Annotated in this window: 89 protein-coding genes, 21 tRNA genes, 1 pseudogene and 2 riboswitches (1 of these 113 cut by a window edge); of the genes and pseudogenes, 17 read left to right on the forward strand and 94 right to left on the reverse strand. The window is 31.2% G+C overall.

Annotation, left to right across the window (positions count from 1 at the left end; all coding sequences use genetic code 11):
• Window positions 1–289: the 3' portion of a methyl-accepting chemotaxis protein gene (locus JOC70_RS16440; RefSeq protein ID WP_204599992.1), read on the forward strand. 1,451 nt of this gene lie to the left of the window's left edge; the window shows 289 of its 1,740 coding nt (coding positions 1,452–1,740); its start codon lies off the left edge, out of view; its stop codon occupies window positions 287–289.
• 71 nt (window positions 290–360) lie between these two features.
• Here the strand turns inward: JOC70_RS16440 and JOC70_RS16445 are convergent, their stop codons facing one another.
• Both JOC70_RS16445 and JOC70_RS16450 read right to left on the reverse strand, forming a co-directional pair.
• Complete coding sequence (locus JOC70_RS16445) at window positions 361–543, reverse strand: small, acid-soluble spore protein, alpha/beta type (protein ID WP_035311151.1); 183 nt, start codon at window positions 541–543, stop codon at window positions 361–363.
• A gap of 173 nt (window positions 544–716) precedes the next feature.
• Entirely contained in the window at window positions 717–1,265 is a 549-nt protein-coding gene (locus JOC70_RS16450; protein WP_204599993.1) for an NADH peroxidase, read from the reverse strand.
• Window positions 1,266–1,519: 254 nt separating this feature from the next.
• Here JOC70_RS16450 and ppx point away from each other — a divergent pair, with 254 nt between their 5' ends.
• Window positions 1,520–3,025 carry an exopolyphosphatase gene (ppx, locus tag JOC70_RS16455; RefSeq protein WP_204599994.1) on the forward strand — a complete coding sequence of 502 codons (1,506 nt, stop codon included), beginning with the start codon at window positions 1,520–1,522 and terminating at the stop codon, window positions 3,023–3,025.
• 296 nt (window positions 3,026–3,321) lie between these two features.
• On the opposite strand, the gene JOC70_RS16460 is transcribed toward ppx, so the two are convergent.
• The 8 genes from JOC70_RS16460 to JOC70_RS16495 all read right to left on the reverse strand — a co-directional run bounded on the left by JOC70_RS16460 (window position 3,322) and on the right by JOC70_RS16495 (window position 15,775).
• Window positions 3,322–4,116 (reverse strand): XdhC family protein, encoded by a 795-nt coding sequence (locus JOC70_RS16460; RefSeq protein ID WP_204599995.1) that lies wholly within the window; start codon window positions 4,114–4,116, stop codon window positions 3,322–3,324.
• 55 nt (window positions 4,117–4,171) lie between these two features.
• On the reverse strand, window positions 4,172–6,433 hold the full coding sequence (locus JOC70_RS16465; protein WP_204599996.1) for a xanthine dehydrogenase family protein molybdopterin-binding subunit: 2,262 nt from the start codon (window positions 6,431–6,433) through the stop codon (window positions 4,172–4,174).
• A 15-nt stretch (window positions 6,434–6,448) separates the two neighbouring features.
• Window positions 6,449–7,297: an FAD binding domain-containing protein gene (locus JOC70_RS16470; RefSeq protein WP_204599997.1), complete on the reverse strand. Its 849-nt coding sequence runs from the start codon at window positions 7,295–7,297 to the stop codon at window positions 6,449–6,451.
• A 23-nt stretch (window positions 7,298–7,320) separates the two neighbouring features.
• Window positions 7,321–7,782, reverse strand: coding sequence for a (2Fe-2S)-binding protein (locus JOC70_RS16475; protein WP_204599998.1), 462 nt, complete (start codon window positions 7,780–7,782; stop codon window positions 7,321–7,323).
• Between the two features lie 148 nt (window positions 7,783–7,930).
• A complete protein-coding gene (locus tag JOC70_RS16480; protein WP_204599999.1) occupies window positions 7,931–9,343 on the reverse strand; it encodes a YfcC family protein in 1,413 nt (470 codons plus the stop codon).
• Window positions 9,344–9,461: 118 nt separating this feature from the next.
• Window positions 9,462–10,988 carry an HAL/PAL/TAL family ammonia-lyase gene (locus JOC70_RS16485; protein ID WP_204600000.1) on the reverse strand — a complete coding sequence of 509 codons (1,527 nt, stop codon included), beginning with the start codon at window positions 10,986–10,988 and terminating at the stop codon, window positions 9,462–9,464.
• 131 nt (window positions 10,989–11,119) lie between these two features.
• Window positions 11,120–12,733, reverse strand: a complete 1,614-nt coding sequence (locus JOC70_RS16490) for a BCCT family transporter (protein WP_204600001.1) — start codon at window positions 12,731–12,733, stop codon at window positions 11,120–11,122.
• Window positions 12,734–12,868: 135 nt separating this feature from the next.
• Window positions 12,869–15,775 carry an ATP-binding protein gene (locus JOC70_RS16495; protein WP_204600002.1) on the reverse strand — a complete coding sequence of 969 codons (2,907 nt, stop codon included), beginning with the start codon at window positions 15,773–15,775 and terminating at the stop codon, window positions 12,869–12,871.
• Between the two features lie 453 nt (window positions 15,776–16,228).
• On the opposite strand from JOC70_RS16495, the gene JOC70_RS19255 reads away from it, so the two are divergent.
• The 6 genes from JOC70_RS19255 to JOC70_RS16515 all read left to right on the forward strand — a co-directional run bounded on the left by JOC70_RS19255 (window position 16,229) and on the right by JOC70_RS16515 (window position 22,007).
• Window positions 16,229–16,426, forward strand: a complete 198-nt coding sequence (locus JOC70_RS19255) for a hypothetical protein (RefSeq protein ID WP_243429170.1) — start codon at window positions 16,229–16,231, stop codon at window positions 16,424–16,426.
• A 544-nt stretch (window positions 16,427–16,970) separates the two neighbouring features.
• Window positions 16,971–17,042, forward strand: coding sequence for a hypothetical protein (locus JOC70_RS19635; protein WP_423880687.1), 72 nt, complete (start codon window positions 16,971–16,973; stop codon window positions 17,040–17,042).
• Between the two features lie 238 nt (window positions 17,043–17,280).
• Window positions 17,281–17,451 (forward strand): hypothetical protein, encoded by a 171-nt coding sequence (locus JOC70_RS19640; protein WP_423880686.1) that lies wholly within the window; start codon window positions 17,281–17,283, stop codon window positions 17,449–17,451.
• 637 nt (window positions 17,452–18,088) lie between these two features.
• Window positions 18,089–19,438: a radical SAM/SPASM domain-containing protein gene (locus tag JOC70_RS16505; protein WP_204600003.1), complete on the forward strand. Its 1,350-nt coding sequence runs from the start codon at window positions 18,089–18,091 to the stop codon at window positions 19,436–19,438.
• 18 nt (window positions 19,439–19,456) lie between these two features.
• Window positions 19,457–20,773 carry a radical SAM/SPASM domain-containing protein gene (locus tag JOC70_RS16510; RefSeq protein ID WP_204600004.1) on the forward strand — a complete coding sequence of 439 codons (1,317 nt, stop codon included), beginning with the start codon at window positions 19,457–19,459 and terminating at the stop codon, window positions 20,771–20,773.
• Window positions 20,774–20,783: 10 nt separating this feature from the next.
• Window positions 20,784–22,007 (forward strand): MFS transporter, encoded by a 1,224-nt coding sequence (locus JOC70_RS16515; protein ID WP_204600005.1) that lies wholly within the window; start codon window positions 20,784–20,786, stop codon window positions 22,005–22,007.
• 286 nt (window positions 22,008–22,293) lie between these two features.
• Here JOC70_RS16515 and JOC70_RS16520 read toward each other — a convergent pair.
• The 3 genes and pseudogenes from JOC70_RS16520 to JOC70_RS16530 all read right to left on the reverse strand — a co-directional run bounded on the left by JOC70_RS16520 (window position 22,294) and on the right by JOC70_RS16530 (window position 25,105).
• Window positions 22,294–23,510: pseudogene (locus JOC70_RS16520) on the reverse strand (IS256 family transposase).
• Between the two features lie 115 nt (window positions 23,511–23,625).
• A complete protein-coding gene (locus tag JOC70_RS16525; protein ID WP_204600007.1) occupies window positions 23,626–24,027 on the reverse strand; it encodes an HNH endonuclease in 402 nt (133 codons plus the stop codon).
• A 136-nt stretch (window positions 24,028–24,163) separates the two neighbouring features.
• Window positions 24,164–25,105 carry a metal ABC transporter substrate-binding protein gene (locus tag JOC70_RS16530; RefSeq protein ID WP_204600008.1) on the reverse strand — a complete coding sequence of 314 codons (942 nt, stop codon included), beginning with the start codon at window positions 25,103–25,105 and terminating at the stop codon, window positions 24,164–24,166.
• A 158-nt stretch (window positions 25,106–25,263) separates the two neighbouring features.
• Here JOC70_RS16530 and JOC70_RS16535 point away from each other — a divergent pair, with 158 nt between their 5' ends.
• The 3 genes from JOC70_RS16535 (at window position 25,264) to perR (ending at window position 27,320) form a co-directional block, all read left to right on the forward strand.
• Window positions 25,264–25,962: a metal ABC transporter ATP-binding protein gene (locus JOC70_RS16535; RefSeq protein WP_204600009.1), complete on the forward strand. Its 699-nt coding sequence runs from the start codon at window positions 25,264–25,266 to the stop codon at window positions 25,960–25,962.
• Between the two features lie 16 nt (window positions 25,963–25,978).
• Window positions 25,979–26,776: a metal ABC transporter permease gene (locus JOC70_RS16540; RefSeq protein ID WP_204600010.1), complete on the forward strand. Its 798-nt coding sequence runs from the start codon at window positions 25,979–25,981 to the stop codon at window positions 26,774–26,776.
• Between the two features lie 106 nt (window positions 26,777–26,882).
• On the forward strand, window positions 26,883–27,320 hold the full coding sequence (gene perR, locus JOC70_RS16545) for a transcriptional regulator PerR (protein WP_204600011.1): 438 nt from the start codon (window positions 26,883–26,885) through the stop codon (window positions 27,318–27,320).
• Between the two features lie 2 nt (window positions 27,321–27,322).
• On the opposite strand, the gene JOC70_RS16550 is transcribed toward perR, so the two are convergent.
• Window positions 27,323–28,561 (reverse strand): ABC transporter substrate-binding protein, encoded by a 1,239-nt coding sequence (locus JOC70_RS16550; RefSeq protein WP_204600012.1) that lies wholly within the window; start codon window positions 28,559–28,561, stop codon window positions 27,323–27,325.
• Window positions 28,562–28,798: 237 nt separating this feature from the next.
• A complete protein-coding gene (locus JOC70_RS16555; protein WP_204600013.1) occupies window positions 28,799–29,755 on the reverse strand; it encodes a helix-turn-helix transcriptional regulator in 957 nt (318 codons plus the stop codon).
• 164 nt (window positions 29,756–29,919) lie between these two features.
• Between JOC70_RS16555 and JOC70_RS16560 the strand changes: the two genes are divergently transcribed.
• Complete coding sequence (locus tag JOC70_RS16560) at window positions 29,920–30,294, forward strand: bactofilin family protein (RefSeq protein ID WP_204600014.1); 375 nt, start codon at window positions 29,920–29,922, stop codon at window positions 30,292–30,294.
• A gap of 43 nt (window positions 30,295–30,337) precedes the next feature.
• On the opposite strand, the gene JOC70_RS19270 is transcribed toward JOC70_RS16560, so the two are convergent.
• The 50 genes from JOC70_RS19270 to rdgB all read right to left on the reverse strand — a co-directional run bounded on the left by JOC70_RS19270 (window position 30,338) and on the right by rdgB (window position 63,660).
• On the reverse strand, window positions 30,338–30,751 hold the full coding sequence (locus tag JOC70_RS19270) for a hypothetical protein (RefSeq protein ID WP_243429171.1): 414 nt from the start codon (window positions 30,749–30,751) through the stop codon (window positions 30,338–30,340).
• 80 nt (window positions 30,752–30,831) lie between these two features.
• Window positions 30,832–31,104, reverse strand: a complete 273-nt coding sequence (locus tag JOC70_RS16570; RefSeq protein WP_204600015.1) for a hypothetical protein — start codon at window positions 31,102–31,104, stop codon at window positions 30,832–30,834.
• Window positions 31,105–31,151: 47 nt separating this feature from the next.
• Window positions 31,152–31,664: a hypothetical protein gene (locus tag JOC70_RS16575; protein WP_204600016.1), complete on the reverse strand. Its 513-nt coding sequence runs from the start codon at window positions 31,662–31,664 to the stop codon at window positions 31,152–31,154.
• A 334-nt stretch (window positions 31,665–31,998) separates the two neighbouring features.
• Window positions 31,999–32,724 carry a CPBP family glutamic-type intramembrane protease gene (locus JOC70_RS19565; protein ID WP_204600017.1) on the reverse strand — a complete coding sequence of 242 codons (726 nt, stop codon included), beginning with the start codon at window positions 32,722–32,724 and terminating at the stop codon, window positions 31,999–32,001.
• 165 nt (window positions 32,725–32,889) lie between these two features.
• Window positions 32,890–33,489, reverse strand: a complete 600-nt coding sequence (gene yihA / locus JOC70_RS16585) for a ribosome biogenesis GTP-binding protein YihA/YsxC (protein ID WP_204600018.1) — start codon at window positions 33,487–33,489, stop codon at window positions 32,890–32,892.
• A 7-nt stretch (window positions 33,490–33,496) separates the two neighbouring features.
• Complete coding sequence (gene lon, locus JOC70_RS16590) at window positions 33,497–35,827, reverse strand: endopeptidase La (RefSeq protein ID WP_204600019.1); 2,331 nt, start codon at window positions 35,825–35,827, stop codon at window positions 33,497–33,499.
• Between the two features lie 172 nt (window positions 35,828–35,999).
• Window positions 36,000–37,691: an ATP-dependent protease LonB gene (lonB, locus tag JOC70_RS16595; protein ID WP_204600020.1), complete on the reverse strand. Its 1,692-nt coding sequence runs from the start codon at window positions 37,689–37,691 to the stop codon at window positions 36,000–36,002.
• Window positions 37,692–37,806: 115 nt separating this feature from the next.
• Window positions 37,807–39,096: an ATP-dependent Clp protease ATP-binding subunit ClpX gene (clpX, locus tag JOC70_RS16600; RefSeq protein ID WP_204600021.1), complete on the reverse strand. Its 1,290-nt coding sequence runs from the start codon at window positions 39,094–39,096 to the stop codon at window positions 37,807–37,809.
• Between the two features lie 20 nt (window positions 39,097–39,116).
• Window positions 39,117–39,701 (reverse strand): ATP-dependent Clp endopeptidase proteolytic subunit ClpP, encoded by a 585-nt coding sequence (gene clpP, locus JOC70_RS16605; protein WP_035311747.1) that lies wholly within the window; start codon window positions 39,699–39,701, stop codon window positions 39,117–39,119.
• Between the two features lie 113 nt (window positions 39,702–39,814).
• A complete protein-coding gene (gene tig, locus JOC70_RS16610; protein WP_204600072.1) occupies window positions 39,815–41,110 on the reverse strand; it encodes a trigger factor in 1,296 nt (431 codons plus the stop codon).
• Between the two features lie 166 nt (window positions 41,111–41,276).
• Window positions 41,277–42,062 (reverse strand): sugar phosphate isomerase/epimerase family protein, encoded by a 786-nt coding sequence (locus JOC70_RS16615; protein WP_204600073.1) that lies wholly within the window; start codon window positions 42,060–42,062, stop codon window positions 41,277–41,279.
• 20 nt (window positions 42,063–42,082) lie between these two features.
• Entirely contained in the window at window positions 42,083–42,898 is an 816-nt protein-coding gene (locus tag JOC70_RS16620) for a Hint domain-containing protein (RefSeq protein ID WP_204600022.1), read from the reverse strand.
• A 103-nt stretch (window positions 42,899–43,001) separates the two neighbouring features.
• On the reverse strand, window positions 43,002–46,148 hold the full coding sequence (carB, locus tag JOC70_RS16625; RefSeq protein ID WP_204600023.1) for a carbamoyl-phosphate synthase (glutamine-hydrolyzing) large subunit: 3,147 nt from the start codon (window positions 46,146–46,148) through the stop codon (window positions 43,002–43,004).
• Window positions 46,149–46,164: 16 nt separating this feature from the next.
• Window positions 46,165–47,247, reverse strand: a complete 1,083-nt coding sequence (carA, locus tag JOC70_RS16630; protein ID WP_204600024.1) for a glutamine-hydrolyzing carbamoyl-phosphate synthase small subunit — start codon at window positions 47,245–47,247, stop codon at window positions 46,165–46,167.
• 12 nt (window positions 47,248–47,259) lie between these two features.
• Entirely contained in the window at window positions 47,260–47,838 is a 579-nt protein-coding gene (pyrE, locus tag JOC70_RS16635) for an orotate phosphoribosyltransferase (protein ID WP_204600025.1), read from the reverse strand.
• A gap of 20 nt (window positions 47,839–47,858) precedes the next feature.
• Window positions 47,859–48,752, reverse strand: a complete 894-nt coding sequence (locus JOC70_RS16640; protein WP_204600026.1) for a dihydroorotate dehydrogenase — start codon at window positions 48,750–48,752, stop codon at window positions 47,859–47,861.
• Between the two features lie 2 nt (window positions 48,753–48,754).
• The gene (locus JOC70_RS16645; protein ID WP_204600027.1) at window positions 48,755–49,477 is read right to left on the reverse strand and encodes a dihydroorotate dehydrogenase electron transfer subunit; all 723 of its coding nucleotides are present in this window, start codon (window positions 49,475–49,477) and stop codon (window positions 48,755–48,757) included.
• Between the two features lie 38 nt (window positions 49,478–49,515).
• Window positions 49,516–50,382, reverse strand: a complete 867-nt coding sequence (gene pyrF, locus JOC70_RS16650) for an orotidine-5'-phosphate decarboxylase (protein ID WP_204600028.1) — start codon at window positions 50,380–50,382, stop codon at window positions 49,516–49,518.
• On the reverse strand, window positions 50,376–51,572 hold the full coding sequence (locus JOC70_RS16655; protein ID WP_204600029.1) for a dihydroorotase: 1,197 nt from the start codon (window positions 51,570–51,572) through the stop codon (window positions 50,376–50,378). Before JOC70_RS16655 ends, pyrF begins: the two co-directional genes overlap by 7 nt.
• Window position 51,573: 1 nt before the next feature.
• Complete coding sequence (pyrB, locus tag JOC70_RS16660; RefSeq protein ID WP_204600030.1) at window positions 51,574–52,497, reverse strand: aspartate carbamoyltransferase; 924 nt, start codon at window positions 52,495–52,497, stop codon at window positions 51,574–51,576.
• Between the two features lie 246 nt (window positions 52,498–52,743).
• Complete coding sequence (locus JOC70_RS16665) at window positions 52,744–53,679, reverse strand: ABC transporter permease (RefSeq protein WP_204600031.1); 936 nt, start codon at window positions 53,677–53,679, stop codon at window positions 52,744–52,746.
• Window position 53,680: 1 nt separating this feature from the next.
• Window positions 53,681–54,754 carry an ABC transporter permease gene (locus JOC70_RS16670; protein WP_204600032.1) on the reverse strand — a complete coding sequence of 358 codons (1,074 nt, stop codon included), beginning with the start codon at window positions 54,752–54,754 and terminating at the stop codon, window positions 53,681–53,683.
• Entirely contained in the window at window positions 54,747–56,279 is a 1,533-nt protein-coding gene (locus JOC70_RS16675; RefSeq protein ID WP_204600033.1) for an ABC transporter ATP-binding protein, read from the reverse strand. Before JOC70_RS16675 ends, JOC70_RS16670 begins: the two co-directional genes overlap by 8 nt.
• 21 nt (window positions 56,280–56,300) lie before the next feature.
• Entirely contained in the window at window positions 56,301–57,419 is a 1,119-nt protein-coding gene (locus JOC70_RS16680; protein WP_204600034.1) for a BMP family ABC transporter substrate-binding protein, read from the reverse strand.
• Between the two features lie 65 nt (window positions 57,420–57,484).
• Entirely contained in the window at window positions 57,485–58,063 is a 579-nt protein-coding gene (locus JOC70_RS16685) for a xanthine phosphoribosyltransferase (protein ID WP_204600035.1), read from the reverse strand.
• 134 nt (window positions 58,064–58,197) lie between these two features.
• Window positions 58,198–58,299: riboswitch (purine riboswitch) on the reverse strand.
• A gap of 179 nt (window positions 58,300–58,478) precedes the next feature.
• A complete protein-coding gene (locus tag JOC70_RS16690; protein ID WP_243429172.1) occupies window positions 58,479–59,750 on the reverse strand; it encodes a dicarboxylate/amino acid:cation symporter in 1,272 nt (423 codons plus the stop codon).
• Between the two features lie 228 nt (window positions 59,751–59,978).
• On the reverse strand, window positions 59,979–60,242 hold the full coding sequence (locus JOC70_RS16695) for a helix-turn-helix domain-containing protein (protein ID WP_204600036.1): 264 nt from the start codon (window positions 60,240–60,242) through the stop codon (window positions 59,979–59,981).
• 224 nt (window positions 60,243–60,466) lie between these two features.
• Window positions 60,467–60,543: transfer RNA gene (locus JOC70_RS16700), tRNA-Arg, on the reverse strand.
• Window positions 60,544–60,569: 26 nt separating this feature from the next.
• Window positions 60,570–60,643: transfer RNA gene (locus JOC70_RS16705), tRNA-Gly, on the reverse strand.
• Window positions 60,644–60,647: 4 nt separating this feature from the next.
• Window positions 60,648–60,722 (reverse strand) — tRNA-Gly (locus JOC70_RS16710).
• A gap of 71 nt (window positions 60,723–60,793) precedes the next feature.
• Window positions 60,794–60,877: transfer RNA gene (locus JOC70_RS16715), tRNA-Leu, on the reverse strand.
• A gap of 31 nt (window positions 60,878–60,908) precedes the next feature.
• Window positions 60,909–60,984 (reverse strand) — tRNA-Lys (locus JOC70_RS16720).
• 12 nt (window positions 60,985–60,996) lie between these two features.
• Window positions 60,997–61,072: transfer RNA gene (locus tag JOC70_RS16725), tRNA-His, on the reverse strand.
• Between the two features lie 18 nt (window positions 61,073–61,090).
• Window positions 61,091–61,166 (reverse strand) — tRNA-Lys (locus tag JOC70_RS16730).
• Window positions 61,167–61,176: 10 nt separating this feature from the next.
• Window positions 61,177–61,253 (reverse strand) — tRNA-Arg (locus tag JOC70_RS16735).
• A gap of 4 nt (window positions 61,254–61,257) precedes the next feature.
• Window positions 61,258–61,331 (reverse strand) — tRNA-Gly (locus JOC70_RS16740).
• A gap of 8 nt (window positions 61,332–61,339) precedes the next feature.
• Window positions 61,340–61,415, reverse strand: a tRNA-Pro gene (locus JOC70_RS16745).
• Window positions 61,416–61,431: 16 nt separating this feature from the next.
• Window positions 61,432–61,507, reverse strand: a tRNA-Lys gene (locus tag JOC70_RS16750).
• A gap of 9 nt (window positions 61,508–61,516) precedes the next feature.
• Window positions 61,517–61,593 (reverse strand) — tRNA-Arg (locus JOC70_RS16755).
• A gap of 4 nt (window positions 61,594–61,597) precedes the next feature.
• Window positions 61,598–61,671: transfer RNA gene (locus JOC70_RS16760), tRNA-Gly, on the reverse strand.
• A 4-nt stretch (window positions 61,672–61,675) separates the two neighbouring features.
• Window positions 61,676–61,750, reverse strand: a tRNA-Gly gene (locus JOC70_RS16765).
• A 36-nt stretch (window positions 61,751–61,786) separates the two neighbouring features.
• A tRNA-Leu gene (locus JOC70_RS16770) sits at window positions 61,787–61,870 on the reverse strand.
• 13 nt (window positions 61,871–61,883) lie between these two features.
• Window positions 61,884–61,959: transfer RNA gene (locus JOC70_RS16775), tRNA-Lys, on the reverse strand.
• A 1-nt stretch (window position 61,960) separates the two neighbouring features.
• A tRNA-Gln gene (locus tag JOC70_RS16780) sits at window positions 61,961–62,035 on the reverse strand.
• Window positions 62,036–62,038: 3 nt separating this feature from the next.
• Window positions 62,039–62,114 (reverse strand) — tRNA-His (locus tag JOC70_RS16785).
• Window positions 62,115–62,118: 4 nt separating this feature from the next.
• A tRNA-Arg gene (locus tag JOC70_RS16790) sits at window positions 62,119–62,195 on the reverse strand.
• A gap of 5 nt (window positions 62,196–62,200) precedes the next feature.
• A tRNA-Gly gene (locus tag JOC70_RS16795) sits at window positions 62,201–62,274 on the reverse strand.
• Window positions 62,275–62,282: 8 nt separating this feature from the next.
• Window positions 62,283–62,358, reverse strand: a tRNA-Pro gene (locus JOC70_RS16800).
• Window positions 62,359–62,577: 219 nt separating this feature from the next.
• On the reverse strand, window positions 62,578–63,051 hold the full coding sequence (locus JOC70_RS16805; RefSeq protein WP_204600037.1) for a metallophosphoesterase family protein: 474 nt from the start codon (window positions 63,049–63,051) through the stop codon (window positions 62,578–62,580).
• Between the two features lie 3 nt (window positions 63,052–63,054).
• On the reverse strand, window positions 63,055–63,660 hold the full coding sequence (rdgB, locus tag JOC70_RS16810; RefSeq protein ID WP_204600038.1) for an RdgB/HAM1 family non-canonical purine NTP pyrophosphatase: 606 nt from the start codon (window positions 63,658–63,660) through the stop codon (window positions 63,055–63,057).
• Between the two features lie 158 nt (window positions 63,661–63,818).
• Here rdgB and JOC70_RS16815 point away from each other — a divergent pair, with 158 nt between their 5' ends.
• Entirely contained in the window at window positions 63,819–65,219 is a 1,401-nt protein-coding gene (locus JOC70_RS16815) for a hypothetical protein (protein ID WP_204600039.1), read from the forward strand.
• A 121-nt stretch (window positions 65,220–65,340) separates the two neighbouring features.
• Window positions 65,341–65,499, forward strand: coding sequence for a hydroxymyristoyl-ACP dehydratase (locus JOC70_RS16820; protein WP_204600040.1), 159 nt, complete (start codon window positions 65,341–65,343; stop codon window positions 65,497–65,499).
• A gap of 12 nt (window positions 65,500–65,511) precedes the next feature.
• Here the strand turns inward: JOC70_RS16820 and JOC70_RS16825 are convergent, their stop codons facing one another.
• Window positions 65,512–67,038, reverse strand: a complete 1,527-nt coding sequence (locus JOC70_RS16825) for an ABC transporter substrate-binding protein (RefSeq protein ID WP_204600041.1) — start codon at window positions 67,036–67,038, stop codon at window positions 65,512–65,514.
• A 74-nt stretch (window positions 67,039–67,112) separates the two neighbouring features.
• Window positions 67,113–67,592 carry a hypothetical protein gene (locus JOC70_RS16830; protein WP_204600042.1) on the reverse strand — a complete coding sequence of 160 codons (480 nt, stop codon included), beginning with the start codon at window positions 67,590–67,592 and terminating at the stop codon, window positions 67,113–67,115.
• Window positions 67,593–67,730: 138 nt separating this feature from the next.
• Here JOC70_RS16830 and JOC70_RS16835 point away from each other — a divergent pair, with 138 nt between their 5' ends.
• The gene (locus JOC70_RS16835; protein ID WP_204600043.1) at window positions 67,731–67,949 is read left to right on the forward strand and encodes a hypothetical protein; all 219 of its coding nucleotides are present in this window, start codon (window positions 67,731–67,733) and stop codon (window positions 67,947–67,949) included.
• 34 nt (window positions 67,950–67,983) lie between these two features.
• On the opposite strand, the gene gatB is transcribed toward JOC70_RS16835, so the two are convergent.
• The 13 genes from gatB to JOC70_RS16900 form a co-directional block, all read right to left on the reverse strand.
• Entirely contained in the window at window positions 67,984–69,414 is a 1,431-nt protein-coding gene (gene gatB / locus JOC70_RS16840) for an Asp-tRNA(Asn)/Glu-tRNA(Gln) amidotransferase subunit GatB (RefSeq protein WP_204600044.1), read from the reverse strand.
• Between the two features lie 55 nt (window positions 69,415–69,469).
• Complete coding sequence (gene gatA, locus JOC70_RS16845; protein ID WP_204600045.1) at window positions 69,470–70,927, reverse strand: Asp-tRNA(Asn)/Glu-tRNA(Gln) amidotransferase subunit GatA; 1,458 nt, start codon at window positions 70,925–70,927, stop codon at window positions 69,470–69,472.
• 32 nt (window positions 70,928–70,959) lie between these two features.
• Window positions 70,960–71,250: an Asp-tRNA(Asn)/Glu-tRNA(Gln) amidotransferase subunit GatC gene (gatC, locus tag JOC70_RS16850; RefSeq protein WP_204600046.1), complete on the reverse strand. Its 291-nt coding sequence runs from the start codon at window positions 71,248–71,250 to the stop codon at window positions 70,960–70,962.
• A 127-nt stretch (window positions 71,251–71,377) separates the two neighbouring features.
• Window positions 71,378–71,647: a hypothetical protein gene (locus tag JOC70_RS16855; protein ID WP_204600047.1), complete on the reverse strand. Its 270-nt coding sequence runs from the start codon at window positions 71,645–71,647 to the stop codon at window positions 71,378–71,380.
• 37 nt (window positions 71,648–71,684) lie between these two features.
• Complete coding sequence (ligA, locus tag JOC70_RS16860) at window positions 71,685–73,700, reverse strand: NAD-dependent DNA ligase LigA (RefSeq protein WP_204600048.1); 2,016 nt, start codon at window positions 73,698–73,700, stop codon at window positions 71,685–71,687.
• 14 nt (window positions 73,701–73,714) lie between these two features.
• The gene (gene pcrA, locus JOC70_RS16865; protein WP_204600049.1) at window positions 73,715–75,946 is read right to left on the reverse strand and encodes a DNA helicase PcrA; all 2,232 of its coding nucleotides are present in this window, start codon (window positions 75,944–75,946) and stop codon (window positions 73,715–73,717) included.
• A gap of 181 nt (window positions 75,947–76,127) precedes the next feature.
• Entirely contained in the window at window positions 76,128–77,339 is a 1,212-nt protein-coding gene (locus JOC70_RS16870) for a M20 metallopeptidase family protein (RefSeq protein WP_243429173.1), read from the reverse strand.
• 170 nt (window positions 77,340–77,509) lie between these two features.
• The gene (locus tag JOC70_RS16875) at window positions 77,510–79,033 is read right to left on the reverse strand and encodes an AbgT family transporter (RefSeq protein WP_204600050.1); all 1,524 of its coding nucleotides are present in this window, start codon (window positions 79,031–79,033) and stop codon (window positions 77,510–77,512) included.
• Window positions 79,034–79,098: 65 nt separating this feature from the next.
• Window positions 79,099–80,421, reverse strand: coding sequence for an amidohydrolase (locus JOC70_RS16880; protein WP_204600051.1), 1,323 nt, complete (start codon window positions 80,419–80,421; stop codon window positions 79,099–79,101).
• 289 nt (window positions 80,422–80,710) lie between these two features.
• The gene (locus JOC70_RS16885) at window positions 80,711–81,019 is read right to left on the reverse strand and encodes a YerC/YecD family TrpR-related protein (RefSeq protein ID WP_204600052.1); all 309 of its coding nucleotides are present in this window, start codon (window positions 81,017–81,019) and stop codon (window positions 80,711–80,713) included.
• 366 nt (window positions 81,020–81,385) lie between these two features.
• On the reverse strand, window positions 81,386–82,102 hold the full coding sequence (locus JOC70_RS16890; protein ID WP_204600053.1) for a pseudouridine synthase: 717 nt from the start codon (window positions 82,100–82,102) through the stop codon (window positions 81,386–81,388).
• A 161-nt stretch (window positions 82,103–82,263) separates the two neighbouring features.
• Window positions 82,264–82,920 (reverse strand): lytic transglycosylase domain-containing protein, encoded by a 657-nt coding sequence (locus tag JOC70_RS16895; protein WP_204600054.1) that lies wholly within the window; start codon window positions 82,918–82,920, stop codon window positions 82,264–82,266.
• Between the two features lie 13 nt (window positions 82,921–82,933).
• Complete coding sequence (locus JOC70_RS16900; protein WP_204600055.1) at window positions 82,934–84,934, reverse strand: triple tyrosine motif-containing protein; 2,001 nt, start codon at window positions 84,932–84,934, stop codon at window positions 82,934–82,936.
• A 173-nt stretch (window positions 84,935–85,107) separates the two neighbouring features.
• Between JOC70_RS16900 and pulA the strand changes: the two genes are divergently transcribed.
• Window positions 85,108–87,252: a type I pullulanase gene (gene pulA / locus JOC70_RS16905; protein WP_204600056.1), complete on the forward strand. Its 2,145-nt coding sequence runs from the start codon at window positions 85,108–85,110 to the stop codon at window positions 87,250–87,252.
• A gap of 88 nt (window positions 87,253–87,340) precedes the next feature.
• Here the strand turns inward: pulA and JOC70_RS16910 are convergent, their stop codons facing one another.
• The 7 genes from JOC70_RS16910 to groES form a co-directional block, all read right to left on the reverse strand.
• Window positions 87,341–87,787: a YaiI/YqxD family protein gene (locus tag JOC70_RS16910; RefSeq protein WP_204600057.1), complete on the reverse strand. Its 447-nt coding sequence runs from the start codon at window positions 87,785–87,787 to the stop codon at window positions 87,341–87,343.
• An 80-nt stretch (window positions 87,788–87,867) separates the two neighbouring features.
• Window positions 87,868–89,220, reverse strand: coding sequence for a glucose-6-phosphate isomerase (locus JOC70_RS16915; protein ID WP_204600058.1), 1,353 nt, complete (start codon window positions 89,218–89,220; stop codon window positions 87,868–87,870).
• 260 nt (window positions 89,221–89,480) lie between these two features.
• Window positions 89,481–91,013, reverse strand: coding sequence for a glutamine-hydrolyzing GMP synthase (gene guaA, locus JOC70_RS16920; protein ID WP_204600059.1), 1,533 nt, complete (start codon window positions 91,011–91,013; stop codon window positions 89,481–89,483).
• Window positions 91,014–91,074: 61 nt separating this feature from the next.
• On the reverse strand, window positions 91,075–92,529 hold the full coding sequence (gene guaB, locus JOC70_RS16925; protein ID WP_204600060.1) for an IMP dehydrogenase: 1,455 nt from the start codon (window positions 92,527–92,529) through the stop codon (window positions 91,075–91,077).
• A 172-nt stretch (window positions 92,530–92,701) separates the two neighbouring features.
• Window positions 92,702–92,799, reverse strand: a riboswitch (purine riboswitch).
• Window positions 92,800–93,053: 254 nt separating this feature from the next.
• A complete protein-coding gene (locus JOC70_RS16930) occupies window positions 93,054–93,797 on the reverse strand; it encodes a prepilin peptidase (RefSeq protein ID WP_204600061.1) in 744 nt (247 codons plus the stop codon).
• An 89-nt stretch (window positions 93,798–93,886) separates the two neighbouring features.
• Entirely contained in the window at window positions 93,887–95,506 is a 1,620-nt protein-coding gene (groL, locus tag JOC70_RS16935; protein ID WP_204600062.1) for a chaperonin GroEL, read from the reverse strand.
• 40 nt (window positions 95,507–95,546) lie between these two features.
• Window positions 95,547–95,831, reverse strand: a complete 285-nt coding sequence (gene groES, locus JOC70_RS16940) for a co-chaperone GroES (RefSeq protein ID WP_035309699.1) — start codon at window positions 95,829–95,831, stop codon at window positions 95,547–95,549.
• Between the two features lie 330 nt (window positions 95,832–96,161).
• On the opposite strand from groES, the gene JOC70_RS16945 reads away from it, so the two are divergent.
• Window positions 96,162–96,806: a TIGR01906 family membrane protein gene (locus JOC70_RS16945; RefSeq protein ID WP_204600063.1), complete on the forward strand. Its 645-nt coding sequence runs from the start codon at window positions 96,162–96,164 to the stop codon at window positions 96,804–96,806.
• Window positions 96,807–96,809: 3 nt separating this feature from the next.
• Here the strand turns inward: JOC70_RS16945 and JOC70_RS16950 are convergent, their stop codons facing one another.
• From JOC70_RS16950 to JOC70_RS16980, 7 genes are all read right to left on the reverse strand, one after another.
• Window positions 96,810–97,529, reverse strand: coding sequence for a TVP38/TMEM64 family protein (locus JOC70_RS16950; protein WP_204600064.1), 720 nt, complete (start codon window positions 97,527–97,529; stop codon window positions 96,810–96,812).
• 306 nt (window positions 97,530–97,835) lie between these two features.
• The gene (locus JOC70_RS16955) at window positions 97,836–99,323 is read right to left on the reverse strand and encodes a monomeric [FeFe] hydrogenase (RefSeq protein ID WP_204600076.1); all 1,488 of its coding nucleotides are present in this window, start codon (window positions 99,321–99,323) and stop codon (window positions 97,836–97,838) included.
• Between the two features lie 196 nt (window positions 99,324–99,519).
• Entirely contained in the window at window positions 99,520–100,440 is a 921-nt protein-coding gene (locus JOC70_RS16960) for a DNA-3-methyladenine glycosylase family protein (protein WP_204600065.1), read from the reverse strand.
• A gap of 633 nt (window positions 100,441–101,073) precedes the next feature.
• Window positions 101,074–102,456 carry an NADPH-dependent glutamate synthase gene (gene gltA / locus JOC70_RS16965; RefSeq protein ID WP_204600066.1) on the reverse strand — a complete coding sequence of 461 codons (1,383 nt, stop codon included), beginning with the start codon at window positions 102,454–102,456 and terminating at the stop codon, window positions 101,074–101,076.
• Window positions 102,456–103,346, reverse strand: a complete 891-nt coding sequence (locus tag JOC70_RS16970; protein WP_204600067.1) for a sulfide/dihydroorotate dehydrogenase-like FAD/NAD-binding protein — start codon at window positions 103,344–103,346, stop codon at window positions 102,456–102,458. The genes gltA and JOC70_RS16970 overlap by 1 nt, the downstream gene beginning before the upstream one ends.
• Before the next feature lie 297 nt (window positions 103,347–103,643).
• Complete coding sequence (locus tag JOC70_RS16975; RefSeq protein WP_204600068.1) at window positions 103,644–104,492, reverse strand: 3-hydroxybutyryl-CoA dehydrogenase; 849 nt, start codon at window positions 104,490–104,492, stop codon at window positions 103,644–103,646.
• 99 nt (window positions 104,493–104,591) lie between these two features.
• A partial coding sequence (locus JOC70_RS16980) for an electron transfer flavoprotein subunit alpha/FixB family protein (RefSeq protein WP_204600069.1) occupies window positions 104,592–104,793 on the reverse strand: 202 nt, incomplete at its 5' end.

Raw genomic sequence — 104,793 nt, forward strand, 5'->3', positions numbered from 1 at the left:
ATCAACAGAAAATGCATTTAACGATATAAAACTTTCTGTTTCTGAAGTAGTAAATAAAATCAATGCAGTTTCTTATGAGACTCAAATTGTAAACAATAATATATTATCTGTAGAAAACTCAATAAATAATATTGAAAATCTAGTTACTGAAAGTGCTTCTTTTACAGAAGAAGCTGCCTCTATAACTGAAGAACAAACAGCATCCATGGTAGAAATATCTTCTTCTATAAATGAACTCGCAGAACTCTCAAAAGATCTTCAAAGCACTCTAGACAAGTTCATTGTTTAAGTGTATATATAATCAAAAGTAAAATAAGGACATTTTGATAATATCGAAATGTCCTTATTTTACTTAAAACCCTACATACTATTAAATTTTCCATCTTTCATTTCAGGTCTTAATTTATTTTTCCCTAATTTTTTAGATTCATTAGAATATCCTATTTCATTAGATGTTTCCATTTTCATTTTATCTAGTTGTTTTTTTGTTTTTTGTTTTGATTTTTTATTATCTTTACTATTTTTATTACCTTTGTGTGACATAAAAACTCCTCCCTTTTGTAGAGAAATATTTATATGCTGCTTACTTTATTAATTTCTCCAAGAATAGTTGTTTTTATGTTAATCAATAAAAGGAAAATGTGTCATTTTTAATATCCCTATAAAATTAAAAAACAAGCATGATAAGAATGCCTGTTTTTTAATTTTATATTTAATTACTTTCCAAAATATCTGTTTAAAAGGCCTTTAAATGCTGAACCATGTCTTGCTTCATCTTTACACATTTCATGTACTGTGTCATGAATTGCATCTAAGTTCAATTTTTTAGCTAAAGTTGCTAAATCTTTCTTACCTTGGCAAGCTCCATGTTCTGCTTCAACTCTTAACTGTAAGTTCTTTTCAGTACTATTTGTTACTACTTCTCCTAAAAGTTCAGCAAATTTTGCTGCGTGTTCTGCTTCTTCAAAAGCTATTCTCTTATAAGCTTCAGCAATTTCTGGATATCCTTCTCTATCAGCTTGTCTTGACATTGCAAGATACATCCCAACTTCTGTACATTCTCCTGTGAAGTTTGCTCTTAATCCTTCTATAACCTCTGGATCAACACCTTCTGCTACTCCTATTTTATGCACATCTGCCCAATCAAACTCTCCCTCAACTTTTTGTATAAACTTATCTGATGGCACTCCACACTGTGGGCACTTTTCTGGTGCTGCATCTCCTTCATGAATATATCCACATACTGTACATACAAATTTTTTCATAATAAAAATCCTCCCTAAAATCACCATTTATTTTTTATTTCTAATCCCATCTTATGGGGTTATTATCATTTTCAATTATTATTTTAATTTTGCGTTCTGTTGTTTACATTTATTATTATATAATAATTATTATTAATTATCAATACCTTTTTTAAAATTTATTTTAAAAATCTTTATTCTTGTATAAAAATGAATTGAACTGTGATATTTTTTCAAATAATATATAAATAATACCTGGTGAGAGGAGACTAATTATGAAAAGGATTAGTGTTATAGATATAGGTTCTAATTCCATAAGACTTGTTATAGTGGATATAAATAATGAATATTTTAAAGTCGTAGATGAATTTAAAGAAACGGTGAGACTTGGTAAAGATATAAATAAAGATGGCAGCTTATGCTCTAAAAAAATGCAAAAGGCCATAGACACTTTAGGTTTTTTCAAGAAGCTTTGTGATGAATTAAGTGTTGATGAAATAATAGCTGTAGCTACTGAAGCTGTGAGAAAAGCATCTAACAGAGAAGAATTTATACAAAATATTTATAGAGAAGCTGAAATAAATGTAGAAATAATTGATGGTAATATGGAGGCTTACTATGATTTCTTAGGTGGTATAAATAGCTTAAATATTAACGATTGTCTTATGATTGATATAGGTGGTGCAAGTACTGAACTTATAGAAGTTAGAAATAAACAAATTAAAAATTCTATAAGTCTTCCTTTTGGAGCATTAAGTCTAGCAGAAAAATTCAAACTATCTGGTAAGGGGTGCATGATTAACGAGAGCCATCTTAAAAATTATATTAAGGAGTTTTTTATTAAAGCTCCATGGATAAAGAACATAAGAGGTGTTCCATTAGTGGGAATTGGCGGTACTGTAAGAAATATAGCAAAAATACATAGAAGAAAAATCAAATATCCATTTGATACAATTCATAACTATCAAATGACTCCAGAACAAGTAAAGGAAATATATAACTTTGTTGTTTGCAAAACCATAAGCTCTAGAAAGAAAGTAAAAGGACTTTCTATAGATAGGATAGATATATTTCCAAATGCAGTTTCTGTTGTAAACGCTGTAATGGAATACTGTAATATTTCTGAAATATATGTAAGCTCAAAAGGCTTAAGAGATGGAATTTTGTATAGCTATATTTTAAAAGATAATTCTATATTAAGCGATGTTTTGGATTTCTCCTTAAAAAATATTATGATAAATTATAACGTTAATATAGTTCATGCCGAGAGAATATGCAATATGTGTTTATCTCTATATACTCAATTACAAAGTTTAATTAAACCTCCGAGAGATTTTTCAAAAATACTAAAAGTTTCTTCTATGTTGCATGATTGTGGTATTACCTTAGATTATCATAATCATCATAAACATTCTTTTTACATGATTTTAAATTCCAGTTTATATGGGCTTTGTCATAAAGACATTTTGATTTCTGCATATATTGCAGCCCTTCACAGAAAACATGATTTTGCCTTAACTGAGCCCTATCATAAAAAACTTATAAAAAGAGAAGAACTACACATAATTGAAAAGTTAGGAGTGCTTCTTCAAATATCAGAAAGCTTAGATAGAGGGTTAAATGGAAACGTAGAACAAGCAGACGTACTTATTGATGAAAACTCTGTATCATTAAAGCTTCACTCTAAAAACGATGCTTCCTTAGAAATAAATGAAGCCTTAATTGCTTCAGACAGATTTAAGAATCTGTTTAAAAAGAAACTTATTATAGTAGGTGAATAATAATCGCTATAAAAGGATATTGCTACATTTTTAATGCTCTGGGTCGTATAGAATTTTCATCTAGTAAGGCGTTCATTTCGCCGAGAGCGGCTAATATTTATAAATTTAAAATCCCTAAGCCGCCTAAACTCGCTGTCGCTCAGACAGTAGGCGGCCCTTAACGGTATTTTAAATTTATAAATAAAGCCGTTCTAAGGCTCATTCAATGCCTTCTACGATGAAAATTCCATGCTCCCAGAGCATAAAAAAATTCTTCATGTGAACTGCTAAAGGAAGAAATTCAGCCAACTGAATTTCTAAAGTTTCATATGCTTCAAGGTTCCACCATTTTTAATCATCAAAATTTCTGCAAATATGCTTATAGCAATTTCATTTGGTTCATTGCCTCCAAGCTTTAACCCTATAGGAGCGTATACCTTCTCTAAAGCTTCTTTATCTACTCCCTTTTCTTTAAGCCTATTCATCATATTTATAACTTTTCCCTTACTTCCTATCATACCTATATATTTGGCCTTTGAATTAATTACATTTTCTAAAGCTATTTCATCACATAAATGCCCCCTGGTTACTATTATTATATAAGTGTTTTCATCAATGGCATATTTACTTAAATTTTGTTTAAAATCTCCTGCAATAGTCTCTTCTACATCTTTAAATCTTTCTTTATTTGCATATTCTTCCCTATCATCAAACACTACTGTATAGTAATTTAAAAACTTACCAATTTTTGCAAGCTCCATACCTACATGTCCACCCCCAACTATTAAAAGTTTAGGTGTAGGTAAAAAAGATTTTATAAATACTTTAGTTTGTCCCCCACAATCCATTTGCAAGCCCCCCTCACCGGTTTGCAATGCATAAGTAAATTCCTTACTTATACCCTTTTCCATACACTCTAAGGAATCTTTGATAGCTGTATACTCGAGTTTCCCTCCGCCTATAGTTCCATAAGTTCTACCATCTTCAAACACAGCCATCATTGCGTTAATTTTCCCCGGAGAGGATCCTTGCACTTCAGTTACCATTGCCAAGGAACATTTTTTATTTTCATGTACTTTCTTTAGTACTTCTTCCATTATCCTTGTTTCCATGTTAATTAACCCCCAGTTTTTTAGTGATATGTTACTTATATTATAATTATATCCTTTATTTTCTATTTTTCAAAGCAGATATTATTCTCTCTGGGGTTGCTGGCAACTCAGTTATATTAACCTTAAGAGTATTATTTATGGCGTTTATAATAGCTGGACCTATTCCATTTGTTGCAATTTCACCAACACTCTTTGCACCATAGGGGCCGTATTCATCTGGATATTCAATTAAATCCATGTTTACCTTAGGCATATCTGGGGCATTTATTAAATGGTATTTACTAAAGCTGTTACTTTTTATCCTTCCATTGCTATCTATTTCTATTTCCTCTGTCAAAGCATAACCTATACCCATTTGTGCTGCTCCTTGTATTTGACCCTCTACAAAGGTTTTATTTATAGCTCTTCCTATATCATGTACAGCTAATATCTCATTAACTTTAGTCATTCCAGTTAAAGTATCCACTGTAATCTCTGCAAATACCGCTGCATATACCCCTGGATTTGCTGGGGAATGATAAGTGTAAGTTACAGACATATCATCACTAAATTTCTTTTCTGCTAAAACAACTATTTCTCCATAGCTTAATACTTTAGTATCATTATTTTTATTCCATACCTTTTCATTTTTTATAATTATATCTTCCTCATCACATTCAAGTATTTTTGATCCATAATTTTTTATTTTTTCTTTAAGCATTGCTGAAACTCTTTGAGCTGCTCCCCCATTTACATAGGTAACCCTACTTGCTTGAGTTCCTGCTGAATCATAAGGAGTTACAAAAGTATCTCCCTCCAGTGCTGTTACTTTTTCAATATCCATATCCAAGGTTTCCGCTACTATTTGCCTCATAACAGTTACAGTTCCACATCCTAGGTCATGTACTGTTTCCTTTAAAATCACACTTCCATCAGTATCCATTTGTATTGTAGCTGTAGTAAAATCTGGGTGTGCCCCATAATATCCATTTCCATGGGTAACGCAAGCCATTCCAACTCCTGTGGCATATCTTCCATCAAAATGTGTGTTATTCCATCTTTCCTTCCAGTTAAACTTTTCTATTCCTCTACTTACACAATCAACTACTCTAGCATTACCCAAATCTACTCCCTTAGCTAAATCTTTATCATAAGGATGTACTAGATTTTTAAGTCTAAATTCTGTAGGATCCATGTTTAACCTTCTTGCTGTATTATCTATATTTATTTCAGTAATAGCATGTATTTGAGGTGCTCCATATCCTCTACACGCTCCTCCTATTGGAGTATTTGTATAAACTACGTGTGCTGTGTATTTTTGATTTTCTATTCTATAAAGCCTAGATAGTTTTTTACCCATAGACATACAAAGTGCATCTCCATTTGTAAAATATGCTCCAGTATCTACTATCACTTCAATTTCTCTTCCTAAGATATCTCCATCTTTTGTCACAGCAGTTTTTACATTTCCTATTACATTATGTCTTGTTCTGCTGCCTACTATAGTTTGATTTCTATCTAGTTGAATTTTGATGGGTTTTTTTAAATCTAATGCCACATAGGCACATATCGGTTCTACTATAGGATGAGTTTTTCCCCCAAAGGAACCTCCCATAGGTGACTTTATTACCCTTATCTTTCTTTTAGGTATATTAAGTGCATCAGACACTACAAGCTGACTTTGAAATACCTCCTGACATGGGGAATAAATTATTATATTATTAAATTCATCTATTTGGGCTATTGCCAAATGAGTTTCCATAGCTGCATGATGTATTTTAGGTGTAGTTATAGTGTCCTCAATTATTAAATCTGCTTTTTCAAAGGCTCTCCTGCTATCTCCATATTCGATTTTCTTATCCATTACATGATTATTATTTTCTTCATGAATTTTAAAGGAGTTTTTATTAAGAGCTCCCCTAGGGTCTACAACTACAGGAAGTCTCTCATATTCCACTTTTATGAGCTTAGTTGCTCTTTCAGCAATTAGATTATCTTTAGCAACTACAAGCGCTACTCTATCTCCTACAAATCTTACTTCACTATCAAACATCAGCTCGTCTTTTATTGTTTCTAAAGCTTCATACCATCTATGTGAATTGTAATAATTTTTAGGTGTATTTTTATGTGTATATATTTTCACAACGCCAGGCAGCTTTTCCGCTTCATCTGTATCTATACTTTTTATTATTGCATGAGCTACATCACTTAATAAAAGTTTCCCATAAAGCATACCTTCAAGTTTCATATCACTTACATATTTTAATTTTCCTGTCACCTTTTCATTTACATCATGTACTGGAACATAATTTCCTATATATCTAAATCCCTCTGCCATGTTATCACCATCCCATTACCCAAATATATTTTTAAAGACATCCTCACCAATTCCCCTTATCACTTCTCTTTTATAAGGTCTAGATTGTCTTGTTGGTATTGACAAGTCTACTTGCTTTTCAAGTGCATTTTTAAATTCTTCTAAAAGTTCATTGGTAAAAACCTTACCTTCTAATACTTCTTCAGAGATTTTAGATCTAAAAGCCTTAGGTCCTAGTGATCCTATTGCTACTTTTACATCTTTTATTTTATCTTCATATTTCAATGATACTGAAATACTTAACTTTGAAATTGTTACAGTACTTCTACTTCCTATCTTTACAAATGAGGTTTTATATCTTTTATATTTTAAAGGAACTAATATTTCAGTAATAACTTCTCCAACCTTTAAATTATTCTTTTCTAATCCTATTACTACATCATCTAGTTCTCTAATATTTTCCTGACCAAATTCATTTAGAGTTTTCACTTTAGCATCTAATGATAAAAGTGCTGGAATGGAGTCTGCCGCTGGAGATGCATGTGCTATATTTCCAGCCACAGTTGCAGTATTTCTTATTTGAGTAGACCCCACTTTTTCTGCTGACTCTTTTAAGCATTTAAAATATTTATTTATTATAGGACTAAATTCTATTTCTGAAAAAGTAGTATTTGCACCTATTTTCAAAAAGTTATCTTCCTCTTTTATATATTTAAGTTCCTCTATCCCTGAAAGATCTATCATATTAATATTGTATAGTCCCTTTCCCCTCATTTTTATAATAAAATCCGTGCCTCCAGATATAAAGCAAGTGTTCTCATCTACATTCTTAAGTAAACATTTAAGTTCTGCTAAGTTTTTTGGAATTGCTGCTTCCATAGTCATAATCTTCCTCCTATAAAGCTTTATTATTTTTCTACAGTAATAGCATCTATAACTGCTTCAATTATTTTGGTATATCCTGTACATCTGCATAAATTTCCCTCAATAGCTCTTTTTATATCTTCATGTGTAGGGCTTGGCTTTTTCATAAGAAGAGCTTTACAAGACATAATCATTCCAGGTGTACAAAATCCACATTGTACTGCTCCCTTTTTTATAAAGGATTTTTGCAGCTGATCAAGTTCTCCGTCCTGCTCTAAATATTCTATAGTGAGTATTTCTTTATCTCTTGCTTGTATTCCAAGTACCATACAAGAATTTACTGCTTTACCGTTCATTATAACTGTACATGCTCCACATTCTCCCTCACTGCAGCCCTCTTTTGTGCCTGTAAGTTCTAGATCTTCTCTTAATATATCAAGTAGCCTTTTAGCTGGATCTATATCTAATTCATGATTAATTCCATTTACTTTTAAGTGTATTAACATTTTTTTCAGCTCCTTCATATCTATTGTTTAAATTAATTTTATCATCTAAAAGTCTAAAAAAAGTCAGAAAACCACTTCATATTTGTGCTATTAGTAGTATAAGGCGATGTTTATAATATTAAAACATCGCCTTATATTTAAATCTTATTTACATTGGTCCAAAATTTATAGCTACTGCTCCAACAAGCATTAATGCAGCTGCCATCCATATTAATGCCATAAAAGGTGTTATAAATTTAAGCCACTTATTAAACGGAACCTTTGTATATGCTAAAAATGCTATTAATCCCCCTACTGTTGGATAACATAAGTTTGATAATCCATCTCCAAATTGGAAGGCTAAGATAGCTATTTGTCTATTAAGATGTATTAAATCTGCAACAGGAAGCATTATAGGTAATGTTACAACTGCCTGTCCGCTTCCTGAAGGTACAAAGAAGTTTATTATTGTTTGAATTATAAACATGCCTACTGCATTAATGGTTGGAGACATACCACTTAATAGAGAAGCCAAACCGTGAACTATAGTATCTGATATATGCCCCTGCTCCATTATTACTTGTATTGTTCTTGCTAATCCTACTGCCATTGCTCCAATAAATATAGCTCTTCCACCTTCCAATATTTCGCTAGCTATTTTATTGGCATTATATCCTGCAACTATACCTCCAATTATAGCTCCTATAATATACACTGCTGACATTTCAGTCATTCCCCACTTCCAACTTATAGAACCATATACTATAATTCCTATAGTTGCAGCAAAAACTAATAATACCATCTTATGTCTTAAAGTAAATTCTATCTCTTCATCCTTATTACTTACATTTAAATGTCCTAAATCCATTCCATATACTATGCTTTTTGTTGGATCCTTCTTTATTCTAGCTGCATATCTTACAATAAATAAAACGGCCACTGCCATAAATACTATAAATACTATAAATCTATAACCTAATCCAGAAAACATAGGTAACTGTGCTAAGCTTTGACCTATGCCTGTAGTCCAAGGATTAGTACATCCTGCTGACCATCCTATTACAATCGATACAAGGGCAATATATATTCCAACTAAAACATCATATCCAAGTTCTAATGATATAGCTACACATAAAGGTGCAAAGGGTATAGCTGCTTCAAGCATTCCTGGAAATGCTCCCAGACAGCCAAAGAATATTATTATAGCTACTAAAACTACTACTCCCTTTTCCTCACCCATGACTTGTCTTAGTTTAAATAAGGCTGCCTTTATAGCACCTGTTCCATCAAATACCCTAATAGCTCCCCCTATTATTAAAATCATTATAATTAATTGAGAAGCTGCTTGAATTCCTAATGGAATAGCCTTGAAAAAGTTGAAAAAATTTATCGGGGTTTGATTTATATATTTAAAGCTGCTTGCATCTACTACAGTTTTTCCATTTTCAGTTATTTTTTTAAATTCTCCAGCTGGTACTAAATAGGTCATAATAGCTACAATAGCTACCAAAATGAATAGCACAACAAAACCATCCGGCATTTGAAATTTTCTCTTAACTGGCATCTTGTTTTCCTTTAACATTTAATATTCCTCCCCAAAAATATATTTAGTTAGATATTATTAATGTCAGCCTAAAATACATACTTTTTGCTTTAGTACTTTATCGAGAAACTTTCCATATATTTGCACCCATGTTTATCTAATTATTTTTGCTCATTTCTTCCCTTACTCTATTTAAAATCTCATTTGATTTTATAAGTTCATAGGCCTTCCTTATATCTTCTGTTAGGTTTCTGTCCTTATCATAAAATGGAATAACTTCTCTGATTGTTGCATATGCAACTTTCGTTCCTCTTCCTTGGTGAATATCATTTCTTAAATCAACTGCTTGTACTGCATGAAGCAGTTCTATACCTAATATATATCTTAAGTTATCAACAATTTTTCTTGTCTTTTGTACCACATATGGTGAGTTATTAGCATGATCTTCTATATCCCCTGCAACAGAAAAGAAGTCACTAGTTGATGGATTTGATAAATGTCTTATTTCAGCATCTAGTGATGTAAATGCCTTTTGTATAGTTCCATAGCATATTACATTATCTGCCGGAGATAAAAATCTTGGAAGCTTTGTAAAATCAGGAGTACTTAATTTAATAGTTCTATAACAGCTAACTTTTGATAAGTGGCTTAACGCAATTCCTAGCATTTCAAAGCCAAGTACCCAAGTAGTTGGTTCAAAATTTGAACAAGATATCATTCTTCTTTCATCCAATATTACACATGGGTTATCGTCGGATGAATTCATTTGTATTGTTAAATATTTTGTTACGTATTCAAGTGCATCTCTTACAGATCCATGCACATGCGCGGAGCCTCTAAAACTTAGCGGATCTTGTACTGGCTTTTTCCAGTCTGGTTCCCAAATATAGCTACCCTCAAGATATTTTGTTATTTTTTCTGCGCTATATCTTTGTCCTGGGAATGGCCTAGCTTCATGGGTTTTAGAATCAAGCGGTGAAGTATTTCCATTAAGGCCTTCAAGGGATAAGGCATATATTATATCTGCAATATCCAATAAATCCTCTACATCTTTTACTACTAATGCACCTTCTCCTGCTGCTAGGGCATTTGAACTTACAATTGCAAGTCCATCTTTAGGCCCTAATGTTACAGGGTTTAACCCTGCCTTTTCTAGTGCTTCCTTTGCTGGCATTTTAACTCCATTATAGTAGGCATCTCCTTCTCCAAGCATTGTAAGTCCTATATGAGACAAACATGCTATGTCTGCTTCTCCTACAGATCCTCTTTCTGGCATAACTGGTGTTACATTTCCATTTAGCATTTCTCCATACATGAAGGCCACTTCTGGCTGAATTCCCGTACAACCACAAAGCAAAGTATTAAGCCTTGTAAGCATTATTGCTCTAACTTCTTCTATGCTTGCTTCAGGCTCTACCGCTACACAATGAGCACGTATTAAATTTGTGTTGTACTCTTGAAAAAACTCCTTGAACACCCTTTTATCCTTGTTCCAACCTACCCCTGTATTGAATCCATATACAGGAACATTGCTGTCTGCTAGTTCAAATACAAGTTTTCTTGATTCAATCAACTTACTTTTTCCTTCTTCACTTATTTCTACTTTATATCCTTCTCTTGCAACTTTACTAATATCATCTATAGTTAAATCTTTACCATTTACTACTATTGTGTTTTCCTTCATAGTTTAAACTCTCCCTTCAATCTTTTACTACGGCCTAGGTTTCATCACATCTTTTACAATATGAATTATTAGTTAAAAGTCGGCCTTAGCCGACTTTTAACTAATTATTTATTATTATCTATTTCTACCTACTACAATGTTTCTCCATTAGATTTTGATCCTAATACAATTTCCTCTACTTGAGCAGTCTCAGGGTGATAAACCACATCGTATTTTTCTCCCTTAACTATTATTTTAACCGTACAATAAGCCATAATTAACATAAAGAATAGTATTGGGAATCCTGCAACTGTTGATATTTGCTTTGTCGCATCTATACCTGATATCTTTCCACCGCCTGTACATAAGATGTTTATTATAGCCATAGAAGCCATTACAATTCCCCAGTATATTTTAAGCACCCCTGGTGCTTCTTGATTTTCATCATTATATGCAGTACTTGTAAGAGATGCAACTGTTGAAGTCATAGAGTCACAAAGCGTTACTATCGAAATAAATATAGTTATTACAAAAATCCAAGAAATAACCTTAGAAAGTGGATAATGGCTCAAGAATGCAAATACTGAGGCTTCTAGTCCACCCTTTTGTATAGCTTCCCATAACCCGCCACCAGTTAACTGAACATTTATCGCAGCACCTCCAAACACAGCAAACCAAACTATACCAAACACTGCAGGGCATATGAGATTTACAATTATAAATTCTCTTATGGTTCTTCCTTTGCATAATGAAGCAAAGAACATACCTTCCATTGGGGCGTATGCAAGCCATATTGCCCAATAGTATATAGGCCACCATCTTGGCCATTCTGAACCCTCGATAGGACTTAAGTAATGAGTTCTTGTAAAATAATTTTGTATAAAATCTCCTACGCCCTGTGTACCCATTTTTAATATAAATGTAGTTGGTCCAACAACTAATATAAATATCATTAAAAACAGATATATTTTTGAGTTTTTATCTGATAACCATCTTATACCTTTTGTAAGCCCTGTCCAACTACAGAATATATATGCAACTACTAAAAGTGCTAATAATATAACCCAGAGGGTTTTCCCTGTTTGTATACCTGTAAGCACGTTAAGTCCGCTGCCCATTTGCATAGCTCCAACTCCAAGTACTGCAGCTACAGCACCTACCATTGCAAACATACAAATATTATCTACTACTGCACCTATAGTTCCATAAACCTTTTTCCCAAATATAGGATAAAGCAATGAACTTATTTGATATGGAAGTTTCATGTTGTGTACACAAAATGCTATACCTAAACCTGCTATAGCATACATAGCATATGGAATAAACGTCCAGTGAATAAATGATGTAGTCATAGCAAAATTTGCAGCAGCTTCACTTCCCGGCTTTAATCCTAATTCCTTTGGAGGATTCATAAAGTGAGTTATTGGTTCTGCAATTCCCCAAAAGCATATTCCAGTAGCTATACCTGCACAAAGTGTTATTGCAAACCAATCCCAATACTTAAGTGTAGGTTTTGCATCAGGTCCTCCAAATTTTATATCACCATATTTAGAAAACATAAAGAAAATACAAATAAATAAAAATAAGTTACCTGATATTTGGAATAACCATCCAAAATCTTCAAAAGCAAACTGAACTATTTTATTTTGTGCATTATAAAATTGCTCTGGTGCTACCACCCCTGTAATAATTGCAATTAAAAGTATTACGCTCATTGGTATAAATATAGACCATCTAATATGAGCCTTGACCTTTGATTTTTCCATGCCCTTTTCCCCCTTACATTATTTATTGTTTTAATCTTCTAAAGATTTAAAATTTCATTTATAGTTTATCAAGCCTTAGTCAAAAAAAAGTCAAAACGTTACTATAAAAATGAGCCTTTAATAAAAATTAAAGGCTCATTTTAAAATATTTATTCTTTGTTTTATGCCTTCCAATATGTCATATTCTTGTGGATTCTTTAGTAATTTATAATATGCCTCAGCTTTAGTAAAAGCTTTTAAGGCTTCTATATTATCTTTTGACTTTGATAAAATTAATGCAAGTATTCCATAAGCTGAAGCCTTCTCCCATATTACATCCATTTTTTCATACATACTTAGGGCCTTTTCTATATATATCTGTGGCATATCACTTATATTAAGTTCACAGGCTGAATAAGCCGCATGTGTATAAAATATAGGCAGCCCTTGCTTTATATGGTTTCCTTCACACATAGTTATTGCCTTCTCATAATTTTTTAAGGCTTCTTCAAATTTATTCTCTCTTTTTTTAACTTCGCCTAAAAAGTCATAAGCTGCTGCTATATTTAGTATATATTTATTTCTATCTCTTAATTCATTAAATTTATCTATAGACTTTTTTAGAATTAATTCGGCTTCTTCATACTTATTTTCCATTATATTTTGAAATCCTGTAAGTCTATATAAAATAGGTATTTCTTCTTTTAAATTGTTTTCCACTGCAATATCTAATGCCCTTTTTAAATACTTGTCCATTTTAACTGAATCATATATATTCATTGAATAATATATTAGTTGTTTGTATGCATTGAGTATATGTACTATATCAACCTCTGAAGAACCTTCATTTATTATCCCTTCCATTATCTTTACACCTTCAATATAGTTTCCGCTTCTTATATAGTCTCTACCAATCATATACTCTAAAGTGATTTTAAGTTCCTTTAGTTCCTTTGCGTTCTTAGGTGTTTCCTCTATCTGATAAAGTATATTATTGAACTTTTTAAATTTATCCAAAGCTTCTGCATCCGTTAAAAAACCTAAAGCTGTATTTTGCAATTCTTCATTTACTACAGGAAATATTTCATGATAACTTTGAAGATACATATTTAGTTCCTTTATCATATATTTTAAAGATTTAAGCTTGTTTCCACTTCTTTCAAAATGGTATATAAGTTTAGAATTGAATACATTATCCATTATACTATGTTTTAAACTCTCTTCAATTAATTGTCCTATTTTTTCATGTAATAATCTCTTTTCTAATAATCCTGCTTTAGAATACACAAATTCTCTCATCTTTTGATGTGTAAATTGAATATTTATATTTTCATTTTCAAAGCTTTCTTTTATAATGCACTTATTTTTCAGTTCACCTAATATATCTATAAGCTCAAAATCATCATAATTACATAACATTTTTAAGTTTTGAAAATTTACCTTATCAAAAAATACAGATATTATATTTAGAGTTTTTCTCTCATCTCTATTTAATCTATATAATCTAGTTTGAAGTATATTTTCCATTTTAGGCGAAATCAAGTTAAAGTCTTTGCTCTCCTTTATATTGTTTAGCACTTCCGTTATAAAAAATATATTTCCTTCTGTTTCTTCATATATAGCTTCCATTTTTTCATTATTCAAATTAAAGTTTGGTATACATTTTGATATGAATTCAACGGTTTGTTCCTTATTTAACCTATGCAGCTGAATTTCACTTATGAGGTTTTTAACTTGAAGCTGATTTAAGAAATTTATTATTTTATCATTATATTCTTCTCTCGATACCAATATAGGTAAAATATTTTTATTTTTATTTTGTAATATTAAGTTTTTAAGCATAGTTATACTTAGTTTATCTATCCATTGTATATCATCAAAGAATAATATTAGCTTTTTATTTTTAGTACACTCATTTAATATTTTTATCGCGGCTTCTTCTGCTGCTTGATATTTTATCATATCCATACTTTTATAAATATTTGCGCGGCTGCCCTTATTAAACTGAAATGTTGGAAAGATACAGCTTATTATTTCTATAAGTTCTTGTGCTATTCTTACATTTTCAGAGTTTATTATGTCGGAAATTTGATTAAACACATTATTCCATGGTTTTAAAAGGTATTCCTCCTCTGCCTGATAACATACAGCGCTTATAATATTTATGTTTTTAGTATTTATTGTACTTAAAAACTTACACACCAAACTGCTTTTACCTATACCAGCTTCTCCAATTACAATAGGTGCTTTTACAGGCTTATTTAATGTAAAATCATTATAATTATTCTTAAGTAAATTTAATTCTTTATTTCTTCCATAGAAAAAACTAAATTCATCGCATTCTTCACAAACCTTTTCAGAATTTTTTATATGGATTATTTCCTTGTATAAATTTATGGTTTTTTCATCCGGGGAAACTTCTAATTCCTTTTTTAATAAATCCAACAGTTTATTATATATATAAATTGCTTTATCATATTTTCCTTCTTCTTTATATGAATACATAATTGTTCTATATGCCTTTTCATTGTACTCATCTACTAATATAAGAGCCTTGCAATATTTCCTTAATTTTGTTATATTCTTGCTGCTTTCATATTGCTCAATTATATCTTGAAGTTTATGAATATATAAATCTTTGTAATACTCCCTAAGCTCTAGTACCCATTCCTCAAAATGCTCTTCATATTTCAAATAAAATCCTTCTAAAAAGTCTCCTTTATAAACATCTATACTTTCTTCAAAATTTGATGATAAAAATCTTTCTATATCCACTTCTACATTTATTTCTGGATTTAACATAATAATAGATCTTTTTGGTGAAACAAGAACTTCTTCATTAAATATCTTCTTTATCGAATAAACAGCATTTCTTAAATTTTTCTTAGCTACCGCTTCTTCCAAATCACCCCATAAAAGATTTACAATTGTATCTCTAGAGGCTTGTTTATAAAGAGCCATATAAAAAATTAATGCTTCAGCCTTTTTAAATGGAAAACTTACCTTTTTTCCATTCTTGAATATTTCAGGATATGCAAAAAGATTCACTTTTATATTTGTCATTTTATCACCTTTATCTTAATATTGTAAAAATTGACTATAATCTAATAATACCATTAATTTCAAGAAAAATTAATACTCTTTTAATAATCTTTCTATAATATTAAAATTTTGTAGCTATTCAACTATTAAAGCAATTTAAAATTACTGTTATCATTAGTTTATAAAAGAAGTTCTTCAATTTATCATTATTTTTTGTATCATAAAATCTGTCTTACAAAAACTAATGATAAAGGTGTTGGCACGTCGCAATCGAAGGCAAGATTATTGAGATTTACAACCAAGGTATATCTCAAGCTATAAGTGTTATTAAGGAACTATCAAATGAAGCTAAAACACTAAATTCTCAAGTAGAAACACTCTCTAAAGAAAATAAAGCTCTTAATGAGCGTGTACACTCGTTGGAAAGTCAAGTCAATAAAAATAGTAATAGTAACAGTAAATCTCCATCATTAGATGATTTTTAAAAAAGCTAAAAGTTTAAGAATAAAATCGGGTAAAAGACCTGGCGGTCAAGAAGGTCTTGAAGAAACAGTATTATACCTAAATGATATTCCTAATGAAATTAAAATTTACAGCATTGAGCAATGTACTGAATGTGGAGCATCACTAAAGGACGTAGCGCTAAAATATATATTTTTCGTCAAATTATAGATATACCACATATAAAAGTTAAAATTGTAAATCATAAAGCAGAAATTAAAATATGTCCTCATTATAAAAGTAAAAATACATCTAATTAATACAGTTCAATATGAAGAACGAATAAAAGCGACAGCTGCTTATTTGACTCAATATAAGCTAGTTCCATATAAACAAGAAACTGAACTGATTGAGGATCTATTCAATCATCATTTAAGTCAAATTAGTATGGTAACTTTTAATCACGTTGTTATGAAAATTTGGAAACAATAACAAATAAAATTAGAAATAGTGTTACTTCATTTACGTGCGCTATTCGTTTTGATGAAACAGGTATATATGTAAACAAAAGCATCAGTGGCTTCATGTTGCATCTAATGAAACTCTTACCCACTATGAATGCCGTGAAAAACATGGTAACAAGGCTATTGAAGATATTACAATACTTCCAAGCCTGACAGGGACGGCAGTCCATGATGTGTTTAAGGCTTACCATAAATAAACTAAATGTAGTCATGCTCTATGCAATGCTCATATATTAAGAGAACTTAATGACATAACTGAATTACGGGATCAAAACTGGTCAAAGCCAATGAAAAGTCTATTGACAGAGATAAAAAAGAAATAGATTTAACTAGTTACAAATATAATGCTTTAACTTTAGATATAAAGTATAATGAAATGCTTAAAGCTGGATTCGATGAAGACTATGCTAAAAATATCAAATTATATTCTAAAAAGAAGATAAAGAAAAGTGTAAGTCTTAATTTACTCAATATATTAATTGACTATAAAGAACAAACTCTTGCTTTCATGTATGATTTTAATATACCTTTTGATAATAACTGACAGAACGTGATTTGCATATGACTAAAGTTAAACAAAAGATTTCAGGAACCTTTAGAAGTTCTGATGAAGCAAATGCTTTTATTAGTATTCATGGATATATATCTACTGTGAGAAAACAAGAAAAAAATACTTTAGAGTGTATAAAGCCAGTACTTACAGTAATGCCCCTTGATATAATCTTAACATAAAAGCTACGCTTAAAGAGGTATCCCCCCTCCTTTTGGCGTGAATAAATTTTATATTAACACCTTACTGTCAGATGCATAAGAATTTGAAGGTAAGGTGTTTTTATATATTTTTTATGGTAACTGAATAATTATGCAAATTATCTTAATAACCTTTATAGACTAATTTAAGCAAAAATATCATGTAAATAATTGCGGTATGAAAGGGACAGAAATGAACATGAAAAGAATTTTTATATGTATAGATTCCGTTCATGCTCATTTTTTACGTTTCATGCCCATTTTTTTACGTTTCATGCCATTAGGGTTGTATTTATTTTTTTATTATATAAAATAGATATTGTAAAGTTAACTTAATCTTGAATTCAAGTAAATAATTTTCACAAGTACTAATACTTGTAAAAATTAAACATTACAACTTTAGAAAAGGAGGTAGTAAAATGAAATCATTAAATAAGAAAATTGTAAGATCAAATAAAGAAGTTGTTACTTCTACTAGTGCATGTGTATATTGTATGAAATAAAAAAGTTATTACTTCTACTAAGTGCATGTATATATTGTATGAAATAAAGAAGAGGATTAAATCCTCTTCTTTATTTCATACAAAACAAGATAAGTTTATAGGAGGAGTTTTTTAATATGTATTTAGCTGATGAAATTGATGTTATACCTTTAAATGAACAAGAGGATTTATTATTAAATTATTTAAGTGGAGCAGCAGATATTATTGACAAAAACATAGTTAAACAATTATTAGATAAAAAATTTGATGATGTATCTCAGGAAATAACTGAACAGTTAAAAGATAGAAAGTATATATTTGATAACAAAGAATCTAAAATATTATTTGAAAAAAGTTTAAAAGATAAGTTGGAGTTTTTAGAGCGCCGACAAGTCCCAAACTTCTTAATTATACCTACATATAATTGTAATTTAAGATGCATTTATTGTTATGAGCAAAAGTATAAGATTGGGAAAGAAAATCTATATGAAGATAAATATGAGTGGGTTGATAAATTATTTGAAAGCATTAACATATTGATAGAAAATTTCAAGTTGGAAAATAAAATTAAAGTTGATAATAATGAAATTTATATTACTTTAATGGGCGGTGAGCCCTTATTGTATAAAAATATAGAACTAATAACTTATATAATAAATAAAATAAAAAATTATAATTATAAATATAATGTAATTACTAATGGATTTGAATTAGATAAATATTTAGATCTATTAAGTTCCACTAATGTGGATTGTATTCAGGTAACAGTAGATGGGCCAAAAGAAATACATGATTTAAGAAGAATTGATAAAAATGGTCAGGGGAGTTATGAAAAAACAATATCAAATATAAAAAAAGCTTTAGATAGAAACATTAAAACATATTTAAGAGTAAATATAGATGAGTCTAATTTAGATTATTTACCTAATCTTGCACAAGAGATAATGGAATATATAGGAATAAGCAAATATTTCATACCTTATATATACTTATTACAAGATGGAGGCTGTAGTGGAGACAAAAATATTATAGATGAGGTATCATGTATAAAAAAACTGATAGGTATAGAAAAAGAATATCCTATTGTAAAAATCTTTAATAAAAGATTTCATGCACAATCAATGATAGATAATATTTTAAATGGTAAAGAAAATGAATTTAAATTGCGAAATTGTTCAGCATGCAAGGAGCAGTATATACTTGATTATAAAGGTTATATATATAAATGTTGGTTTGGAATAGGAAATAAAAATTTCAATATTGGAAGCTATATAAATGGATTAAAAATTAATACCAAGTTAGACTTAATGTGGAAAAACAGAAATATTAACACTTTAGAAAAATGTAAAGAATGTAAATATAAATTTATTTGTGGTGGAGGATGTGTTAGTCATATAATACAATCTGGAAATGAATTAAATAAAGAGAGATGTGTTGATTATAAAAGTATCTTTAAAGAATTATTAGTGAATGAATGTTGTCAATAGACAATGGAGGAAGGTATTATGAAAAAAAATAAATATACTGTAGGATTTAAAATAAAGAATAATAATATTTTATTTAATTCATTGTATGGAACGGTAGATATAATTGAAAATGAAAATTTATATAATAATATAATAGCTAATAAATTAAATTATATAGATAATGATTTACTACAAGAATTATTTTTAAGAAAATATATAACTAGAGAGGATGATATAAGTTTAGTAAAATCTCTTTATTTAAAAAGTAAAGATACCAATAAAAATAAAGGTAGATTTTATATTGTTTTTTCATATCTATGTAATTTTAAATGTCCATACTGTTTTGAAAAAGACATTAATGATGTTAATAGTATGGATATGTTAAAGTTAGAAAATGTACTTAGATGTATTAGAGAACTTATAGCTACATATAAACTTGAAGAATCTGAAATTAATTTGTATGGTGGTGAGCCTTTATTACTTATAAATAAAGATTTAATTAATAGAGTTTTTGAGTTTGCTAGATTAAATAATATCAAGATATCAGTAATAACAAATGGAAGTAATATAAAAAATTATATAAGTATATTAGAAGAATATAAAAAGATTATAAATGTTATAAGCATAACAATTGACGGTCCTAAAGAAAATAATGATTTAAGAAGAATATACAAAAATGGTACTGGATCATATGATAAAATTATAGAGTCAATACAATTACTAGGTGAACATAATATTAAAACATCAGTTAGAGTAAATATTGATAAATCTTATAAATTTTCATATTTAGAATTTATTCAAAAACTTTATAGTGATATAGGACATAGTATAGATGTAAATTTATTTAAAGTTGAGGATAATAGATGTTTAGGTAATATTGAAGAAATAATGTCAGATAAAGATATAGTATCAGAATTTAATTGTGAGGAGGTACAATATATTTTTGATAATTATAGTGTTAATAGTTGTGTAAAACATTATAATCAAATTAAAAATCTTATAGATAATGAAGAATTAATATTACCATTATTTAAATATTGTAAAGTTGGAAACTTATTCACATTTGATCCATCAGGAAGTATATTTATATGTCCTGAAGCGACTGGCGATAACAAATTTACTTTAGGGAAATATTATCCTGAAATAGAAATAGATAAATCAAAAATAGAAGAACTGCTAAACTTATCTATAACTAATGTTGATAAGTGTTCTAATTGCGATTTATCTCCAATATGTGGTATGGGATGTCCATATGAATCATTTAATTTTACTAATAATATAAAAAATCCTAGATGTAAGTATGATGATATTTATAAAGCTGTAGAAGAATATATTGAAACAAAGTATATTAAGTAGAGGTGCTATAATGCATAGTAAACGAAATATAAATTTATTACTTATTGTTCAGTTTGTATCAAGTTTCTACATGGTAAATGTAATTCAAACCCTGTATTTTCAAAATAAGGGTATAAAATTACACCAAATAGGAATAATTTTAGCTGTTTATCAAATAACAAAATCTATATTAGAGTTGCCAACTGGAATTATTGCAGATAAATATGGTAAAAAAATTAGTTCTTTAATAGGTTTTATATTATTTGAAGTATTTTTATTAATTTGTTATTTAAGCTCTAACTTACAATGGTTTGTAATAGCTGCATTTTTTCAAGGCATATCATATACGTTTCTTTCAGGAGCATTAGATGCATTATTTATTGATGTTATTATTGCTTCAGGAGAAAAGGATAATTTGGATAAATATAATTCAATTAACAGAACTCTTTTTTATATGGCAATAGGATTAAGTAGCTTAATTGGTGGAGGTATAGCTTTAAAAAGTTATAAATTGGTATATACAATAACTATATTAATTCAAGCACTACCAATTATATTATTAATATTTCTTAAAGAACCAATTATATATGAAAACAATATAATTGAACATAATAAAGAAAAAATACGAATAACAATAGTTAATAAGTATTTATACAATAATAGAGTTATTATATACTTTTTATTAATAGATATATTTATATCTATTTCAATGATGCCAATAGATTCATATTACTCTAATTATTTAAATCGATTAGGAATAAATGAAGCACTGATAGGAATAATAATTTGCATTCAGTATACGTTTAGTGCTTTTACTGGAATCTTAAGTAGAAAACTAGCATCTAAAATTAGTATAAGATTTATAATAGAGATCTTTCCATGCTTAATGATTTTAATTTTTATAGTTTTTTCATTAACGAAAAATAATTTTATAGCTATCAGTTCTTATTTAATAGGACTAGTAATATTTAGTTTATTTGCACCACAAAAATATAAGATATTACATAGTAAAATGAAATCAGATTATAGGGCTACAATTTTATCAATTCAAAGTTTAGTTATGGCTGCTATTTCATCAATTATACAACCTATATATGGATATATGTCTGAATTTATAGGGATGAGCAATAGTTTTTTATTTTTACTTGTAATATCAGTAGTTTTACTTAGTGCTAATAATATTATTTTTAAAAAGGATATATATAATCTTTTCAAAAGTAAAAATACTGTAAATGATGTAGTTAATCAACTTTGAAGGTATAGACATATATTTATATATTGATTATATAAATTGTTAAAGAAAATATATTTGAATAATATATAATTTAAAAAGTGACGTTGATAAATATAATTTGAGTCTGTCAATAAATTTGTGTAAACTTCTTTAAAAATTTTATATGTAGATATATATTTTATTTGTAGAGAGGATAAATGTTAGAGTTTATCCTCTTTTACTTTAGTAAATTATGGTGCATAAAATACTGTGTACAAGCTCGGTGAAAAAAGGGATTGAGCTCCCGTCAGCCGGTAGGCTGTACAATCTATATCATGCTTTCATCAAATCTATCTTCAAATGTATTGATAGCTGCGCTAATATTTGAGACCATCCTCTTAGATTTTGAGTCCATTTCTTAACTACGTCCTGAGTAGCTAAGTATAGCATCTTCAATAAGGAATCGTCCGAAGGAAATATACTTCTAGATTTAGTTAGCTTTCTTAGTTGTCTGTTAAAACTCTCCATAGCATTTGTTGTATAAATCATTCTTCTTATCTCTTCAGGATATTTAAAGAAGGTTGAGAGCTCTTCCCAGTTGTTTTCCCAAGAATTTATGGAGATTGAATATAAATGACTCCATTTACTCTTTATGTTATCCATAGCCATAAGGGCTAATTGCTCCGTTGAGGCTGTATATATTTCTTTAAGATCTCTACAAAATTCCTTTCTATGTTTGTAGGGTATATATTTTGTGCTATTTCTAATTTGGGGTATGATACAGCGTTGTATTTCTGTGTTAGGAAATACTGCTTTTATGGCATCCTTAAAGCCGGTTAGGCCATCTATAGCTGCAATATAACTATCATTCACACCTCTGTTCTTAAGTTCTGTTAAGACACTTAGCCAGTACTTTGCATTTTCATTTTCACCAACCCAAATACCTAATATATCTTTAATCCCAGACATAGATATGCCCATAATTATGTATGCTGCTTTATTTATAATTTTTCCCTCAGAGCGAACTTTATAGTGTATAGCATCAAGAAAAACTACAGGATATATTGAATCTAGGGGCCTGTTCTGCCACTCCTGAGCCAGTGGGCTAATTTTATCTGTTATTCGTGAGATAAGCGTATGCGAAGCTTCTATTCCGTATATTTCCTGAAGGTGATCACTGATATCTCTTGTGGTCATTCCTTTAGCATACATTCCTAGAATTTTATCTTCTATGCCTGAGACGTCAGTCTGGTGCTTCTTAACAGCCTTCGGCTCAAATTCTCCTTCTCTATCTCTTGGAATTGCAAGTTGAATTTCTCCTAAATCGGATAATACTTTTTTAGAAGAACTACCATTTCGGCTGTTGTTAGTGGTTTTATTTTTATAGTCATACTTTGTATATCCTAAATGTTCGTCAAGCTCCGCTTCAAGCATTTCTTGAAGCGTACTTGCAAAAACATCTTTTAGAGCATTCTGTATCTCTCTTGCTGTTGTTAAGTTATTCTCTCTAATAAACTCTCTTAATAATTCTTTTCTTAATAGCATAGTAGTTTGTGTACCCTCCTTGGATATATATTTTTAAATTATATCCACATTTGAGTTTACACAAACTATTTTACACTCTCATAAAAAGCAGTAGCAAACTTTCGCCACTGCTTTCTTATACTACTATTAAAGGTATAAAATCATCATATTCATCCATCATGTATTCATCGTATACCCTATTGCCCATAAATTTTAAAATTATATCTTCCCTTTTGTAACCTTCTTTATACAACTTTAACTGCTTAATTATCTTCTTAGCCTTACTTTTATTTAAGTGAAGTATTCCTTCAATTTCTTCTAAAATATAAAACTCCTTACAAAAAAGCTTATTGAGCTTTTCTTGAAGCTCTAGCTTATACTCAAGATCAATTTTAGAGTCCTTATGAGGACTATTTTTACCTCTATGATGCTCCGAACAAAGATACTTATAATTTACTTCACAATCCAATCCACCCTGGCATCGGTTGATTATGTGGTGTATTTCGGCCTTCTTGCCGCATACTTCACACTTAAGCAATAAGTTCACTCCTTTTTTATAATTTATTTTGTAATTTATAAATCATAGTTATTTATATTAATTCTCTTATATTAATTATACTATTTTTTTTATAAATTCAAAAATCCTTTTTCTGGTGAAAAACTTTCAAAATAAATTATTTAAGACTTTCATATACTTCCTTTATATTGCTTTCCATACTTTGTATGTAATTTTTATTGTCTTCACTGGCTTCCACAGTGTATATAGTTTTTATATCTGCTCCGACTTCCTTTGCTAAGGTCTCAGACACCTTAGGACTTACCATATCTTCTACAAATATTGTTTTTACTTTATTTTCTTTGCAGTAATCTGTAAGATCCTTAAGCTTTTTAGGGGTTGGTTCTCCTTCTGCAAATACTCCTTCTACACTATTTTGCTTCAATCCAAAATCCCTACAAAAATATGCAAAGGCAGCATGCCCAGTAACGAAATTTTTATTTTTTAAAGCTTGAAATTTAGGCTTATATTCATTTAATAACTTATCTAGTTCATCCTCAAATTCCTTATAATTCTTTTCATAAAAGTCTTTATTTTTTCCATCAACCTTTATTAAGGCATCCATTATATTTTTAGCTTGAACCTTTGCACTAGTAAGTCCTAACCATGTATGAGGATCATAATCTCCATGCTCTTCTTTATTTTCCTCTACTTTATTCTCATCTTCTTCAATTTTTATAGCATTAATATTTTTAGATGATTCAACTGTTATTAAATCTTTATTTTGAAGATTAGAAATTACTTTATCTACCCATGGCTCCATATTGAATCCATTATAAACAAATATATCTGCATTTTCTATATTTATTAAATCCTTTGCTCTAGGATCAAAATCATGTGGTTCACTACCATTAGGAATAATTGTCTCTACTTTAACCTTATCTCCTCCCACAGCCTCTGCAAATTCTTTCAAAGGATTAAATGTAACAGCAATTTTTATCTTTCCATTTTCACTTGATTCTACCTTACTAGTTTGTTTTGTATCAGTGTTCTTATTACATGCCACTAAAGACATTATTAATAATATTACAGTAATCAAATATAATAATTTTTTCTTCATAACTTTTCTCTCCTTAAATCATTACTTGCAAATGATTTGCATCTTAATAATATTATTCCACAATTTTACTAATGTCAAGTATATTTTTTAAGGATGTTGCAAATAATTTGCAAATAGGTATATAATATTTATGATACTTTTAAGAAAGGAGTTAATTTATGATTGAGATAAGTAATTTACGTTTTTCCTATACTGGAAAGCAGCCTTATATTTTAGAAAATGTAAATTTAAATATAGAACCTGGAACTTATATTTCCGTAGTTGGAGAAAATGGCAGTAGTAAAAGTACTCTTGTTAAACTCATTTTAGCTCTATTAAAACCATGCAGTGGTAATATAAATTTGCATACAAACAAAGTTGGGTATGTTCCTCAACGCGGGGAAAACTTTAATTCAGAGTTTCCTATAACTGTAGAGGAAATATTGAAGTTTCATCAAAGGGTTTTAAAAAGAAAAGAAAAAAATCTTATACAAGATTCATTGTCCCTTGTGGGAATGGAAAAGTTTAAAAAACATTTAATAGGAAATCTCTCTGGAGGCCAACAGCAAAAGGTGTTTATTGCAAGAGCTATTATGGGCAATCCAGACATTATAATACTTGATGAGCCTTCAACTGGAATTGACACCAAAAGTCAAGGAGATATATATTCATTTTTAAAAAACTTAAACACCAGATTTGGTACAACTATATTGTCTGTTGAGCACAATATAGATGCAGTGCTGAAGTATTCAACCCATGTAATTAGAATGGATAGAGGGAGCGCTTATTTTTATGACATATCAGATTATAAAAAGTATTTAAATGATTCTAAAAAACATTCCCCTAATTGTGATTGCTTAAAACTTGTAAATAAATAATTTTTAGGAGGTTACTATGCTTCAATATACATTTATACAAAATGCACTTATAGCAGCCTTCTTAATTGCACTGCTTTGTCCTTCTGTGGGAACATTTTTAGTGCTTAAGAGATATTCTATGATGGGAGATACCCTATCTCACGCTTCTTTTGCAGGGGTAGCCATAGGTCTCGTGGCAGGCTTTAATCCCATATTAAGTGCCTTTATATTTACTTCTATATGCGCTATATTTATAGAAGTGTTAAGAAATTATTATAAAAAATATTCAGAGCTTATACTTGTAATTGTAATGACACTATGTTTAGGTATTGCTATAACTCTGATAAGTACAGGAAAAACTTCTGCAAATGTTAATTCATTTTTATTTGGAAGTATACTTACTGTTACTCGTGAGGATTTATATACTATATTAATATTAAGTATCGTATGTATTTGTTTGTTAGTATCTTTATTTAATAAAATTGCCTATGTTACATTTGATGAGGATGGTGCAAAAATAGCAGGGCTAAATGTTAAACTAATAAATTATATTTTTGCTCTTTTGGTAGGAACAACCATTGCTGTTTCCATGAGAATAATGGGGATACTTGTAGTGTCTTCTATGATAGCAGTACCAGTAGCTACAGCAATGCAATTAAATAAAGGATTTAAGCTTACATTTATATATTCTTTAATATTTGGACTTGTAGATATAATGGTTGGATTATTCACCTCATTTTACATAGATTGTGCACCTGGAGGAACCATTGCTATTACCTCAGTGGTAATACTTATAATTACTATAACCTTCTCAAAAATAAAATGTACAAACTAATACTTCATTTTTACACAACTTACCATTACATACTTTAGTTAATACAAATTGACAGTTAATAATGTTTATTATATAATATATTTAATCTATAAGAAGGATGGTGTTTATGAATAACATTACTGCTATTTTTAAAGAAAAAAAATTAAAACTTACGCCTCAACGTATTGCAGTATATAAATATCTTAAATCCACAGAGGAACACCCTTCTGCAGAAACTATTTATAAGGCATTACAGCCTGAGTATCCTACAATGAGTTTAGCAACAGTATATAAAGCCTTAAAAACTCTTGTGGAAGTAGATTTAGTGCAAGAGCTAAATGTTGGAGAAGGTAATTTTAGATATGATGGAAACACTTGTCCTCACTCCCACATACAATGTTTACAATGCGGAAGAGTAGAAGATATTAAAGATGTATGTTTTTCAGATTTAAATGAAAAAATTGCACCTTATACAAATTATGAAGTTCTTACAAATCAAATTTATTTTTATGGTCTTTGTAATGAGTGTAAGCAAAATAAAGATACATTAACAGAAGCAGACTAATCTTAGCCTGCTTCTTCTATTAATTCCTTCCATTCATTTCCTGTATATTTTTTATTTAATACGCTTTTTACTTTATTTGAAAATCCCTTTTGAATTTTTTCAGGAAAATTGTACATAAACAATATACTGTTCTCATTGCTTTCTTCTAAATGCTTTACCACTAAAGCAGAATTCTCCTTAAACACCTTATTTGCTTCTTTATTTCCTGTTACAAAGCCTTGCTTAGCTAACTTTTCTTGCATCTTCTTACCATATACAAATTCTATAAATTTACCTACCTCGTTAGGATTTTTTGATTTAAGAGGTATACACAATAAACTATTTACAATAACAGGTACATTTTCTTTAATAGATGCTGACTGAACATAACTAGTTACTAACCCTATATTTTTCTTTTCAAGTTCTTTCATATAATAGGATATGGTTATGAGCATAGGTATTTCCCCTTCAGTAATCTTATTTATAGAGGATTTATTTCCCATTTCAAAAGTATTTTGAGCAATTACTCCTTGTTTAGCTAAACTGTCCAAATAGTTAAATATATTTTGAACTTCCTTTTTCTCTAGATATTTTCCCTTTGAACTATTGTATATATTATCTATATCATACATATTACTTGTATTACCAGCTATAAGTGCTGCAATTACATTGTTTACATCAACATCTTCTGTAACCAACACTGGAATTTTAATAGACTCTTTATTTACCTTTTTCATTACTTCATATGCTTCACCTAAGGTTTTTGGAGGATTTATATTATATTTCTTTAGTGCATCCTTATTGTATACAATTTCTAAAGTATATGGAATTAGTGATATTCCATAGGATTTGTCTAAATACCTTCCATAAGAACTAACTACCTTATAATACTTTTCATTTAATTTTATCTTATCATGATAAGACTGTACATCTTGAAGAAGTCCCTTATTTTGCATTTCTATCATTTTATCTCTGGAAGTAAATATTATATCTCCTTCTTGTTTATCTCCATCGTTCATTATACTTTCCCCAAGTGAACTATTAATAATAATATTAACATCCTTATTTTCTTTCTTATATTCATCAATTATAGCTCTTAATATACTAAGAGAATGATTATCTTTAATTTCTACTTGCATTACTAAGTCCTTATTTTTATTTTCTTCCTTCTTTCCTTTATTGCAGCTTATAAAAGCTATTGAAATACACACGAGTAATACGAGTACAGTTAAAAACTTCTTTTTGCGAAAGAACTTAGCCATTATATCACCTCAACTTTAACTTTATATAAAGTATTATCTAAAGTATATTGTGTGCATTAATTATAATTTTTATTATATCAAAAAAAAGAAACGGGACCGTTATACGGTCCCAAAGGGGGATGGGGGGTTCTTGCATTAAACAAAATTTTATAGGTTTGCTTAATGCTTAGGAGATTTTATCTCCTTTACAATTATTATGATATCCCGTTTCTTATCTTTTATACATTCATTAAAACTTTATTTATAAAAATTTATTAACTTATTTATTTCTTCGCCTATTTCTTTCCTCAAACTTCCAGGTTCCAAAACTTCTGCTTCTCCTCCGAAACCTAGTATCCAAGATTTTATATCTCCTATGTCATCCAAGAATAAACTTAATATTACTCTTCCATCTTTTTCATCCTCTATAGTTTGATTTGGAGACCATTTTACTTCTTTTATGAATTTACTTAACGAATTATTAAATCTTATTTTTACTAAGATCTTTTCTCCTGAAAATACTCCCCACTGCTCTTTTAAATACTTATTTAATGAAAAATCGCGAGGCTTTATAAATATAAAATTGACTATCTTAAATTCATAAATTTTAGATAATCTTAAAGTTTCTACTTTATTTTTTTCATGACAATAGCAAATTATAAACCATTCTCCATCCTTGTAAATTAAGTTATATGGGTCTATTGTATTTTCTCTTATTTCATTTTTATTTTCACAAACATATCTTATATTAAGAGATCTTCCCTTATCCATAGAAGCATTTATGTATTCTATCTTTTCATCTAAATTTAATTTGCAACCTATTTTATTTAAATCAAATTTATGGTTTTTATAAATATTATTTAACCCTTCATGCTCTCCTATGCAAGTAGTCCTTATTTTTATAACTGCATTTTTCAAATCTTTCTTTAATGGAAATTCTCCATTACAATCTATTATTTCTTCTGCTACTAAAATTGCATGTAATTCCTCTAAAGTTAATTTAGGAGTTTTCATATAAAATTCCTCATCTATATAAAAACCACCATACCTTCCCTTCTTAGTATGGATAGGTATATTAGCTAAATTTAAATTACTTATATATCTATAAATAGTTTTTTTATCTACATTTAAGGTTTCTGCAAGTTCCGAAGCGGTTGTAAATTTTTTATGTTGTAAAGTTAATAAAAGCTGCATCAAATGGGAAATCTTAGACATGAACTTCTCCTCCTACCTACTTATATATAGACTATCGTCCTTTAACCAATAAATTTTAGTAAATTTATTATAAAAGATAAATAAAATTATTTTTCATTCATAATTTCATGATTTATAAAATATAAATATCTTAATTGTGCATATAGGTTAAAGGAGGTATTTATATGTTTAAATCCAATGAAAAAGAAACTCCCATAAATAAAATTGAAACACTTATTGGTGAAGGATGCAGCATTATCGGATCCTTAAAAGGTGATGATTTGCTTAAAGTTGATGGATATATAGAAGGTAATATAACATGGCAAAATGATATAATCTTTGGATCCACAGGATATTGCAAAGGAAATGTATACTGTAAAACAGCCTATGTAAATGGTAAAGTAGATGGAAATATAACCTGCGAAGAAACCCTTTGTATTGAGTCTTATGGGAAAATTACAGGCGATATTAATGTAAAAAATATTATAATAAAAGATGGCGGAATTTTTCAAGGGAATTGCTCAATACGTAATGAAGATGATTTTAATAGCTTAGAATAGCATAAAAAATAATAGAAAGACTTCCGTCTTTCTATTATTTTTATTACCCATTCATTGCCTTGCTTAAGGAATAAATTTGTATTATTCTATCTATAAGTATTGCTTTGTCTGGAGTTAACATAGGCTTTAGAGTATAAAGTAGTTGAAGAGTTTTATCTTGTACTGGGGGCGTATTAGGTATGCTACCTGTATCCTCTGTATTTTCTAAATTGCCCATAAGTGGATTATTTGCTCCTAAGCTTTGCATAATGCTATTTAATTGTTCTTGATCTATATTATTTAACATATCCATTATATTATTGCCATTCATATTGCTCATATTATTGATAGTACTATTGATATTATTAGATTTTTGTACATTTTCTATATTGTCATTCCTATCTCTTCGTCTGCTTCTGCCTCTTTCAATATCCGCATCTCTATCTCTATCACGTCTATGCCTTCTATGTTTAGACATTATAATCCTCCTATATAAAATTAATAAACCTTCCTTTATTAATAAGGAGGGCTAAAAAAGCCCCCCCTAATTAGCTAATATTAGAATCCACAGCATGAACTTCCTAAGTTACCGCAACCTAAGCTAAATCTGTTGCTGTAGCATATTAAATAGTATAGAGTGATAAGGAACAATATACTATTGTCTATGCATCCAGTACCACATTCATCGTCATCGTGGCGGCCTCTTCTGCATTTGAATTGAAGTGCTATTAATATTAATATTAATAGGCCGTTGCCTCCGCAACTGTTGCCTGCATAAGCACCTGCTACGCCGTAATCTCTACGGTTTCTGCAACAACATCTTTTTGACATGTTAAACCCCCCTTTCTATGGGCATTGGTCTTTGATTCTATTGTAATCTATTCTTCGGCTTGTGTTCTTGTATTTGCTTCACTTAAGTTCATTATACCGCCTAAGCCATCCCTACCTCCTCCGCATAAGCAGAGAAGTATAAATATAGCTATTATGAATATGAAGTTTCCTCCTCCGTAGCCAATACCATTTCCATAACCACAACCGCAGCTATTTCCATAGCCACTGCCACAGCCTCCACCATAGTTATCACATCCACAGCTATTATAGTTGTTAGTTGGACAGCAATAGTAGCAGCCTTCATAATCATCACAGCAGCATTTCCTCTTATGTTTATGATGTCTACGTCTTCTGCTACAGCAATCATCATCGTCGTCGCAAGGGCAGCATATATAGCCAGTATTCTTGTTTCCTATATTTCCATAGCCGCATAGTATTAATAGTACTATAAGCCATAGAAATAAGTTATTGGATCCTCCGCCTCCTCCTCCGAGCAATGACTTTGCTGAGAAGTTGCCATCTTCACTCATTAAAGAGTTTAGCAAGCTGTTGAAATCCACTTTACTTCCTCCTTTCAGAAGTTTCTTCTATTCTTTTGTACTTCTAATATATACTATTCTGCTTTTTTATTTTTGCTACTGTTCTAAAAACATTTTTTTGTGCATATACTTTATTTTTTTCTATAGTTTTTATGAAATGATTTATGCCTGATTTATGAAATCCTTGATTTCTTTATAAACCATTAAATCTTAACCCCTTGGGTAGATTTCTTATAAATCATTCATAGTATATATTATGAATATGTCAAGAAGTTGTGATTAAAATAATATCTGTTAATAAACATTTAAAAAAGGTATATTGAAAGTATTAAACTTTCAATATACCTTTAAATATCTATCCTAAATTTATATATCCTAGCTTTTGAAATAATATCAAAAAAGTAGAAACAGAATTAAATACCATGTGATTAAATACAGAATACCAATATCCCTTCTTATGAATTAGATAGCAGTTAAAGAGCCCTATTCCAAAAATAACAAAGGACGATTTTAAGTTAAAGTGAGTAGCACTAAACATTAAGCTTGTAATTATAGATCCTAGTATTACACCAATTCTTCTTTTACAAATTCTTTCAAAAAACAGCCATCTAAATACAAATTCTTCTACTATCGGAGCAAAGATTACAGTAACAGGAATAAGTATGATAAATGTTCTAAGAGGGACCTTTACCATAATTGATACAATTTCTTGCTCTTTTACAGGTAATTTAAAGTAATTAAATACTTGCATTCCCACTGCTCCAAGTATTATCACTATAATATAAGACATCATAGCATATTTTAATCCCTTAAATAAATTAAATCCTCTTAGTGAAAAACTATATTTTCTGTAATCCTTATAATAAATTTCACTTCTTTTAAAACTAACTATACATATCGTTGTTGCTATAAAAGGAAGAAAGTTTTGGGTAAATAAGCTAATCGCTACATATATTAATCCTAAAAACAATAATAAAAACTTATTCGTTCCTTTTTCTCTAAAAATTTTCCATAGTATAAGCAAAGGAGGTAAACAAACCACCACGAATACTATAATATCTTTAGCAAGATTTAGATTCACCTTTTTCCCTCCTTGAAATTGAAATTTACTTTATATTATATTGTTATATTATCATAAAAATCACTTTTCCTTTATGTATTTGGTAAATATTAATTAGTTAAAAAATAATAAGGTATGCAGTGAGCATACCTTATTATTTTTTGATATTTAACCTATATCATCAATCTACTGAGATATTTCACCATTTAATGAAAGTTCTATATCATCTAATACTTGTTCCTTGCCTATCTTTTTCAAAGTAGAATAAAAAATTATTTTTTCGTCCTGACTCATTCCTAAAGTTTCTCTAATTGTCTTAATACTCTTAGCCATTTCACTCTTTTTTATTTTATCGCACTTAGTAGCTATTATTGTAGACTCATATCCATAATGCTTTATCCAATTATACATCATTATGTCATCTTCAGTAGGCTTATGTCTTGAATCTACCAGCAACATAATCTTCTTTAATTGTGATCTATTTAAAAGATATGTTTCTATAGTTTTGCCCCAAGTAGCTTGCTCTACCTTAGATACTTTAGCATAGCCATACCCCGGTAAATCTACAAAATAAAAACTATTATTTATTATGAAGAAATTAACTAATCTTGTTTTTCCTGGTGTCCCACTCACTTTTACTAGCTTTCTTCTATTTGTTAAGTTATTTATTAATGAAGATTTTCCTACATTAGATCTGCCTACAAAAGCTATTTCTAACATACTATCTATAGGATATTGATTTATATTCACAGCCGATGTTACAAATTCTGACTGTTTTATTTCCATATCACTTTCACTCCTTACTACTTTCTTCTAAAAGAGCATTGTCTAAAACTTCATCAATATACTCAGCTAGAATTATATTTATTTTACCTTTTATGCTCTTTGGAATCTTTAGCAAGTCCTTTTCATTTTCTTTAGGAACTATAATAGTATCGATACCAGCTCTAAATGCAGCAAGTGTCTTTTCTTTTAATCCACCTATTGCTAGAACCTTACCTGTTAATGTAATTTCTCCAGTCATAGCAACATTATGTTTAACCTTTCTGCCACTTAATGCAGATACCATAGCTGTAATCATAGTTACTCCTGCTGAAGGTCCGTCTTTAGGAACTGCCCCTTCAGGAACATGTATATGTATATCTTTTTCTTTGTAAAAATCCGGATTTATATTATACTTTTCTGCATGTGCTCTAACGTAGCTATATCCAGCCCTAGCAGATTCCTTCATTACATCTCCTAATTGTCCTGTAAGTTCTAGCTTTCCACTACCTGACATGACTGTAACTTCTATTGGAAGTGTATCTCCACCATATCCAGTCCATGCCATTCCCATAACTACTCCTATTTGATCTTCTTTATTCGCTTTTTCATAGCTATAAATTTCAGGTCCTAGATATTTCTTAACATGATTTATTGTTATATTTATGTTATCTTTATCTTTTTCAACCATTTCTGCAATAGATTTTCTTATTACAGCAGAAATTTTTCTTTCAAGATTTCTAACTCCTGATTCTCTTGTATAATTTTCTATAATGTAATATATAGCTGATTCAGAAAACTTTATTACATCTTCTCCTAAATTATGCTCTTTAATAATTTTACTTATTAAATGATCCTTAGCTATATAAAACTTTTCTTCAGTTGTATATCCTGATACCTCTATAACTTCCATTCTATCTAATAAAGGTCTTGGAATAGTATCTAATGTATTTGCTGTAGTTATAAATAAAACATTAGAAAGATCAAACTCTAGCTCTAAATAATGATCTCTGAAAGTACTATTTTGTTCACTATCTAAAACTTCTAAAAGTGCTCCTGATGGATCTCCTCTAAAATCATTACTCATTTTATCAATTTCATCTAAAAGAAATAATGGATTTTTAGACTTTGCCTGTCTCATTCCGTATATAACACGTCCTGGTATAGCCCCTACATAAGTCTTCCTATGTCCTCTTATTTCAGCTTCATCTCTTACTCCACCTAAAGACATTCTTACAAAGTTTCTATTTAGTGCATTAGCAATAGATTTACCTATTGAGGTCTTTCCAACTCCAGGAGGTCCTACAAGACATAATATAGGACCCTTTAGGGTATTGCTCATCTTTTTAACAGCTAAATATTCGATTATTCTAGTCTTTACATCTTCTAACCCATGATGTTCAGCTTCTAAAGTTTCCCTAGCCACTTTTATATCAATATCATCTTCTGTTTCATTATTCCATGGAAGTTCTAATATCCAATCTAAATATGTTCTTATAACCCCACCTTCAGCTGAATATGTACCACTATTTTTTAATCTATCTAACTCATAAAGTGCTTTTTCCTTAACAGCTTTAGGTAACTTCCCCTTACTTATTCTATTTTTATATCTTTTTATTTCCTTTTTATCTTCGTCTTCTTCCCCTAATTCTTCTTGTATAGCTTTTAATTGTTCTCTAAGGTAATATTCTTTTTGAACTTTATCAATCTTATTTTTTACTTTTATTCCTATTTTCTTTTCTACTTTTAAAATATCTATTTCATTTTTTAGCACAATTAGAAGTCCTTCTAATCTTTTTACAACATCAAAAGCTTCAAGAAGTTCTTGCTTCTTACTTTGCTTTAATATCATATAGGAACTTATAACATCGGACAGTCTTCCAGGACTTTCTATATCTTCTAAAGAAAGTATGACTTCTGTTGGAATATTTCCTGATAATTTTATGTATTCTTCAAAGGATTTTCTAACTGTTCTCATAAGTGCTTCACATTTACTGTCTTCTGCGCACTCTTCTTCTTCTAATATATTTATTTCCGCCTTAAAGAAAGGATCCATTTGTACTATATTTTTTATAGTAGCTCTTTTTTCTCCTTCAACTAATACTCTTACTGTATCACCTGGCAACTTTAATATCTGCTTTATATTGCAAAATGTACCGACCCTGGATATATCTTCTTCTTCTGGCTCCTCTATTTTTGCTTCTTTTTGAGTAGCCAAAAAGATTTTTTGTCCATTTAACATAGCCTCTTCTAAAGCTAAAACTGACTTTTCCCTACCTACATCAAAATGCATAACCATATATGGAAATATAGTTATACCTCTTAGAGGAATTAGAGGAAGAATTATCAATTCCTTTTCCATATTTCTCCCCTCACTTCTTAAAATTATAATATGTAACAATTACCTAAATATAATTAGACTAATATATTATACCTATAAAAGAAAGTTTTTTCAATTAAAATGTAAATCAAGCTATGCCTTAATAATATACCTTAAAGCATAGCTATTTATACTAATTAGATATTTCTACTAATTAGCTATTTATTGCATTATTTAATGGTTTAGCAGAAAGTACTTCACCTGTAGTTTCAATATATATTGACGAATTGTTACTGTCTTCTTTAATTAATGACATCTCTAGTACTTGCTTAATACTTTTTACTCCTATCACAGTTGCTTCTTTTATACTACCAAAGCTATCTTGCCAATTATCCTCTGGAATTATAATCTTTTTTGCTCCTGCTTTAATGGCTGCTTGTATTTTGCTATTTACACCTCCAACAGGTTTTACTTCTCCATGAAGGGATATTTCTCCAGTCATAGCCACTTTATTATCTATATAGCTATTAGTTATGGCACTGTATAAAGCTGTTGCCATACTTATACCTGCAGAAGGACCGTCTACAGGTACCCCTCCTGGAAAATTTATATGTATGTTGTAATCTTGAAAATTAAAGTCAAATATATTTTCTAAGGCTGTCATTACATTTTCAACCGAGCATCTCGCCATACTTTTTCTTGTTATTTTCTTTCCATAACTACTTATTTGCTCTTCTTCTACTATGCCTGTTATATTTATCTTACCTTTTCCAAATCTATTTTTTACAGCAGCTACTTCAATTTCCATAACTGTCCCTAGATTGGCTCCATATACTGCTAGCCCATTTACATACCCTACTCTTGGCTCATCTTGTATCTTTATTTCTGGCCTAGGGCTATAATGACCATTTTCTATTATCCATTCTACATCTTCTACTGTAATATTTTTTCTATTATCACTTAATGCAATACCTGCAGCTAGCTGTACTAAATTTACTGCTTCTCTTCCATTACTCCCATATCGCCCTATAGTTTTCAATGCCTTTTCTTCTAATTCATAATCCACCTTTAACGCTGCATTTAATGCAATCTTTTCTATTTCTTCTGGAAGAAGAGGTCTAAAGAATATTTCTACACATCTAGATCTTATAGCTGGAGCTATTTCCTCTGGACTTCTAGTTGTTGCACCCACCAGCCTAAAATCTGCTGGAAGTCCATTATCAAATATATCTTTTATATAGCTAGGCACATTGGGATCTGATGCATTATAATATGCACTATCCAAGAATACCTTTCTATCTTCTAAAACTTTTAAAAGTTTGTTCATTTCTATAGGATGTAATTCTCCTATTTCATCTATAAACAATACTCCTCCATGTGCTTTAGTTACAGCTCCTGGCTTTGGCTGAGGAACTCCGGCAACTCCCAGTGGACCTGCTCCTTGATATATAGGATCATGCACTGAACCTATAAGTGGATCAGCTATTCCCCTGTCATCAAATCTTACAGTTGTAGCATCTATTTCTATAAATTTTGATTCTGGCTTAAAAGGAGAATAAGCCCTCTTTTTTGCATCTTCTAAGACCAATCTCGCCGCGGCGGTCTTCCCTATTCCTGGAGGTCCATATATTATTACATGTTGTGGGTTAGGTCCACATAAAGCTGCTTGTAGTGCCTTTATCCCCTTTTCCTGTCCTATTATATCCTCAAATGAAGTAGGTCTACTTTTTTCACTTAATGGCACAGTAAGGTTAATATCCCTTAGTTTCTTTAAACTTTCTGTTTCCTTTCTGTTTTCCTTATCAACTACTACTTTATTAGTTTGTTGTCCTTTAAGAGCATTAAAAAAATAAAGTCCCATTATTATAGTTATTGCAAATTGAACCATCCACAGCACATTATTCATAAAAGCTTCCTCCCATTCATAACTTTTCTTTTTTTATTATGTGCTAAATTCTTTTTAATATTCCCAAGGAAGCAAAAAAGGAATAGAGATTTTCTCTATTCCTTTCATATACTATTTAAGCTGTTTCAGGTCCCTTTTTAGTTCTAGGTTTTTTCACTTTTACAGGGGCTCTTTTTCCATCTTCAGATTTAATAACTTCAGGATTCTTATTTTCAATTGTGTCCTTTGTTATTATAACCTTAGTTATACTTTCTTCTGAAGGTATATCAAACATAATGTTTTGCATTACATCCTCCATTATAGCTCTAAGGCCTCTGGCTCCAGTATTCCTTTTTATAGCTTCCTCAGCTATAGCCTCTAACGCATCATTATTAAATTCTAATTCTACGTCATCTAATTCAAAAAGCTTTCTATACTGTTTTACCAAAGCATTTTTAGGCTTAGAAAGTATATTTATTAAAGCTTCTTTATCCAAAGCATTTAAGGTAACTATAATTGGCAACCTTCCTACAAACTCTGGAATTAAACCAAACTTTAATAAATCTCCTGGCATTATATCTTGTAAAAGCTTTCCCGCTTCGTTTTCTTTTTTAGATTTTACATCTGCTCCAAATCCTAAAGAACTATTTGTAGTTCTTTTTTCTATTATCTTTTCAACTCCATCAAAAGCTCCTCCACAAATAAATAGTATATTTGTAGTATTTATCTGTATAAATTCTTGATGAGGATGCTTTCTTCCTCCTTGAGGTGGTACAGATGCTATAGTTCCTTCTAAAATCTTTAAAAGTGCCTGTTGGACACCTTCACCCGATACATCTCTAGTAATAGACGGATTTTCTGATTTTCTAGCTATCTTATCTATTTCGTCAATATATATTATGCCTCTTTCTGCTCTTTCTATATCATAATCCGAATTTTGTATGAGCTTCAAAAGTATATTTTCAACATCCTCACCTACATATCCTGCTTCAGTTAAAGTAGTTGCATCTGCTATAGCAAAAGGGACATTTAAGAACTTTGCTAAAGTTTGAGCAAGTAATGTTTTACCTGAACCTGTAGGCCCTAATAATAATATATTACTCTTTTGTAATTCTACATCATCATTATTAGCATTAGAATTTATTCTTTTATAATGATTGTATACTGCTACTGCAAGCGCTTTTTTTGCTTGATCCTGTCCTATTACATACTGATCTAGGTAGGTCTTTATCTCCATAGGTTTTGGAAGTGCACCCATTTCTACGTTTACATCTTCTTCAAACTCATCAGTTATTATTTCAGAACAAAGTTCTATACATTCATCACAAATATATACTCCTGGCCCTGCAATAAGTCTTCTTACCTGATCTTGTGTTTTACCACAAAAGGAACATTTTAATTGTTTCTTGTCATCTAATTTGGCCATATTTACACCTCACAATAAGGTTATTTTTTCTTGGTCATAACTTCATCTATCAATCCATACTCTTTAGCTTCATGAGCTTCCATAAAGTTGTCTCTTTCAGTATCTCTCTCAACAATTTCTAGCGGCTGACCAGTTCTTTCACTTAGTATTGTATTTAACTTCTTCTTAATATTTAAAATTCTATTTGCATGTATGCCTATATCTGTAGCTTGCCCTTGGAATCCTCCAAGCGGTTGATGTATCATTATTTCACTATTAGGTAGCGCATATCTTTTTCCCTTTGCTCCTGCTGCAAGTAAAAACGCTCCCATTGAAGCTGCCATCCCAACACAGATAGTACATACATCAGGTTTAATATATTGCATAGTATCATAAATTGCCATACCAGAAGTAATAGAACCTCCTGGACTATTTATGTACAAATATATATCCTTGTCTGGATCTTCTGCTTCTAAAAATAATAATTGTGCTACTACTAAGCTTGCAGTAACATCATTTACTTCATCACTTAGCATTATTATTCTATCCTTTAAAAGTCTAGAATAAATGTCATAGGATCTTTCCCCTCTATTTGTTTGTTCTACAACAACTGGAACTAAACTCATAAACATTCTCCTCCTTATTATAAGTGTCATAGTATATTTTGATTATTCCCCTTATTTAATAAATTAAAATTAATTGCCAGAAATCCTTCCTGGCAATTAATTGTAAATACATATTAAGCTATAGTTTTGCTATTGTCAACTAATAATTTTATAACTTTTTCATTAACTATATCCATTTTAAGAGCTGACTTTTGAGAAGTAGCTATTAGCTTAGCAGTCTTTTCAACTTCATTTCCGCCATATTGCTCTGCCATTTCTTTAGCTTTTTCCATTATTTCTTCATCAGTTGCTTCTATGTTCTCTGCTTTTGAAATTTCGTTTAAAACTAAATCAGTTTTAACTCTTTTTACAGCAGTATCTTTCATATATTCTCTAACCTTTTCTTCGCTGCTGTTAGTATACTGATAGTATGTTTGAAGATCTAATCCTTGATATTTTAATCTCATTTCAAGATCTTTTAACATATTATCTGTTTCGTTAGCTACCATAACTTCTGGTATTTCAACAGTTGCATTTTCACAAACTGCATCTATAACCGCTTCTTCGTATTCTCTTTGAGATCTTAAGCTGTTTTCTTCTTCTTTTTTCTTTTTTAAATCAGCCTTCATTTCTTCTAATGTATCAAACTCTGAAACTTCTTTAGCAAACTCATCATCTAATGTTGGAAGTTCCTTAGCTTTTATTTCTTTTATAGTAACTACAAATTTAGCTGGCTTACCATTTAGATCGTCTCTACCATACTGTTCTGGGAAATTAACATTAACATCTTTTGTTTCTCCAACTTTCATGCCCACTAATTGTTCTTCAAAAGTATCAATAAATGTACCTGATCCTATTTCTAGTGGATAATCAAAACCTTCTCCGCCTTCAAATGGAACTTCATCTACATATCCTTTAAAATCTATAGTAGCTATATTACCATTCTCTACTATAGCATCTTCTGCTTTAACTTCTACTCTTGCATTTCTTTCTTGCATAGTTTTTAATTCATTTTCTATTTCTTCATCATTTGCTTCATATGTATTTTTCTTAACTTCTATTCCTTTATATTCGCCTAATTCTACTTCTGGAACTACTGTAACTTTAGCAGAATATTTAAAATCCTTTCCTTCGCCTATCTCAAGTATTTCTATAGCTGGATAATCAACTGGCTTTATGTCATATTGCTTTAATGCTTCTGGATAAGTTTCATCACAACAGAAGTTTATAGCATCTTCATAAAATACGCCTTCTCCATAATGCTTTTTGATTATATTCATAGGAGCTTTACCTTTTCTAAAGCCTGGAATGTTAAACTGCTTAACATTTTTTAAATATGCCTTTTTAATAGCTTCACTAAACTTTGCTGCTTCTACCGTTATTTCTAATTGAACAACGTTCTTTTCTATTTTTTCCATATTAACGTTCATCATTTTATTCCTCCTAGTTACCTCTATGTTTTAAACCACAATATTATAACATATATTTTAAATTATTTATATATGTTTACAATCATTTTACTTCAATCCTGAATTTTAGCCTTATCCTTTAAATAATTATATACAAATACTTCAAGTTTTACAAATAAATTTTCTGTTATATTGTATATTTTTTCAAAAAATCTCTTGATTCTATTATTTCATCATATTTGCTATAATTTTCACTGTAAACTTCTATTATACCTGGACCTTTATAATCCATATCTTTAAGCTTTAAAAATAAACTTTTGAAATCAACTTTTCCTTTCCCTGGAAGCTTGCATAAACTTTCTTCATCCTTATCATTTAAATGAAGGTTTATAAGTCTCCCATTCATTACCTTTAGGTATTCATCTATGGGAACAGCTGATCTATAGGATTGTTTAATATCTAATGTAAAGTATATAGGATATTTACACCTTTCTATTAAATTGTATAAAAAATTTGTATTAGAAGACATACACCATACTACATTTTCTTGTGCTAGCTTTATTCCTTCTGCTGCCGCTGTATATATGAGTTTATCGTATATATCTATGACTAAATCCCAATTTATAGCTTTTATATTTCCAATACGCATTCCATGAAAAGTGTAGCATTTAGCTCCCAGTATTTTAGCAGCTCTACACATCTTTTTAAAATATTTAAACGTATCTTCCCTTCTTCTTTTATAATCATCAAAAAGATAAGGCTCAAAAGAAGATGAAAAGCTATGTACAGATTTAATATTAAAATCATGCATTAGCTTCTCTTCTAGAACCTTCCTTGCAAAATCTTCTTCATACTCTTGGTAAGTGTTTAAAAAAAGTTCTCCGGAATTAAACCCCAGCCCTTTCATAACCTTTATACTATCTTCTACTTGTATATGAGGATAAAAACTTGCTGAGGATAAACCTATTTCCATGGCATCTTCATTATGTATCATTATTTTACGACCTCTCCGGTGCTCTTTAGGTAAAATATGTTCCCATCTATTGTAGCGGATAATCCTTTAGGATCAATATTATTAAACTTTATGCTTTCTCCATTAACGGTTTGAACATAAACATGATTACTTCCTTGAATATTTGTTATCCATATATATTTAGTAGACTTATTTAACCATGGAAGCTGACTTATATACGCTATGTTATTATCATCAATAAATTTAGGTGCAGTACACCATATGTAATCTGCTTTAGATTGAAGCCATTCATCATGATTTATTACTACATTGCCACTAGTTGAAACATATTGATTTCTTGTTATATCTGTTACTTTTCCCGATATATCCAAGTATTTTATTCTTTGTACTTTATCATCAAACACAACTGCCGCTTTTCCATTAGGACTTATATCATATTGTATTTTGCTTTCTAAAGGTACTATATGTTTAAAACTTTTTTCTTCTCCTTGCCCTTCATATACAACTTTTATTTTTGTTCCATTTGCAAGAGTTAATTCATACCCTTCTTCTTTTTTCTGTTCTGTAGTTTTTTGAACTGGAGTTTTAACTTCACTTTGTTTCTTATTTAAATTATCTTTGTTTTTACTTTCATCACTTATTTGTTTACTTCTTTCATTTTCTTTTGTCAAAAAATCAGTTTTAATATCTGTTATCTTTTTCTTAAAACCATTTTTTGTAAGCAACCAAGTAGCTGTTACTGCTGATATAACACAAACTGTTATTAAAGCTATAAATATTCTTCGTCTTCTCATTCTTTGCTTATAATTGCTACTAAAAATACTTGGTTTCCCCACACCAAATCCCTCCTAATGATTTTTCCCAGCATTTAGCCTAATAGGTCATATACAATTTATTATAACTCAATTAGGAGGTATTTAGTAATATTTTTTATAAAATTTATTTTTTTGCAATATACGAGTCTGCAAATATTTTAGCTGTATCTAAACAAGTAAATAATGGAATTTTACAAGCTGTACAAACACTTCTTAATTTAAAACCTTCTCTACTGGAATCATTTCCCTTATTAGGTATATTTACAACTAGTGAAATGTGATTTTTTCTTATATTATTTGCTACTTCCTTAAAGGACATTTCTTTAGCATATATACCATTATAATTTAAAAAGCTTGCTGTTCCTTCAGATGCTGCAATTGAAAATCCTAATTTTTTATATTTTCTTAGTATATCTAGGGTTTCATGATTTTTTTCATATTCATTTAAGGATACATATACGTAGTTATTTTCATTCAAGTTAATTCCAGTAGCTCTAAATGCTTTATAAACCGCTTTATTGTAATCCTCATCTATACCTAGTACTTCTCCTGTTGACTTCATTTCCGGTCCTAAATATATATCTGCATTATTTAACTTTTCTCCTGAAAATACAGGTGCTTTTACTGCATAATAATTTTTATTTGGAAGAATTCCTATTCCATAATTAGACTCTTTAAGACTTTTTCCTAGCTTTATTTCCAAGGAAATATCAATCATAGGTACTTTTGTCACTTTACTTAATATAGGTACTGTTCTTGAAGCTCTTGGATTAACTTCTATAACATAAACCCTTTCTCCATCAAAAGCGTATTGTATATTTACCAGCCCTTTTATATTTAAGCCTACTGCTATTTGTTTTGTATGATATACTAAAGTCTCTATTACTTCTTCGCTTAAACTCACTGGTGGATATACGGTTATACTATCTCCAGAATGCACCCCAGTTCTTTCTATATGCTCCATTATTCCTGGAATTAGTATTTCTTCTCCATCACAAAGTGCATCTACTTCTATTTCTTTTCCCATTATATATCTATCTATGAGAATAGGATGCTCCTTAGATACTTTTACAGCTTCAGTTATATATTTCAATAGTCCTTCATTATTATGAATTATTTCCATAGCTCTTCCACCTATAACATAGGAAGGTCTAAGTACAAGAGGATATCCAAGCTCCTCTGCTGCTGCTATTGCCTCTTCTCTATTCTTTGCACATTTCCCTTCTGGTGCATATATATTTAAACTCTTAAGGAATTTACCAAATTTATCCCTATCTTCTGCTATATCAATAGATTCAAAAGAAGTTCCAAGTATTTTTATCCCTCTTTTATGGAGTTCCTTAGCTAGATTTATAGAAGTCTGTCCTCCAAATTCCAATATGACTCCTTCTATCTTTTCCTTTTCTATTATATTCACAACATTTTCTATGGTTATAGGTTCAAAATATAATTTATCTGCTGTGTCAAAATCTGTACTAACTGTTTCAGGATTACTATTTATTATTATAGGTGAATATCCATTCTTTTTTACTGCCCATATTCCATGCACTGAGCAATAGTCAAATTCTATTCCCTGTCCTATTCTTATAGGTCCTGATCCTACTATTAATATTTTTCTTTCATTACTTATTATATTTTCATCCTCTTCATCATAAGTAGAATAATAATATGGAGTACTTGCTTCAAATTCTCCGCTGCAAGTATCTACTATTTTGTAGGATGGTATTATATTATTTTCTTTTCTTATTTCCTCTATATACTCTTCACTAAGATCTAAAATCTTACTTATATCCTTATCTGAAAATCCTAACTTCTTAGCTTCCTTTAAATCATATATATTTAATCCTTCACGCTGAAGTTTTCTTTCCATATTTATTATGTTATTTATTCCATTCAAAAACCACATATCAATTTTAGTTATTTCACTTATTTCTGCTAAAGACATGTCTCGTCTTATGGCCTCTGCTATAAAAAACAATCTTCTATCATCTTGACATCTTATTCCGTCTTTTATTTCATCTAAAGACAATCTCATAATTTCATCTACTAAAAGTGAATTTATATTTCCATCTAAAGAAGCTACAGCTTTCATAAGCGATGCCTCAAAACTTCTTGCCAGTGCCATAACTTCTCCTGTTGCCTTCATTTGCGTTCCAAGCTTTCTATCAGCTCTTTCAAATTTGTCAAAAGGCCATCTAGGTATCTTAGTTACTACATAATCTATAGCTGGTTCAAAGCACGCACTGGAATTTCCTGTAACAGGGTTCTTAAGTTCATCCAAGCTATATCCTAGTGCAATTTTTGATGCTATTTTTGCTATTGGGTACCCTGTAGCTTTAGAAGCTAGTGCACTTGATCTACTTACCCTTGGGTTTACCTCAATTACTACATATCTATTATCATTAGGATTTAATGCAAGTTGTACATTACATCCTCCCTCTATTTTTAAACTTCTGACTATATCTGTGGATGCTTTTCTAAGCATTTGATACTCTTTATCTCTTAAGGTTTGCGATGGAGCAACTACTATGCTATCACCAGTATGTATTCCTACTGGGTCCATATTTTCCATATTACATACTATAATACAATTATCCTTTTTATCTCTTATAACTTCGTATTCTATTTCCTTCCATCCTGCAACACTCTGCTCTAATAATATTTGATTTATAGGACTCATATTTATTCCTCTTGAGCATATTTCTAGAAGCTCTTCTATATTAGAAGCAATTCCGCCGCCACTTCCACCTAATGTATACGCTGGTCTTATTATTACAGGAAATCCATGATTCTCTACAAATTCTTTACACTGATCAACATTTGTAGCTATAATACTTTCTGGAATAGGCTGGCCTGTTTCTAGCATCAACTTTTTAAATTCTTCTCTGTCTTCTGATTTTTTTATGGCATCACTATTTATACCAAGAAGTTTAACTTGAAACTTATCAAGTATTCCCTGTTCTTTAAGTTTCATAGCAAGATTTAAAGCTGTTTGTCCTCCAAATCCAGCCATAATACCTTCAGGTCTTTCCTTTTCTATTATCTCTTCTATAGATTCTACATCAAGAGGCTCTATATATACCTTATCTGCTATTTCAGTATCAGTCATTATAGTAGCAGGATTACTATTTACTAGAACTACCTCAATTCCTTCTTCTCTTACAGCAGTACAAGCCTGAGTTCCTGAGTAATCAAATTCAGCAGCTTGCCCAATTATTATAGGACCTGACCCTAGTATTAAAACCTTCTTTAAACTTTTATCTAATGCCATAATTTTTACCTCCTATTTATGCACTTATTGTTTTATTACTGCTTGCCATATTATCTAAAAATTTTTCAAAGAGATATGCTGAATCCTGTGGTCCTGGACATCCCTCTGGATGAAATTGTACAGAAAAAACCTTATAGTGCTTATGTCTTATTCCCTCTATAGTTCCATCATTTAAATTCACATGAGTAATTACTATATCTTTATCCTTTATACTCTCTTCTTCTACTGCATAACTATGATTTTGAGAAGTTATAAAAACCTTATCTTTCTCTACATCATGAACACCATGATTTCCGCCTCTGTGTCCATATTTCAATTTATATGTGTCTCCTCCTAATGCTAATGAAAGCAATTGATGCCCTAAACATATTCCGAATATAGGTACTTTACCTATAAGCCTTTTTACATTTTCTACAGCTTCAATCATCTCTTTTGGGTCTCCCGGTCCATTACTTAAAAGCACTCCATCCGGCTGTATACTTAATATTTCTTCCGCAGATGTACTGCATGGAAATATTGTTATGTCACATTTTCTTTCCTTCAAACTTCTAATTATGTTTGCCTTAGCTCCGAAATCCATTAGAGCAACTTTAAGACCATCACCTTTTATATGAACTACTTCTTTAGTACTTACTTGTCTTACAAAGTCACTTCCAAAATCCTTTTGAAATAACTCCTTAAGATTTTCTCCACTATATATTTCATTAGATATTATGCACTTCATAGTACCTTTTTCTCTTATTCTCTTAGTTATTGCTCTTGTATCCACATCATATAGTGCAGTTATCCCCATGCCGTTTAAGAAATTATTCAAGTCCTGTTCATTTAAATAATGGGAAGGTGTTTTGCTTAGTTCTTTTACAACTAAGCCTTTAGCATGAATCTTATTACTTTCTACATCAAAGCTATTTATTCCGTAATTTCCTATTAGGGGATAGGTCATGTTTATAATCTGTCCTGCATAAGATGGATCTGTAAGTATTTCTTCATACCCTGTCATAGAAGTATTAAATACTATTTCTCCTAAGGTTTCCTTAACTTCTCCAGCTATTTTCCCTTCATAGACCTTTCCATCTTCTAAATATAGATATCCCTTCATAATACATCCCCCTTATTTTATATTTCTGCTTCCTGGCTTTACGTATGGTATATTTGCAGTGCAAAGTGGACATTCTTCCTTTTCATAAGAATTAACTTCTAACTTTATAGCACTATATACAGGATAAGGAACTTCCACTCCTTCCTCTCTTCTATCTACTATTGAACAAAGTGCAACCACTTCTCCTCCTAATTCTTCTATTAGTTTAGCTACCTCTAAGGAAGATTTTCCTGTAGTTATTACATCTTCAGATATTATTACTTTTTGTCCCTGTTTAATTTCAAATCCTCTTCTGAGTGTCATTATTCCTTCTTGTCTTTCTGTAAATATTCCAGGTTTATTTAACTGTCTTGCAAGCTCATAGGCTACAACTACTCCTCCCATAGCTGGGCCAACTACCATATCAAACTCAATATCCTTTAGCTCATCTGCTACAATGCTTAAAACTTGCTCTGCTTTATCTGGATATTGTAGAAGTTTTGCACACTGACAATATCTATTACTATGTCTTCCTGATGATAATAAAAAGTGTCCTTCTAATAATGCTTCACATTCCCTTAATATATCTATTACATTTATATCTTTTTTCATAAATTATCTCTCCTTTAATTTTAAATAATTCCTCTTATTTCTGATAAACTTTTTATTCCCTCTTTATTCATATACTCTTCTATCCCATGTACAATTTCTAAAGCTGCATAAGGATTCATAAAATTAGCCGTTCCTACTTGAACAGCATGTGATCCTGCCATAATAAACTCTACCGCATCTTGCCATGTTAGTATTCCACCCATTCCGATTACAGGTATAGAAACTTCTCTGCATACCTCATATACCATTCTTAAGGCTATAGGCTTTATAGCTGGTCCAGAAAGCCCTGCAGTAACATTGTTGAATACAGGCTTTTTAGATTTTATATCTATAGCCATACCTTTAAATGTATTCACCAGTGATATAGAATTTGCTCCTGCTTCTTGACACTTCACCGCCATATCTACTATATCTTCGGCATTAGGTGATAATTTTACAATGAGCGGTTTCTTGCATATACTTCTTACCTTGCTCACCACTTCATAAGCCACTTTAGATTTTATCCCAAATGCCATACCTCCATCTTTTACATTGGGACAAGATATATTTAGTTCTATCATGTCTACGTCAGTTTCATTAATTCTATCCACAGCCTCAAGATAATCCCCTATGGTTCCTCCGCCTATGTTGGCTATTATTACAGTATCAATCTCCCTCATTTCAGGTAATTCTTCTTTTATAAAGTTCTCTATTCCAGGGTTTTGTAATCCAACGCTGTTTAATATTCCTGAAGATGTTTCATGTATTCTAATTCCTTCATTTCCTTCTTTTTTGTTTATCGTAAGTCCCTTTGTGCTTATTCCCCCTAGTTCACTTGCATCATAAAACTCACCGTATTCTTTTCCAAATCCATAGGTTCCTGATGCAGCTATAACTGGATTTTTAAAATCAATTCCACATATATTAACCTTCATATCTATTCCTCCAATTCTTCAGCCAAGAATACAGGGCCATCTTTACAGCTTTTTTTGTTTCCATCTTTTGTCTTGCAAGTACATACAAGACATGCTCCTATTCCACAAGCCATTTTCTTTTCCAAGGACACATATAAAGGTACTTTCTTTCCCTTACACATTTCAATAACCTTATTCATCATAATTTCTGGTCCACAACATAATACAATTTCATACTTATCAGGGTTAAATATCTCTGTTATATATCCCTTATGTCCCTGTGCACCATTTTCAGTAGATATATTTAAGTTTTTTACATAAGACTTCAATTCTTCTACTGCATATGCTTCTTCCCTGAAACCTGAATATAAATCTATATCACAACTTTCAAGGTTTTTTACAACATAGTTCATAGGAGCTATTCCTATTCCTCCAGTTATAACTGCAACTTTCCCACTTATGTTTTCTAATGGGAAGCCATTACCAAGTGGTCCCATGACTTTTACTTCATCGTTAATCTCTAGTTTTTTAAATATTTCAGTTCCCTTTCCACATACATGATATAAAAAGCTTATCCCCTCATCATCTATGTCATATATACTTATAGGTCTGTTAAGTATAGGTTCTTGATCCCAAGCTCTTAGCATAAAAAACTGTCCTGGTTTCCCAGTAAAATTTCCTTCTAATTTTAATTTATATATATCTTCAGATATAACTTCATTTTTTAAAACCTTCACCTTTTTCATATATAAAACCTACACCCTTTCTTATTTAAATATACAGTTTATTTTAAACAAGCTTTTCTTATTTTATCTCTCATGCTTACAGCTTCCATTCTAGAACATTCTTCAAAGCTTAAAGAAGAATCTTCACATTTTTTATATGCAAGTAAAATTCCCCTTGAAGAATTTACTACCCCTCCATTTCCCTGATTAAGATACAAACTTACATCGTCCTCTGTACCACCTTGTGCTCCATAACCTGGTATTAGAAAGAAGGTGTTATTGAATTTTTTTCTGATCTCTACCGCGTCTTCTCTATGAGTACATCCAACAACTCCACCTATAGAGCTGTATCCACATTTCCCCATAAAATTTCCACCTAAAATTTCAAGTTTTTCTCCAACTGTTTCATACACTTTTTTCCCATCTTTAGTATTTAAAAATTCTATATCTTTTGCGCCTTCATTAGATGTTCTTACAAGTACAAACATACCCTTTTCTTTTTCTTTTACATAATTTAAGTAAGGCTCTATGCTATCCATTCCCATGTATGGACTTAAGGTTATAAAATCCGTTTCAAAATCTCCCTCAAAATGACCCTTAGCATACATACTTGCAGTTGAGGAAATGTCCCCTCTTTTTATATCAGATATCGCTATACTTCCTTTGCTTCTTATATATTCTAAGGTTTTCTTATATGCCATTAACCCTTTAATTCCTAACGCTTCATAGTAAGCTATCTGCACCTTAAAGCAAGCCGCAATATCAGCTGTTGCATCTATAATTCTTTGGTTAAATCTAAATAATGCATCTTGTTCAAAGTAATATTTATCTTTAAAATCCTTGGGTATATACTCCATGCAAGTATCAAGCCCTACGCATACATTTCCCTTGGATTGTACTTCTTCATATAATCTATCTATTAACATTGAGAATTCTCCTTTTCATAAACTATTTCACCATATCTTATAGTCTTTAATATTTCCCCATAAACACTCATTCCTTCAAAAGGTGTATTCTTACCCTTTGATTTGAATTTACTAGCATCTATAGTTACTTTTTTGTTTACATCTATTAAAACTAAATCTCCATCTTTTCCGATTTCTATTTCACCCTTATTTATTCCCATTATATTAGATGGATTTTTAGACATAATTTCCGATAGCTTATTTAAGCTTAATCCTTCCTCTTGCACAAGCCTTGTGTAACACACTGAAAACGCTGTTTCTATTCCTGAAATACCTGGGCTCCCTTTTAACTTATCCTCTATGGTATGCGGAGCATGATCTGTAGCTATAGCATCTACATATCCTTCCCTTATAGCGTTTACTATATAGTCCACATCTTCTTTAGATCTGATAGGTGGATTTACACTGTAATCTGAGCCCCATAGTGCTATATGATGAGGGGTTACCTCACAGGTTAATTTAGTTCCTTTATCCTTTGCTTCTTTAATATAATCAATTGATTCCTTTGTGCTTACATGGCAAAGATGCATTTTACACCCTGTATACTTGGATAATGTTATGTTCCTCCAAGTCATTAAATTTTCTGCCATCCTAGAATCTGTGGACGCTAGTGTTTCATCTTCAGAATGACAAAGCACTGTAAAACTATTTTCCTTTGCCTTTATCATTGCATTCATCATAACTTTGCTATTCAGTACATCTTTCCCATCTTCTGAAATCATTCTAGCCTTGCTACCTAATTCATCTAACTTTGTTAATGTATTTCCATCAAAGTCTTTAGTTATAGAAGCTACTTGATGTATATCTACTAGGCCCACTTCGCTACCCTTATCAAGCACATATTTTATAGTTTCTTTTGTGCTGCATACTGGATTTGTATTTGCCATAAGATTTACTGCAGTGTATCCGCCTCTTACCGCTGCCCTGCTTCCACTTAACATATCTTCTTTATGAGTAAATCCCGGATCCCTAAAGTGAGTGTGTAAATCTACAAAAGATGGCATCAGAAATTTTCCTGCTGCATCTATAGTTCTGCAGTCTTTAACCAGATCTGATCCTATTTCATATATAAGCCCATCTTTTATATAAACATCTCCTATAAAATCACTCGTCCAATCTACAATCCTTGCTCCCTTAATTAAAAGTTCCATTCTATATTACCCCCAAAAGCTTTGATATTAGAGCCATTCTTACATACATTCCATATCTAGCCTGCTTAAAATATGTGGCTCTTTTATCTAAATCTATATCAGGATGTATTTCATTAACTCTTGGTAGAGGGTGAAGTATTAACATATCATCTTTAGCATTTGTTAACTTTTCCTTAGTTAATATATAGCTATCTTTAAGTCTTAAGTATTCATCCTCACTATCGAATCTTTCCTTTTGTATTCTAGTCATATACAGTATATCTAGATTATCTATGACTTCTTCTAAAGATTTAACTTCTTGAATTTCCATAGAATCATTTTTTAAAACTTCCTCTTTAATATAATCTGGAATTTTTAATTCGTCAGGTGATATCAAAATAATTTTATTATTTGAATATCTTGATAAAGCCTTTATGAGAGAATGAACTGTTCTACCAAACTTCAAGTCTCCACAAAGCCCTACCGTAAGATTGGATAATCTTCCTTTTAAATTTTGAATAGTTGATAAATCTGTCAATGTTTGAGTAGGGTGTTGATTTGCTCCATCCCCTGCATTTATTACAGGGACATCAGAGTATAGAGAAGCTCTCTCTGCAGAGCCTTCCTTAGGATGTCTTATCGCAATAATATCTGAATAACAAGATATAATTTTTATAGTATCTTCAAGACTTTCTCCCTTTGATACAGAAGTTGAATTAGGCTCTGAAAAACCTATAATTCTTCCCCCAAGTCTTAGCATTGCTGCTTCAAAACTTAATCTTGTCCTTGTGCTTGGTTCATAGAATAGTGCAGCAAGTATTTTGCCACTACATAGATTTGAATACCTCTCTGGATTTTTTTCCATATCTTGAGCTAATACTAAAATTTCATTTATTTCATCTGTTGAAAAGTCAGTTGGGTCAATTAAATTTCTTACCTTTATCATTATTAATCTCCTCCTTTTTAGTATCACAGTACTATCTTAAAGGCATAAAAAAACCTTCCTTTTATCAAAAGGAAGGCATAATCTCGCACCTAGTATAAAATCAATTTAGTATATCGCTTAAGGCTGATTTTATACGTACTAATTACCATTCCTTTCAGGTCTCACAGGACCTTTCTTAAAGGAAAATATTTATATTCTCTTTGTAAAAAGAGTACCACTTGTCTCACTAAAAGTCAAGTGTATTTTCTATCTTTCTTCTCTAAAATATGATACTCCGAGACCTTTTGGGGGTAAACTATTAATCGACTTTTTAGCAGAAACCACTACCATAGCAACTATAGTAATCACATATGGCATCATGTCTATTATATATTGAGAAACATTTACATTTAGTCCCTGCATTCTGAAGCCTACTATATCTAATGCCCCAAATACATATGCACCTATTAACGCCTTATATGGATTCCAGGACACAAATATAACTAAAGCTACAGCTATCCATCCTCTTCCTGCAGTTATTCCTTCCTGCCAAGCTGGTACATATACCAATGATAAATAAGCACCTCCAAGCCCGCATAAAGCTCCTCCTATAAGAATATGGATATATTTATATAAGTTTATATTTATTCCCGCTGCATCAGCAGACTTTGGATTTTCCCCTACAGCTCTTAAATTTAATCCTTTCGAAGTACAATACATATATATTCCCATTGTAACCGCTAATATATATCCTAAATACACAAATGAATCCTGTCTAAAAAATATTTCACCTAGAAATGGAATATGCCCTAGTATGGGAACAAATACAGGTTTAAAGAAATCTTTTATAGCATCAGGTGCTACTTGACCTATTAAGCTTTTTCCTACCATACTCGAAAATCCCGTCCCAAATATGGTTAGCGTAAGACCTGATACTACTTGATTTGCCCTTAAGGATACTGTTAAAAATGAATATATAAGCGCTCCTAAAGCTCCTGCTAGCATTGCGCCTATCATTGCAATTATAGGATTTTGTGTTTTAATTCCAACCATAAATCCTATAACCGCTCCCATTAGCATCATACCTTCTACTCCAAGGTTTAAGTTTCCAGATTTCTCTGAAATAAGTTCTCCTAAAGTTGCAAATAAGAGTGGCGTTCCAGCTACTATGGAAGCCTGAAGTAAAGAAGTTATCATATCCATATTAAGCTGCCTCCTTAAGTGCTTTCGCTGTATTTTTTCTCAACACCTTATACTTTATAAAGAATTCACTTCCTAATACAAAGAAAAGTATGGTTGATTGTAATATTAATGCTGCAGCCTCAGGTATTCCGAAAGCTGTTTGTATAAATGCTCCTCCCTCTAAAAGAGCCGCAAATAATACTCCAACGATTAGTATAACTGGTGCTTTTAAAGCGGAAAGCCAAGCTACTATTATAGCAGTGTATCCAACTCCCCCTGATACTTCCACGGATAAAGTGCCACTCACTGCAGAAGCTTGAATCATACCTGTAAGTCCGCATAATCCTCCACTTAAAAGCATTGCTACAATAAGCGTTCGTTTTATATTGATTCCTGCATAAATAGCTGTCTTTTCACTTTCTCCAAGAACTGATATTTCATAACCTTTTTTAGTATAATTTATAAATATATGCACAGCTATAATAAGTATTAAAGCTATAATCCATCCTAAATGCACTCCCATAACCTCAGGAAGAGTTGCATTATCACTAAAGCTAGCTATCTTCGGAAATCCTTGAGCTTTAGGATCCTTCCATGGTCCATACTGGAGATAAGTAACAAACTTTAAAGCTATATAATTCATCATGAGAGTTACTATTGTTTCATTGGTATTAAATTTAAACTTCAGAATCGAAGGAATATATGCCCATATTGCTCCACCTACCATACCTGCTATGGCCATAATAGTTAATAATAAAAACTTATTCATATCAGAAAAATTTAACGCAAAATAGGATGAAAAGAGGGCTCCCATAACTATTTGACCTTCTCCTCCAATATTCCAAAACTGCATTTTAAATGCTATAGAAACTCCAAGAGCAGTCACTATAAGAGGAATAGCTTTTACTATGGTTTCCTTCGTACTATATAAAGAGCCAAATGCTCCTTTTACCATTGCTCCATATACTTCAATAGGATTTAATGCTAAAATACTTATAAATGCAGCTACTACTAAAAAGGCTAATATTATGGAAATACATCTTATGAGTATACTTCTTTTAGTTGTAATTTCTTCTACCTTAATTATTTTAAACAACTTCGTATTCCTCGCCTTCTATTTTATTTCCAGCCATTAGATATCCTATCTTTTCTCTTGTAGCTTCTCTACCCTTCAATTCCCCTGTAACTTCTCCATTACAAAGTACAATGATTCTATCACATAAGTTTATAAGAACATCTATATCTTCACCTACATATAACGTAGATACTCCGCTCTTCTTTTGTTCATCAATTAAGTTATATATGGTATAACATGTATTTATGTCAAGTCCTCTAACTGGATAAGCCATTATTAGAAGTTTTGGTTTTAAATCTAGTTCTCTTCCTAAAAGTATCTTTTGAATATTTCCTCCAGAAAGATTTTTTACCGGATAATATATACTAGGAGTTTTTATATCAAAATGTTTTTTTATATTAATCGCCTTTTCTTCAGCTTCTTTCTTTCTAAGTAAAAATCCCTTTTGCTTGTGATAAGATTTTAAGAGAAGGTTATTTACTATATCCATTGAACCTATGAGGCCCATTCCAAGTCTATCCTCTGGTACAAAGCTCATGCTTATACCCTTTTTAATAATGTCTCTCGGTGAAAGTCCAACTATATTTTCACCTTCCATAGTTATTTCTCCAGATTCTATGGGGTATATCCCAGATATTGCTTCACATATTTCCTTTTGGCCGCTTCCTGCTACTCCTGCAATTCCAACTACTTCTCCCTTTTTAATATTGAATGTTATTCCCTTTACCGCTTTAGCTTTTTCTTCATTTAAAACTACTAGATCTTTTACACTTAAAAGTTCTTCTTTGAAACTTATATCAGCTCTTTTTATGGATAGATTTAATGCTTTTCCGACCATAAGCTCTGCCAATATTTTAGGAGAAGCTTCTTTTATATCAATAGTCGATATTGTTTCCCCTTTTCTCAAAACAGTTACCTTATCACATATTTCCATAACCTCATCCATTTTATGGGATATAAAAATTACAGCACAATTATTTTCTCTCATTCTGTTTATTATTTTAAATAACTTACTTACCTCTTGAGGGGTAAAAACTGTAGTTGGTTCATCAAATATAAGTATATCTGCTCCCCTGTATAAGACCTTAATTATTTCTACTATTTGTTTTTCTCCTACAGACATGTCCTTTATTAATTTATCTAATGAAATATCTATTCCAAACCTATCGCATATTTCATTTATTTTATTTAATGCCGCCCCTTTATTTATAAAAAAGCTATTTTTTTGTCCTATTATTATGTTCTGAAATACCGTCATGTTGTCTACTAATTTAAAATGTTGATATATCATTCCTATTCCATTGTTTATAGAATCCTTAGGAGATGAAAAAAATGTATCTTTGCCATGTACATAAATGCTTCCGCTGTCTGGAGTATAAACCCCAGACAGCATATTCATTAAAGTACTTTTTCCTGCTCCATTTTCCCCTAAAAGAGCATGAACTTCTCCGCCATGAACTTTAAAGTTTATATTTTTATTTGCTATGACTTTTCCGAAACTTTTATTTATATCCTTCATAACTATATATGGAACAGTTTTATTCATAATCATCACCTATACTTTTATTTATTTTGCTAGTTGACCTTTTACACCTTCTACAAACCAATTAAAGCTTAATAATTCCTCATCTGTCATAATCTTGTCTTTTTCAACTTTTATATTTCCATTTTGATCCTTTATTGGTCCTACAAATATTTTATTCTTTCCGTCCATTATTTCCTTCTGAGCCTTTTCAACTGCTTCCTTCGCTCCAGCTGGTGCATTTTCAGTTAATGGGGCAAGTGATACCATACCTGTTTCAAGGCCTCCCCAAACATTTTGTGATTTCCATGTTCCTTCTTTAATTGCCTTTACTTGTTCAACATAATATGGTCCCCAGTTCCATATAGGTGCTGTCATATATGCTTTTGGAGCCTTATCTTTCATATCTGTGTTATATCCTATAGAAAATGCTCCTTTTTCTTCTGCTGCTTGCTGTGGTCCTGCTGTATCTTGGTGTTGAGTTATTACATCTGATCCTTCTGCAAGTAATGCCTTAGCTGCTTCCTTTTCCTTTGCTGGATCATACCAAGTATTTGTCCATTTAACGGAAACCTCTGCATTTGGATTAACTGACTTTACTCCTAGTGTAAATGCATTTATACCTCTTACAACCTCTGGGATTGGGAATGCCCCTACATATCCTATTTTGTTTGTTTTTGTTTTCATTCCAGCAACTATACCTGAAAGATATCTTGCCTGATATATTCTTCCAAAGTAATTAGCCATATTTTCTGATGATTTGTATCCTGATGCATGTAAAAATTTAATATCCTTATGTTTTTGAGCTTCTTTTTCCATTCCATCCATAAACCCAAAGCTTGTACCGATTATTACGTTGCATCCTTGATTTATCATATCTTCTACAACCTTCTGTACCTCAGCAGTATCTTCTTTAACAGATTCTTTATAAATAGTTGGAACCTTTAACTCTTTTTCTAAATACTTTCTGCCTTCATCATGAGAATATGTCCATCCGCCGTCTCCAACAGGTCCTACATATATAAATCCTACCTTTGTTTCCTTTTTGTCTGATGCAGCATTTTGAGTACTTGATTCTTTTTTGTTGCTACCGCACCCTGTTAAAGCTAAACCAATACACATTACAGATGCCAATAATAAAGATGTTATTTTAAACTTTTTCATCTTAGTGTTCCCCCTTGTATAAATTTTATATTAAAATTTTATTTAGAATCAAAATTTAAAGCTTACTATTCTTCACTAAATACAACTTTTCCATCTTCTAACGCTTCAACTATTGCTAGAGATTCTAATTGTATTCCCTTACTCAATATCTCTTCTCTTCCTTGTTGAAACTTCTTTTCTATTGCTATACCTATTCCTTCTACAGCTGCTCCTGCTTGTTCACATAAACTAATAAGTCCTGCTGAAGCGCTTCCCATAGCTAAAAAATCATCTATTATGAGCACTTTATCGTTTTTGCACAGATAATTCTTAGAAACTCTTATCTTATAATCCTTGTTTTTTGTAAAAGAATATACATCTGCTTCATAAACACTTGTATCCATATTGGTACCTGAATATTTTTTTGCAAATACTACTGGTACATTATCAAAATATTGAGCTACTATACATGCGATACCTATTCCAGAGGTCTCTAAAGTCATTATTTTATTTATATCTTTATCCTTAAATCTTTCCTTAAACTCTTGTCCCATCCAATTGAACAATTCTACATCAATTTGATGATTTAAGAAATTATCAACTTTTAATATTCTATTTTCTATAACCCTACCTTCTTGGATAATTTTATCTACTAACTTATTCATCTTTTCATTCCTCTCCATATATGATTTATTAATAAATCCATATGCTTCAATCTATTTTAAGCATTTACTATAAAAAATAAAAACCCCCAAAAATTTGGGAGTTTAAAAAGCTAATTGTATTAGAAAACAACAATATTAGCTCAATAAACACCCATAGCCCAGCAATTTACGGTTGCCTGGTAGAGACACTTAGACCCTATTTCTAAGTATATATGAGTGCGAATATTTTATTTTAATTTAAGTTTAATGTTCGTTAATTACTTTGTTAAAAATATAATACAATACTTCTTAATAAAAATCAAGCATTACTTGCATGATTTCGCTATAAATCAGCAAATTTCACTTTTCTAAGTATTTTATTATTAATATAAAGATGGCACAATCATCACTTTGTGATGATTGTGCCATCTTTATATTAAGCTACTTCTTTAATTTTATCCATATCATTAAATACTTCTAAATCAATTTCATTTTCAGACTTGGCTACAATTAATGTACCAACAGCATCCCCAGTAATATTTACTGCAGTTCTTGCCATATCTACAAGTCTATCTATACTTAACACTAAAGCCACTCCCTCTAGCGGAAGTCCTACTTGTTGAAGTACCATAGAAAGCATTACTACTCCAGAGCTTGGAACTCCTGCTGTTCCGATGGAAGCTAATGTTGCAGTCAGGATTATCATTAGCTGTTGTTGCACACTTAAGTCTATTCCATACATTTGAGCAATAAACAATGCTGCCACACCCTGCATTATTGAAGTTCCATCCATATTTACAGTAGATCCAAATGGAATTGTAAAACTTGCTACAGGTTTTGAAATACCTAGTTTCTTTTCACATGTATCTAAATTCATTGGTATAGTAGCATTACTACTAGAAGTACTTAAAGCCAATACCATAACTGGCCAAAACTTCTTAAAGAATTTAACAGGACTTAACCCACCTAAAACCTTTAAGGCTCCTCCATATACCACAACTACATGTACTATCATTACAAATAAGCATGCAAAAAAATATTTTAAAAGCGGTAATAGAACTTTTATTCCTTGGCTAGCTACTACACTAGAAATAAGTGCAAATACTCCATAAGGAGCCAATGTCATAATTAATCCTATCATTTTTAATAATACTTCATTTATTTGATTTAAAATATTAACAAGGGGCTTTACTGGATTTCCTATGATATTAACAGCTATACCAAATACAATAGAGAACACTATTATTTGAAGCATGTCCCCTTTTACCATAGCTTCTACTGGATTAGTAGGAACCATATTTACAAGTATATCCATAATAAAAGGTGGAGCAGCACTTTTTATTTCACTACTTCCGGCGGTTAAAGCTACTCCAAGGCCTGGCTTTAGCAAATTAGCAAAAAATAAAGCTATTGTTACTCCTATAGATGTAGTTAACATATAGTAGGAAAATATCTTCCCTCCAACTCTACCCAGCTTACCCATATCGCTTATGCTAGTTACTCCACATATTAAAGAAAACATAACCAAAGGAACTACTAGCATTTTAATAGCCCTTAAGAAAACATTTCCTACAGGTTTTAATATCCACATATTTAAAACTAATTTAACTTGATCTGAGAAAGCAAAATTAGATATTATTCCAAAGACAATACCCATAATTAATGCAATTAATATCTTAGTTGTATTAGACATTTTTTTAATTTGCAATTTTCATCAACCTCCTGATACATTACTTAGCATAATATTTCATTTACCATGTATATAATAACAAAAACCGACAATTATCGCAATAAATAATTTTCTCCAATGTATTTTTCGCAATATTCAAAATCACATATGATAGTTTGAATACATTTTTCTTTCATTTGAGATTATATATTATAAAATAAAAAGACTATTAGCATATAACTAATAGTCTCCAATTGCTTTTTATAATTAACAAATACTTATACTTAACTCTTTATTATAGTTTATGTTTTCTTTTGCTAGAATTCTTCCTTTTTCAGTTAAATATACAACCTTATAGGAATTCTCTTCTCCTACCATTATATATCCTTTTCTTTTTAAAATAGCTATGTTGAAATCAGATATAACATTATCAGATAAGGTCATTTTATTTTCTGAAATATTATAAAGATTTATTAGAAAATTTATTCTATCAGATATCTCCTTTAAAAAAAGTGATGTATACGCCTTCATGTTTTCACCAACCTTATTCTGCAATCGTTATCTATAATTATAATATAGGAAATAATTAAATTCAAGTTAAAAAGTTAACTTGAATTTAACAATGCATTTACATACTAATATAAAAATCGAAGCATTATTCATATTTAATAAATAAAAAAGAGTTTGTGAAACTTTTTCAAGTTTTACAAACCCTCATATATCAACCTTTTGCGTAATGCCTATATTATACTTTATGGTGCGCCCAACAGGAGTCGAACCTGCGACCTCCGGATTCGAAGTCCGTCACTCTATCCAGCTGAGCTATGGGCGCTTAAAGCGCATCTAACTTTTTAAATTTGGAGCGGGTGAAGGGAATCGAACCCTCGTAACTAGCTTGGAAGGCTAGCACTCTACCATTGAGTTACACCCGCATATTGGAGCGGAAGACGAGATTCGAACTCGCGACGTTCACCTTGGCAAGGTGACGCTCTACCACTGAGCCACTCCCGCAAATACAAAACATCAAAATCATCGATTTTGATATGTTTTTATTTTCTTAAACCATTATAACAAATCATATATGGTGCAGGTGACAGGAGTTGAACCTGCAAGCCATAGGCGCTAGATCCTAAGTCTAGTGCGTCTGCCAATTCCGCCACACCTGCATATATGTGCGTACTTATTAACAAGTACTAATGGTGACTCACCGGGGAATCGAACCCCGGACACCATGATTAAAAGTCATGTGCTCTACCGACTGAGCTAGTGAATCATACTATGTTTGTGGGGTGAATGAAGGGATTCGAACCCTCGACAACCAGAATCACAATCTGGCGCTCTACCAGCTGAACTACATCCACCACATCATGCACAAATTATGGTGCGCCATCAGGGGATCGAACCCGGGACACCCTGATTAAGAGTCAGGTGCTCTACCAACTGAGCTAATGGCGCATATGTTAAATGGTGCGTCTTAAGAGATTCGAACTCCTGGCCCACGCCTTAGAAGGGCGTTGCTCTATCCAGCTGAGCTAAAGACGCAAATTGGAGCGGGTGAAGGGAATCGAACCCTCGTAACTAGCTTGGAAGGCTAGCACTCTACCATTGAGTTACACCCGCAAGTTTTGTGGTCGGGGTGACAGGGATTGAACCTGCGACCTCATGGTCCCAAACCACGCGCGCTCCCATCTGCGCTACACCCCGATATAAAATTTGTTAATGGTGCGCCATCAGGGGATCGAACCCGGGACACCCTGATTAAGAGTCAGGTGCTCTACCAACTGAGCTAATGGCGCATATGTTAATGGTGCGTCTTAAGAGATTCGAACTCCTGGCCCACGCCTTAGAAGGGCGTTGCTCTATCCAGCTGAGCTAAAGACGCAAATTGGAGCGGGTGAAGGGAATCGAACCCTCGTAACTAGCTTGGAAGGCTAGCACTCTACCATTGAGTTACACCCGCATATTGGAGCGGAAGACGAGATTCGAACTCGCGACGTTCACCTTGGCAAGGTGACGCTCTACCACTGAGCCACTCCCGCAAATAAGCTTGTCTTGTATATTGAATATAATTTAATTGGTGCAGGTGACAGGAGTTGAACCTGCAAGCCATAGGCGCTAGATCCTAAGTCTAGTGCGTCTGCCAATTCCGCCACACCTGCATATTAAATTTATTGGTGGCTCACCGGGGAATCGAACCCCGGACACCATGATTAAAAGTCATGTGCTCTACCGACTGAGCTAGTGAACCATGGCTGGGATAGCAGGATTCGAACCTACGAATGCGGCAGTCAAAGTGCCGTGCCTTACCGCTTGGCGACATCCCAGTATGGGGTGAATGAAGGGATTCGAACCCTCGACAACCAGAATCACAATCTGGCGCTCTACCAACTGAACTACATCCACCATATGGTGCGTCTTAAGGGATTCGAACCCCTGGCCCACGCCTTAGAAGGGCGTTGCTCTATCCAGCTGAGCTAAAGACGCATTTTTGGAGCGGGTGAAGGGAATCGAACCCTCGTAACTAGCTTGGAAGGCTAGCACTCTACCATTGAGTTACACCCGCAGGTTTTGTGGTCGGGGTGACAGGGATTGAACCTGCGACCTCATGGTCCCAAACCACGCGCGCTCCCATCTGCGCTACACCCCGTTATCCTTCAGAAGTTTTCGTTTGTTTCGCTCGCTCCTGACGACATAAATTATTTTACATGATAATCTTAAATCCGTCAACACCTTTTTTCAAGTTTTTTAATATTTTTTCATGTGTTTTTATGTGAATTACACCTTATCCTAGTTATATCAATGCGTATGGATTCTAAATAAATTCAATTTTCATTGAGAAAATGCTCATTTTTAAGAAAATCAGGTCTTATTTTATAGCTCTTATACTAGCATTTATTTTATTATCTTCTAATTCTATTACTGCTACACTATTAAATCCATCTCTGGCGATAACGGGACTTCCAGGATTCACAAACCATATGCCCTCTTCGTATATTATTTGAGATATATGAGTATGCCCGAATAAAACTACTTCTACTCCAAGTTCCAATGCTTTAAATTTCAATCTAGTTAGACTATGTTTTACATCATAGTAATGCCCATGAGTTATTAAGAACTTATGGCCTGCTATATCAGTTACTATATCTGCGGATACACTTGTAGAATAGTCACAATTTCCCTTTACATTTATAATTTCTCCATTATAGTACTTCTTAAAATCTTTCACATCTTGAATATTATCACCTAAATGAATAAGTATATCTATATTTTGAAGTTTCTCCATAACTCTTTCTATGATCCATGTATGCCTATGTGTATCACTTACAACTCCTATTAGCAATTTTTATTCCCCCTGTAAATATTCCTTAAAGGCATCATCTAGTTTATTTAAAGCCTGTGCTCTATGACTTATGGTATTTTTTATGGTTTCACTAAGTTCTCCAAAGGTTTTTTCATATTGAGGTATATAAAATATCGGATCATATCCAAATCCATGTTCCCCTTTAATTTCCTCAGCAACTACACCATGAACCTCCCCTTGTACTTGAATCACATTATCTGCATTTATGAAAAGTACCATAGCACATACAAATTTAGCCTTTCTGTTTTGTTTTCCTTCCATTAGTTTTAACAGCTTCTGATTGTTTTTTTTATCATTGCCATGTTCTCCTGCAAACCTAGCTGAAAATACTCCAGGAGCTCCATCTAAGGCCTCTACAGCTATACCTGAATCATCCGCCAGTACCATAGCCTCCCCTTTTAGCATATCAAATATTACCTGTGCCTTTTTCCTCGCATTATCTATGAAAGTTATACCATCTTCTTCTACATCAATATCAATATTTGCTTCTCTTAGTGAAATTACTTCTATATTTAATTTTGATAATATAGCTTTTATTTCAATTATTTTATGTGTATTATTACTTGCAACAACTAATCTTTTATTCATTTTAATAAATTCCACCACCTATTTACTTACTTATCTGTGCACATTCTTCATTTTACCTACATATAAATTAAATGTCCACAGTTTAAAATAAATAATCAACATTTTGCACTTTCACTCATATTATTTATATAAGGATTAATTTTAGAGTAGGTGTTAAATTGAGGTATATGGGACCATTCCTTAGAATTAATAGTTTAACCGAACAAAATATTAAAAACCAACTATTTCATTTATCAAAAGAAGCCATGAAACATATCGTGTTACACACTGGAGGAGGGCTTACAACTTCACGAAAGGACTTTAAAATAAAAAACCTTCATCAGAGCGAACTCAATCTAATTAAAGGTTCATATCCACTTATATGCATATATAAAAAAGCTGATCCTAAAATAAGCTCAGACAGCAAACTACTTTGGGATATTAAAGAATTAAAAAAAGATGTATTGATAAGTTCTAATGCATTTATGTCTTTAGCACTTTTAGAACTATCAGATTATTATTCCAAATTTAAAGACCTAGATGAATCGAAATATTCCCATTGTGGTTTATATGCAAAACTCACTAAAAGACAACTACAATTTTATTTTTCTTACTTAAGAGATGAGAATGGAGTATTCGTAGATAAAGCTAATATAACACCTGAAGATGAAAATGAATTAAAATTTGAAAACAAATATGCTGAATTCAAATTTTCTGACCAAAGCTTTTTAATGGCTGCTTTTTACAAAGCTTCTCTTTATGAAGATAAAGACAGTGAAGAATTCAAAAACTTTTCACTAGATATTCTAAATATGTTTAAGAACTATAAGGATGAATTATACAACTTAAACATGGATGAAATAATAAAATTGGCCCTGGGATTCAATATAATGTATGAGTATTATAAAGACGAAGATGTAAAATTCATACTATTGGATTTGTTAGAACTTATCCAAGAAAACTATGAAGAATATACAATTTTACAAAAGAAACGTAAATTTGAAAATCAATGTCTATGTTCTCTTAACTATATAATGTTCTATAAAAATACAGGCATATTAAAATTCAAAGACTTATATAGCAGTATATATGAGAGCATTTTAAATCTCTACAATGAGGATTTAAGTTTGTTTATAAAAGATACAGATAAAGATAAAATGGTTTACTCTGCAGAAGAAATCAACTTATATATAATGTGCTTACTTGCTTATAACAAGTTTTTTAGCGAAGAAAATTCTAATTCAGAATCCAATGAGAATCGTATTTTATTGAATGTATTCAAAAAGCAATTAGTTGAATCAGGCATAATATCAAGTTGGCCCGAAGCACCCTCATTAGATGACAGAGAAAGATATATTAACTTTTCACTAAATAGTGAAGATTTACTTGATGAGGATAACTTTAAAATGAATTCAATCCCAACACCAGAAAGCATAGAAATATCACCTGTATTCTTAAAGGAAATAAAATTCAGTGAAAGAAAAGGCATATTTAAGACTCCTAAGGATTCATTTTATAGCGAAAAAAATATGTTTATATTTTTCTTATATATATTTTTAAACAATCATGAGTCATTTTAAAATTTTATGGTAATTAAGTAATTATTTTTATAAAATATTTTATATATAAATACACATACTAAAATCACCCTACAACTAAATTTCCTCTTATTAACCACCCTTTGTATAGGAGGTAATAACTATGATGAACATAAATTGTTCTGAAAACTGTATGTATGAAAGAGACGGAATATGTACTTTTAATACTATACTTAGTGCCTCCAATTGTGTAATTACCAATGAGAAATGTGGTTATTATACTGAAAAGGAATCTACAAAAAAAGCTCCTCCCATAAATTAGGAGGGGTTTTTTTTAAATGATACTCTTATTTATTAGAAGTGATTCAAAATTTATATATGATTTATAGTTTAACTTTAATCCTTCAATATATTTATTTTTATAAACATATATATTATTTGAATACAAGGGGATTACAGGGATATCTTCTTCTAATATTTCAAAACACTTATTTTGCAGTTCGCTTTGTTTATTAGTATCCTTATTTGTCCTAAGTAAATTTACGTATCCATTATACAAAGAATTATTATATTTTGAATAATTAAAAGGATTATTGTAAGTAAACTTTTCAAATATGCTCATAGCATTATCATACTCTTTATTATATTTTATAAGAGCAACATCATACTCACCATTATTTATATTTTTAAAAAAGTCATTCTCGCTATATTCCTTTAGTTCTATAGCTATGTCCGAATCTTTTTCTATATTAGCCTTCAAATAACTAGCTAACTTTTTATCTTCTGTTGTATCCTTAAATATAAACTTCAACGTAGGTTTGATATCCAGCACAATATTGCTTTGATTATTTTTAGTCTCACTTTTAACTTTCTTCTGTAAATTCATAAATCCATTTATAGGTGCTGCTTCATCTTTTAACAGTTCATTATAAATTTTTTCTTTATTTAGAACTTCCTTTATAATCTTTCTCACCTTATATGGAACTTTATTTTCCTTTAAGTTAAATACTAAATATTGAAACTTATAAGATTCATTTTTAAATGGGTCTTCTAGTATATTTCCTATATTACTTAAATGCTCACTTTTAAATAAATCAACTTTTCCTAATTGAAGATTTACAAGTGCATCTTCATCACTTTCAACCTTAACAATTTTTATCTTATTATTTGGTGTAATTCCCCAATACTTTTTATTAGGCACTAGATTTATCTCATCACCATTTATGTCTTTTATTATATATTGTCCTGAATACTTTAAAGTAGAATAACTACTTTCCCAATTATTAATTTTATTATCTAATTCTCTTAGTCCATATATAGGATTAGCAAGTAACTCTAGAAAAAAACTGCACGGACTATTAAGTTTTATTTGAAGAATGTTATTTTCTATATTACTTATGGCTACATTACTAAAATTAGTCTTGCCATTTTTATAAGTTTCTGCTCCGAATATACAAAACAATTCATATCCTAAAGGATTATCAGTATCCTTATTTAAAAGTTCAGAAAAAAATACCTTAAAGTTTTCTGCGGTTATAGATTCTCCATTGCTAAAATATGCATCATCTCTTATATAAAATTTATAAGTAGTTTTATCTTTACTTATTTCCCATCTTTCTGCAATTCCTGGAACTATATTCCCCTCATCATCTTTTTTTACAAGCCCTTCAAATGTACAATTTAATATTTCCAGCGAATTATCATCATAAACAGCTTTCATATTTAAATATTTAGGCATATTTATCATAGCATAGGTGATATACTCTTTATTTAATACACTTTCATTAAAACTTTGCTTTTTTTCTATACATCCACTTAATAAAATACATATTGTTATAGCTATTGCTATAATTCTTTTCATTTTACTCTCCCCTTTACTTATAATAATTATTACCCAAGCAAAAAAAAATAAACAAAATTTATATTTTGTTTATTTTAATAAATTGGTAAATATCTATAAAACTTAAAATTATTCTCCTTTAAACTATTGAAAATGTCTCCTGACAATCCTACTTGATGTCTTATAAATGTATATCTATCTATAAGCTTTATATTTCTATGAATAACTAAAGTAGGACTTTTTATTATTTTATTTTCAAATATCCCCATAGTTATAAATATAGATTTTTTAGCATTATATTTTAGTGCCTGCGTTAAAAAACATTCAAATGTCTCCTCAAATATCATCTTTTCTTTAGAAAAGTTAAAGAAAACACTATCTTCTTTTCCCTCTAAGTACATCATAAGTATTTCATTATTTTTTAAAACAACACGATATTGTATATTATTCTTCCAACATACCTTAATTAAATTATGAAATATTTTATCTGTACTTATTCTATTTAGAATTGAAATAGCCTTATTTTCATCCACTTGTATTAACTTAAAATAAACTTTATAAAATTTATCCCTCACTAATCTCTCCCAAATATTGATCATTAATATTATATGAACGAGAGGAATATTAATTTCCAAAATAACTTGCTATAGGTTATAATTTATTTTTATGGTATAATTTTATTACAAGTTTTCATCTACTGGAGGGAAATTTATATGATTTTAGCATTAGAAATACTTGCTATAATATCTATGTGCATATTAATATTTGTAGTTGTATGGGGATTTGTAACATTACAGCAGGTATATAATCAATTGAAATATAAAAATTATTTACTAGAAAAGTTAAACGTACATATGCACAACTTATGTCAAAAATTTAATGTTCCTGATTCATCTAAAGACTTAAAAACTCAAGAAGAAGTTACTAAATAAAAAAATTCCCCATGACTTATATGGGGAATTTTTATTAGGCTTTGCTTACTTCTTCACTTACAAGTTTATTTACTATTTGAGGGTTTGCCTTACCTTTAGTTTCTTTCATTACAAGACCTACTAAGAAGCCTATAGCTCTTGTTTTACCATTTTTAAAATCTTCTATAGATTGAGGATTATCTGCTATTATCTTTCTAACCACTTCAAGTATAGCTCCCTCGTCATTATTTTGTACTAGACCCTTTTCTTCTACTATTATCTTTGGAGACTTTCCTGTTTCAAACATTTCTTCTATAACTTTTTTACCTATATTATTTGAGATAGTTCCTGCGCCTATAAGCTTTATAAGCTCTGATAAATGTTCTGGAGTAAACTTAACTTCTGCTATAGTTATAGCCTTTTCATTTATTATTTTTGAAATATCCCCCATAAGCCAGTTAGACGTTGCCTTAGCGTCATTAGATAACTTTACAGTACTTTCAAAGAACTCTGCCATAGCTGTAGTCAGCGTAAGAACTGATGCATCATATTTTGGAATACCATATTCGCGAACAAATCGCTCTTGCTTTTCATGCGGAAGCTCTGGTATTGTTTTCCTAACCTCTTCTATCCACTCATCAGATATATTAAGAGTTACCAAATCTCCTTCTGGGAAATATCTATAGTCATTTGCTTGCTCTTTATTTCTCATAACTATAGTTACATTATTTGCTTCATCCCATCTTCTTGTTTCCGGCTCAATCTTTTCTCCATTTTTATTAGCTTCAATTTGTCTATCATATTCATATCTTAAAGCTTTTTCAAGAGCCTTAAATGAATTCATATTTTTTATTTCAACTCTAGTTCCAAATACATCGCTTCCCTTTGGCATAACAGATATGTTGCCATCACACCTTAAAGACCCCTCTTCCATCTTACAATCAGATACTTCAATAGAAGATAATATACTTCTAAGTTTCTGAAGATATAAAGTTGCTTCTTCTGGTGTCTTAATATCAGGTTTCGATACTATTTCTATAAGAGGCACTCCTGCTCTATTATAATCCACTAATGTTCCATTTCCTGTATGAAGTAGTTTACCTGCATCTTCCTCCATATGTATTCTCTGAATACCTATCTTTTTCTTTTCTCCACTTTCAAGTTCTATTTCTATATAGCCATCTCTACATATTGGAATTTCATCTTGAGTTATCTGGTAATTCTTAGGACAATCTGGATAAAAATAATTTTTTCTATCCATTCTGCTTACCTGATTTATAGAGCAATTAAGGGCTAACCCTGCCTTTATAGCATAATCTACTACCCTTTTATTTAACTGTGGCAGTGAGCCCGGAAGCCCTAAGCATACAGGACATACATGAGTATTTGATTTTCCACCAAACTCAGTTGTACATCCGCAATATATTTTAGTCTTTGTAGAAAGTTCTGCATGAACTTCAAGACCTATTACCGCTTCAAATTCCATCTATCTTTTCCACTCCTTTTTTTAATTCTTAAAAGTCCTAAATATCAACTATTAACTAAATACTTGGTTTCATAGTGTGCCAGTTAGTTGATTGTTCAAAACTATATGCTAAATTAAATAATATATCTTCTCTATAGTAGTTACTTATTATTTGAAGCCCTACCGGTAATCCATTTACCATTCCACATGGTACTGAGATAGCTGGAAGTCCTGCTACACTTACTGGCACAGTATATACATCAGATAAATACATCTCCATAATATTATCTGACTTTTCCCCTATTTTAAATGCAGGTGTTGGAGAAGTTGGACATACTATTGCATCAAACTCTTTAAATACTCTTTCATAATCTTGCTTTATCAAACTTCTAACTTTTAGTGCTTTTTTATAATAAGCATCATAGTATCCTGCTGATAAAACATAAGTTCCAAGCATTATTCTTCTCTTTACCTCTGATCCAAATCCTTCATCTCTAGATTTGAAATAGATATCTACGGCATTTTTTGAGTTTTCTGTTCTATATCCATATCTTATCCCGTCAAATCTTGCAAGGTTTGATGAAGCTTCAGCACTAGAAATTATATAATACGCTGCAAGAGCATAATCAGTTAAAGGAAGTGAACATTCTTCTACATCTGCTCCATTTTCCTTTAAGACCTTTATAGCTTCCTCTACGGTTTTTCTCACTTCATCATTAAGTCCTTCCCCAAAGAACTCTTTTGGTATACCTATTTTTTTACCTCTTAAATCTTTAGATAAGGCTTTAGAATAATCAATGACTTCTATAGGAGCCGTTGTAAAATCTCTTTTATCTAATCCTGAAATATTTTGAGCTAACAGCGCAGAATCTTCTACATCTCTTGAAATTATTCCTACTTGATCTAATGTAGATCCAAAAGCCACTGCCCCATACCTAGATATTCTTCCGTAGGTTGGTTTTAGTCCAACTACTCCACATAGAGCTGCTGGCTGTCTAACTGACCCACCAGTATCTGTTCCAAGAGCTAATGGCGCCTCAAGTCCTGAAACACAAGCCGCACTTCCTCCTGAAGAACCTCCTGGTACTCTATCTGTATCCCAAGGATTTCTCACTAACTTATATGCACTATTTTCATTTGAGGATCCCATTGCAAACTCATCCATATTTAGTTTTCCGAGTATTATTCCATCCTGCTCTTTTATTTTCTCTATGACATGAGCATCGTAAGGAGCCTTATATCCTTCAAGTATTTTAGATGCACAAGTATTTTGCATACCTCTTACACTTATGTTATCTTTTATAGCCACAGGAATTCCTGTAAGACTTTTAAGTTCTTCTCCACTAGCTATCTTACCATCTAATTCTTTTGCCTTATTTAAAGCCTCTTCCCCTGACACATATAGATATGCACCCAAAGTGGAATCAACTTTTTCTATTCTATTTAGATAACTATGTACTACTTCTTCAACTTTTACTTCTTTAGTTTTAATTTTATCTTTCAGCTCATGGGCTGTAAGATTACATAATTCCATTATATCTGTTCCCTCCTTTTAAAATGCAATTTTTAGTTTTCTATTACATTTGGAACCTTTATATACTCCTCTAATCTTTCTGGAGCATTGTTCATTACATCTTCTATATTCATAGATTCCTCTACTTCGTCTTCTCTAAATTTGTTTTCGATATAGCATGGATTAACTATTATATCAGTGTCATCTGTATTAAGCTCATTTAACTTTTCCATATAATTTAAAACGTTATTCAAATCCACAAGAAGACCTTCTTTTTCCTCTTCTGTAAGCTCTATTCTAGCGAGTTCAGCTACATATTCCACATCTTTTTTAGAAACAGCCATTTACATTCCCTCTCTTTCTACATTAAATTTTTTTAAACTCTTATATTGTATCATAAAAAATACAAATTATATACCATATAACATTTTAAGCCAACCCTATATACATTATATACAGGGTCGGCCTAAATTATTGTACATTCATAAATATAAAAAATATACTTCCTGCAGCAAAAAATATACATATTAAAGGGTATACTTTATTTGTTAATCCACCCTTAAAATCTATAAGTTTTATGCTCCATATTATCATTGTAAAGAAAATACACCATTGTAAAGTATAATAGCCATAAAAATACTTTATGTAAACAAATTGATAAGTTGTTAGTATCGTAAGTATTAATGCTAGAGTAGTTATTAAAACAAGTCCCCATCCTAGCACATCTACTGTTTTCCTCATTTTATTCTCCTCCAGTTTCTCTCATATACCTTTTCTTTTACACCTGCTCTTTGATAAGTTTTTCAAATTCTTCTTCATTAAGTATGTTTATTCCAAGTTCCACAGCCTTATCATATTTTGATCCTGCATCTTCACCTGCAATCACATAGTCTGTTTTTTTACTGACACTGCCAGATACCTTTGCGCCTAAAACTTCTAGTTTTTCCTTTATTTCATTTCTGCTATATTTTTTTAGGGCTCCCGTAACTACTACTGTTTTATTTGCAAATACACTATCCTCTATTACTTCCAAATTATCTGATATAGGTTGTATTCCAAGGCTCAATAATTCCTCAATGCTCTTTATTATTTTCTCTTGATTAAAAAAATCTATTACACTTTTTGCAACTATGTCCCCTATATCTTGTACGGATATAAGTTCCTCAAAGTTTGCATCAATTATTTTTTTTAAGCTTTTAAATTTTTTCACTAAATCCTTTGCAGTCTTTTTCCCTACATTAGGAATACCTAGTGAGTATATAAATGAAGATAATTCTGGTTTCTTGCTTTTTTCTAATGCATTTAGTATGTTTTGAGCCTTCTTCTCTCCAAACTTATCTAAAGTGAGTAATTCCTCTTTAGTAATTCTATATAAATCAGCAATTGATTTTATATTAAGTTTTTCAAAAAATTGCTCTGCAGTTTTTTCACTAAAACCTTCTATATTCATTCCTTCACGACTTGCGAAATGAACTATGCTCTTTACCATTTGAGGCTTACAAGATAATGTGTTCTCACAAAAATAATGTACACCTTCCTGTATAAGCTCACTGCCGCAATATGGGCACTCATTTGGCGGCTCTATTTCCTTCCCATTAGATAAAGTTTCTTCCACAACCCCCATTATTTCAGGTATTACGTCATTAGATCTTCTAATAAATACATCACAACCTATTTTAACACCTTTTCTTTTTATATCATCCATATTATTTAATGTGGCTCTTTTTATAGTGGCTCCTGCAAGTTCTACGGGTTTTAATAGCGCCGTAGGAGTTACTCTTCCACTTCTGCCTACGTTCCACTCCACATCTAATAATGTAGTCGAAGCCTCTTCTGCTTCAAATTTATAAGCTATTGACCATTTAGGAAATTTAATAGTGTATCCTAAAACTTCTCTTGTTTTAATATCATCAATTGCAATAACTATTCCATCTATGTCATAATTCAAATCATTTCTAACACTTTCTATGTAAGCTATTTCTTCTTGAATTTCATCTATGTTTTTACAAGTCTTCATATAATCATCCATAGGAAGTCCCATTTCTTTTATAAAATTCATCATTTCAGTATAGCTTTCAAAAGGCTTTCCCTCATTATATCCCACATCATAGAAAAAAGCCGAAAGATTTCTTCTAGCAGTTTCCCTTATGTCTAAGTTTCTTAATGCTCCCGCTGCTCCATTTCTTAAATTTTTTAATGGAGTTGAAGCTTCTTTATTATATTCGTCAAAAGCATCCTTAGTCATTATAGCTTCTCCATGAACTTCAATCAAGCTATAGTTATCTATTTTTAATGGTAATGTTTTGATAGTCTTAGCCTGCATTGTTATATCTTCCCCAACTTCACCATTACCTCTAGTTGCAGCTTTAGATAACACTCCAAGCTCATCATAAGTGCAATTTATGCTGAGTCCATCAAATTTTTTTGTTATTATATAGGTAAGCTCTGGAAGCCTTTCCTCATGAATTGAATTATAATCATTTACTGCCTTAATATTTTTGTTGTGCCAATCCTTTAATTCTTGAATGCTTTGAGCTTTATCAAGACTCCAAAGTCTTGCCTTATGAGTATATTTTTGAAATTGAGTTAACACCACATCTCCAACCCTTTGAGTTGGAGAATATGGTAATATGTGTCCTGTTTCTTTTTCTAATACTTTTAGTTTATCATATTTTTTATCATATTCTTTATCGGATATAGAAGGATTATCTAATACATAATATTCATAAGCATATCTATTAAGTTCCTCTATAAGTTCTTCTATTTCCCTTTTCTTTAGTTCAAGACTTCCCATGCCTTAGCCCTCCTCTAAACCGCCTCTAAAGGAGCTACACTTAACATCAATATTTTAACTCCCATTCTATCAAATGCAATTGTTAGTTTTACATCCTCTCCACTTTTAACTGCACTTACTATAGTTCCTATTCCGAATTTACCATGTCTTACCTTTTTCCCAGGAGTTGCATCAAATTGAGTTAACTTATTACTATTACTTTCAGCAGCAGCTTCCCTTTGAACATTTTGTCTAGTTATATTAGTATTTACTTGACTATTATTTCTATTTATATAATTATTACTTTCGTTCATATGTCTATTAAATGAATTACGTGGGCTTATATCCTCTTTTAAATTTAAAGGTATTTCCCTTATGAAATCCGATTCTGGATAGTTTACAAATCTTCCAAATACCCTTCTTGAAGATGCTGAAGTAATATAAAGCCTTTCCTTAGCTCTTGTAATTCCTACATAGCAAAGTCTCCTGGATTCCTCCATTTCTGCTGGATTACTTATGGATTGAGCTCCTGGAAATATCCCATTTTCCATCCCTGCCATAAATACTACATCGAATTCTAATCCCTTAGCGCTATGCACTGTCATAAGTACTATAGCATCTACATCTTCACTATAGTTATCCACATCAGATACTAGCGTCACTTGCTCTAAAAAGGCGGATAAACTCTTGTCATCAGATCCACTTTCAAAATCCACTGCAGCAGAAACTAATTCCTTTAAATTTTCAAGTCTAGTTAAATCTTCTATATCGTTAGATTTTTGAAGTTCATCAATATATCCTGTAGTTTGTAAAATTTCTTGAATAAGCTTTGATACAGATACTTCATCCTTTTTTCTTATAAAGCTATTTATTAGCCCTACAAATTTATTTATAGAAGATACCGCTCTAGCTGAAAGTCCAATATTTTCTGCATCTAAAAGCACACTATACATACATTCATCCATATCTATTGCAAATTCTTGGAGCTTATCAACAGTACTATCTCCAATACCTCTTTTAGGTACATTTATTATTCTTTTTAAACTTATATCGTCTAATGGATTATTTATAAGCCTTAAATATCCCATTATATCTTTAATTTCTTTTCTATCATAAAATCTAAGTCCACCTACTATTTTATAAGGTATTTGGTTTCTCATAAAAACTTCTTCAAATATACGAGATTGAGCATTAGTTCTATAAAGAATGGACATTTGATTATAGCTTTTATTTTCAGCATCCCTTATTTTCTTTATTTCGCTGCATATGAATTGAGCTTCATCTATATCAGAACTTGCTCTATATACCTTTATATTTTCTCCCATAATACTTTCATTATAGGGTCTAAGAGCCTTATTTTTTCTTTCACTATTATTTTTTATAACTCCATTAGCCGCATATAATATATTTGGAGTTGATCTATAGTTTTGTTCTAGTTTTACAACCTTTGCCTCAGGATAATCTTTCTCAAAATCTAGTATATTTCTTATGTCGGCACCTCTCCAAGCATATATACATTGATCATCATCACCTACAACGCATATATTTCTATGAGCTGCTGCAAGTAGTTTCGTAAGCTCATACTGGCATTTATTCGTATCTTGATACTCATCTACCATTATATATTTAAATTTTCTTTGATAAAACTCTAAAACATCTGGATTCTTTCTAAACAGCTCAACAGTTTTGTATATCAAATCATCAAAATCCAATGCATTATTGCTCTTTAATTTCTTTTGATATAAAAGGTATACATCTGCTATTTTATTAGTTCTATAATTACCTTCATTTTCCCTTTTAAATTGCTCTGGAGATATAAGATTATCCTTTTGTTCTCCTATTTTATTTATAATTTGTTTCTCATCTATATCCTTATCGTTTATATTTAGTTCCTTAATACACTCTTTCATAAGCGTCTTTTGATCGTAGCTATCGTATATAGCAAAGTTTTTATTGTATCCAAGTTTCTCTATTTCTCTTCTAAGTATTTTTACACATGTAGAGTGAAAAGTGGATATCCACATATTTTCTGCTTCATTTCCAACTATATTTTTTACTCTTTCCTTCATTTCCTTAGCTGCTTTATTTGTAAATGTAATAGCGAGAATTTGTGAAGGATAGACATCTAAATTTTTTATTAAATTTGCAATTCTATATGTAAGTACTCTTGTTTTCCCAGAACCTGCCCCTGCTAAGATAAGTAGTGGGCCATCTACAGTCGATGCTGCCTCATACTGTTCCTTATTAAGTAACTTTCTTAAATCCATATAACTCACTCCCAAATTTGCTTTATTAATTTCTAGTTCGTTTTATATTATAACATTTTACTAGGCATTTAATCATACCTATTTTGAATTTCTACTGTCCAATTTTTAGCTGCAATAAAAAAAGCCAGCCTTCGCTGACCTTTTACAAAGTAACCCTTTACATAAATGCAAATTTTACGTTTTAACTATCACCAAATTTTAGTGCTGCTGCACACATTGATTTTATTCCAATAGGTATAACCCCTTCATCGCAAATAAAATTAGGATTGTGCAGCACGCAGGAATTTTTATTTAAATCAGATCTGCATCCTGCCCACATAAATGTACAAGGGATATACTTATTAAAAAAAGCAAAATCCTCTGCTCCTGTGGCCGGTCTTTCAGGTATCAATACATTTTCCTCTCCTATGGCCTCTCTAAGTCCTTCTATAATATTCTTTGTAAGTTTTACATCATTATGGGTAAGTGGGTATCCTAGTACATATTTAAATTCATAATCACATCCTAAAGCTTCACATATATTTTTTATTACGTTTTCAATTCTTCCAGGTATCATACTAGCTACCTCTTGTGCGAAAGTCCTTACAGTCCCTTCCATTTCTACACCATCTGGTATTACATTATATCTGTACCCGCCTCTTATAACCCCAAGTGTCACCACTGCACTATCTAGTGGATTTACATTTCTGCTTACTATGGTTTGAAGCGCCGTAATGACATGTGCTGCTGCAACTATAGCGTCTGCTCCTTGATGGGGCGCTGAGCCATGGGCACTTTTCCCTTTAATCTTTATGAATATTCTATCAGATTGAGCCATCATGACTCCAGTTTTTAATGCTACCTTTCCCACTGGAATATCCCATATATGAAGTGCTACTGCCGCATCTACTTTAGGATTTTCAAGCACCCCCTGCTCTATCATATAATTTGCACCACCTGTTGGATTGCATTCCTCCGCAGGCTGAAATACAAATTTTATATTCCCTCTTATTTCATCTTTCATTTGAGATAGCACCTTAGCTGCTCCTATCAAAATTGAAGTATGAACATCATGTCCACAAGCATGCATCACTCCCGGAACCTCTGATTTAAATAAAATATCTGTCTGTTCATCTATAGGAAGTGCATCCATATCAGCTCTTAAAAGAATTGTCTTTCCATTTTCCTTCCCTCTTAAAAGCGCTACCACTCCTGTTTTTCCTACTCCTGTTTCAACTTCAAGTCCCAATCCCTCCAAACTCTTCTCTACTATCTTAGCGGTTTTATGCTCATTCATACCAAGTTCAGGATATTTATGAATTTCTCTTCTTATGTTAATTATATCTTGAGTAATATCTTCAATCATAGAATCAAGCTGCAAACTCATCCTAGAACTTGTATCTAAATTTATCATATATAATCCCCCCATTATAATAATACCTATTTCCAATTTATCAATCTCAAGTCTTAAATCCCTAACTCCTAATTATCAAATTAGAAATTAGGGATTATAAAACTTTTAATATCTTTGTGTTAATTGTTAATTATCGACTAAAGATTAATAAAACTTGTGTTTGAAATTTATTACTTAACACTTACCCCAGGTCCTATTGGTAATCCAAGTGCATACCATACCATTATAAATACAATCCATACACCTAGCATTATCAAGCTATAAGGTATAGCTGTTGATAAAACCGTACCCACTCCTGCCTCTTCATCATATTCATTTACAAAACCTAATACAATTGGAAAGTATGGGAATAGTGGTGATATTATATTAGTGGTTGAATCACCTATTCTATAAAATAACTGTGTTAATGCTGGATGATAGCCAAGCATATAAAACATTGGCACAAATATTGGTGCAAGTAATGCCCATTTTGCTGAACCACTACCTATAAATAAATTTATAAATGCAGTAAGTAGAATAAATAATATAAATAATGGAACACCTGTTAAATTAGCTGCCTTTAATGCATTGGCTCCATTTACAGCTAAAATATACCCCAAGTTACTCCAGTTAAAGTAAGCTATAAATTGTCCTATAACAAATACAAGTACAATATAAGATGCCATGTCTTTTATAGCTACAGCCATATATTTAGGAATGTCTCCAGAAGTCTTTATTTTTCCTACTTCTCTTCCATATATTACAGAAACTATCACAAATAAGAATAATAGTAGTGGAATGATTGAATTTAAAAATGGTGATGGGATAATTCCATGAGTTTTAGGATTTCTTAACAATCCGTTTTTAGGAACTACTGCAATAGCTACTATAGCTATATATATAAGCGCTACAACTCCAGCTTTCTTAAGGCCTCTTTTTTCTTCAGGTGTTGAAGGTTTATTTTCAACTTGTTTCTTTCCAGTATATTTTCCAAGTCTTGGTTCTACAATCTTTTCTGTAACTACAGTACATATAATTGCCAGTAAAAAAGTTGATATAAACATGAAATACCAGTTATCTACAGGTGTTACAGATATATTTTTATTTACCAAATGAACTGCTTCTGTAGAAATCCCTGCAAGTAGAGCATCTGTACCAGCTACAATTAAGTTTGCACTAAATCCTGCTGTAGTGGCAGCATACCCAAGGGCAATACCTGCTATCGGATGCCTTCCCATGGATGCGAATATAACTCCAGCTATAGGTGGAATTATTACAATAGCTGCATCGGATGCAATATTTCCACATATACCAATTACTGCAACTGCAAATGTTATTACTTTAGGAGAAGCTCCCATTATGGTCTCTTTCATAAAAGTTCCCATAAAACCTACATGCTCTGCCATTCCAATACCGAGTGTCATAGTAAGAACAAGGCCAAGTGGTGCAAATCCTGTAAAGTTTTTAATCATGCTTTCCAGCATAAACACTATGCCTTCTCTTGATAAGAGATTTTTTGCAACAACAGGTTTATTAGTTACAGGGTCAGTCACTTGAACACCCGTCATTCCACAGATTACAGATATCACCCATATCAATACAATAAGACCTATGAATAGCATAAATGGGTGAGGTATCTTATTTCCTACTCTTTCCACCCAACCTAGAAATCCCCCCGTTTTTTGAACGGTTTTTACATTTTTATTAGTCTCCATAATTCCCCTCCTAACACAATTAAAAATTTATTGATTAAAGTTCAACAAACAATATTAATAAATAACTAATTCCCCTCCTTTTCATAAAGTTTTAAGACAGCCATCATATAAACTTTTACAGCCACTTTTAAAACCTCTTCATTAAAATCAAATCCATTATTATGATGATCCGCTGTCCTTTCTGTGCCAAACATTAAATAAACAGCCTTCCCCTTGTTTTGTTGAACCCTATTCATCATGTAAGTTGCATCTTCTGAGCCAGATAAACTTGTATATTCTACTGTATCAGTTATATCAGGAACTTCATTTGACGCTTCCTTTACTAATAAAGATAATTCCTTGTCGCTATATCCACTTTCTGCCTTCCCTGCTAAAGTAACCTCACAGGTTACGTCATACATATTTGCAGCACTTTCAAGTATCTTTATTGCTCTTTGTGTAATATAGTCATTTATTTCAGTTGTTTCCCCCCTAGTTTCTATTTTCATTTCTGCTCTATCTGGCACTACATTTCTTCCTGTTCCTGCTTTTAAAACTCCTACATTTATTCTCGCTGTACCATTCCCATGCTGACATAAAGTATGCAAGTTCAATGCCGCTGTGGCTGCTGCAAGCAGTGCATTTTTCCCCTTTTCAGGGGTAGCTCCAGCATGACTTGATCTTCCTTTATAATGCACATCAAGCTTTGTTGTGGATAAAAATCCCCCTGTATTTACAACAAGTTCTCCTAATTTTCCAGACTTAAATCCTATATGGCCAGTAAATAAATAATTAACATCATTAAAAATCCCTTTATTAACCATAGAATAAGCTCCTCTAGTGCCTTCTTCTGCTGGTTGAAATACAAATAAAATTTTTCCCTTTAATTGTTCCTTTATGTTATTCATTACTTTTGCCAGCACTAATCCTATAGCTGCATGTCCATCATGACCGCAAGCATGCATATTACCTTTGTTTATTGAAACAAATCCTTCATTTATAGGTCTATGAGTTATATCCTCACTTTCTATTCCATCTAAAGAGTCTATATCAAATCTAAATGCAATAGTTGTCCCCGGTTTTTTTGTATCTAATATTCCAACTACTCCAGTTGCTCCGTTTTTCATTAGACTTAAATACTTCTCTTTTGCTCCTTGTGAAAGCGCTCTCTTCTTGTATTCTTCTAAGACTTCTCTACCTGGAACTCCCATCATAGAGTCTATATCTATAACTTCTTCCCCTATTTTTACTTCTAATCCAATCGCTTCTAGGTACTCTGCTATTTTGGATGTAGTTCTAAACTCAGTCCACCCACTTTCTGCATACTTATGAAAATCTCTTCTTAAACTTATCAATTCGTCTAAAGATAAATCTATATTTTTGAATAAATCATTTTTTAAATCCTTCATTTTCATCAACCCCTTTTAGCACTTTAATACATATATATATTCTGCTATATTTCATTAATTCCTTCCATATTTTTGAAATTTTCTTATAACTTATATATTTTCATGCTTATCTATTAACTTTTACATTTTTTTAATATTTTTCAAAATTTGCTCAAGATGCAAAGCAGTTTTTAGGAATAAAAATAAGGTGCTAGATGCTAAGAATTATACAAAATTTTCACACATGAAAATTCTATAATTCCTAGCTCCTAGCACCTTACTTCTTAAGTCTAAAGACTAATTCTCATTATTAAGATTCTTCTTTTTCTTCAAGTCTTTTTAATACTATTCTATATCCTTCGCTTCCATAATTTAAGCATCTATTTACTCTACTTATAGTTGCAGTACTTGCTCCCGTTGCCGCTGATATATCTTGATAAGTTCTCTTTTCTTTTAGCATCTTTGCTACTTGTAATCTTTGACTAAGAACTTGTATTTCATTTATAGTACAAATGTCATCGAATAATCTATAACACTCTTCCCTAGTCTCTAAAGTTAAAATTGCATCACATAAAAAATCCATTTCCTTACTTTCAACTTTTGAACTAAAATTTCCCATGATTTTCAGCTCCTTATTCATAATTAAGATATTTCTCTTATGTAATTTATAAAAATTCATAATTTCGATATAAATTAACATATCCCACTTTATTTAATTCGTTTTCTCTATTATAGCACATATATTATAATTTTTATCGTTTACATTGTATAATTTGTAAAAATCTTTGTTGCAGTTTATTGTTTTACAAAAAAAATAAAACAACCCATTGGGGCATGGGTTGTTTTTTAATAAATAAAAGGGGGCTATTCATTCTTTTATTTATTCTTGCATAACTAATTATATAAGAATACCAATTTAAATTCAAGTGATATTTGAAAATTTGATTTTAAAATTTTTATTAAATGAAATAAAAACCTTCAATTTTTATATATCTTTGAGTGTTTCTAATTCTTCTTCTGTGAGTTCTCTATATTCTCCTTCCATAAGTTCATTATCTAAAGATAAATTCCCAAATTTAACCCTCTTCAAATAAACTACTTCTTTTTCCCTAGCTTGAAACATTCTTTTTACTTGATGGAATTTTCCTTCTTGTATGGTTATATAAACCTTAGAGCCATTTTCATCTGCCTCTACTATTTCAAGTTTTGCAGGAAGACATTTATAGTCATCATCTAAAACTACACCCTTTTTAAAAGCCTCAATATCCGTCTCATTTACCTCTTTGTCTATTTCAGCATAATACACCTTATCTACATGCCACTTAGGAGAAATTAACTTATGATTTAAATCTCCATCATTTGTAATAAGCAGTAATCCTACAGTATCTTTATCTAACCTTCCTACTGGGAATGGCTTAAATACCTGATAATCTATATCTAATAAATCTATTACCGTTTCATCACGATTATCAAAGGTGGCTGAAATAACTCCATCAGGCTTATTCATCATAAGATATATGTACTTTCTATATAAAAGTTCCTCTCCATTTACCTTTACAATGCTTTTTTCTGGATCTATACTAATTGAGGAGTCCTTAACTACTTCTCCATCTACTTCTACTCTCCCGCTTTTTACTAATGCTTTTACTTCTTTTCTACTTCCAAATCCTAAGTTAGCAAGTACTTTATCTAATCTTTCCACTATTTTTCCTCCCTTGTTTTTAAATACAAAATTAATATACCATTTCTTATATATATTTTACCACTACTTTCTTTTACAATTCTTTAAAACAAAAAGAAGTTTGCTTTAGGCAAACTTCTCCCTATATTATAAACTCTAAATTGTTATTTAAATCCTAGTAATTACTTTCCGTAGTTTTTCATAACATATTGTATAAACTCTCTGGATTCATAAGGTAGCTTATGTATATCTTCTTTGCTCTTTACCCCTAACTTTTCTACAGTACCTGTTCCAGCACTATATCCTGCTAAAGCTAATTCTTTACTATTTCCATAGGTATCTAAAAGAGTCTTGAGAAGTTTTGTCCCACCCATAACATTGTCTTCTATATCATAAGGATTCTCAACTCCCATAGCTTTGGCTGTTCCTGGCATCAGCTGCATTAATCCCATTGCACCCGCTGAAGATGTTACATTGGGTTTAAATCTTGATTCGTGATAGATGATTGTATTTATAAGATCCTTATCTATACCATATTTTTTAGAAGCCTTCTCTACAGCTTCTTCTATTCTTGCATCGTTACTTTCCATACTAGAACTTATGTCTTTTATAGCCGCTGTAACTCTTTCTTGTCCCCCATATCCAAGACTTTGCGTTTGATCTTCTGTAAGTCCTAGATTAGAAAAATCTATATTGCCATTTGAATCCATCATAGCCTCAGTTAGACTTTGCATTACTATTTCAAAAGCTGGAGAATCTCCCATGGTCTCTTTAAACATTTGAGTCATAAGCTGCATTTGATAAAATTGCTCTATTCTTTTATTGTCGTCTATTTTCATTTTCATATCACCTCTAAATAATAAATTCTAAAATATCATAATCTTCATAAGCACACTTTCTATAGCTGCTTTTACACAAAGCAAGTATCCTATACTTTCCCTTTTTAAAAGGAACAAAGCTATAATAATTTTTTTTGCTATAATTTTGAACCTTAAACCATTCCTCTTCTTCCATCAAATAAAATTCATATATAGCATCCTTTCCACCCTCATTCTCTACAGTAACTATAATAGGCTTATTAATTTCTATTTGACTATCACTACATTTTATAGTTGTATTAGTAATTGGTAAAGCCTGATGAACTGGTATCCTAGCTTCTTTTTTATTATCAAATTCCTTATTACTTAATTTATTTTTAACGTATATTTCCACCACATACATGCCACTGTGTGGGGCAATAAAATAATATTCTATACTTTCTACATAATCTGTTTCTTCAATTTTACGACCATTTATTTTCAAAACATACTTAAATAATAAGTCTTTTGTATTTATTGATATTATATTAAGTTTTATAGTATCACCAGCAACATAATACTCATTTAGTGGCATCAAAATATAATCTATATTTGATGGAAAAAAGTCATAGGAATTTATATATATAATTTTATGACTATCATATTCCTTTAAAGAATATTTATCTTTTACCATTACTTCTATTTCAAACTTACCTTCTTCTTGTGGTATGAACTTTATAAAATTGCAGCTTCCATAATCTATTCTTCCTCTTTCTTGCCCTTCTTTTCTTATTATAAAGCTATATCTTAAAGTAGAACTACCAGAAGCATTTACCTCTATTATAACTTCTTCATGCTTTAATATCTCATTTCCCTTGTCTATAATAACATTCTCTATTTTTATAGGGAGCTTAACCTTTTCATCAACTGTAAAGTAAAACTCCTCTTTTTGTTCATACTCACCATCAAAAGATGAATCCTTTACCCATAATATAACCTTATATTCCCCTGGCTTTTCTAGCTTCCAAGTATAATTATTTAGTCTTATGTAACCTGAATCAACACTAGTATTTCCCTCTATGATATACCTATAAAGGAGTTCACGCCCTCCAGTAACTATTGCTTGAAGCTCAATTTCTGTTTCAACTCGCTGTGGGCTCATTTTATTTGCAGTAAAGCTATTTATTTCAATATCCTTATAGGGACGTATGCTAAAATTTATTATAGCTCTGTCATCATATTCCTTGGGGGAATACATATCCTTTACCATACACATTAGCCTGTAATCTCCTGGGACTTCTTCAACATATGCTACCACTTTTTTAGTAGAATAATCTTGTATACACTTAAATTCTCTATCTTTAGATATCTTTATAAACTTATAAAGTATTACTCTATCCTTGTCTCCATCAGTATCTACTTCAAATAATAACTCTTTGTTGCATATCCTCTCTCCAGTTATACATCTGAAATTTCTTATTTCTATTTTTTTTAATGGAAGCACGTTAAACTCTACTCTTGCAAAATCATTATATTGCTTAAGAGAATTAATCTCTTTACATTCCACTAATATTTCATGCTTACCAGGATTTTTTATTGTGCATTCTAAAAAGTTATCTAAAGTATAATCCTTTATAATTTGCCAATTAAATTCTTCCTTTAACCAGTACCTATACATAATATTATCTTTATTTGACGTAGCATCTATTTTTATTTTTTCCCCAACTTTTATTTCATCTTTATTTATTTTAAGAGAATCTATTATTTTTTCTTGTGATTTACCTATTATAAAGTCACTTCTTGACAGATATTCAAAAGGCTTTGTACTATCTTTTACTTTAGCTTGTACCATTATCGTGTACTTTCCATCTTCTTTTGGTACCCATTTTATATTATTTTTATAATCAAAATCTCTTAATACTTCCCATATTCCATTACATCCCACAAAAAATTTATATAATAAATTATCGTTATCAGATACTTCCGCCTTTATAATTATTTCTTCTTCCCTCTCTCGGGGACTTTCTACACTAAAGGTGATGGAAATCTCATTCATAATTCACAACCCCCATTTAAACTCTTCCTATTTTATATTATACTATAAGTACCATATTCTGTAATGTGTTTTTTATTTACATATGGATAATTTGGAAAAATATTTGATTTTATCCTAAATTAGTACATCTGAATGACCCGAGATACTTTCTTGTAAATTAGGGGGTGTATTTTATGAGATTATATAACGCTGAACTAGTATCATTTGATACTATAAAACTTAAGGCCGACAATTGCTCTATAGATAAGTTACCCAAGCTAAAAATACGCAATGGCCTTAAAACTTTACGTGTAAACGCGTATTATTTAAATAAGAATATGTTACAAATAACTTTAAATGGATTTATTAATATAAAAGAAAAAAGTGAGCTAATATTAGGTAAAAATAAAGTTTCCATAAATTATTATCCTCTATATAAATCAGATGAATTTAATAAATTATACTATTATGACGGTAAACTTGGATATACTTATACTCCACAAGAAACCTCATTTTCCTTGTGGTCTCCCGTTGCTTTAGGTATAAACATTTTAATTTACGATTCTGGAGAACCTAGTTTAGAAGAAAAACCCCGTAGAGTAAAAATGGAAGAGTATGAAAATGGAGTTTGGAAATGCAGCATTCACGAAAACTTAGATGGGCATTTTTACACTTATGAAATAAATATAGAAGGAATAGTAAGGGAAGTTATAGATCCTTATACTCCAGCAGTTGGTATAAACGGTTTAAGAGGCGCTATAATAAACTTAAATAAATCTAATCCTAAAAACTTTGAAAAAGACTGCCCTTTGAAACTAAGCTCTCCTACAGATGCCATAATTTATGAACTAAGTATAAGAGATATTTCTACTCATCCTAATAGTGGAATAATAAATAGAGCTAAATTTTTAGGATTATCAGAAGATAATACTTATTCTGATAGTAACATAAGCACAGGCCTTGCTCATATTAAAGAGCTTGGAATTACCCATGCGCAACTTATGCCAATTTTTGATTTTAGTCACATAAATTCTAATGAAAAAAACCCATTGCTTTATAATTGGGGATATAATCCTGAAAATTACAACTCAGTTGAAGGTATATATGCTACAGATCCCTATAATCCTTATTGCAGAATAAAAGAGCTTAAGACATTAATATGTACCTTACACGCAAACAATATAGGTGTAAATATGGATGTAGTATATAACCATGTTTTTAGTGCTCCTAAAAGTAATTTTGAAAATATATTCCCTAAATACTACTTTAGGTATAACGAAGATGGCTCCTTAAGCAATGGAAGCGGATGTGGCAATGATATAGCATCGGAAAATCCCATGGTAAAAAAATTCATAATTGATTCGGTAAAATTTTGGGCTAAGGAATATCATCTAGATGGATTTAGATTCGACTTAATGGGTATTCATGATGTAGATACCATGAATATTATAAGAGAGGAATTATATAAGATAAATCCTTACACTGTTATATATGGAGAAGGATGGAACTTAAACACTTTCTTGCCTGAAGAAAACAAAGCTACTCAGAAAAATTATTATAAAATGCCTTCTATTGGCCATTTTAATGATTTTGTAAGAGATGTCATTAAAGGTTCTACCTTTATACCTACGGATATTGGCTATGCTTCTGGGAAAGAAAACATGGAAAATAATATAAAAGTTTGTGTTTCTGGTTCTATAAATTATAATGGACATATAAAAGGAATGTTTCAAAGTCCAATTAATACTATAAATTATGTATCTGCTCATGATAATCATACCTTATGGGATAAAATAGAAATAAGTTGTAGAGATAAAGACTTTGAAGAAAGAAAGTATATACATAAATTATGCAATGCTATAATTTTAACCTCTCAGGGTATTTCTTTTCTTCATAGTGGCGTAGAATTCTGTAGAACAAAAAATATGGATGAAAACAGCTATAAATCACCAGATATAATAAATTGGATGGATTGGGATAGAAAAGGAAAGTTCATTGATGTCAATAACTATTACAAGGGACTAATTAAGCTTAGAAAGGAACATCCTGCATTTAAAATGAATAATGCAGATGAAATCAGAAGGCATCTGTTTTTTTTAGAAAACACTCCTCAAAATGTTGTAGCCTTTGTTTTAAAAGATCATGCAAGAGGTGATATTTGGTCAGACATACTTGTAATCTATAATCCAAATAAAAGTACAATTGAAATTGACATTCCTGAAGGAACTTGGAATGTAGTTGTAAACAGGGATATTTCCGGAACGGATGTCTTAGGAACTATATCAGGAAAGAGTTTACTCGTAGAACCTATAAGCGCTACCGTGTTATATAAAGACTAGTAGGCAGGTACTAGGTGCTAGGAATTGGTGAAATTTTATGCAATAAAGTTTCTACGTTACCTATCTCCTAGAACCTCTGAACTAGTACCTAAAAATTTGTTTCACAACCTTTTATTATCTTTATAATGCTTTCATATAATCTCAAATCATCTTCTTCTGTTCTCTTCTTATGACTTGCAGTTTTCCCTCCACCTCTCCTGACCTTAGCTGAAAGGTGTCTTTCAAAAAGTAGTCTATCCATATTCTTATCATCGTAAATATATCCCTTAGGATTTATAGCATAAGCTTTTTTCCCTAAAGCTAAAGCTGCCACCCCATAATCTTGCGTAATTATTACATCTCCTGCCTTAGCTTCGTTTATAAGATACATATCTACACTTTGAAATCCGCTGTCTAAATACTTAACAATACTGTAATCACTATTAATTACATGATTAATATCACAATACATTACAACTTCTATATCACTTTCCTTTGCTGCTTTTTCAATCATATGCTTACCCGGGCAGGCATCCGCATCAACTAATATTCTCATAAATTTCTCCTTTTGTGCTGCTTTAAAGGCCAGGATTAAAGGTTATTAATATTAGATCCTTTAACTCAAGGCCTTATAACTTATTTTAATCTAGCTTCTAATTCTAATTTCATTTCCTCATAGCCTGGCTTTCCTAAAAGAGCAAACATATTCTTTTTGTATGCTTCAACTCCTGGCTGATCAAAAGGATTTACTCCTAAAATATACCCGCTTATAGCACAAGCTTTCTCAAAAAAGTATACCATATATCCAAAATAATATGGAATTAATTCTGGAATATTTATAATTATACTTGGTACATTTCCATCACTATGAGCAAGTACTGTCCCTCTAAAAGCTTGCTTGTTTACAAAATCCATAGTTTTTCCAGATAAAAAATTTAAACCATCTACATTTTCCACATCTTCTTTTACAGTTATAGTTTTCCTTGGGTTTTCTATATTTATAAATGTCTCAAATAATATTCTTGATCCATCTTGTATATATTGACCCATAGAATGTAGGTCCGTCGAAAAATCTACCGATGCTGGATAAATTCCCCTTTGATCCTTTCCTTCACTTTCTCCATAAAGCTGCTTCCACCATTCTCCGAAATAATGTAGGCAAGGCTCAAAGTTTGCTAATATTTCTATGGTTTTGCCTTTTCTATAAAGAGCATTTCTTGCTGCTGCATATTTATAGCATTGATTTTTTTCTAAATCAGCTTCCATAAAAGCTTCCCTCGCATCTCTCGCCCCTGCCATCATTTCTTCTATGTTAGCACCCGATACAGCAATAGGCAATAATCCTACAGCCGTGAGAACTGAATATCTTCCACCTACATCATCTGGTATTACAAAGGTTTCATATCCTTCCGTGTCTGCTAAAGATTTTAGTGCACCCTTTGACTTATCTGTGGTAGCATATATTCTTTCTTTTGCCTCTTCCTTGCCATACTTCTTTTCTAATAATTCCTTAAATATTCTAAAAGCTATAGCAGGTTCTGTAGTAGTTCCTGATTTTGATATTACATTAACTGATATATCCATATTTTCTACTAGCTCTAATAAATCTACCATGTATGTAGAGCTTATATTATTTCCTACAAAATATATAGCCGGAGTTTTTCTTTTATCTTTACTTAAGCTATTATAAAAGGTTTGAGTGAGCATTTCTATAGCTGCTCTTGCGCCTAAGTACGATCCACCTATTCCAATCACTATAAGAGCATCCGAATTATTCTTTATCTTTTCAGCAGCTCTTTGTATCCTTTGAAATTCTTCTTTATCATAGTTTATCGGCAAATCCATCCATCCTAAAAAGTCATTTCCTGCCCCTATTTTTTCATGAAGCGTTTTATGAGCTTCTTTAATATGTTGGCTAAAATAACTTATCTCTTCTTCTGATAAATGTGCCTTTAATTTAGTTAGATCTACATTTGCTCCTGTTCTCATAATATAACTCTCCCTTAATACCCATGATTTATTTTAGTAAAATATTCATTAATTTAAGATGTGCTGATTTGTAGGAAAATCATAGTTTTTACAAATCGCATAAAATTGCCATAGTAAAATTTTAGTATATTATACAAAATAAATCAAGTACCCCAGATTAATGTATAAGTTTTCCTGCGGAAAGCTTATAAAAAATCACCTTAGACATGCTCTAAATCCCAGCACTATCCAAGGCGATTAAACTATCTAATTATTAAATTCTATTCCCACTCAATAGTTGAAGGTGGTTTTGAAGTTATATCATAAACTATTCTGTTTACTCCATGAACTTCGTTAACTATTCTTCTTGAAACTTTATCTAAAACTTCATAAGGTATTCTAGCCCAATCTGAAGTCATTCCATCTGATGAAGTTACTCCTCTCAATGCTATTGTGTGACAGTAAGTTCTTTCATCTCCCATAACTCCTACTGATCGTATATTTGGGAGACAAGCAAAGTACTGCCATACCTTTCCTTCTAATTCTGCATTAGCTATTTCTTCTCTGAATATAGCATCTGCTTCTCTAACTACAGCTAGTTTCTCTTCTGTAACTTCTCCAAGTACTCTTATTGCAAGACCTGGTCCTGGGAAAGGCTGTCTCCATACTAACTTATGAGGTATTCCAAGTTCTTCTCCAACAGCTCTTACTTCATCTTTAAATAACTCTCTTAAAGGCTCTATAAGACTAAATTGAATGTCTTCTGGAAGTCCTCCTACATTATGATGACTCTTTATAGTAGCAGAAGTTCCTGTTCCACTTTCAACTACGTCTGCATATATAGTACCTTGAACAAGGAAACTTATTTCACCTAGCTTATTTGCCTCTTCTTCAAATACTCTTATAAATTCTTCACCTATTATTTTTCTCTTTTTCTCAGGATCACTTACACCTTTAAGCTTTCCTAAGAATCTATCTTGAGCATTTACTCTTATTAGGTTCATATCAAACTGTTTTTTAAATATTTCTTCAACCTGGTCTCCTTCATCCTTTCTAAGTAAACCATGATCTACAAATATACATGTTAATTGCTTGCCTATAGCTTTATGGACAAGCACTGAAGCTACAGATGAATCAACTCCACCTGATAATGCACAAATTACTTTCTTGTCTCCTACTTTTTCTTTTATAGCTTTAATCTGTTCTTCTGCAAAAGAAGACATTGACCAATCTCCTTTTAATCCACAGATATTAAATAGGAAATTTGATAGCATTTTCTTTCCAAATGGTGTATGTTCAACTTCTGGATGGAATTGAACTCCATATATTTTTCTTTCAACATGCTCCATAGCTGCAACAGGAGTTTGAGTTGTAGTTCCAACTATTCTAAAACCTTCTGGAGCCACTTCTACATAATCTGTATGACTCATCCAACAACTTTCATTCTCTTCTATTCCATCAAATAGTAGACATGTTTTATCTAATTTTACGTCTGTTTTGCCATATTCTCTTTTATCAGGACTCTTAACATTTCCTCCAAGAGTATGAGCAATAAGCTGTTCCCCATAGCATATTCCAAGTACTGGAACACCTAATTCAAATATTTCTTTATCTATTCTTGGAGCTCCTTCACCATAAACACTGTTAGGTCCTCCAGTGAAAATTATTCCTTTAGGATTTTTTTCTTTTATTTTATCTATTGAATATGTGTATGGAATTATTTCGCAATACACATTATTTTCTCTTACTCTTCTAGCAATAAGCTGGTTGTACTGTCCACCGAAATCAACTACTAAAACTAATTCCTTTTCCATAGTTACCTCCTTAGGGGTTATTAATTATCTATTAGTAATCCTAATTTAAATTTATCTTTAATTACTGTGACACACTGTAGTTTGGAGCTTCTTTTGTCATTACTATATCATGAGGATGACTTTCTCTAAGACCAGCTGATGTTTGAACTACAAATCTAGCTGTTTCATATAGGTCAACTAAAGTCTTAGAACCTAAATATCCCATACCTGAACGAATTCCACCAAGTAACTGGAATATTGTATCTGATACAAATCCTTTGTATGGAAGTCTTCCTTCTACTCCTTCTGGAACTAGCTTTTTATTATCTTCTTGGAAGTATCTATCCTTACTTCCACAAGCCATAGCTGCAAGAGAGCCCATACCTCTATAAACTTTATAACTTCTTCCTTGATATATTTCAGTTTCTCCTGGAGATTCTTCGCAGCCTGCAAACATAGATCCCATCATACAAACCTTAGCTCCAGCAGCTAATGCCTTAACTATATCTCCTGAGTACTTTAATCCACCATCTGCTATAACAGGCACTCCATATTTATTAGCTTCTTCAACACAATCCATTACAGCTGTAAGCTGTGGTACACCAACTCCTGCTACAACTCTTGTAGTACAGATAGATCCTGGCCCTATACCAACTTTTATACAGTCTGCACCAGCTTCTATAAGGTCTTTAGTTGCTTCTGCAGTAGCTACATTACCTGCTATAACTTGAAGCTCTGGATACTCTTTCTTTATAGTTTTTACAGCTTCTATAACACCTTTTGAATGTCCATGAGCGGTATCTACTGTTATAACATCTACATGTGCATCAACTAATGCTTTAACTCTTTCCATCATATCCTTAGTTACACCTACAGCTGCACCACATAAAAGTCTGCCTTTACTGTCCTTTGCACTGTTAGGGAACTTTCTTACCTTTTCTATATCCTTTATAGTTATAAGTCCTTTTAAATTATTGTCCTTATCAACTAACGGAAGTTTTTCTATTCTATGCTCTTTAAGTATTGCTTTAGCTTCTTCTATGGTTGTATTTTCTGGTGCTGTAATTAAATTTTCTTTTGTCATTACATCTGATATTTTCTTTGAATAATCTTGTTCAAATACTATATCTCTATTTGTTATAATTCCTACTAGTTTTCCGCCCACTGTTACAGGAATACCAGATATTCTATACTTACTCATAAGTTCTAATGCATCTTGAAGAGTGTTTTCTGGAGATAAGAAAAATGGATCAGTTATAACTCCGTTTTCTTGTCTTTTAACTCTGTCCACTTCCATAGCCTGTTGTTCAATTGTCATGTTTTTGTGTATTATACCAATACCACCTTCACGAGACATAGCTATTGCCATTTTGGATTCTGTAACAGTATCCATTCCTGCGCTCATAAGTGGTATATTTAAGCTAATAGTCTTAGTCAAATTTGTTTTAAGAGTAACACCATTAGGTAATATTTCTGATTTATTTGGAACTAAAAGTACATCGTCAAAAGTATATCCTTGCTTTAAAATGATTGCCATTTAATCCACTCTCCCTTACTTTTTTATAGAATTTTTTTCTTTGTTACAAATTTAGTACATCTCTGTTTTGAGATATCTACTCTTATTATTTTCCCTAAATGTTTAATTTATAGACAAAAAAACATGCTAATTTTACTTATTCTGTATAAGTGAAATTAGCATGTACAAATAATACACGTCTATTTCCACTCATAGTCAGGAATTTGCGGCTCCCGGTAGATACTCCCTGCCATATTCAGGGGATATATGAGTTATGTTTATATTTGATATGTTTCCTTCATTAATTTTAACTATTGACATTATTCTATTGAATTTTTCGTTATTTGTCAATTATTTTATTTCACATTATTAAATCTAAAAATGCAATGTAAATGTTTAATAATCTAGCTTGCTACTAATCTCTAGTTACTCGCTTATTTAAACATATCTGCAGTGCTGTCAAATCCTTCTTTCCATCTATCATAAAACTCATAATTATTAAGTATAGTAGATTTATCTTTACACAAAATACATTTCACCTAACTTTATAATAAATACCACGTTATAATACCTTGCCCCCAAAGTATAGTTATAATAGAAGCTAGTACTATGAATGGTCCAAATGGCACATAATCTTTTCTAGTCTTTTTACTTAAAGCTATAAGTGCTACTCCCACTACAGAACCAATAACAAAGGATAAAAATAACATTAATAACGTCAGTTTAAGTCCTAAAAACAATCCACATATAAAGCAAATCTCTGCATCTCCCCCGCCCATGCCACCTTTAGTTATAATTGTTATTAAGGATAGGGTACCTCCACCTATGACGCCTCCATATATATAGTTTATTACAGGTAATCCCATATAAGCATGTAAAGCTAAAAAAATTATAGCTAAGATAGATCCTGTTAAGGTAGTTTTAAAGTAAACATTTGTAGTCTCTAAATCAATCATTCCTATAACAATTAAAATACTTACCATTATAATATACTTTATGGCATCTAAGGTTACACCATACTTTACATAAATCGACACATATAATATACCTGTTAAAAATTCAACTATTGAATATCTTACAGAAATTTTTTCTCTACAATACCTGCATCTTCCCTTTAATAAAGTATAACTTAAAACAGGAATTAAATCATAGGGCTTTAAATTGATCTTACAATTAGCGCAATGAGATGGTGGATATACAATAGACTGGCTTTTTGGTATTCTATAAATGCATACATTTAAAAAACTTCCAATTATAGTCCCAAGAATAAAAATAATCAAGTAATCCATAATACTAAACCCTCTTAATAAATCAATTTGTAAAAATAAACCAATATACAAACAAAGCTGTGGATCTAGTCCACAGCTTATATTTTATATTAATACATTCCATCCATTCCTGGTCCTGGCATTGGAGCAGGGTTTTTTTCTGGCATATCAGCTACAGCAGCTTCTGTTGTTAAAAAAGTAGCCGCTACAGATGCAGCATTTTGTAATGCAGATCTTGTAACCTTAGTTGGGTCAATTATACCAGCTTCTATCATATTTATATATTTATCATTTAGAGCATCATAACCTATTCCAACTTCAGCATTTTTAACTCTTTCTATTACTACAGAACCTTCTACTCCAGCATTAGTAGCTATTTGTCTTACCGGTTCTTCAAGAGCTTTTCTTATAATGTCAATACCAACTTTAATATCTACTACATCAGAAGATAATTCTTGCATTTCTTTAAGAGCAGTTACATATGCAGTTCCACCACCTGGAACAATACCTTCTTCAACAGCTGCTTTAGTAGCTGCTAAAGCATCTTCTATTCTTAGCTTTCTTTCTTTTAATTCAGTTTCTGTTGCAGCACCAACTTTGATTACAGCTACTCCACCAGCAAGTTTTGCAAGTCTTTCCTGTAATTTTTCTCTATCAAAGTCAGATGAAGATTCATCTATCTGAACTTTTATCTGATGGACTCTATCATGTATAGCTTCTTTATTGCCTTTTCCGTTAACAATTGTAGTATTTTCTTTAGTAATCTTAACGGATTCAGCCATTCCAAGCATATCTAATGTAACGTCTTTTAAATCTCTTCCTAATTCTTCAGTAATAACTTCTCCACCAGTTAATACTGCTATATCCTGAAGCATATCTTTTCTTCTATCGCCAAATCCAGGAGCTTTAACTGCTACACAAGTAAATGTTCCTCTTAATTTATTAAGAACAAGTGTTGCTAATGCTTCTCCTTCTATATCTTCAGCTATTATTAATAGCTTTCTTCCCTGCTGAACTATTTTTTCAAGTACTGGAAGTATATCCTGTATGCTAGTTATCTTCTTATCTGTAATTAATATATATGGCTCTTCAAGTACTGCTTCCATCTTTTCAGAATCAGTTACCATGTATGCACTTAAGTATCCTCTATCAAACTGCATTCCTTCAACAACATCTAGTTCAGTTCCCATAGATTTTGATTCTTCAACAGTTATAACGCCTTCGTTTCCAACTCTCTCCATAGCATCTGCTATAAGCTTTCCTATTTCTTCATCAGCTGCTGAGTTTGCTGCAACACTTGCTATGTCTTCTTTTCCGTTTACCTGCTTTGAAATATTTTTAATTTCTTCTACAGCTTTTTCTACTGCCATTTGTATTCCACGTCTAATTAGCATTGGGTTAGATCCCGCTGTAACGTTTCTTAATCCTTCTCTAATTATAGCCTGAGCAAGTAGTGTAGCTGTTGTAGTACCATCTCCTGCTACATCATTTGTCTTAGTTGCAACTTCTTTTACAAGCTGCGCCCCCATATTTTCATATGCATCTTCAAGTTCGATTTCTCTTGCTATAGTAACACCATCATTAGTTATAAGTGGTGATCCAAATTTTTTATCTAAAACAACGTTTCTTCCCTTTGGTCCTAAAGTAACCTTAACTGTATTTGCAAGCTTATCTACACCTGCCTGCATAGCTCTTCTAGCTTCTTCTCCAAATAATAAGCTCTTTGCCATATTACATTTACCTCCTAAATAGTTAATTTATATTTTCAAATTATTCTAAAACAGCTAATATATCATCCTGTTTTAATATTGTATATTCTATGCCATCAATTTTAACTTCATTTCCTGCATACTTAGAAAATAATATTTTATCTCCTACTTTTAATTCCATTACAACTTCTTTTCCATTAACCATTCCACCAGGTCCTACTGCTACTACCTCAGCTTCTTGTGGCTTTTCCTTAGCGGTTCCTGGTAAAACTATTCCGCTCTTTGTAGTTTCTTCTACTTCAATTCTTTTGATAACAACTCTGTCTCCAAGTGGTCTAATTCTCATTTTAAACCCTCCTTAAAATATTTATGTTTATAAGAATGAATCATCTCAAATAAATTGAGATGTATTAATTAATTTTTTATCATTAGCACTCACTATCAATGAGTGCTAATACAATTATTATAATAAAGAATAGCATATATAATATCAAATGTAAATGTTACCCTTATTTATTCTTTTTGTTAAATTATACCCTATTATTATAATTTATCTATATATTTTGGCATTTTGCTTACCTTTTCTTTTATTTTATAATACTATATTTTAATAAAACAGTTCAAACTATATAATATTATTACAACATAATTAATATTTCCAAGAGGTGACATTTTTATGAAAAAATTTCATGTTTTCTTCAAATTTGTTTTTATGCTTTCACTAGCACTATTTGCAATAACCCTGTCCATAAAAATTACTGTGAACTTCAGACAATTATATTACTTTGACATGAAACATTTAGGTATAGAAAAGTTTGTAGATATGAGTGCGAGTGAAATTAAAACAAATTATGATTATCTTATAAACTTTTTATATTCTCCTCCTAATACACAATTTAAACTGCCTTCCTTTAAGGCTTCCCCTGAAGGCATTATACACTTTTATGAAGTGAAAAAGATATTTTCTTTAGTTGATAGAATATTTTACATATCATTATTTTTAAATTTAATTGCTGTATATCTATGCTATAAATATAAAGACTTCTCAATTTTTAAATATAGTTCTTGGCTTTTAGTTTCTTTACCTATATTTTTACTTACAGTATTTTCGATTAACTTCAACAAGGTTTTTAATACGTTTCATTCTATATTTTTCAATAATGATTACTGGATATTTGACATAGATAAGGATCCAGTTATAAATATACTTCCTGAGGCATTCTTTATGCACTGTGCCATACTAATAGCTGTGCTAATACTTATATTTTCAATAATCTACATAATATTTTATAAAAGTAACCATCATGTAATAAAACCCTAAATTTTAGGGCTTTTCTTTTATTATATTTTTTATTATTTTTTCTCCCTTTATTACACCTAGTATAAAAAGCACTGTTGCAGCTACAGCTATCCCGATTAATAGCAGTTTATTATCCGTACCTATTTTAGCTCCAAAATAAGCAGATAAAAATATTCCCGGAATTCTCCCTAAAGTTGAATATACAACAAAATTTTTAAGGCTAATATCTGAAATTCCACATATATAAGCTAATGCATCTTTGGGAATACCAGGTACTAAATAAAGTAAAAATACTATGTAATCTACGCTTCCAAGCTTTAGTATTTTTTTAAAAAAAGTTAAATGTTTTTTAGATATAATTTTTTCTACAAAGGGCTTACCATATATATTACATATTATAAATATTATAATACCGCCTAAACAAATACCTACAAGTGAAATTATACTGCCAGATATAGTTCCAAAAATATATCCACCTGCAATTTGAACAATCTCTCCAGGAATAAAGAATACTACTACCTGTAACATTTGAAGAAGGATAAATGCTAGTATACTATATTGTCCATAGGAATTAATAATATTTCTGACTTCATCTGGATCCTTTAATATATAAAAATAATCATGAAAATATTTATATCCCACAAACAAAAACAATACAAATAAACCAGCAAATATAATACCACCCATATTTCCCTTTATATATCCAACTGCTTTTCTTAATATTCCATGCTCTTCATCATGCATATAACTCACCCTCTTTAGCTACAAATCTCTAATTTCTAACCACCATCTATATCTAGAAAATTACCTTGTTTTTATCTATTATATCAAAATTTAAAACTGCATTTAATTAGATATACTAAATATTGTTTTATACTAAAAGTAATTATATACATCTTCCTGTTAATCTCTTGTTAGTTAATAATTTAGTAGAATTATATAACTTTTTATATTCTTATAACTTCATATTATCATCTAGAAATTGCATATTAGTCTAGAGATTACTCACTAAAAACTAAAAAAGAAGCTGCTCTCGCAACCTCTTTTTTATTATCTTTCCATATTAACTTCTTCATAACGCTTTAAATTTTCATTATCTATAACATGTTTTATTTGAGCCTCTTTGCTGAACTTTGCAAGCTGTGGCCTAGACTTCATCATAGAAACCATAGTTGCTGGTCCACCTATACATCCACCTTCACACATCATACCTTCAATAAAGTTTCCTTCTAATCTTCCTGACTTAGCCATCATCATAGCCCTCTTTATTTCAAATGGACCGCTAACTTTAACAGGGTTAAAGTCTACCTTAACTTCTTTTTTCTCTATATAGTTTTCAATAGCGGCTGTTAATCCTCCACCTTGAGCAAATCCTCTTCCAAAAGATGATGCATCATTAATATCTTCCTCTTCCAAACTTTGAGGTTCTATATCATATGCTCCCATTAAGGCTGTAATTTCCTCAAAAGTCATAACATAATCCACCGAATCTTTAACACTTGGTCTCTTAATTTCACTTTTCTTAGCAGTACATGGCCCTACAAATACAACTAGTGCTTCTGGATCCATCTTCTTTATCATTCTTCCTGTAGCTACCATTGGAGATACTGTACCTGATACCTTATCAATTTGATCTGGGAATTTCTTCTCAATATAGTTTAAGAACCCTGGGCAACAGGAGTTAGTCATATACTTATCTCCCTTTTCCATTCTTTCTACAAACTCATTACCTTCATGTACAACTACTGCATCGGCACCACAAGCTGCCTCTATCATATCTACAAATCCCATTTTCTTAAAGGCCGCTTTTACTTGGCCAACTTTTGCCTTATTACCAAATTGTCCTGTAATCGCTGGTGCAACCACTGCATATACCTTCTTCTTGTTCATTAATGAACGAGTTACATCTACTATATAACTCTTATCAGATATAGCTCCAAATGGACACGCACCCATACAAGCACCACAATTTACACAATCCTTTTTATCTATTGTTGCTCTATTGTTATCTAAATTCATTTGAAGAGCTCCTGTAGGACATGCTCTCTTACAAGGTCTCATTACCTCTGCAACTGCTCCATAAGGACAAGCTTGTTTACATAAGCCGCACTCTTTACATGTCTCATGATTTATATAAGCTCTTCCCCCAGCTCTTGTAATAGACCCTGCTGGACATACTTCCATACATTTATGCTGTATGCATCCTCTACATGCTTCTGTTACAATAAATCTATTTATAGGACACTTATCACAAGCTGCGTCAATTACGTATACTATTTGGTCATTATTCTCTACATGTACAAATTTCTCAGCTTCTTGTCCATTTGGAAGACATCCTATTGCAAGCTTTGCTCTCTCATAAACTATAGCTCTTTCTCTATATACACAGCATCTGTATTCTGCTGTATCACCTTCTATTATTGTAAATGGAACTTTTTCTAATTCCTCTTTATTTACTCTATCTTCCAAAGTCATTTTAGCTACTTCTTTAAGTACTAAATACTTTAATTTTTTTAATTGAGTTTCAAATTCCATAATTTAGATCCTCCTAATTTTCAAAAAAGTAATTTAATTGTGTAAATAAATTACTTGAATTGTTGCAACAGTTTTGCAACTGTTGATTTTTCTTGATATTTATATTATAACAGAAACTCAAAAAAAATTAATACATATTTGAGATTTTTTTAACAATTTTTTTTACCTTTATTGTCACCCTCTGATATGTTCGGTTAATTTACCCAATTATGCTATTTTCTCTAGCATAATAAAACAAATATTGTTGAGCAAAACCAGAAAGTTTTCCAAACTTTTCACGGGCAAAATCTCTTATTTTCTTCAAGGATACATCTGGGGCTACATAGAAATGCTGCATAGCTCTTTTTACCCATACATCCACCGGAAATGCAGAGTATTTCCCCATAGAAAACAACATTATACAATCTGCCACCTTAGGGCCTATTCCCATAAAATTTTGAAGTTCCTTATGACATTCATCATCATTTTTGCTTATTATTAAATTTATATCAAAGCTTTCATTGTAAGTTTCACTTAATGAATTTAAACTGTTATATATTTTCTCAACTGTATCTCTTATATATTTAGCCCTAAAACCTGTTCCTAAACCTTCTAACTCCTCTTCTGTGGCTGCATGTAGTTTCTCTGCAGTCGGGAAAGTATAGTAGACCTCATCCTTGTAATAAAGCGGCTCTCCAAAACTTTTACTTATCTTCTCTATAGCTCTTTTTATCATTGGTATTCTATTGTTTGCAGATATAATAAAGGAAATAATAAGCTCAAAAGGCTCCTGTTTTAAAAGCCTTATCCCATGCCCAAATTCCACTGCTTTTTCCAAAAGCTCATCCTCACTTAATATATTTTTTACCTCTGCATAATCTCTAGTTAAATCGAAATATTCCATCCAAATATTTTTAAATTCTTCTTCTGTAGCATTATAAATTAAGACATCATTATCTCTTTTTTCTACTTCTATGACACGTCCAAAAGCTACTCCTATATAGCTACCACTCTCTTGCTTATTCCACCTAAAACACTGTCCGCATTCAAAAATATGTGGTAGTTCAAAGTTTAAGACATCCTTTACAACTACCACACTTATATCATTTTCTATATAGTTCTCTATATAATTAAAATCCATCTTTTATCGCTCCTTTTAGAAATATTACGACATTTTTAATGGCTCTGGGTCGTATAGAATTTTCATCTAGGAAGGTGTTCATTTCGCCGAGAACGGCTAATATTTATAAATTTAAAATCCCTCTCAGACAGTAAGCCGTTCTAAGGCCCATTCAATGCCTTCTACAATGAAAATTCTATGCTCCCAAAGTATTAAAAAATTCTTCATGTGAACTGCCAAAGGAAGAAATTCAGACAACTGAATTTCTAAAATACTTTAGAACTTATCACATAAAAATCTTTTAGGGCGGCAGCCCGCCACGTTACGAGAACTTATACTAAATAAATGAAAAAATTTAATTTACAAGTTCAAGATAAGATAATACAATAAAATATTTTTGATAAAAAATAAAATGACTAACAGTTTACGACCTACCGGTCTTCGGGCTTATCAGCCCTTTTATAAGTGTCCATTTAAAGGAAATTTCGCCAAAGCGAAATTTCTTCCTTCCGCAGTATACATAAAGACATTTTCCTTTTATTATGCTTCTATAACAAAGTTTTTATTCATACCTAAAATAAAGGTACTAGATACTAGGATTATAAGAAACTTTGTATGACAAAATTTCTTATAATCCTAGCACCTAACACCTAATTACTTACTTAAAAATTCATCAATAGCCTTTGCCGCTTTTTTACCTGCTCCCATTGCAAGTATTACTGTAGCTGCACCTGTTACAGCATCTCCACCAGCAAATATTCCCTTTTTAGTGGTTTCACCTGTTTCATCTTCTGCAATGATACATCCCCATTTATTTGTATCTAACCCTTTAGTTGTTGAAGTTATAAGTGGATTTGGAGAAGTTCCAAGAGCCATTATGACTGTATCTAATTCTATTTCATACTCTGAATCCTTTATTTCTACAGGTCTTCTTCTTCCAGACTCATCAGGGGCACCAAGTTCCATCTTAATACACTTCATACCCTTTACCCACCCATTTTCATCACTAAGTATTTCTATTGGGTTTGTAAGCAAATCAAATATTATTCCTTCTTCCTTAGCATGGTGAATTTCTTCTCTTCTTGCTGGAAGTTCTTCTTCCGATCTTCTATAAACTATATGAACTTCTGCTCCAAGTCTTCTTGCAGTTCTAGCAGCATCCATAGCTACGTTACCACCACCGACTACAGCAAGCTTTGTCCCTACCTTTACAGGAGTATCATAATCATTTCTAAATGCCTTCATAAGGTTATTTCTAGTTAAAAACTCATTAGCAGAAAATACTCCATTAAGATTTTCTCCAGGTATTCCCATGAACTTAGGAAGTCCTGCTCCTGACCCTACAAATACAGCACCAAAACCTTCTTCTTCCATAAGTTCCTCTATTGTAACAGTTCTACCCACTATAACATCCGTTTCAATTTTTACGCCTAATTTTTTTACATTTTCTATTTCATGTTTTACTACAGTTTCCTTTGGAAGTCTAAATTCAGGTATTCCATATACTAAAACTCCACCTGCTTCATGTAAAGCTTCAAATATAGTAACATCATATCCCATTTTAGCTAGGTCTCCTGCACAAGTAAGCCCAGCTGGTCCGCTTCCTATAACTGCAACCTTTTTATTCTTTTTATCACTCTTTACAGTTAAATCTAGGTTATTTTCTCTTGACCAGTCTCCGATAAATCTTTCAAGCTTCCCAATTGCTACTGGTTCACCCTTAATTCCAAGTATGCATTTGCCTTCACATTGGCTTTCCTGTGGGCATACTCTTCCACATACTGCTGGAAGTGAACTATCTCTATTTATCACCCTTGCTGCTTCCTCAAAGTTGCCTTCTTTTAAGCGTTGTATAAATTCAGGTATATTTATAGCTACAGGACATTTAGGAACGCACATTGGATTTTTACAATTTAAACATCTCTTTGCTTCCTTTATGGCTTCTTCTTCAGTATAACCTAAAGATACTTCCTTGAAATTTTTAACTCTTTCCTCTGGGCTCTGTTCTCTAGATAAAATTCTTTTAAATTTATCCATTATTCTTCACCGTCCAATCCTACAAAGCATTTATGACCTTCTACTTTTTCCTGGTCTTCAAGTATCTTCTTACCTTCCTCTGTCTTATACATACCTTGTCTTCTCATAGCTTCTTCAAAGTCTACTTCATGTCCATCAAATTCTGGACCTTCTACACAGGCAAATCGTGTTTTTCCAGCTACTGTAACTCTACAAGCTCCACACATACCTGTACCATCTACCATTAAAGTATTTAAACTTACTATAGTTTTTAAACCATACTCTTTAGTAAGTTTTGTAACAAATTTCATCATTATCATAGGTCCTATAGCTATCACTAGGTCATATTCTTTCTTTTCTTCATCAATTAACTTTTTAAGAAGATCTGTAACTAATCCTTTAAATCCATAGGAACCATCGTCAGTTGCCACATACATATTCCCAGCTACTTCTTTCATTTCTTCTTCAAGTATTAGAGTTTCCTTTGACTTAGTTCCAACTATTACATCTGCCTTTACACCTACAGAATTTAACCACTTAACCTGTGGATATACTGGAGCAGCTCCAACACCACCTGCTATAAATATTATTTTCTTTTTTCTTAGCTCTTCTAAGTCTTCGTTAACTAATTCAGAAGGCTGTCCAAGTGGTCCTACAAAATCCATAAAATGTTCTCCCACTTCTAAAGCCGCCATCCTTTTTGTTGAACTTCCAACTACCTGGAATACTATTGTTACAGATTTTTTATCTTTATCATAGTCACAAATAGTTAAAGGGATTCTCTCCCCTTTCTCATCCATTCTTACTATTACAAATTGTCCTGGTTTTGATGATTTTGCAACTCTTGGCGCTTCTATATCCATAAGATAAATATTTGGTGCTAAAAGTCTTTTATTTAAAATTTTATACATTGTTTTCCCTCCCTCAATTAATCTCCATTTAGACAATTATAAAACTATGTACTTCTCATAAATTAGCACATTTTAGCTAAATAAAGTGTTTGTTTTCTTATAGACTATTATATATAAATAATAGTCTAATAATCAACTAAAAAAGCAAGATAATTTAAGATATTCTTAAATTTAAAAAACAAAATTAATAACATCAAAATTAACAATATTAAAACTAATATAAAGATTTATACCACTAAATTTAGGCAATAAAAAAACTAGAGCCTTATTAAAGACTCTAGCTTTATATATTTAAAATTATTTTGCGTAGTTGTGGAATCCTCTTCCTGATTTTCTTCCAAGCCATCCAGCTCTTACATATTTTCTAAGTAAGGAGTGAGCTCTGTATTTTGTATCTCCTGTTTCTGTATATAATACATCCATTATAGCAAGACATATATCAAGTCCTACTAAGTCTCCTAATGCAAGAGGTCCCATTGGATGATTTGCTCCAAGCATCATAGCCTTATCTATATCTTCAGCTGATGCTATTCCTTCAGCGTAAATTCCAACTGCTTCATTGATCATTGGAATTAATATTCTATTTACAACAAATCCTGGAGCTTCAGCAACTTCTACTGGATCCTTTCCAATTGCTACAGATACTTCTTTAACAGCATCAAAAGTTTCCTGTGATGTAGCCATTCCTCTGATTATTTCTACAAGCTTCATAACTGGAGCCGGATTAAAGAAATGCATTCCTATAACCTTGTCTGGTCTTGCTGTAGCTGTAGCTACTTCAGTTATAGATAAAGATGAAGTATTTGAAGCAAGAATAGTTTCTGGCTTACAAATCTTATCTAATTCAGCAAATATTTCTCTTTTTATTTTCATGTTTTCTACTGCTGCTTCTATAATTAAATCACAATCAGCTGCCATGTTTAGGTCAACTGTTCCAGTTAATCTTGCAAGTATAGCATCCATATCTTCCTGAGCCATTTTTCCCTTAGCAACTAACTTAGAAAGACCTTTGTTTATTCCGTTAAGTCCTCTTTCTACGAACTCATCCTTTATATCTCTTAATACTACTTCGTAACCTTTTACTGCAAAAGCCTGAGCAATTCCTGCTCCCATAGTTCCTGCACCAAGAACACAAATCTTTTTCATAGTATATATCCTCCCTAAACAAATATATTTTATAGTTTAACAAAACATATGAAAATATACATGTTTGCACTAGTAAAAGTACAAACATGTATTTAAATGCTAGTTTTTAGCTTCTTTTATTTGAGCTATTAGTTCAGGAACAACTTTCTTGAAGTCTCCTACTAATGCTACGTCAGCTATCTGCATGATTGGAGCGCTTTCATCTTTGTTTATAGCTATTATAAAGTCAGAATCCTGCATACCAGCTAAATGCTGAATAGCTCCGGAAATACCTACTGCAATGTAGATCTTAGGTCTAACT

It is taken from the genome of Clostridium pascui (assembly GCF_016908015.1).
In the GTDB taxonomy this organism is placed as follows: Bacteria; Bacillota; Clostridia; order Clostridiales; family Clostridiaceae; genus Clostridium_AK; species Clostridium_AK pascui.

Bases quoted from the DNA above. Each gene is read 5' to 3' on its own strand.
- JOC70_RS16555 (WP_204600013.1), bottom strand. From the start codon at position 29,755: ATGTCTAAGATTTCCCATTTGATGCAGCTTTTATTAACTTTACAACAT.
- JOC70_RS16615 (WP_204600073.1), bottom strand. From the start codon at position 42,062: ATGGAAATAGGTTTATCCTCAGCAAGTTTTTATCCTCATATACAAGTA.
- pyrE (WP_204600025.1), bottom strand. From the start codon at position 47,838: ATGAAAAAAGATATAAATGTAATAGATATATTAAGGGAATGTGAAGCA.
- JOC70_RS16645 (WP_204600027.1), bottom strand. From the start codon at position 49,477: ATGAAAAAGGTGAAGGTTTTAAAAAATGAAGTTATATCTGAAGATATA.
- carA (WP_204600024.1), bottom strand. From the start codon at position 47,247: ATGAAGGGATATCTATATTTAGAAGATGGAAAGGTCTATGAAGGGAAA.
- pulA (WP_204600056.1), top strand. From the start codon at position 85,108: ATGAGATTATATAACGCTGAACTAGTATCATTTGATACTATAAAACTT.
- JOC70_RS16490 (WP_204600001.1), bottom strand. From the start codon at position 12,733: ATGGAAAAATCAAAGGTCAAGGCTCATATTAGATGGTCTATATTTATA.
- JOC70_RS16930 (WP_204600061.1), bottom strand. From the start codon at position 93,797: ATGGATTACTTGATTATTTTTATTCTTGGGACTATAATTGGAAGTTTT.
- JOC70_RS16680 (WP_204600034.1), bottom strand. From the start codon at position 57,419: ATGAAAAAGTTTAAAATAACATCTTTATTATTGGCATCTGTAATGTGT.
- JOC70_RS16475 (WP_204599998.1), bottom strand. From the start codon at position 7,782: ATGTTAATACACTTAAAAGTAAATGGAATTAATCATGAATTAGATATA.
- JOC70_RS16515 (WP_204600005.1), top strand. From the start codon at position 20,784: ATGCATAGTAAACGAAATATAAATTTATTACTTATTGTTCAGTTTGTA.
- tig (WP_204600072.1), bottom strand. From the start codon at position 41,110: ATGAACGTTAATATGGAAAAAATAGAAAAGAACGTTGTTCAATTAGAA.
- gltA (WP_204600066.1), bottom strand. From the start codon at position 102,456: ATGGATAAATTTAAAAGAATTTTATCTAGAGAACAGAGCCCAGAGGAA.
- JOC70_RS16655 (WP_204600029.1), bottom strand. From the start codon at position 51,572: ATGGAACTTTTAATTAAGGGAGCAAGGATTGTAGATTGGACGAGTGAT.
- JOC70_RS16505 (WP_204600003.1), top strand. From the start codon at position 18,089: ATGTATTTAGCTGATGAAATTGATGTTATACCTTTAAATGAACAAGAG.
- groES (WP_035309699.1), bottom strand. From the start codon at position 95,831: ATGAGAATTAGACCACTTGGAGACAGAGTTGTTATCAAAAGAATTGAA.
- JOC70_RS16855 (WP_204600047.1), bottom strand. From the start codon at position 71,647: ATGAGGAAAACAGTAGATGTGCTAGGATGGGGACTTGTTTTAATAACT.
- ligA (WP_204600048.1), bottom strand. From the start codon at position 73,700: ATGGGAAGTCTTGAACTAAAGAAAAGGGAAATAGAAGAACTTATAGAG.
- pyrB (WP_204600030.1), bottom strand. From the start codon at position 52,497: ATGATAAAGGTAAGAAATTTAATTGACCCAACTGACTTTTCAACAGAT.
- JOC70_RS16970 (WP_204600067.1), bottom strand. From the start codon at position 103,346: ATGTATAAAATTTTAAATAAAAGACTTTTAGCACCAAATATTTATCTT.
- JOC70_RS16895 (WP_204600054.1), bottom strand. From the start codon at position 82,920: ATGAAAATAGACGACAATAAAAGAATAGAGCAATTTTATCAAATGCAG.
- JOC70_RS16510 (WP_204600004.1), top strand. From the start codon at position 19,457: ATGAAAAAAAATAAATATACTGTAGGATTTAAAATAAAGAATAATAAT.
- rdgB (WP_204600038.1), bottom strand. From the start codon at position 63,660: ATGAATAAAAGATTAGTTGTTGCAAGTAATAATACACATAAAATAATT.
- JOC70_RS19255 (WP_243429170.1), top strand. From the start codon at position 16,229: ATGATTTTTAAAAAAGCTAAAAGTTTAAGAATAAAATCGGGTAAAAGA.
- JOC70_RS16875 (WP_204600050.1), bottom strand. From the start codon at position 79,033: ATGGAGACTAATAAAAATGTAAAAACCGTTCAAAAAACGGGGGGATTT.
- JOC70_RS16560 (WP_204600014.1), top strand. From the start codon at position 29,920: ATGTTTAAATCCAATGAAAAAGAAACTCCCATAAATAAAATTGAAACA.
- JOC70_RS16540 (WP_204600010.1), top strand. From the start codon at position 25,979: ATGCTTCAATATACATTTATACAAAATGCACTTATAGCAGCCTTCTTA.
- JOC70_RS16450 (WP_204599993.1), bottom strand. From the start codon at position 1,265: ATGAAAAAATTTGTATGTACAGTATGTGGATATATTCATGAAGGAGAT.
- perR (WP_204600011.1), top strand. From the start codon at position 26,883: ATGAATAACATTACTGCTATTTTTAAAGAAAAAAAATTAAAACTTACG.
- JOC70_RS16495 (WP_204600002.1), bottom strand. From the start codon at position 15,775: ATGACAAATATAAAAGTGAATCTTTTTGCATATCCTGAAATATTCAAG.
- carB (WP_204600023.1), bottom strand. From the start codon at position 46,148: ATGGCATTAGATAAAAGTTTAAAGAAGGTTTTAATACTAGGGTCAGGT.
- JOC70_RS16975 (WP_204600068.1), bottom strand. From the start codon at position 104,492: ATGAAAAAGATTTGTGTTCTTGGTGCAGGAACTATGGGAGCAGGAATT.
- gatB (WP_204600044.1), bottom strand. From the start codon at position 69,414: ATGGAATTTGAAGCGGTAATAGGTCTTGAAGTTCATGCAGAACTTTCT.
- JOC70_RS16530 (WP_204600008.1), bottom strand. From the start codon at position 25,105: ATGAAGAAAAAATTATTATATTTGATTACTGTAATATTATTAATAATG.
- JOC70_RS16665 (WP_204600031.1), bottom strand. From the start codon at position 53,679: ATGGATATGATAACTTCTTTACTTCAGGCTTCCATAGTAGCTGGAACG.
- JOC70_RS16460 (WP_204599995.1), bottom strand. From the start codon at position 4,116: ATGGAAACAAGGATAATGGAAGAAGTACTAAAGAAAGTACATGAAAAT.
- JOC70_RS16945 (WP_204600063.1), top strand. From the start codon at position 96,162: ATGAAAAAATTTCATGTTTTCTTCAAATTTGTTTTTATGCTTTCACTA.
- groL (WP_204600062.1), bottom strand. From the start codon at position 95,506: ATGGCAAAGAGCTTATTATTTGGAGAAGAAGCTAGAAGAGCTATGCAG.
- clpP (WP_035311747.1), bottom strand. From the start codon at position 39,701: ATGAGTTTAGTTCCAGTTGTTGTAGAACAAACAAATAGAGGGGAAAGA.
- JOC70_RS16480 (WP_204599999.1), bottom strand. From the start codon at position 9,343: ATGTTAAAGGAAAACAAGATGCCAGTTAAGAGAAAATTTCAAATGCCG.
- gatC (WP_204600046.1), bottom strand. From the start codon at position 71,250: ATGGCTGTTTCTAAAAAAGATGTGGAATATGTAGCTGAACTCGCTAGA.
- JOC70_RS16885 (WP_204600052.1), bottom strand. From the start codon at position 81,019: ATGGGAAATTTTAGTTCAAAAGTTGAAAGTAAGGAAATGGATTTTTTA.
- JOC70_RS16485 (WP_204600000.1), bottom strand. From the start codon at position 10,988: ATGAAGGAAAACACAATAGTAGTAAATGGTAAAGATTTAACTATAGAT.
- JOC70_RS16695 (WP_204600036.1), bottom strand. From the start codon at position 60,242: ATGAAGGCGTATACATCACTTTTTTTAAAGGAGATATCTGATAGAATA.
- JOC70_RS16950 (WP_204600064.1), bottom strand. From the start codon at position 97,529: ATGCATGATGAAGAGCATGGAATATTAAGAAAAGCAGTTGGATATATA.
- clpX (WP_204600021.1), bottom strand. From the start codon at position 39,096: ATGGCCAAATTAGATGACAAGAAACAATTAAAATGTTCCTTTTGTGGT.
- JOC70_RS16825 (WP_204600041.1), bottom strand. From the start codon at position 67,038: ATGAAAAGAATTATAGCAATAGCTATAACAATATGTATTTTATTAAGT.
- JOC70_RS16900 (WP_204600055.1), bottom strand. From the start codon at position 84,934: ATGAATGAGATTTCCATCACCTTTAGTGTAGAAAGTCCCCGAGAGAGG.
- JOC70_RS16870 (WP_243429173.1), bottom strand. From the start codon at position 77,339: ATGATAAATTTAGATACAAGTTCTAGGATGAGTTTGCAGCTTGATTCT.
- pyrF (WP_204600028.1), bottom strand. From the start codon at position 50,382: ATGTTAATAGATAGATTATATGAAGAAGTACAATCCAAGGGAAATGTA.
- JOC70_RS16910 (WP_204600057.1), bottom strand. From the start codon at position 87,787: ATGAGAATATTAGTTGATGCGGATGCCTGCCCGGGTAAGCATATGATT.
- JOC70_RS16640 (WP_204600026.1), bottom strand. From the start codon at position 48,752: ATGAAGGTTAATATATGTGGAATTGATTTTAAAAATCCAGTTATAGCT.
- JOC70_RS16880 (WP_204600051.1), bottom strand. From the start codon at position 80,421: ATGAAGGATTTAAAAAATGATTTATTCAAAAATATAGATTTATCTTTA.
- JOC70_RS16465 (WP_204599996.1), bottom strand. From the start codon at position 6,433: ATGGCAGAGGGATTTAGATATATAGGAAATTATGTTCCAGTACATGAT.
- JOC70_RS19270 (WP_243429171.1), bottom strand. From the start codon at position 30,751: ATGTCTAAACATAGAAGGCATAGACGTGATAGAGATAGAGATGCGGAT.
- JOC70_RS16915 (WP_204600058.1), bottom strand. From the start codon at position 89,220: ATGAGAACAGGAGCAAATGTAGATCTAACTAAATTAAAGGCACATTTA.
- guaB (WP_204600060.1), bottom strand. From the start codon at position 92,529: ATGGCAATCATTTTAAAGCAAGGATATACTTTTGACGATGTACTTTTA.
- JOC70_RS16470 (WP_204599997.1), bottom strand. From the start codon at position 7,297: ATGACTATGGAAGCAGCAATTCCAAAAAACTTAGCAGAACTTAAATGT.
- JOC70_RS16820 (WP_204600040.1), top strand. From the start codon at position 65,341: ATGATGAACATAAATTGTTCTGAAAACTGTATGTATGAAAGAGACGGA.
- JOC70_RS16835 (WP_204600043.1), top strand. From the start codon at position 67,731: ATGATTTTAGCATTAGAAATACTTGCTATAATATCTATGTGCATATTA.
- lonB (WP_204600020.1), bottom strand. From the start codon at position 37,691: ATGAATAATGTGCTGTGGATGGTTCAATTTGCAATAACTATAATAATG.
- JOC70_RS16960 (WP_204600065.1), bottom strand. From the start codon at position 100,440: ATGGATTTTAATTATATAGAGAACTATATAGAAAATGATATAAGTGTG.
- JOC70_RS16445 (WP_035311151.1), bottom strand. From the start codon at position 543: ATGTCACACAAAGGTAATAAAAATAGTAAAGATAATAAAAAATCAAAA.
- ppx (WP_204599994.1), top strand. From the start codon at position 1,520: ATGAAAAGGATTAGTGTTATAGATATAGGTTCTAATTCCATAAGACTT.
- JOC70_RS19640 (WP_423880686.1), top strand. From the start codon at position 17,281: ATGACTAAAGTTAAACAAAAGATTTCAGGAACCTTTAGAAGTTCTGAT.
- JOC70_RS16535 (WP_204600009.1), top strand. From the start codon at position 25,264: ATGATTGAGATAAGTAATTTACGTTTTTCCTATACTGGAAAGCAGCCT.
- guaA (WP_204600059.1), bottom strand. From the start codon at position 91,013: ATGGAAAAGGAATTAGTTTTAGTAGTTGATTTCGGTGGACAGTACAAC.
- gatA (WP_204600045.1), bottom strand. From the start codon at position 70,927: ATGGAATTATGTAATCTTACAGCCCATGAGCTGAAAGATAAAATTAAA.
- pcrA (WP_204600049.1), bottom strand. From the start codon at position 75,946: ATGGATTTAAGAAAGTTACTTAATAAGGAACAGTATGAGGCAGCATCG.
- yihA (WP_204600018.1), bottom strand. From the start codon at position 33,489: ATGGAAATAAAACAGTCAGAATTTGTAACATCGGCTGTGAATATAAAT.
- JOC70_RS16685 (WP_204600035.1), bottom strand. From the start codon at position 58,063: ATGAATAAGTTAGTAGATAAAATTATCCAAGAAGGTAGGGTTATAGAA.
- JOC70_RS16570 (WP_204600015.1), bottom strand. From the start codon at position 31,104: ATGTCAAAAAGATGTTGTTGCAGAAACCGTAGAGATTACGGCGTAGCA.
- JOC70_RS16550 (WP_204600012.1), bottom strand. From the start codon at position 28,561: ATGGCTAAGTTCTTTCGCAAAAAGAAGTTTTTAACTGTACTCGTATTA.
- JOC70_RS16675 (WP_204600033.1), bottom strand. From the start codon at position 56,279: ATGAATAAAACTGTTCCATATATAGTTATGAAGGATATAAATAAAAGT.
- lon (WP_204600019.1), bottom strand. From the start codon at position 35,827: ATGGAAAAGGAATTGATAATTCTTCCTCTAATTCCTCTAAGAGGTATA.